General features: G+C 46.0%; 66 protein-coding genes (1 of these 66 only partly in view). 38 read left to right on the top strand and 28 right to left on the bottom strand.

Translation table 11 applies throughout. From position 1 onward, the window contains the following. Window positions 1–953 precede the first annotated feature (953 nt). The 7 genes from QWZ05_RS22270 (at window position 954) to QWZ05_RS22240 (ending at window position 8,707) form a co-directional block, all read left to right on the top strand. A complete protein-coding gene (locus QWZ05_RS22270; protein ID WP_290300763.1) occupies window positions 954–1,241 on the top strand; it encodes a hypothetical protein in 288 nt (95 codons plus the stop codon). 368 nt (window positions 1,242–1,609) lie between these two features. Then, window positions 1,610–4,165 carry a gamma-mobile-trio integrase GmtZ gene (gene gmtZ / locus QWZ05_RS22265; protein WP_290300761.1) on the top strand — a complete coding sequence of 852 codons (2,556 nt, stop codon included), beginning with the start codon at window positions 1,610–1,612 and terminating at the stop codon, window positions 4,163–4,165. Then, window positions 4,165–4,842, top strand: a complete 678-nt coding sequence (gene gmtX / locus QWZ05_RS22260; RefSeq protein WP_290295792.1) for a gamma-mobile-trio protein GmtX — start codon at window positions 4,165–4,167, stop codon at window positions 4,840–4,842. The genes gmtZ and gmtX overlap by 1 nt, the downstream gene beginning before the upstream one ends. After that, window positions 4,842–5,279, top strand: coding sequence for a VPA1267 family protein (locus QWZ05_RS22255; RefSeq protein WP_290295794.1), 438 nt, complete (start codon window positions 4,842–4,844; stop codon window positions 5,277–5,279). Before gmtX ends, QWZ05_RS22255 begins: the two co-directional genes overlap by 1 nt. After that, window positions 5,276–7,444 carry an AAA family ATPase gene (locus QWZ05_RS22250; RefSeq protein WP_290295796.1) on the top strand — a complete coding sequence of 723 codons (2,169 nt, stop codon included), beginning with the start codon at window positions 5,276–5,278 and terminating at the stop codon, window positions 7,442–7,444. The genes QWZ05_RS22255 and QWZ05_RS22250 overlap by 4 nt, the downstream gene beginning before the upstream one ends. A gap of 82 nt (window positions 7,445–7,526) precedes the next feature. After that, window positions 7,527–8,180 carry an AbiV family abortive infection protein gene (locus QWZ05_RS22245; RefSeq protein WP_290295798.1) on the top strand — a complete coding sequence of 218 codons (654 nt, stop codon included), beginning with the start codon at window positions 7,527–7,529 and terminating at the stop codon, window positions 8,178–8,180. Continuing rightward, the gene (locus QWZ05_RS22240; protein ID WP_290295800.1) at window positions 8,162–8,707 is read left to right on the top strand and encodes a hypothetical protein; all 546 of its coding nucleotides are present in this window, start codon (window positions 8,162–8,164) and stop codon (window positions 8,705–8,707) included. Before QWZ05_RS22245 ends, QWZ05_RS22240 begins: the two co-directional genes overlap by 19 nt. A 197-nt stretch (window positions 8,708–8,904) precedes the next feature. On the opposite strand, the gene QWZ05_RS22235 is transcribed toward QWZ05_RS22240, so the two are convergent. The 3 genes from QWZ05_RS22235 to QWZ05_RS22225 form a co-directional block, all read right to left on the bottom strand. Continuing rightward, a complete protein-coding gene (locus QWZ05_RS22235; protein WP_290300759.1) occupies window positions 8,905–11,970 on the bottom strand; it encodes a beta-galactosidase in 3,066 nt (1,021 codons plus the stop codon). A gap of 70 nt (window positions 11,971–12,040) precedes the next feature. Then, entirely contained in the window at window positions 12,041–12,928 is an 888-nt protein-coding gene (locus tag QWZ05_RS22230) for a MalM family protein (RefSeq protein WP_290300757.1), read from the bottom strand. 66 nt (window positions 12,929–12,994) lie between these two features. Then, the gene (locus QWZ05_RS22225; RefSeq protein WP_289961706.1) at window positions 12,995–14,254 is read right to left on the bottom strand and encodes a carbohydrate porin; all 1,260 of its coding nucleotides are present in this window, start codon (window positions 14,252–14,254) and stop codon (window positions 12,995–12,997) included. A 690-nt stretch (window positions 14,255–14,944) separates the two neighbouring features. Here QWZ05_RS22225 and QWZ05_RS22220 point away from each other — a divergent pair. Beyond that, window positions 14,945–17,062, top strand: a complete 2,118-nt coding sequence (locus tag QWZ05_RS22220) for an alpha-galactosidase (RefSeq protein ID WP_290300755.1) — start codon at window positions 14,945–14,947, stop codon at window positions 17,060–17,062. Window positions 17,063–17,391: 329 nt separating this feature from the next. Then, window positions 17,392–18,768 carry a melibiose:sodium transporter MelB gene (gene melB, locus QWZ05_RS22215; protein ID WP_264875122.1) on the top strand — a complete coding sequence of 459 codons (1,377 nt, stop codon included), beginning with the start codon at window positions 17,392–17,394 and terminating at the stop codon, window positions 18,766–18,768. Window positions 18,769–18,866: 98 nt separating this feature from the next. Here melB and QWZ05_RS22210 read toward each other — a convergent pair whose 3' ends face one another. Next, on the bottom strand, window positions 18,867–19,748 hold the full coding sequence (locus QWZ05_RS22210) for a DMT family transporter (RefSeq protein WP_290300752.1): 882 nt from the start codon (window positions 19,746–19,748) through the stop codon (window positions 18,867–18,869). 249 nt (window positions 19,749–19,997) lie between these two features. On the opposite strand from QWZ05_RS22210, the gene yghU reads away from it, so the two are divergent. Further along, on the top strand, window positions 19,998–20,855 hold the full coding sequence (gene yghU, locus QWZ05_RS22205; protein ID WP_289961702.1) for a glutathione-dependent disulfide-bond oxidoreductase: 858 nt from the start codon (window positions 19,998–20,000) through the stop codon (window positions 20,853–20,855). Between the two features lie 105 nt (window positions 20,856–20,960). Here the strand turns inward: yghU and cobO are convergent, their stop codons facing one another. Beyond that, window positions 20,961–21,578, bottom strand: a complete 618-nt coding sequence (gene cobO, locus QWZ05_RS22200; protein WP_264875125.1) for a cob(I)yrinic acid a,c-diamide adenosyltransferase — start codon at window positions 21,576–21,578, stop codon at window positions 20,961–20,963. A gap of 279 nt (window positions 21,579–21,857) precedes the next feature. On the opposite strand from cobO, the gene QWZ05_RS22195 reads away from it, so the two are divergent. Continuing rightward, the gene (locus QWZ05_RS22195) at window positions 21,858–22,322 is read left to right on the top strand and encodes a low molecular weight protein-tyrosine-phosphatase (RefSeq protein WP_290300748.1); all 465 of its coding nucleotides are present in this window, start codon (window positions 21,858–21,860) and stop codon (window positions 22,320–22,322) included. Window positions 22,323–22,418: 96 nt separating this feature from the next. Here QWZ05_RS22195 and QWZ05_RS22190 read toward each other — a convergent pair whose 3' ends face one another. The 3 genes from QWZ05_RS22190 to sodB form a co-directional block, all read right to left on the bottom strand. Further along, window positions 22,419–23,108, bottom strand: a complete 690-nt coding sequence (locus QWZ05_RS22190; protein WP_290300746.1) for an SDR family oxidoreductase — start codon at window positions 23,106–23,108, stop codon at window positions 22,419–22,421. Window positions 23,109–23,227: 119 nt separating this feature from the next. Continuing rightward, the gene (locus QWZ05_RS22185; RefSeq protein ID WP_264875128.1) at window positions 23,228–23,731 is read right to left on the bottom strand and encodes a VC2046/SO_2500 family protein; all 504 of its coding nucleotides are present in this window, start codon (window positions 23,729–23,731) and stop codon (window positions 23,228–23,230) included. Window positions 23,732–23,875: 144 nt separating this feature from the next. Beyond that, the gene (sodB, locus tag QWZ05_RS22180) at window positions 23,876–24,460 is read right to left on the bottom strand and encodes a superoxide dismutase [Fe] (RefSeq protein WP_264875129.1); all 585 of its coding nucleotides are present in this window, start codon (window positions 24,458–24,460) and stop codon (window positions 23,876–23,878) included. Window positions 24,461–24,688: 228 nt separating this feature from the next. Here sodB and QWZ05_RS22175 point away from each other — a divergent pair, with 228 nt between their 5' ends. Both QWZ05_RS22175 and QWZ05_RS22170 read left to right on the top strand, forming a co-directional pair. Continuing rightward, window positions 24,689–25,024 carry a Grx4 family monothiol glutaredoxin gene (locus tag QWZ05_RS22175; RefSeq protein ID WP_264875130.1) on the top strand — a complete coding sequence of 112 codons (336 nt, stop codon included), beginning with the start codon at window positions 24,689–24,691 and terminating at the stop codon, window positions 25,022–25,024. A 96-nt stretch (window positions 25,025–25,120) separates the two neighbouring features. Then, window positions 25,121–27,052 (top strand): DNA topoisomerase III, encoded by a 1,932-nt coding sequence (locus QWZ05_RS22170; RefSeq protein WP_264875131.1) that lies wholly within the window; start codon window positions 25,121–25,123, stop codon window positions 27,050–27,052. A 42-nt stretch (window positions 27,053–27,094) separates the two neighbouring features. On the opposite strand, the gene QWZ05_RS22165 is transcribed toward QWZ05_RS22170, so the two are convergent. From QWZ05_RS22165 to QWZ05_RS22140, 6 genes are all read right to left on the bottom strand, one after another. Further along, window positions 27,095–27,301, bottom strand: a complete 207-nt coding sequence (locus QWZ05_RS22165; RefSeq protein ID WP_164648706.1) for a hypothetical protein — start codon at window positions 27,299–27,301, stop codon at window positions 27,095–27,097. A gap of 140 nt (window positions 27,302–27,441) precedes the next feature. Next, window positions 27,442–28,128 (bottom strand): SDR family oxidoreductase, encoded by a 687-nt coding sequence (locus QWZ05_RS22160; RefSeq protein ID WP_290300741.1) that lies wholly within the window; start codon window positions 28,126–28,128, stop codon window positions 27,442–27,444. A gap of 10 nt (window positions 28,129–28,138) precedes the next feature. After that, the gene (locus tag QWZ05_RS22155) at window positions 28,139–28,675 is read right to left on the bottom strand and encodes a GNAT family N-acetyltransferase (protein ID WP_264875147.1); all 537 of its coding nucleotides are present in this window, start codon (window positions 28,673–28,675) and stop codon (window positions 28,139–28,141) included. Next, window positions 28,665–29,441, bottom strand: coding sequence for a peptidoglycan binding protein CsiV (locus tag QWZ05_RS22150; protein WP_264875148.1), 777 nt, complete (start codon window positions 29,439–29,441; stop codon window positions 28,665–28,667). The genes QWZ05_RS22155 and QWZ05_RS22150 overlap by 11 nt, the downstream gene beginning before the upstream one ends. A gap of 143 nt (window positions 29,442–29,584) precedes the next feature. Further along, window positions 29,585–33,043 carry a transcription-repair coupling factor gene (gene mfd, locus QWZ05_RS22145; RefSeq protein WP_290300739.1) on the bottom strand — a complete coding sequence of 1,153 codons (3,459 nt, stop codon included), beginning with the start codon at window positions 33,041–33,043 and terminating at the stop codon, window positions 29,585–29,587. Between the two features lie 3 nt (window positions 33,044–33,046). Continuing rightward, complete coding sequence (locus QWZ05_RS22140) at window positions 33,047–33,619, bottom strand: PilZ domain-containing protein (protein ID WP_290300738.1); 573 nt, start codon at window positions 33,617–33,619, stop codon at window positions 33,047–33,049. A 288-nt stretch (window positions 33,620–33,907) separates the two neighbouring features. Here QWZ05_RS22140 and lolC point away from each other — a divergent pair, with 288 nt between their 5' ends. Genes lolC through lolE form a run of 3 tightly spaced genes read left to right on the top strand, consistent with a single transcriptional unit; the run spans window position 33,908 to window position 37,023 of the window. Further along, window positions 33,908–35,113 (top strand): lipoprotein-releasing ABC transporter permease subunit LolC, encoded by a 1,206-nt coding sequence (gene lolC / locus QWZ05_RS22135; protein ID WP_290300737.1) that lies wholly within the window; start codon window positions 33,908–33,910, stop codon window positions 35,111–35,113. Further along, complete coding sequence (gene lolD / locus QWZ05_RS22130) at window positions 35,106–35,783, top strand: lipoprotein-releasing ABC transporter ATP-binding protein LolD (RefSeq protein WP_264875152.1); 678 nt, start codon at window positions 35,106–35,108, stop codon at window positions 35,781–35,783. The genes lolC and lolD overlap by 8 nt, the downstream gene beginning before the upstream one ends. 4 nt (window positions 35,784–35,787) lie before the next feature. Further along, window positions 35,788–37,023, top strand: coding sequence for a lipoprotein-releasing ABC transporter permease subunit LolE (gene lolE / locus QWZ05_RS22125; protein WP_264875153.1), 1,236 nt, complete (start codon window positions 35,788–35,790; stop codon window positions 37,021–37,023). A gap of 191 nt (window positions 37,024–37,214) precedes the next feature. On the opposite strand, the gene QWZ05_RS22120 is transcribed toward lolE, so the two are convergent. Beyond that, on the bottom strand, window positions 37,215–37,724 hold the full coding sequence (locus tag QWZ05_RS22120) for a DUF2062 domain-containing protein (protein ID WP_264875154.1): 510 nt from the start codon (window positions 37,722–37,724) through the stop codon (window positions 37,215–37,217). A 159-nt stretch (window positions 37,725–37,883) separates the two neighbouring features. Between QWZ05_RS22120 and QWZ05_RS22115 the strand changes: the two genes are divergently transcribed. Genes QWZ05_RS22115 through kdsB form a run of 5 tightly spaced genes read left to right on the top strand, consistent with a single transcriptional unit; the run spans window position 37,884 to window position 43,701 of the window. Further along, complete coding sequence (locus QWZ05_RS22115) at window positions 37,884–39,983, top strand: DNA internalization-related competence protein ComEC/Rec2 (RefSeq protein ID WP_290300735.1); 2,100 nt, start codon at window positions 37,884–37,886, stop codon at window positions 39,981–39,983. 35 nt (window positions 39,984–40,018) lie between these two features. Beyond that, window positions 40,019–41,785, top strand: coding sequence for a lipid A ABC transporter ATP-binding protein/permease MsbA (msbA, locus tag QWZ05_RS22110; RefSeq protein WP_290300733.1), 1,767 nt, complete (start codon window positions 40,019–40,021; stop codon window positions 41,783–41,785). After that, entirely contained in the window at window positions 41,782–42,789 is a 1,008-nt protein-coding gene (gene lpxK, locus QWZ05_RS22105) for a tetraacyldisaccharide 4'-kinase (RefSeq protein WP_290300732.1), read from the top strand. Before msbA ends, lpxK begins: the two co-directional genes overlap by 4 nt. Further along, entirely contained in the window at window positions 42,770–42,952 is a 183-nt protein-coding gene (locus QWZ05_RS22100) for a Trm112 family protein (protein WP_264875158.1), read from the top strand. The genes lpxK and QWZ05_RS22100 overlap by 20 nt, the downstream gene beginning before the upstream one ends. Next, on the top strand, window positions 42,952–43,701 hold the full coding sequence (gene kdsB / locus QWZ05_RS22095; protein ID WP_290300731.1) for a 3-deoxy-manno-octulosonate cytidylyltransferase: 750 nt from the start codon (window positions 42,952–42,954) through the stop codon (window positions 43,699–43,701). Before QWZ05_RS22100 ends, kdsB begins: the two co-directional genes overlap by 1 nt. Before the next feature lie 80 nt (window positions 43,702–43,781). On the opposite strand, the gene QWZ05_RS22090 is transcribed toward kdsB, so the two are convergent. The 3 genes from QWZ05_RS22090 to QWZ05_RS22080 are packed head-to-tail and all read right to left on the bottom strand — an operon-like array spanning window position 43,782 to window position 48,591. Then, a complete protein-coding gene (locus QWZ05_RS22090) occupies window positions 43,782–45,320 on the bottom strand; it encodes a SpoVR family protein (RefSeq protein ID WP_290300730.1) in 1,539 nt (512 codons plus the stop codon). A 9-nt stretch (window positions 45,321–45,329) separates the two neighbouring features. Continuing rightward, window positions 45,330–46,601 carry a YeaH/YhbH family protein gene (locus QWZ05_RS22085; RefSeq protein WP_264875162.1) on the bottom strand — a complete coding sequence of 424 codons (1,272 nt, stop codon included), beginning with the start codon at window positions 46,599–46,601 and terminating at the stop codon, window positions 45,330–45,332. A 55-nt stretch (window positions 46,602–46,656) separates the two neighbouring features. Then, window positions 46,657–48,591: a PrkA family serine protein kinase gene (locus QWZ05_RS22080; RefSeq protein WP_264875163.1), complete on the bottom strand. Its 1,935-nt coding sequence runs from the start codon at window positions 48,589–48,591 to the stop codon at window positions 46,657–46,659. Window positions 48,592–49,097: 506 nt separating this feature from the next. On the opposite strand from QWZ05_RS22080, the gene QWZ05_RS22075 reads away from it, so the two are divergent. Further along, window positions 49,098–49,853 (top strand): MipA/OmpV family protein, encoded by a 756-nt coding sequence (locus QWZ05_RS22075; protein WP_264875164.1) that lies wholly within the window; start codon window positions 49,098–49,100, stop codon window positions 49,851–49,853. 97 nt (window positions 49,854–49,950) lie between these two features. Here QWZ05_RS22075 and QWZ05_RS22070 read toward each other — a convergent pair whose 3' ends face one another. The 5 genes from QWZ05_RS22070 to QWZ05_RS22050 all read right to left on the bottom strand — a co-directional run bounded on the left by QWZ05_RS22070 (window position 49,951) and on the right by QWZ05_RS22050 (window position 56,683). Beyond that, on the bottom strand, window positions 49,951–50,451 hold the full coding sequence (locus tag QWZ05_RS22070) for a YfbU family protein (protein ID WP_290300727.1): 501 nt from the start codon (window positions 50,449–50,451) through the stop codon (window positions 49,951–49,953). 62 nt (window positions 50,452–50,513) lie between these two features. Then, complete coding sequence (gene pflA, locus QWZ05_RS22065; RefSeq protein ID WP_264875166.1) at window positions 50,514–51,254, bottom strand: pyruvate formate lyase 1-activating protein; 741 nt, start codon at window positions 51,252–51,254, stop codon at window positions 50,514–50,516. Window positions 51,255–51,422: 168 nt separating this feature from the next. Continuing rightward, the gene (locus QWZ05_RS22060; protein WP_290300725.1) at window positions 51,423–52,421 is read right to left on the bottom strand and encodes a lipid A deacylase LpxR family protein; all 999 of its coding nucleotides are present in this window, start codon (window positions 52,419–52,421) and stop codon (window positions 51,423–51,425) included. 161 nt (window positions 52,422–52,582) lie between these two features. After that, entirely contained in the window at window positions 52,583–54,859 is a 2,277-nt protein-coding gene (pflB, locus tag QWZ05_RS22055) for a formate C-acetyltransferase (protein ID WP_290300723.1), read from the bottom strand. 276 nt (window positions 54,860–55,135) lie between these two features. Next, on the bottom strand, window positions 55,136–56,683 hold the full coding sequence (locus tag QWZ05_RS22050; protein ID WP_289961675.1) for a DUF3360 family protein: 1,548 nt from the start codon (window positions 56,681–56,683) through the stop codon (window positions 55,136–55,138). A gap of 484 nt (window positions 56,684–57,167) precedes the next feature. Between QWZ05_RS22050 and QWZ05_RS22045 the strand changes: the two genes are divergently transcribed. From QWZ05_RS22045 to QWZ05_RS22025, 5 genes are all read left to right on the top strand, one after another. After that, window positions 57,168–58,694, top strand: coding sequence for a hypothetical protein (locus tag QWZ05_RS22045; RefSeq protein ID WP_290300721.1), 1,527 nt, complete (start codon window positions 57,168–57,170; stop codon window positions 58,692–58,694). A 294-nt stretch (window positions 58,695–58,988) separates the two neighbouring features. Continuing rightward, entirely contained in the window at window positions 58,989–59,759 is a 771-nt protein-coding gene (locus tag QWZ05_RS22040) for an ABC transporter ATP-binding protein (RefSeq protein WP_264875171.1), read from the top strand. 82 nt (window positions 59,760–59,841) lie between these two features. Further along, complete coding sequence (locus tag QWZ05_RS22035) at window positions 59,842–60,609, top strand: ABC transporter substrate-binding protein (RefSeq protein WP_307726621.1); 768 nt, start codon at window positions 59,842–59,844, stop codon at window positions 60,607–60,609. 84 nt (window positions 60,610–60,693) lie between these two features. After that, a complete protein-coding gene (locus tag QWZ05_RS22030; RefSeq protein ID WP_290300719.1) occupies window positions 60,694–61,434 on the top strand; it encodes an ABC transporter permease in 741 nt (246 codons plus the stop codon). A gap of 2 nt (window positions 61,435–61,436) precedes the next feature. After that, entirely contained in the window at window positions 61,437–62,114 is a 678-nt protein-coding gene (locus QWZ05_RS22025) for an ABC transporter permease (protein WP_264875174.1), read from the top strand. A 41-nt stretch (window positions 62,115–62,155) separates the two neighbouring features. Here the strand turns inward: QWZ05_RS22025 and xthA are convergent, their stop codons facing one another. Continuing rightward, entirely contained in the window at window positions 62,156–62,968 is an 813-nt protein-coding gene (gene xthA, locus QWZ05_RS22020) for an exodeoxyribonuclease III (RefSeq protein WP_264875175.1), read from the bottom strand. Between the two features lie 278 nt (window positions 62,969–63,246). Between xthA and QWZ05_RS22015 the strand changes: the two genes are divergently transcribed. The 5 genes from QWZ05_RS22015 to fabV all read left to right on the top strand — a co-directional run bounded on the left by QWZ05_RS22015 (window position 63,247) and on the right by fabV (window position 70,920). After that, window positions 63,247–65,364, top strand: coding sequence for a methyl-accepting chemotaxis protein (locus QWZ05_RS22015; protein ID WP_264875176.1), 2,118 nt, complete (start codon window positions 63,247–63,249; stop codon window positions 65,362–65,364). A gap of 198 nt (window positions 65,365–65,562) precedes the next feature. Next, on the top strand, window positions 65,563–65,952 hold the full coding sequence (locus tag QWZ05_RS22010) for a glycine zipper family protein (RefSeq protein WP_264875177.1): 390 nt from the start codon (window positions 65,563–65,565) through the stop codon (window positions 65,950–65,952). Between the two features lie 453 nt (window positions 65,953–66,405). Then, a complete protein-coding gene (gene psrA, locus QWZ05_RS22005; protein WP_264875478.1) occupies window positions 66,406–67,056 on the top strand; it encodes a TetR family transcriptional repressor PsrA in 651 nt (216 codons plus the stop codon). A gap of 41 nt (window positions 67,057–67,097) precedes the next feature. Then, entirely contained in the window at window positions 67,098–69,407 is a 2,310-nt protein-coding gene (locus QWZ05_RS22000; RefSeq protein ID WP_264875178.1) for an acyl-CoA dehydrogenase, read from the top strand. Between the two features lie 310 nt (window positions 69,408–69,717). Continuing rightward, the gene (gene fabV / locus QWZ05_RS21995) at window positions 69,718–70,920 is read left to right on the top strand and encodes an enoyl-ACP reductase FabV (protein WP_264875179.1); all 1,203 of its coding nucleotides are present in this window, start codon (window positions 69,718–69,720) and stop codon (window positions 70,918–70,920) included. 115 nt (window positions 70,921–71,035) lie between these two features. On the opposite strand, the gene QWZ05_RS21990 is transcribed toward fabV, so the two are convergent. Next, complete coding sequence (locus QWZ05_RS21990; RefSeq protein ID WP_290300713.1) at window positions 71,036–71,710, bottom strand: pseudouridine synthase; 675 nt, start codon at window positions 71,708–71,710, stop codon at window positions 71,036–71,038. Between the two features lie 316 nt (window positions 71,711–72,026). On the opposite strand from QWZ05_RS21990, the gene QWZ05_RS21985 reads away from it, so the two are divergent. Then, on the top strand, window positions 72,027–74,249 hold the full coding sequence (locus tag QWZ05_RS21985) for an NADP-dependent isocitrate dehydrogenase (protein ID WP_290300711.1): 2,223 nt from the start codon (window positions 72,027–72,029) through the stop codon (window positions 74,247–74,249). A 162-nt stretch (window positions 74,250–74,411) separates the two neighbouring features. On the opposite strand, the gene cspD is transcribed toward QWZ05_RS21985, so the two are convergent. After that, window positions 74,412–74,642, bottom strand: coding sequence for a cold shock domain-containing protein CspD (gene cspD / locus QWZ05_RS21980; protein ID WP_264875182.1), 231 nt, complete (start codon window positions 74,640–74,642; stop codon window positions 74,412–74,414). Between the two features lie 471 nt (window positions 74,643–75,113). On the opposite strand from cspD, the gene clpS reads away from it, so the two are divergent. Both clpS and clpA read left to right on the top strand, forming a co-directional pair. Beyond that, window positions 75,114–75,434: an ATP-dependent Clp protease adapter ClpS gene (gene clpS / locus QWZ05_RS21975; protein WP_164648670.1), complete on the top strand. Its 321-nt coding sequence runs from the start codon at window positions 75,114–75,116 to the stop codon at window positions 75,432–75,434. 155 nt (window positions 75,435–75,589) lie between these two features. After that, window positions 75,590–77,869 carry an ATP-dependent Clp protease ATP-binding subunit ClpA gene (gene clpA, locus QWZ05_RS21970; protein WP_290300709.1) on the top strand — a complete coding sequence of 760 codons (2,280 nt, stop codon included), beginning with the start codon at window positions 75,590–75,592 and terminating at the stop codon, window positions 77,867–77,869. 100 nt (window positions 77,870–77,969) lie between these two features. On the opposite strand, the gene QWZ05_RS21965 is transcribed toward clpA, so the two are convergent. Together QWZ05_RS21965 and QWZ05_RS21960 are read right to left on the bottom strand one after the other, a co-directional pair. After that, window positions 77,970–78,605: a YdcF family protein gene (locus QWZ05_RS21965; protein ID WP_290300707.1), complete on the bottom strand. Its 636-nt coding sequence runs from the start codon at window positions 78,603–78,605 to the stop codon at window positions 77,970–77,972. 4 nt (window positions 78,606–78,609) lie between these two features. Continuing rightward, window positions 78,610–79,434 (bottom strand): NAD-dependent epimerase/dehydratase family protein, encoded by an 825-nt coding sequence (locus tag QWZ05_RS21960; RefSeq protein WP_290300705.1) that lies wholly within the window; start codon window positions 79,432–79,434, stop codon window positions 78,610–78,612. A gap of 405 nt (window positions 79,435–79,839) precedes the next feature. Here QWZ05_RS21960 and torE point away from each other — a divergent pair, with 405 nt between their 5' ends. The 3 genes in view from torE to torA are tightly spaced (at most 42 nt apart) and all read left to right on the top strand, a layout consistent with a single transcriptional unit that may run on beyond the window. Continuing rightward, window positions 79,840–80,016, top strand: a complete 177-nt coding sequence (torE, locus tag QWZ05_RS21955; RefSeq protein WP_264875186.1) for a trimethylamine N-oxide reductase system protein TorE — start codon at window positions 79,840–79,842, stop codon at window positions 80,014–80,016. Between the two features lie 42 nt (window positions 80,017–80,058). Then, entirely contained in the window at window positions 80,059–81,237 is a 1,179-nt protein-coding gene (gene torC, locus QWZ05_RS21950; RefSeq protein WP_290300702.1) for a pentaheme c-type cytochrome TorC, read from the top strand. A gap of 24 nt (window positions 81,238–81,261) precedes the next feature. Next, on the top strand, window positions 81,262–81,342 hold the start of the coding sequence (torA, locus tag QWZ05_RS21945) for a trimethylamine-N-oxide reductase TorA (protein ID WP_290300701.1). It continues 2,382 nt past the right edge of the window; the window shows 81 of its 2,463 coding nt (coding positions 1–81); it begins with the start codon at window positions 81,262–81,264; the stop codon falls past the right edge of the window.

The following is an 81,342-nucleotide window of genomic DNA, read 5'->3' as shown; positions in this document are numbered from 1 at the left end:
ACAACTAATTATATGGTATTAGTAAATATTGTGACACTGGGTGTATAAGAAAGCATAGCTTTGTCATCAGTAAAAGTCAGGAGCGACGATTGTAAGAGGACAATACGCGGAATCAAAAGCACCAACTGCCATCTGCTACACTGAGCAAGGCGAGTTGAGCACGGTGACAGAGTGACCTACTCAAATTAGAAGCAGACGGAGTGGAGCAATTCAGTGATGAATGCTTTCTTCAAGCGGATCTTTGTGTTGGATATATGGAGCAAATAGAGGTTGTTCGACGATCGAGTCTCTTCCAGCCTTCTCTAAACGTTTTATACAGGAACCATGAGTGAGGATGGGATTGACCCCTCGGTTATATGGGTGCCAAGTCAACCAGTAACGTGAATAAGCATATCATCGACTGCGGCATTTACCGACTGGTTGGCAGAAAAGCAAGGTACTGCGTCCATGACCCCTTGCGTGATGCTACCCGCATGAGCAGCGATTGATTACGCTGCATGGTATCGCAAAAAACCAAATTGATTTCCTGGGTATATCGAAGATAAGACTGTGAACAATAACCATCGTTAAGCTGCGAACGAGAATTGTTAAAGGACGCCACGCCGCCTCACCAAAACCGAAGATGACGCATCCCTTTCTGAAACAAGCATTGGAAGATTTTTATATAAATGGAATCGGTGGCGCGAGCGACCACGAGTGGCACTCCGGACAAGGAATACTCTTCTAATGCACGGCTGGCGGGTTACGCGAATGAAGCGTTAACGCTTGGGTGACAGGACGTGTTTGAAGATCCCTATGAGCCAGATAGTGCTAAGCGTTCGAATTTACAAGAAAACAGATGGCAAAGCCACTGATGGTGGCGAGTCGTTCTGGTAACCAAACAGAGAAGCATATACTAAAGGGCAATTATGCTCGCCATCCCTCGCAGCGCATGAAAGGCACAGTGATATCTGTTGGAAGAAAACCGTGTGGTTGGACCACAAAGACAACTACATACAGGTCAATGGTTTCCAACTGACTATGGCAAAGGTTTAGTCACTTATGGAAAAACTACCAAAAGTACCGAGCCAGCAACGACTGTCATCACCATTATGCGTTTATTTCGTTTCTATCATGAGCTGCTTGTATCGGCAACCCTTACACCAGTCAACGCCTTACATGATAACTACGCCAAGGGCTTGAAGCGCATTGGTTTAGAGCCGAGCAGGCAGAAGCTTAGATCCACATGGGCATCGACATAATTACGGCAGACGATTAGAACGTTCCAGATTTGAACCCGTTGGTAATTCGACGCTGTATGCACATTAAGTCCCTAGACTCACAAATCCCTACACAGCAAAGGCCCGCAGGAAATCTCTGATGACTGACCCAAGCGACGTTGCAACTGGCAAACCTGAATCCAAAGTCAAGCGCTCGACTGGAAAGCACTCGTTGCGCATGGTTTTGATGACGTCGACCCGCAGGGCTATTTCACAGCAAGCATCCGTATATATTGAGAGGTAAAGAATGGCTTGTAGAAAAAATGACGACGTTCATCGATTCATCCTTCTCTTGGATGCTCACCACACTGTGCTGAGAGTGGCAACCACTGGCAGGAGTTGGCAGCCGAGTGGATGGCGCACAAACCACATCGATGACACTAACAATTTGCTACTTGGCTCGCTTCTTCGAATCCTATATTAGAGAGCGCGCAAGCTATGCGATAGGCGACATATCATTATTTTTTAAGGGACACCGAGGACACCAATGTTCTAGTGAAGAGCTGGAGACGTTGTTAAGAGAAACACAAAACTCTCCTAAAGTAATCCAATCAGGAGTAAACATCTCCTGTGACTTTATTGACTTTGTTGTCCAAAAGGTGTTTTCTGAAGAGGATGACAATGGCGAGTTAGTGTCATTGGTTGAAAACCCGCTGAGCAAAATCAAACGACAGGAATCACTAACAGAAACTGTACGTACCCCCCTGCCGTATCGCTACATTCATAATTTGCGCCAAATCCTCTGTCCGCTACCTGATAAAGACGAACTCACCGTCATTGAACAAAACCTCAAGCAAGGTGAAACCCTGCTTCCCACTTATCACTATCGTAATTTCAAACACTGGACATGGGCGCAACAGCAGACAGGTCAACGTCTATCAGGTAATGATGGCGATTGGTTTGAAGTTGAACCAGAACTGATTGATAAAACCGACCCCGACTGTGTATGGCGTACTATAAAAACAACTCGCAAAGGCAATAAAATCATCCTTCACCAAATCTGGTCACCCGTCAAAGCGATGGTGGTTTTCATGAAGCTCCATCTGCCACTGCGTACCTATCAGGTGCGGATGCTAGATAGCGGTGAAGCCGATACGTGGCGCTACGAAAACGCTCAATGGGTACTTAACACTAAAAATGACTTTGCACTTGGCAGTGAAAAGCGCCCATTTAGTAAAGGCATATTCCGCCGAATTCACGACACCATGACAGGGCTGTATTCAACAGGCTTGTATATCAATACCAATAAGACCGCCGACCAAAACAAGGACGAACTAGAGCGTGGTTACATCATTCCGTGGCAAAATAATGAAGTATTGTACTGGATAGAGAAATTACGCAATTGGCAAGAAAAGTACAACCCAATTGATAAACCAACCGACTGCACCACATTACTTACCAAGCACACTGATAAGAAAAAATCGAAAGCACAACTGGAAAGTATGGGGGAAATTTCATTTCTATTTAGAGAGGCCTCGGCAAGGGGGGATGATAGAACTAAACCCATTAGGGACGATGCGCTAGACTCTTTCTGGTATCAACTCCTCTTCGCTCTAGAAAATCAATTGGCTGAACATGGTGATAGTCTCGATGGCGGGGGAAGATTGAGGTTAGTTTCCGAGTATCCAGAGGATATACCTAAGTCGCGACGTTACAAAACTAGCTTTCCATTGCACAGCTTGCGAGTCTCACTCATCACTGCCTATACGATGGACACCCAACTGCCATTACCTGTAATCTCTAAACTATTAGCAGGGCATACGCGTCTATTGATGACCATCTACTACAACAAGATTACCCCATCAGTAATGGCTGAAAAAATGGATGAAGCGCATGGAGAGCTAGACGCAAAATCCAAACAATCGGTGCGCAACTTCCTTAAAGATGCCTCATTGGAGCAAATTCAATGCAAGATGGTGTATCACAACGATGACAGCATTCAGGCGGCACTGGTTAATCGTAATCCGGTTGGCTGGGAAGAACGCTCGTGCGGTATGTGTCTGGTAGGCGGTAACACCGTGAAATCGGATGAAGTCAGTACCCTTGGTGGTTGCTGGAACGGTGGTAAGTTGATTAATGATGTAAAAGCTGCTACCCACCGCATTTACGGCAGTGTGCCTCACGGCCCTGAAAACTGTATTCGCTGCCGCTGGTTTATTACCGAAGCTCGATACCTGCCTGCGCTCAATGCCCACTTCAACCAACTGAGCTACAAAGCACATCAGGCTGCGAACCTATCTGTGGAAATTGAAGGTGAGCTGGAAGCCCTAAAAGACGAGCAGTTCTTTTGTGAAGAGCAAGGCAAACCGTTTACCAAGCACTATGAGCTGCAAGCCCTACAGCGCCGCTATGAAAAGCAGCAAGTTGAAGCCGATGAATACGCCAAAGACTGGATTGCGTGCTTTGAACTTATTCAGAAAATCATTCGTGTTGAAGAGACCAGAAATGAAGATGACAGCAAAGATAAACTGATTGCGGTTGGCTATGAGCAAGATGTCAGCCATGCCTTAAAGTTTATCGAAACCGACTCTGAGTTACTGCATCTATCACTGCTTTGTGATGATGCAGAATTCTTTCCTGATTTACAGGACGAACTGCGTAAAACCCCTGCTATTCAAAAGCGCTCGATGCAACTCAGTCGTGTGCTAATGAAAAAAGGCTTCGAGCCGATTTTCATGGAAATGGACGACAAACAACAACTCATAGCCGCCAATGCCATGCTGCGCCAAATGGCGAAAATTGCTGACCCTGACGATAAGCTCGAAGGCTACCGCAAGGTGGCGAACCACATCGAAGCGGAAGAATACCTGACCGATAACAAGCTGCTCTCTCAGGGTATTCATGCACTGACTAATAAAGCCATTAATCTAGATGGCATAGCACTACCGAACTTATTGGAGGACTAATGGAACTCGATATTGATGTTATTTTGGCTGACTTAAAAGAAGGCAAAGTGCCTCGCACGCAGCAAAACCTCGATAAGCTCAATGACACGCTGAAAGCCTATGCAGAATCAGGTCAGCGTGATTTCTCCATCACGCAAATTGGTCGGGTGTCTGCTGAAAATGGCGGATTGGCGTATGAAGCTTTGCGTGCTACCCGTAATAAGCACTACCGAACACTCATCGAAGCGTGGGCGGCAAAGTGCAATACCAGTACCAAAAAGCCGCTATCCAACACCTCACGGTCTAAATCCATCCCTGCGGATAATAAGCTGTTAGAGCGCATCCCAGACCCTGCGGTACGCGCCTTGTTTGGTCAAATCATTGCCGAGCGTAACCGCTACCGCAAAGAGGTCAATTTGCTCAAGCAACACGCCAATATCACTATCGACAAGCGCCCTGTGCGCCAGTTTGATACCACCGCAGAGCCAAGCGTCGAAGTGCTGCCATCCCTATCAGGCGTACTCACCGAATCAGAGAAAAAAGCCTTAGCGTATGTCATTTCTGATGAATGCATGGAAAAGAACGACTGGCAAACTACTCAGGCGGGTCAAGTAAAAGACATGGAATACAACAGCGAAGTATTCCCTAGAGGCTTTGTCACAGGGCTTCGCAAGCTATTGGGTGAGGTAGATGACTAATGGCAAGTGGGCAGCAAAAAGCACAGCAAAACCTTGAGGCATTTGAGGTCTGGAAAGCCACACAGACGGACGATGACTTTAAACAAATCGTGTTCAGAGGTCAGCTTAACCGTATTGAAGTGGCAAAGGGTATTGGTTGTGGCAAATCGGCGTTAAACCAAAATCCTGCCCTCAAGAAAGCACTCAAAGCCTTAGAAGATGAGCTGCGCAGTAAAGGTGTCCTGCCACCGTTGACCGCCGCTGCCAAGAAGAATGAGGGCAAACCTCAAGCCTACGACAACACAGCAAATCGAAAGCTGCTCGATTCAAAGCGGGTGTCATCATTAGAGGCTGAAAACATCGAGTTGAAAGCCAAGGTCAAGGAGCTTGAAAAGCGACTTGAGCGCTTTGGTGAGCTATCTGAAACCTTATCCGAAATGGGGTTGATGCCACGATGAATACCGCTTTGCATGAAGACCAAATGCGTGTCACCAGTATCCCTTATCACTCGACCAAGATGGTGATATTCAGCGGTGTACCGCTGGCGAAAGACTCTTACAAAACCAATAGTGGGAAGTATTACGTCACCATCAAAGCCGACCCCGATAGCATCCCTGTACTTCCAACGCTGGGTCAGCATTGGTCAGTCAGAGGTGCTCGACAGATAGAAAATATGGAGATGGGTGATTATGTAATGCAGCAGCACACGTATGAATCACCCAAGCATATTGAATGCACTTTACCCGAAACAGGTGAGCAACTGATACGATTTATCGCCAGAGAAAGTGACTTCAAGGGTATTGGCGAAAGCAAAGCTAGAGCGCTCTGGCAGCTCTTGGGTAAAGACTTCCATGCCACACTGAGAAATGACACCCCAGAGTCCAGAAAGCGTCTGACATCGATTTTGAGTGAAGATTCAGTGGAAGCGCTCTTTAAGGGGTACGCCAAATATAAAAATCTGGCTCATTGCAACTGGATGAGCGAGTACAACATCCCTGCCAGTGTGCAGCAACGACTACTCAAGCATCACGGTGAAGCCTCCATCGATGTTATCAAGGATAATCCTTATGCTTTAATGGGCTTTGGTCTTTCGTTCAGTGCCATTGAAGACATTATCAAGTTAACGGATTTTAAGAGCGATGTTGCGAAGGATGACCCAAGAAGGCTCAGCGCTGCTCTGGAAATGGCGATTCGCAAGGAGATTGAAAAAGGTCACACCTATACCACTCATGCCAATGTGCGCCCTTACCTCAACAAGCTATTAAGAGACAAAACACTGGTCACTCAGGCGTTCAAATCAGGTCATGATAAAGCTCAGTATGTTTTAAATCCCGACACAGGAGCCTACCATCCAACAGCGCAACTTCTGATGGAAAGTGTTGTTGCCAAGCGCTTAAAAACACTGATTAAGCGAAATAACTTGTTTGATGAAAACGCCAATGCTGCGTATTGCTCTGCGGCTGCGGAGCTTCCCTACGAATTAACCCCTAAACAAATCGAAGCCGTCACAACGTGTCTGGATAATTCGGTAAGCTGCATTACGGGTGGTGCAGGAACAGGCAAAACAACGGTACTCAGGACGGCTCTCAGGACATATCATCAACTTGGATTTGAAATACACGCCGTTGCGCTCAGCGGTCGTGCTGCAATGAGACTTCATGAGTCCATCGGTTTTGTTACCTCAACCATTGCCAAATTGCTGCGTGAAGAACCTATTGAACCCAGTGTCGAGAAAACAAATCATCTATTAGTGATTGATGAAGCGAGCATGATTGACCTGCCAACTATGTATCGCCTAGTAAATCACATTCACCCCTCTGTACGATTGATATTCAGTGGCGACCCTGACCAACTCCCACCAATAGGTTGTGGCAAGGTATTGGAAGACATCGTTGAAGCAAAAACGGTGGCGAATACGATGCTGGATATCGTCAAACGGCAAGAAGGTTCAACGGGTATCCCCGAATACTCAAAACTCATCAATCAAGGAGTGATGCCTGAACAATTAAGCTCAGGTGCAATACACTTTCACGAAACCAGTAAAACAGACATTGCCAAAGTCTGTTGCGAGCTTTATCAAGAGTTCCCTGATAGCAGTCGTGTCATGGCTCCAACCAAGGCACTCGTATCAGAAATCAATAAGCTCACCCAGCAAGCCGTTAACCCAGATAGCGCCAGCCTTGAGTTCGAAATCAATGGTAACAAGTTCTTTCTGCCACTTAGCCTCAATGATGCGGTGTTATTCACGCAGAATCATTACGATAAAGGCATTCAGAACGGCTCACTTGGCACACTAACCAGTACCAAACCTTCTGGTGACAGTTATGGTGAAGTGACGCTAGATACAGGTGAAAAGGTCGAGATAACACAATCCGTTCTCGACTGCATGGAGTTGGGTTACGCAATCACTCTACATAAAGCTCAAGGATCACAGTTTCCACGCATCATCATCGCTCTGCAAAACGGAAGAATAGTGGATAGAGCATGGTTCTATACGGCAATCACTAGAGCGGAAAGTGAAATCCATATCGTTGGTAGTAGTGATGACATGAAGCAGATCACCAAGGCACCTAGTCACTCTCATAAGCGGAATAGCTACCTGAAAGAACTATTACAATGCTGAAGTTTTATTGTGCAGACTTGCGTTTACTGCAATTCTGGTCTTGTACATAATGGCTTAATATTTAGGGGAACTAAAGTTATCAATGGAAAAATTAGACGGATTGAGCAAGTACAAGTTTGAGAAAATAGCGGTAGAGTCTTTACACAATGCTCTCAGACTCTTAAATGACTCAATATTACTATTCGAACATGGTTCATATCCATCCAGTTTTCAGTTAGCGGTACTTTCACTGGAAGAGTTTTCAAAAGCTAGTTGGGTTGAACACTATTATTACACAGCACTAACGAATGAAGGGTTCATGCCTGAAGACATTGAACAACAGTGGTTAAAGTTACTTTTCAATCACCCCAAAAAGCAAACTCATTTTATAAGTCGTGATTTATTTGAGTTTTCACCGAAGTTTGTAAAGAAGATTGAAGAGAAAGAGATTGAAGTAAAGAAGCAAAAGGCAACTTACGTTGGCTTAAGCAGGATTAAAGGTAAAGTCGATGTTGATAGCAGAGTGTCTATACCTATAAAAGTGACCTCTGAGAATGATGCAAAGCAATTTATTTCACTTATGGTTGGTGAGTTTAGGGATATAAATGAGAAAATTGCTCTAAATGACATGTATTGGGATATTCCTGATATGGATTTGATAACGCAAGGCCCCTTGTTCGATAGAGTTTTGGCATGGCCGTTTGAGAGTGGCTTGAAGGGTAAGCGTTGGTATGAGGAGTGGAAGAAGAAATTGTGATTGAGTCTCGTTACTGGAAGGAAGACTTAGCTGCTTATGCCAGAAGGTTTAAACCCGTTTCTAAACCGCTAAGATATACCGAGAAGCGGCAAGTCAACTTCGAAAAAGATGTAATTATATCGTTATTTATGGTTCGAAAGCTTACTGAAGCAAATAAGCTTTCCTCGCGCACAACGAGTAAACAATTTAATGTCTACGGTTCTAAATGTATCAAACCTGTCAATAGCTTGAACTTCTGGGACATTGATGAACTGTATGACCTATCTAAAGAAGATAAGCTTACAAAGACAGTCCAGTTTATTGCAAACCAATTAGTACATGGCAGTGCTTTGTATGCCTACAGAGATAAAGATCGCAACTGGGGAGGCGTCTATACTTGCTCTGATTTTGAGCGCCATAAATATGTATATAAAATCCCAGTTACTACCATTATCGAAATACTTGAAATTGCATCTGAAGATTACCCTACTGAGATTCATTATGATTACAACGAGGGGAAAGGTGACTATTCAGTCACCACAGATTAATAGAAAGTGTGAAATGTTATCGGCTCTTTAATCCTTGAGGGATTGAAGTGCGTACACACTATTATACATAGTGTGTACGTTTGTCACCTATGGGAAGAGCATTGTCAGTAATGGTCTTCCACTCACTCACTCGCAAATAGACACGATTTTTACTGTATACTCCTTTAGCTTGGGGATCATCAGGAGAAGGGCGTTCGTTAGCTAAAGATCACGCTGTAGTGGTAGTGATTTTCAACAAGCTGGAAAGCCTTATGAACACTAGGACTCCAAGAGTCATCACCGCCAACCCCCATTTGCTGGTGGTCAATGCGCAGATAGAGCGTGTTATCTTTAGCAAGTTCATTGGTATGTTTCGCTGCAGAGAGCTGGGCGAGCGAGTACTGCCCAGTGCTAAAGTGGAAATCACCCCTGACAGTCAAGTTTGCAACATTGAGCCACTGAGTATCACAGCGCAAGCCATTGTCTGTTGGGAAAACATAGGAGGTATGCATATCATCGATTGGGGCTTTATGATGACCAAATCGCGCTGCTGCAAGGCGGTCAGGGTAGTTTTCAAATGGACCTAGGCCTTTCCACTCAATGCCATCAGTGAGTGTCACCTGGCATTCCATACCAATTCGTGGCATTGGAGGTAGGTGGTCCGCTAGCTGAACGTCGACCTCGACTTTCATTTGTCCATCACCAGAAATAGTGTAAGTCCAAGTTGTGATGGCCTGAATTTGCTCACTAAACTGATAAGCAAAGCGCGTTTCAACGCACACTTTGTCACCCTGCATATGGGCTTGAGATGATAGGCATTGACGCTCCCATTGACCGATACCTGCCATGTCCCAACGACACATCCATGCATTTGGATCAACATTATCAATTTCACTCACGCCAATATCATTGTCGAGTGGGGCGCGGTAGAAGTTATCAACGAGCGGCGCGTCAAGCTTATTGACGCCAAGTTGTTGCCATTGACTCAGGAGACCAGAAGAGGTGTCCCATACCCACTTAGCGTGGTCTGTTTGTACAGTGATTTCGCTGTTAGAGACTTCCAGCATCGGAGCAGGTACAGCCTCTTCTTTTGTCACCACAAGGCCACTGAAGTTTGTGAGTGCAAACTGCTCAGTCGCAATCACATAACCTGCTTCTGACCATGGGGTCTTGCTGATTAGGGTAATGTCAGTATTGAGGTGATAACGTGCACCCGCTTTAGGTTTAAAACCGATATCTAGTGTGAGCGATTTTTCGCTATCCGCATCGACATCGAGTGGTAAATTACCGTTGAGTACTTCGATACCATCTTCCAGCAGTGACCAGTTGAGTTGTTCATTGTCAGTGGAACGGAATAAGTTCTCATTGCGGATGATTAAGCTGTAGCGACCTTGCTGCTCTTTACTTAGCGTGACCGTGATCATGCGCTGGCAGAATTTGGCTTCTTCCAGCGTTGGGTGTGGCGTTCTATCTGGGAACACCAAACCATTGATACAGAACTGTCGGTCATTGATCTCATCGTTGAAATCACCACCGTATGCCCAGTACTGATTGCCGTTGTCGTCAGTTTTAGTGATGCCTTGATCAACCCAATCCCAAATGAAACCGCCTTGTAGGCGAGGGAACTCACGGAACGCATTCCAGTACTCATCGAAGCTACCCAAACTGTTGCCCATTGCATGGGCGTACTCACACAAAATCAGTGGACGCTGTTCGTTGGGTAGAGAAATCCACTTTTTGATAGGCCATTTTGGCACCGCTTCATCTTCTATGACGGTATTCACACGAGCATACATTGGCGCGATGATATCGGTTGCTGTGGTATTTGAGCCACCACCTTCGTATTGCACTGGTCGGGATGGATCATACTGTTTCGACCACGCGTACATGGCATTGTGATTCGCGCCATGGCCAGATTCATTACCGAGCGACCAAAGGATAATCGAGGCATGGTTTTTGTCGCGCATCACCATCTGTGTGTAGCGATTCATGTAAGCATTCGCCCATTGAGGGTCGCTCGAGAGGCGATTCATTGGCTGCATACCATGGGTTTCAATGTTGGCCTCATCGCACACATAAAGACCGTATTGGTCACACAACTCATACCATCGAGGGTGGTTAGGATAGTGCGCGGTACGCACCGCGTTAAAGTTGTTCTGTTTAAGAAGGCGAATGTCTTCAATCATGTCTTTTTCAGTCATGACATGACCAAGCTCAGGGTGGTGTTCGTGACGGTTCACGCCACGAATCAATAAAGGTTTGCCATTCAGTTTGAGCTGACCGTCGGTAATCTCAATCTTTCGAAATCCAACCTGATAGGCTTCACTCTCAACGTGATTGCCCTGTTCATCTTGCAAAGAAACCACTAAACGATAGAGGTTAGGGGTTTCAGCTGACCACTGTTTTGGTTCGCGCACAGACAAGGTTTGGAATACCACATCGTTATAGGAGCCGCGCTCATCTATGCGGCGGTTGTTTGGCAGTGCAGAGAGTGGTTCACATAGCGCTTGCTCACCATCAAACAATTGCAGTTGAACTTGATAAGACTCTGGAGCCTTGATTCGAGTTTCTACCTTTAGTTGACCATCGCGGTAACACGCATCAAGGTCTGGGGTAATAAACACATCTTCAATACAGTGGTTTGGCTTTGATAGCAGAGTCACATCTCGGAAAATACCGCTCAACCACCACATATCTTGGTCTTCAAGGTAACTGCCATCACTCCAACGAATCACCATAACCGCTAGGGTGTTGCGGCCTTCACTTAAATACTCAGACAGGTCGAACTCGGTCGGCAGTCGACTGTCTTGGCTGTAACCAACCCATACGCCGTTACACCAAAGGTGGAAGGCAGAGTTCACACCATCAAAGATGATACGTTGAGTCTGGTCTAGATCCGCTGCGGTCATGTCGATGTGTGTTCGGTAGCAGCCGGTAGGGTTGTCTGCTGGAACGTAAGGCGGATTAACCTCAAAAGGGTATTTCACATTGGCATAAATCGGCTTGTCATAACCCTGTAACTGCCAATTTGAAGGCACAGGAATGCTTGACCAAGGCGCATCGTCAAAATCCGATGCAATGAAGTCGCCATCTACTTGCTCTGGGGCACCAAAAAGCTTGAACTTCCAATCACCGTTGAGAGAGCGTCGATGACTGTTGGTGTTTTGAAGTGCATCTTTTGCACTACGAAAGCTTGCCAAAGGGCTGTGAGCCTTCATGCAGTGTAGATTAACACTCTGTGGGTTTTCCCAATCACGTCGTTGGATAATTTCGGAAAATGCCATGCGATTCGATCCTAGTAATTTGATTGTGCTTGCGAGTTTCGTTCAGTATTTCTGTTGTAATCAAACGAGACTATTCTGCGAGCTGTTGTAATAAATAATCTTTTGCTTGTGTGTGGCCGGCTTCGCCCGCCTCTTGTGTCATATTGGCCGCTTTAGAGAGTTCACCATTGGCTAGCGCTTGGTCTATGCGGGCTTGATAGTGCGTCCAAGGCTTGTTGACATCGTTTGTTGATGTTGGAGCCTTATCGGCATCTTGTGTCTTCGTGCCGGTAAATTCGGCAAGCATCGACAGCAGTGCACTGTTAGAAAACTTGCTGGTGGTGATATCGACTCTGCCCGTGTTGCTATATTGTGCTGTTAGGGGCAGGTGTTTTTGTCCAATGATATTGTTTTGCTCGGCATACACTTCTTCTGGGTGCTTACGTGTGAGTGTATGCCCTAATAATTCGGTGTCGGTTGTCACCACCATAAACCTCGCGTTCAAATTATTCGACGAAAGGGTGATGACTTGTTCAACTCGCTCTAGTCCCTTGAGGCTAGTTGAGTGGTAGTCAAACTCCTCTACACTGAACTGGTTAATGATTTGCCAGTCAGAGTCCATAAAGATCATCTTTGCAGCAAACGCCTGATCGTGCTTGACATAGCTGCGCAGCAGGATGGAGAACATTTCTGATTGCGGATTCTGCAAAGAACTCGGTAGCTCATATACCACGACTGGAACTAATGCATCTGTGTTGGTTGCCGAAGTCTTGTTCAGCATAGACAACGGGATGTGTTGCGTTTGTGAGTTCAGTATCACTTCTTGATGAAAAGGAACCGTCAGCGTGGTCTTGTTAACCGAGTGAATATCCTTGCAACACGATACGCTAGTGGTCATTAAATCATGAGGTTCTGGTGCAGTGCTGCATCCAGTCAGCGCGATTGAAAGTGCCGCCATTAAGAGAGTATTCACGTTCATCTGAGGTTCCTTTTGGTAGAGGGTGCGCGCACCCTCATTTTCTACAGGATTTAGGTCGGGGTAGGATTACCACCAAGTTTCTACGTTAAAGCCGAAGGTTACTTCGTCGACATTGGCTTTGCTCACACCCATTGTTTGTCCGTATGGGTCGTAGCTTCCATCGGCGTTGCGGGTGCGCTGCCATTCGTCGTTACGCTCAGAGTAAGTGACGAACAGGCGTAATGATGGACGCGCCCAAACCCCTTTGCCCGCTTGGAACATTTGCGACAATGTCACTTTGTACATGTCGTTCGTGCCATCGCCATTTTGTGCATCGACGGTTTCATAACCGACTTCCAGTGCGGTTGCCATGTAATTGTTCCAGCTGTACTGCGGACGTGCGCCGACACTGAACCACTTTTCACCTTCATTGTTGTCTAGGTTTTTATCTTGGTAAGCAATGGAATACATTACTTGGAAGTCTTCGTTGACATTCAGATCACCGTGGTTAAATACACGCCAGCTGTAACCATCATGCTCAACACCAGTGCTGTACTTGCGGTTTGAACCGCCTTCAGCACTCATTAAGCCACCCGCAAGCGCGTCTGTACCGTACTGGAACGCAAAAGTGTTTGAGCCGTATTCCCACGCTTGGCGGTATAGGGCAGAGAGCATGGCGCCAGAGGTGGTGATGTTGCTGTCATCGTAGCTAGAGTTGTGTGCCGCCACATAGTTAAGACCTAGGGTGAGATCTGCACTGTCACTAAGGGCGATATCACTGATACGCGCATCGATATTGTGCAGGCTGCGTCCATCAGCACTTGAGTCTGGCGCCATCCATGCAAAGTGACCATTACCAAAGCCTAAGTCCCAGTCTTCGACACCAATACCGGTGCTAGAAGTATCCCAGTATTTAATATCAATCATGTGAACTTCATGACGGCGATAAAAGCGCTCACCAGCCCATAGCTTTGCGTTCGGTTGTCCGTCAATCAGGCCGTGACCTGCAGACCACATCTGAATAATACTCACGTCACCCCAACTTTCACCACTGCCAAGATATAAAGTGGTATCGAAATAGGCATCGTTATCACGCCAAACATCGGCTTTTAGACCCGCTTCCCACCAGTTCATCTCGTTACCTAAACGGTAGTTACCGTAACCTTCACCTGCGCGAATGACATCATTGCGTTCGCCTTTGCCATCATTGTGGTCTTTGTTATCGGTGTAAATGTTGCCCCATTTGGCGTAACCAAAGTAGGTGATGTTGTCCACTGCTGCTAGTCCAGCCATTGGCGCAAGGGCGAGGGAAAGCCCAAGCGCTCTAACAAGCGCATTTTGTTTCATGAATCGTCTCCATATGACGGTTATTGGATTTTATTTTTTTGTGTTGAGTCCTAACTCGAGGGCAAGTGTAATGATTTAATGGAAACGTTTTCATGACGAGGTTGGCATTTTGGCTCAATGGAACTGTATATCGCTAGATATTGTGATTTAGATCGAGTAATTAACTAAGTTTGGCTAATTTTTGCACTTTATATGTGGCTTATTGGATGTAAGCGTTTAGATAAGGGTGTGGTAAGTATGAATAGTAGATAAGAATAACCCAGTGCTAGATAACACTGGGTCTGTGAGACAAGAGAAGGCAATACAATGACTTACTATCATTCTATTATCTCGTTGGAATTAAGTTAGGACCCAACGGAGACGCTTCAAACCATTACTGGCATAAATACCGGTAGATGGAATCTCAAAGACTTTACCTTACGAGTGTAAGGTGAGGCGTGCAAGGGGCGAACTCACGTTATCGTGCATCAAACGGTAAAAATTATTTATCTGATTGATAAATAGGTGGGTAAGTATGCGATATTGCGTTGAACAGTTCGGCCAAATTGATAATAAGAGTCTTAATTTGTCACAATGACAGAAGCGTGATGTGAGATTGTAAACGTTTCCATAAATTTGCTTTGGCTCACAGACAATCAAGAGAAACTGTTTAATATGCTGCACAAAACGAATGACACTAGGTGTGCAGTTATGACTGATAAAGTTCTCTATTCACTGACCGGTAATAAAACTCAACTGATTGTTGAAGTAGGCGAGTACGCCGAAATTCTTCACTGGGGGCAGCCTTTTAATGGTGATCTCTCCACCGCGCGTCAAGCGCTACATCGACCTGTCCCTTATGGTCGTTTAGACGTTGATGTGCCGGTGACGTTGACACCTGAGTTGGGTCGAGGGTCATTTGGCAGCCCAGCTCTTGAGGGGCATCGCGCCGGCCAAGATTGGGCCCCAGTAATGAAGGTTGCTAAGGTTGAGCAAAGCGAATTCGGGCTCAAGTTTTACTGTGAAGACACTCTGGCTGGCTTAGAGATCATCAGTGAGCTTTATCTTGATCAACACGATGTGATTAAAACGCGTCAAACCCTGCGTAATATTGGGAGAGGTGCTTATCAGGTGGCGCGTCTAGCTAATACGTTACCCTTGCCAGGGCGCGTGAGTGAACTGATGACTTACCACGGACGTTGGGTGTATGAATTTCAAACAAGCCGTCAAACGTTAAAGCATGGTGGTTATCAGCAAGAGAATCGTCGCGGGCGCACTTCGCATGAGCACTATCCTGCATTCGTAGCAGGCACCGCGAACTTTGATGAGTTGTCTGGCGATGTGTTCGGCTTCCACCTGGCTTGGAGTGGCAACCATCGTATGCGTATCGATGTGAAAGCCGATGGTCGACGCGTGATGCAGGGTGAGGCAATCTACTTACCTGGAGAAATCGAGCTGGAAGAGGGGGCATCGTTATCAACGCCTTGGTTGTATGCAACCTACAGTGGACAGGGTTTGAATGAGATGAGCCATCACTTCCACCAACATGTTCGAGCTTCGATATTACCCTCAGAATTTTCTGAAAAGCTTCGCCCCATTCATTTGAATACATGGGAAGGTATCTATTTTGACCATGATCCCGACTACATCATGCAGATGGCGACACAATCGGCACAAATGGGTGTAGAACGTTTCATTATCGATGACGGCTGGTTTAAAGGCCGTGATGGCGACAAAGCAGCATTGGGGGACTGGTTTTTAGATGAAACTAAATACCCCGATGGATTAGAGCCTATCGTTAACCATGTCAATGAATTAGGGATGGAGTTCGGCTTGTGGTTTGAGCCTGAGATGATTAACAAAAACTCCGATCTCTATCGCGCCCATCCAGATTGGTTGCTGGAGGTCAAAGGTTACGATCAACCAACAGGGCGTAACCAGTATGTGATTGATTTGAGTCAACCAGAAGCGTTTGAGTTCTTATATCAGCGTCTTGACCACTTCTTGTCGACATATAATATTGACTACATTAAGTGGGACATGAACCGAGAAGTGGTACAGCCTGGACACGAAGGAAGAGCATCCGGCCATGCTCAGGTTGAACGTTATTACGAACTGGTAGATCGAGTACGACTTAATCACCCAAATGTTGAGATCGAATCTTGTTCAGCAGGTGGTGGTCGTATTGATTACGAAGTACTAAAGCGTACCCATCGATTCTGGGCTTCAGACAATAATGATGCTCTAGAGCGTCAAACGATTCAGCGTGGGATGAGCTATTTCTTCCCGCCAGAAGTGATGGGTAGTCATATTGGCGCAAGCCATTGTCACAGTACTCGTCGCCGCCATAGTATTGAGTTTCGTGGTCTGACAGCCTTGTTTGGTCATATGGGTATTGAGCTCGACCCAGTGAGAGAGACTGACGAAGAAAAGCAAGGCTTTGAGCACTATGTAGAACTGCATAAGTCTCTACGAAGCTTATTGCACACCGGTGATTCTTGGCGCATTCCAACCGATGATTCAGCGCACCAGATTCAGGCAGTTGTCTCACAAGATAAGTCTCAAGCGGTGGTATTGATCGCCCAGCTTGCAATGCCTACCAATGCGTTGAGTGGCCATTTAAGAATTCCGGGATTGGATCCAGATACACTCTATCAGGTGACGGTCATTGACCAACCGAAGAATTATCACGACATTGTTAATTATCAACCACCTTGGACGGTTGATGGGTGTCAACTGAGTGGGCAGTGGTGTCAAGATATCGGCCTAACGATGCCGGTATTGGATGCTGAAACTGCACTGTTAGTGAAGCTAGAAAAAATCAACTAATCGTCTTGTAAACCTTTTCGTATTTAGCCCTAAGTACCCTTGCCGCAAGCATATTATGCTCGCGGCTTTTTTGATCTTTTAGAGATATTTATTTTTCCTAATTTCGACAGTAACTAATTGTTTTGCAATTGTATGTTTGATAACAACTTAGCAGCATTGTGTTTGAGATCCCACTTTTCGACACTTACTGTAAACGTTTCCATAAAGCGGTTTTTGATCACAGTAAATGAGCCCCCCAATGATTAGCATTAGCCTCGAAACTTATAAATAAAAAGGCCAATGTTGCTCATTCTAGTTAGGGGAGGAGTGATAAGCCTAAAGGAAACAAAATGTCTGAGAATATCACTTTAAAAACCAAAGCCTCCTACGGCATAGGTGCATTAGGTAAAGACTTTGCTTGTGCGCCAATTTATATCTTCCTCATGTTCTACTTTACGGATGTTGCAGGCTTGTCTGCAGCCTTCGTTGGTACCATCTTCTTAGCTGCGCGTATTATTGATGCGATAACTGACCCAATGATGGGGGTGATTGTTGATAATACTCGCTCGCGCTTTGGTAAGTTCCGTCCATGGATTGTCATTGGTACACTACTAAACGCGATTGTTCTTGTGGGTCTATTCAGCACTCACATGTTTGACGGTAAAGCGCTTTATATCTACGCAGCCGCGGCATACATCCTTTGGGGTCTAACATACACCATTATGGATATTCCATACTGGTCAATGATCCCAGCGCTATCAAGCTCTCGTGAAGAGCGTGAGAAGCTTGTGGTATGGCCACGTCTGTTCGCAAGTCTTGCTTGGTTTATCACTGGTACATACGGCCTACATATTGTTGGTGAGCTGGGTAACGGAGACCAAGGTGCAGGCTTCTTCAATATGGCCATGCTGATCGCGGTCTTGTTTGTTATGAGTGCGTTCTTGATTGCTCGCAACGTAAAAGAAAAGACAGCAGCAGTGACGAACACGCCAGCTGAGAAGTTTGCGTTTAAAGATGTATTGACCATTATTGGCAAAAACGACCAGTTAAAAGCACTGATCGGTACGGTTCTTTCATTCCAGATTGCTAACCTTCTTGTGGGTGGCTTTGCTATCTACTATTTCTCCTACGCTTTGGGCAACCCTGAGCTATTCCCAGTCTACATGATGGTTGCTGGTGCGGCAGAAGTAGCGGGTGTGTTCTTGTTCCCACGTATTGCAGCGGCACTACCACGTAAAAATCTATGGCTAATCGCTTGTGGCTTTCCAATTCTGTCTTGCCTAGTACTTTTAGTCATGGGCGTGATGGTACCTGGTAATGCGATGCTTATTGGTGTTGCGGGCGCGGCGATTAAATTTGGTGTTGGTATCGCGAACGCGCTACAAACGGTTATGTTAGCGGATGTGGTTGACTACGGTGAGCATAAAACAGGTCATCGCAGTGAGAGTGTTATCTTTTCTGTACAAACCATGCTAGTGAAATTTGCAGGTGCAGCAGGTGGCTTCATTGTAGGTGTAGGTCTGTCTATCGTGGGTTATGTGCCAAACGTAGAACAAGCAGAAAGCACGATTATGGGTCTGCACTTTATGATGGTAGGTGTGCCAGCCATCTTAATGCTCATCAGTGGCCTTGTTTACAAGCGCTTCTACCATCTTCATGAAGGTTTCGATAAAGAAGCCTATGAAGCGAAAGAGACTCAAGTGGAGCGTCAACCAGCGCAAGCATAATAGCTTCTCCCAAAGACCTTCTATTGAGTCTTTCAATTTAGTCCTAAGAAAAAGCCATCTCATGTGAGATGGCTTTCGTCATTATAAGTTTTGATTTTTTAGAGGGCTTGCTTGTGTGAGGCCTCTGAGCGTTGAAGTCGAAGCCATTTTTTCCACTGTATCGGCATCATTGGCACCACAATAAGCGCGATACCTATCAAGGTAAGGACATCCGGTATTTCATCAAACCACATCACGCCAAAGAGGGTGACAAACACTAATCCTGAATACTCAGCCAATGCGATTTGGCTTGCAGGGGCTTTTTTGTAAGCAATCACAACCAGAGCGTGATAACCCAAGACGAATAAGTTGATCGCCATGATCCAACCGACATGCCGCCACTCGATCTCTACCCATTGTGGTAGCGCGAACGCCAGAGCGAGAGGCAAGGTCATGATACTGGTCCAAAAAAGTGTAGAGATGATGTGCTGATCATCACTAAGACGTTTGATTAATATATTGCCAACGCCCATTGCAAGTGCGCTGCCCAATCCAGCAATTGCAGCCCAGTGAAAGTGCTCTGGGCGCAATACAATCAGCACACCTAAAAAGCCAATCAGCGTGGCAATGATTTTGCCTTTATTCGGGCGCTCTTTAAGCAAAATAACAGAGAGCGGCAGCATGAGAATTGGCCCAACGTAAAACATCGCATTGGCGGTTGCGAGCGTTAGATGAGTGATGGCAATCATGGCACAACCACTGCCGACAAGAATAAATTGAGCTCTTAGAAAGTTGATTCGACAACCGCCTTGCATTCGGGTTTCACGTGGCAGTTTCAACCAAAACGGTAACAGCAACAGCACACTGAGCAATTGACGGATAAAGACATACTGGAAGGTGGGTACTTCACCGTTAAGCACCTTCAATGACACGTCAGAAAACGAGGCAAGCAGGTTGGCGAAAACAAGTAATAAAATTGCGTGATTAGTGGCTTTACTCATGGGTGACTACAGTAGATGGATTTGTCATACAATAAAACAGCGGCACATCATACAGGAGAAATTGTAAAAAAGTAGCGTCATAGCTCATTAATCAAACTATGGTTGTCCTAGTGTAGGTAGGGTTTAGAGAACTAGCGATTAGAACGATGAGTAATAAACTAGTTGTTTTTAAACGTTTAAAAGCGGGAATTTGCCCCTATATCTATTGATGTAGCGCACAACGCGTAAACCCAGACAAAGGATAACAATATGTCGAACGAATACATCCCACCAAAAGTTTGGACTGCCGACTCTGAAAATGGCGGGACTTGGGCAAGCATCAACCGCCCAGATTCAGGAGCACGATTTGAGCGTGACCTACCGATTGGCGAGCACCCATTTCAGCTATACTCTATGGGGACACCAAATGGTCAAAAAGTCACCATAATGTTTGAAGAACTGTTGGCTGCAGGTGTCGACGCTGCTGAATATGATGCGCATATTATTAAAATTGGTGACAGCGACCAATTCTCGTCAGGGTTCGTTGATGTGAACCCCAACTCAAAAATTCCAGCGTTAGTTGACCACACCGGTGACACCGCTATTCGTGTGTTTGAATCAGGCAATATCTTGTTGTATCTCGCAGAGAAGTTTGGCCACTTTTTGCCAACCGATTTGGCGCAGAAAACAGAAGTAATGAACTGGCTGTTTTGGCTACAGGGTTCTGCCCCATACCTTGGCGGCGGCTTTGGTCATTTCTACGCGTATGCGCCGGAAAAATTTGAGTACCCAATTAACCGCTTCTCCATGGAGGCGAAGCGTCAGCTTGATGTGTTAGATAAGCGACTCGCACAGAGCAAATATTTAGGCGGTGACGAATACAGTATTGCAGATATCGCAACATGGCCGTGGTATGGCAACTTGGTGCTTGGCAAGTTGTATGATGCCGCTGAGTTCCTAGACGTCTCCAGTTACAAAAACTTGGTGCGTTGGGCAGAAGATATTGCAGCAAGGCCAGCGGTAGAGCGTGGTAAGATTGTTAACCGAGCTTGGGGTGAAGCGTGGGAGCAAGTCGCAGAGCGCCATAGTGCGAGCGATATTGATGCAGCGTTAAAGCTCAAGCCATAGAGTTTAGAGTGTGGATTGATGGTGCTCTTCGATCCACTACTTGTTAAGGTGGTTGACCTTCCTTGCAAATAGGAAGGTCACAGCTGCTTTTCCCGCGAACCCTTTTTACCAATCAATCCCTTTCAGAGCTTTAACGCCAGATTCAAAGGCGTGTTTGACATTCTTTACCTCAGAAACCGTATCGGCCATTTCAATCAGGGTTCGATGCGCTCCACGGCCAGTGATGATGACTGACTGCATTTTCGGACGTTGGTTGAGTGCTTCAACCACCTCATCAAGCTCGATATAGCCGTAGCTTACCATGTAGGTCAGCTCATCAAACAGAATGACATCAAGTGACTCATCGGCGAGCATACGCTTACACTCTTGCCATACCGCTTGAGCGGCCGCTGTGTCAGTGGCTTTACTTTGTGTCTCCCAAGTAAAGCCCGTTGCCATCACCTGAAACTCAACCCCTAACTTCTCAAGTAAGTTACGCTCGCCATTGTCCCACGTACCTTTAATAAACTGAGCGACAGCGCACTGTTTACCATGCCCAACCGCGCGCGCAATGGTGCCAAACCCAGAGGTAGACTTACCTTTGCCATTTCCTGTAATGACTAACAGTAGACCTTTCTCTTCCTGTGCTGCCGCAATCTTCTGGTCGACTTCCTGTTTTACCTTCTGTTGGCGCTCTTTGTGCTTTTGGTCTTTGTAAGAAAGATCTTGTTGTTCGTTGCTCACTCTAACGCGTCCTTAGTTTCGATTTGAGATGTCATTGTTGGTTAGTTTAACCAACTTTACGCAAGCTAAATACCTCAATTTGATAAGGAATACTCGACATGAACATAATCACAGATAAGGGGTGTTTATTTCATCCATCCAGAATGAATTTCACCAATATCGTGCCGAACATGAGATGAGTCATAGTACTGATAATTGAGAAGTAACCCCTTACTTGTTGCTGGGGAGAAAGGCGATTATTATCATACTATTAGCGTTCAAACCAGCAAAGGAATTCAAATGACGCAAGGAAAAGATACACGAATACTCGTTGTCTGCATGGGCAACATTTGCCGCTCGCCAACCGGAGAAGCGGTACTGCGTGCTAAGGCAAAGCAGATGGGTATCGATGTCACGGTCGATTCTGCGGGAACGATTGACTACCACCAAGGGAAAGGCCCTGATTCGCGGGCTAAACTGGCCGGTGAAAAGCGAGGCTATTCGTTTAAAGGGATAACATCTCGCCCGGTAGATGCTCGAGACTTTGTGGATTTTGACTTTATATTAGCGGCAGATAAAGCCAATTTGGCGGATCTTTATGATCTATGCCCAAAGCAATATCAACATAAGCTATCGCTATTTTTGAGTCATGGTGACTCCGATTACAGCGAGATCCCTGATCCCTATTACGGCGGTGAACAGGGCTTTAAGTTGGTGCTCGATTTGATAGAAGATGCCAGTGAGTCAATTTTAAATCGTGTGTAGCTGACCAAAATAAATAGGCCCAAGCAGGTTTCTCTCCTGCTTGGGCCTATTTGTTATTGTGTAATAATTTTTCCAGAGCGCACAGCGCTTTGCTCGCTATAAGTCTGCCGACATCACGCGTCCATTAAAGTAGTCATTGGCAACGATGTATTCAGTATGACGCACCAACTCATCTTGTGATGCGGCAATATGGCCGTCGGAATAGTTCACTCTTGGCGCAGGAACAATACCGCCAACACGAATGTTGAATGGATTGAGCTCACTCGCCCATGACTTAGTAAACCCAGCTACGATAGAGGATGCAGAGTCTCCCCCCATAAGCGTCCCTACCTGACCATCGGAAATAATATTGATGATCACACCTTCTTGCTGGCGGGTTTTCATCCTTTCTGCCGCGACTTTACCTAAGTTGAGTAAGCTACCGGTCGCTTTTGCTAGCTGTTGAACAAACTCGTCAGAGTTGGTGTGCTCTAAGCCGTTAGTGTTAGGAAAACCAGTACAGAGGTTAATGACAATATTTGGCGCTTGCTCATTGGTTGTTTCTACAAAATCAAACAATGCAATGTTGGCTTCGATGGAATGACTGTCCATCACATGGGCTGAAATATTGGGGGTGTGCAATGAGCACAACACAAAGGTGTCATTTAAAGCGTTTTCATCTGTATCAGTGATCACGACAGAAGCACCTTGCAGAGCAAAGTGTTGAGCAAGGGTACGACCTAGCATAGTCCCTGCAGCGGTGACTAAAATGACGGCTTGAGCGACATTCATATTTGTTACTACCATTGTTTTATTTTGTTATCTGGTTATTTCAGAATGGTTTAACAAAAGACAAGTTGCTGTGAATGCGGTCAAAGAAATATAGAATGGCGTACTTAATTTATGGTTTTTAGTTGTGTATCACATTAAGCGTGCAAGTTAAGCTGATCGCGACGGTGCGATTCATTCATCTGATGATAGAAGTGGTGAGGTAGTTTCGCTTTGTTATCTGGTGAGTTTAGGTGTCTAAGTTGATGATAAGACAGGTTATGGTAGACCTCTTCCGGTAAGTCTGCCGTATGCTCTGGCATGAATGCAAGCGCTTCTGGTGTCAGATAGTGGCTCAATTTTGCACTGGCCATACCGCCTTGTTGGAATTGACGTGCTTGCTCAGCAGAAGTGTCGTACGAGGCTGCTGACGAGCGTAATGACTGTGGTTGCGAAAGCTGAAATTCTCTACGTAACAGCTCATCACTAGTAGTGATTTCTTCTATGCTGTCGACTGGAGTGACTTCACGAATATCGTGCGAGAACATTGATAGGAACAGCGCAAAATCGGCACGACGACCTTCATGGACTGCGCGGTTGATACCACTTCCAGCCTGAAGTTCGTTGATAATTGTATTTTGCTCTACCGCAGTGATTTGCATGATGTTCTCCGTCTTACACTGTCTTTATCGACACTAAGAATAAAGACTTTAGTGAAAATCAGAGATTTACAGAAAAAAGAAAACCCGCGTATAGGGACGCGGGTTTGATATTCGATGACTAAATCGAGTGGCTAAGTTGTGGAATTACTTAGCTAGGTTTGCTGCTACAAATTCCCAGTTAACTAAAGCCCAGAAACCGTTCATGTAGTCTGGACGCACGTTACGGTAATCGATGTAGTATGCGTGTTCCCATAGGTCAACAGTAAGTAGCGGTGTTACACCGTCTTCTGTTAGAGGAGTTGCAGCGTTAGACGTATTAACGATGTCTAGAGAGCCGTCAGCTTTTTTCACTAACCAAGTCCAAGATGAACCGAAGTTGTTGATTGCTGAATCTGTGAATTTTGCTTTGAACTCTTCGAAAGAGCCAAATGCTGCATTGATTGCTTCTGCAACTGCACCTGTTGGTTCACCGCCTGCGTTTGGCGCTAGACAGTGCCAGTAGAAAGTGTGGTTCCAGATTTGTGCAGCGTTGTTGAAGATACCGCCAGTAGAAGTTTTAACGATCTCTTCTAGTGTTTTACCTTCAAACTCAGTACCAGGGATAAGGCCGTTTAGCTTAACAACGTAAGTGTTGTGGTGCTTACCGTGGTGGAAATCTAGAGTCTCAGCAGAGATGTGTGGTTCTAGTGCGTCTTTTGCATAAGGAAGAGCTGGTAGTTCAAAAGCCATTACTCGTTTCTCCATTTATTTGATTGAAAGAGCGAACTCTTTCGTGAGCTTCCAATATTGTTTTAGGCGTCTTTTTGACTGACTTCACGCTAGTTTATCAAGTTTTTATCTAAAAAAAAGCATCTTTGAGAGGTTTACTATAACCTTAAATATTATGGGCTTTTTATTCTCAACTAATGGTTTAGAATAGTCCGATCAGAAAAGAAGTAACTCCATCACGAGGAAGCCATGGAAACTATCGACAAAATCAAACAGCAAATTGAAGAAAACGCGATCCTTCTCTACATGAAAGGCTCACCAAAACTACCTAGCTGTGGTTTCTCTTCTCAAGCTGCACAGGCACTAATGAACTGTGGTGAGAAATTCGCATATGTAGACATCCTACAAAACCCAGACATCCGTGCAGAGCTTCCAGCTTACGCACAGTGGCCAACTTTCCCACAACTTTGGGTTGAAGGTGAGCTAGTCGGCGGTTGTGACATTATCGTTGAAATGTTCCAGAAAGGTGAACTGCAGACGCTAATCAAAGAAGCAGCAGCCCGTAACGCGAGCGATGAAGGGTAAGCTGATGCTTTAAACTGTATATCGATACAGTTATTAGTTGATTTTATAAGGCCACATTGGATAATGTGGCCTTATTTGTTTGTGCTGGAAGCCACTATGTCTCGTCTCTATATTGCTGAAAAACCAAGCCTTGGCCGCGCGATTGCTGCCGCTTTGCCCGGGGCGCAAAAGAAAGGTGAGGGATATATTCAGTGCGGCAGCGATATTGTGACCTGGTGTATTGGCCATCTGCTCGAACAAGTTGAGCCAGATGCCTACGATGAACGCTACAAGAAATGGAACCTAGCCGACCTGCCCATTATTCCCAATGAGTGGCAACTTAGGCCGCGAAAAACCTCTAGCAAGCAGTTATCAGTGGTAAGAAAGCTACTCAAAAGTGCCAATGAAATCGTCCATGCCGGAGACCCTGATCGAGAAGGGCAGCTGTTGGTTGATGAGGTATTGGATTACTGCAAAGTTTCTCAAACCAAGAAAGCGGCGGCACAGCGTTTGTTGATCAGTGATTTAAACTTGCCAGCCGTTAAGCGCGCTTTAAGCTCAATGCGCAGTAATCGCGAGTTCATTCCTCTTTCCGTTTCCGCGCTAGCTCGCTCACGAGCCGATTGGCTGTATGGCATGAATATGTCACGTGCTTATACCTTGCTCGGTAAACAAGCAGGCTATCAAGGCGTATTGTCTGTTGGACGAGTGCAAACACCGGTGCTTGGGCTTGTTGTTCGCCGAGATGAAGAGATTGAGAATTTTGTACCGAAGGATTATTACACCCTGTATGCGCTGATCCCATATCAAGGTGATGGACAAGCATTCGATATTCGCGCTCGCTGGAAGCCAAGTGAAGCTTGTAAGCCGTGGATGGATGAAGAGGGTCGCGTACTCAACAAGCAGCTAGTGGAGAACGTTGCAGGTAGAATTACAGGGCAGCCTGCTATTGTTCAAGAGTCAGAGCAAAAACAAACTAAGCAGTTTGCCCCATTGCCGTATTCTCTCTCGGCCTTGCAGATAGATGCAGCCAAGCGTTTTGGTATGAGTGCCCAACGTGTGCTTGATACCTGTCAGGCTCTGTATGAAAAACACAAACTGATTACTTATCCTCGCTCAGATAGTCGTCATCTACCGAAAGACCATTTTAAGCAAGCAAGAAGTGTTTGTGATGCCATTGCCAATAATAGTCGTGAGATGCAATCTGCAGTCAATGGTGCAGACTTGTCGATTAAATCGAAGGCTTGGAACGACAGTAAAGTGGATGCGCACCACGCCATTATCCCGACCCCAAAAAAGGCATCGAACAATGTCATGTCTGGGGATGAGAACAAGGTGTACGACTTAATTGCGCGTCAATACTTAATGCAGTTTTATCCCCCTGCGGTTTATGCAGAAGCCAAGTTGGTGTTTGATATCGCTGGTGGCACGTTTATCGCTAAAGGCCGTCAGTTGGTCGAGCTTGGTTGGAAGGCGCTGATGGGCAAAGTCGAAGAGTCGGACAGTGGAGTCGACCAAGTCCCCCCTCTCGCTAAAGGCACGCAATTGATTTGCCGAGAAGGGGAGATTAACGAGCGTAAAACAGAGCCCCCACGTCACTTTACCGAAGCAACGCTTTTGCAGGCGATGACAGGAATTGCAAGATATGTAGAGAACAAAGATCTCAAGAAGATCTTGCGTGACACTGATGGTATTGGGACAGAGGCGACTCGAGCGGGTATTTTGGATACGTTGTTTAAGCGTCAACTGTTAAAACGACAGGGCAAGCAAGTGTTAAGTACTCCAGCTGGCCGTGGGTTGATACATGCGCTGCCTAATGAGTCCACTTACCCTGATATGACCGCCCACTGGGAGCATCAGTTACAAAGTATCGCAGAAAAGGGGCAAGCTTATCAGCCCTTTATGAGTGATCTTACCCAGCGCCTCGACCAATTAATGGCAACCGTAAAAACCTCGCCAGTGCCAGCTTCTTTGCGAAGCTTGCCTCCAGTTGAGCGCCCAGCGTACAAAAAACGCAAATATTCAGGTAAACGAAAAACCAAGAAATAGAAACGGCCTGCAACTGCAGGCCGTTTACTGTTCAACGTTGTGCTACTCAAAGAGCTGATCATTACCCTTAATTGCGCTGCTCACATCGGTCTGAGTGAGTACACGTTTCCCCAAATCTTGTTTCACTTGACGCCCTAAGCCAATGAGCGCTTCGCGGTTGGCTTTGGTTTGGCGTTTGCCTGCACTACGCAGGCAGTAGTTTAGCTCGTGGTCTTGACTGAAGTTGACGAGATCTTTATCAGCGGCCATCGTTTCTCTCCATTGTTTGATAGGGTTGTCAGCTTAATCATGGAATGGAAACGGTAATTTTCAAGGTAATTAACCGCAAGATCGTGTTAAATCATGCAGAAAATTCTGATATTGGCACCAGATTAGCGGTTAGTTATTGATTACCATGGAAGTTCTTCGCCTAGATAATTTACGAATGATCCTGAGTCACTGATATTACTATTTGTTATGACATTAACTAATCCAGCGGCCGATTCTTCGGTCGCAATCAGCGCATTTGGCCCGCCCATTTCAGTTTGAACCCAACCTGGATGCAGTGCCAGTACAGTAAAACCCTTATCACTTAAATCATTGCTTAAGCTCTTCACTACCGAGTTCAGTGCCGCTTTAGAGGAGCGGTAGATGTAACCGCCACCAGAGGTATTTTCAGTCATGCTGCCGACTTTTGACGATAAGCACATGATCTTTTTATCGTGACCCTGTTGCAGTGACGGAAAGAGTGCCTCAACAAGTTTTAGTGGAGCGATGGTGTTTATTTCAAATACCTTTCGCCACTCCTGAATATCTGTGTGCCCAAAACCGTAGCCCTTTGGTCCATAGTAGCCTGCATTGTTGATTAAAATATCAATCGCACTGAGATTTTTGGTAAGTGATTCAACTGCAGGATAATCGGTGACATCAAGTTGGAGGCAGGTCAGTGCCGAGTGAGATTCAGCCAGAGCGAGCAGTGCTTGAGCATTTTGCTGATCGCGGTAAGTAGCGGTGACTTTTGCTCCTTGTGCAAGGAATTGCTGAACCAACTCTAGGCCGATACCGCGGTTTGCTCCTGTTATGAAGATATGCTGCATGCGCTTGTCCTTATGGTGTTATCGAATAGACCGCACCCTCGCGAGGTTGGTCATTAAATAGGAAACGATTTCGAGCGATGGTTTCAAAGTGCGCACCACAACGTTCAAGGAGTTGCCGGCTGGGTAAATTCTCTGGATCACAGACAATTTCTACCCGTGTGACTCTTAGCATTTCAAAGCAGAAATTAATGAGAGCTTGAAGTGAGCGTCGCCCAAAACCTTGTTGCTGATATTGGTCTGCAATCCAATAGCCTATCGAAACCATATTAAAGGTTTGATAGAGCTCGTTAACCACCACCATGCCAACCAGTTTCTGGGTATCACGAGTAAATACACCAAACCCATAAGCGGTGCTTTTTACCCAATTGAGGCGCGTCGCATAGATAAATTGTTGGGTTTGCTCGAGAGAGAAGTCAGGCTGACACCAATCGATCCATTGGTGTAAAGAGGGAGAGTGGCAAATAAGCTCATGAAGCTGCTCAGCGTGATTATCGTTGAGCAGCTTTAACTCAAGGGAGTCAGTAATGATCGAGAAATCAGGACTCATTGGTTGGCGCGCGGCGAACCTGAATGATCATGCCCATAAGTGGGTGGTCAAAGTAGTGAATCTCACCACTGCGCATACGACGTTTCTGGTCGAGGCGATAGGATTTTAGAAACTTCTCGACTTCAGTGGTGTACTCGATTTGCTGCATGTTACCCGCAACCACATTGTCATCGAGTTGCTCTTCTGATGGCTGAGCATAATCTGTTGTTTCTACCACCACTTCACGAACACTTGGGCGTTTAAGATCGAACTGCGCATCAGCAAACAGGTAATGTTGAACATAAATCTGCAGTTTGCCGTCTAACTCATACAGTGGGCTCGCGACACTCTCTTCAACAACACCATCAACAGGTGATTCTACGAGTTCATCAGAGTAAACCGAACCGTCAGGCATGAAAGAGCCAGAGTAGTCTTTACCGCCTTTGATTTTGAAAACCGGTGCCGATGCACGACCACGGTCGTCTTGACGCCAAGCGGTGTGAAGCAAAACAGAGAAGCCTGCGTGGCGACGAAGATCATCCGCTTGAGGGTTTAACTCATAGCTTGATGTCGGTAACAGCGTTACCCCCTTGCTACCACGGTATTGTGAGTTGTTTAGGCTACCTGCTTTTGACATGTCAATTTCAGGTAGTGAATTTGGCCACGCTTCGGTGGTTTGCTCTGGGTTAACTGAACGCTTGAAAACAATCACTTCAATATCAAACTCTCTTTGCGCCATGCTTGGCATGGAGACTAAAAGAAGTAGAAATGGGATCAGTTTGTTCATCATTACTCCGTGAATCGGTGAACAGGGTGAGAAAGCGCGCTTTCCCACCAGTATTACTAATAACTATACCCAAGTCTTTGGTTAATGTCAGGTTCTTGGGTAGAGAGTTTATCAGGCGATGAATCTAGGCCTAGTTTAGGCACTTAGGCCGGTAAACGGTTTTGCGCGAACTCATCAAGCATGTTTTTCACAAACTTCAGTCGCTCTCTCCGGTCTACAAGAGGAAGGACAAATTTGAACTTGGTTGGCCCTTCCATCCCGAACTGCTTAGGCTGAGACTGCAACAGTTTAACCAAGAATGCCGGATTAATGTCAGCGTCTGGATAGAATTCGATGTAGCCACCTTTTTCGTGAGCCTCGATTTTCTTAACCTTGAGTTTAGCGGCATCTAATTTCAGCTCAGAGACCTTGAGTAGGTTCTTAGTGGCATCAGGCAACACGCCAAAGCGATCAATCAGCTCGACTTTGAGCTCGGCAAGTTCACTATCAGACTCGACACTCGCTATCTGTTTGTACATGGAAAGGCGCGTGTTGACATCAGGGATGTAGTCATCAGGAAGCAGAGCGGGTAGGCGCATCTCGACTTCGGTTTGCTCACGCAGAAGCTCATCGAGAGAAGGCTCTTTCCCTTCTTTTAGCGCTTCAACAGCTTGCTCAAGCATCTCCATATAAAGCGTAAAACCAACCGATTGAATTTGGCCACTTTGCTCATCGCCCAGCAGTTCACCAGCACCACGGATCTCAAGGTCGTGTGTGGCTAGGGTGAAGCCCGCGCCAAGATCTTCAAGCGATGCGATAGCATCTAGGCGTTTTACTGCGTCTTTGCTCAGAGCTTTTGGATGAGGGGTGAGCAGGTAAGCATAGGCCTGATGATGCGAGCGACCCACACGACCACGCAATTGGTGTAGTTGGGCTAAGCCTAAACGATCGGCACGATCCATGATAATGGTGTTCGCGGTTGGCACATCGATACCTGTCTCTATGATGGTGGTACAAACGAGAAGATTAAAGCGCTGATGATAGAAATCGTTCATCACTTTCTCGAGTTCACGTTCACGCATTTGACCGTGGGCAGTCACAACACGCGCTTCGGGAATCAATGCCGCAAGGTCAGCAGCCACTTTATCGATGGTTTCGACATTGTTATGTAGGAAGTAGACCTGACCACCACGCATGATTTCACGCAGTACCGCCTCTCTCACGACCGCATCGTCTTTTTCTCGAACAAAGGTTTTGATTGAGAGGCGTCGCGCTGGTGGGGTAGCAATAATTGAAAGATCACGCATACCACTCATGGCCATATTCAAGGTGCGCGGAATTGGCGTTGCTGTCAGAGTCAAAATATCGACATCCGCGCGCATCGCTTTCACTTTTTCTTTTTGGCGTACGCCAAATCGGTGCTCTTCGTCTACGACCAGTAAGCCTAAATCTTTGAACTGAATGTCACTGGTGATCAGCTTGTGCGTGCCCACCACAATGTCTACCTTGCCATCGGCAACATCAGCAAGGATCTGTTTCTGCTCTTTTGCTGACTTGAATCGAGACAATACTTCGACGCGGATAGGCAAGTTAGCAAAGCGGTCACGGAAATTCTCAAAGTGCTGTTGGGCAAGCAATGTTGTTGGCACGAGCACAGCCACTTGTTTGCCATTATCTGTTGAGACAAAAGCCGCGCGCATCGCGACTTCGGTTTTACCAAAGCCCACGTCACCACACACTAAGCGATCCATGGCCTTGGCTTGGCACATGTCTGAGAGAACGGCGTTAATTGCCATTGCCTGGTCATCGGTCTCTTCAAATGGGAAGTTTGATTTAAACGTGGCATATTGGCCGCGGTCGAGTGCAAATTTGTATCCGGGTTTAAGCTCACGTTTAGCATACACGTCGAGTAATTCAGCAGCGACGTCACGCACTTTTTCAGCGGCTTTACGACGCGCTTTTATCCACACATCACCACCGAGTTTATGCAAAGGTGCAGATTCTTCAGCACCACCAGAATAACGGCTGATGAGGTTAAGAGAAGCGACAGGTACGTAGAGTTTCGCTTCGTTTTGGTATTCCAGCGTCACGTATTCTGTGGTCATCCCACCCGCTTCGAGGGTTTGTAAGCCGAGATAGCGACCGATACCGTGGTCGATATGAACAACTGGCTGCCCAGGTTTTAGCTCGGCAAGGTTACGAATGACTGCATCGCTATTGGTATTACGACGGTCTTTTTTACGGCGTTGAATAACGCGATCGCCCAATAAATCGCTTTCACAAATGAAAGCTATCTGATGGTCACCGTAGATAAAGCCTTTTTCACTGGCCCCCAATACCAAGCTTGTTTTTTTGCTGCTCTCAACGGCTTGCTGGAAAGTATCACAAGGCGTGGGTTTAAGCTTGATAGGTTGCAATAGCTCTAGCAGTGCCTCACGTCGACCTTCAGACTCGACAGAGAATATAACTTGCCCGCTAAATTGTTCGATAAACTGACGTAAGTCGGCCAGAGGCTCTTTGTTTTGCGGTTTTGCTGCTAAATCAGGCAGCGCGGTAAAGGCTGCATTGGTGCGTCCTTGCTTTTCCTCAATAGAGTCAAGACAAAGTCGCGCGACGGCGTGATTTTTCAGGTTGGCAAACAGTTCGTCTTTTTTCAGCCATAAAACCTCTGGTTTGAGCAGAGGGCGTAATGGGTCGATGCTGCGCTGATCGTAACGGTGGTCAACGTCAGCCAAGAACTGGTCGATAGAGGCCTCAATATCACCGATGGTAATCAGTTGAGTATCATCAGGAAGATAGTCAAACAGCGTTTCGGTTTGATCAAAAAACAGCGGCTGCCAATACTCTATGCCTGCTGGCCAAGTTCCTTTAGAGACTTGCATGTAGATGGATTCAGGCTCTCGACGAGCTTCGAACTGTTGGCGCCAGCGAATTCGAAAGTCTTCAATGGCTTCTTTGCTGGTAGGGAATTCATGTGCAGGGAGTAAGCGAATCTCGGCAACATCGTCGATAGAACGCTGGTTTTCAGGATCAAAGGTGCGAATTGTATCAATCTCATCATCGAAGAAGTCGATACGGTAAGGCGCTTGGCTACCCATAGGAAATAGGTCAATGATTGAACCCCGGCTGGCGTATTCACCTGGGCTGAACACTTGGTCGCTATGACGATAGCCAGACTTCTCCAACTGCATGCGCAGCTTCTCGAGTGAGAAATTATCACCTTGCTTGACCATCAAGGTGTGCTGCAGCAGAAAGTCTCTTGGTGATTGACGTTGCAGCAGGGTGCTCACGGGCACAATCGTGATGCCAGTATTCTGTGTAGGCAGCTGATACAGACACGAGATGCGATCAGAGATGATCTCCTCGTGCGGTGAAAAATTATCGTAAGGCAAGGTTTCCCAGTCAGGGAAAATGTTCACAGAGCCTGAATAAAACTGTTCAATCTCTTGCTGGAGCTTGAGGGCTGTTTGCGGATCAGGCGCGACCACCAAGTTATGTTTGCCTTTTGTGCAGGCAAGCTCAGCAACCGTGAGAGCCAACCCGGAGCCGAGCAGGTTGCCATAGTATTTGTTGTCTCCAGCGCCCGTTGGCAGTTCTAGAGAAAGTAGTGTTTCACGTGTCATAGTTTATGCTTCGCCTCGGCCGAGTGAGCGTTGGCGTAATAATTTTTGTTGTTGGAAGAGTGCCGCTTTAATCAGCATGTCTTGGTCGGTGTCTTTTAGGCGGACAAATTTGACGTGTACAAGATAATGCCCCTCTGGCTGCTTATCGCACTCTGTTACTTGACCATAGCAGTAGATAGCCGCTGCAGGATGTTCTAAAAAAAGTTTCGCACGAACAGGGGTATCCAGCTCGATGTGTTGAGGTGAGCGGTAGCTAAAGCGACTCGCACCAAAAGATTCAGTGACAGTTGCAAACTTAGGCTCATCTTGTTGCGACAACATATAACTTAGCAATAAGTTGAGTTTTGCGTTTTGTGTATCAAGTAATTCAATAACATGGCGTAAATCAGAGTGTTTGAGCTCTGCTCGAGCGCTATCTTGTAGCGGGTCCAAACGAGAAAATTCGCTGGCCACAATAAATGGGGCAGGGGTTTCCGCTTCTAGCTCTTCTAAGCTGGGATAGAGATAATCCATCGCCAGTGGCTCAATGTTGGCTTTCATCGCATGGTGAACGGTGAAAAACTCTTGCTCTGACATAAACCATGTCCTTTGTAATAGTCCTAGTGCCGTCATGTTAACGGGGCACTTAGGTGGTTTCAATCTTGATCAAGCATAGCTGATGAGTATTTGGTTACGCTGTGACCATAACGACGATCACCTGTGCTTGTTTGAAGATAGTATTGCGCATTTTGAAGATACAAATGCGTATCCGTTCTGTTTTTGTTAGGTAAGTTGTCAATATTTGGGAATTTTTAACGTTTCAGGACTACACCCTCTAGGCAATTACGTTTAGAGTAGAGCTCTCAATTACCGTCATGGACGTCTATGTTTCATCCTGTCTCATTATTTATTGGCCTGCGCTATTTGCGAGGTAGAAGTGGTGATCGTTTCGGTCGATTTGTCTCTTTTATGTCGACAGCGGGTATCACCATTGGAGTGATGTCTTTAGTGACTGTTCTCTCTGTGATGAATGGTTTTGAAAGTCAACTCAAAGGGCGCATGCTTGGCGTCTTGCCACAAGCTGTTGTGAGCCAAGAGGGGGGCAAGACTGCAACCCAAGGCGGAGTTCCAGATTTTCTCCAGCGCTTCTCTGCGCATCCTATTCAGCCTATCGCTCGAAGTGAAGCGGTGGTGCAAAGCGCATCAGGTTTGGGTGTGGCGATGATGGTAGGTATAGAACAGCAAGCGGATAACCCGATTGCCGAGCATTTAATTACCGGCCATCTATCACAGCTCAATGCCGGAGATTATCATGTATTTTTAGGCCATTCTTTAGCAAGAGAACTGAATGTGTCTATGGGTGATAAAGTTCGTCTAATGGTGACTAGTGCGAGCCAGTTCACGCCTCTAGGACGCATTCCAAGCCAGCGCAACTTCACGGTAGCAGGTTTATTTAACACCGGTTCTGATATTGATAAGCAGTTGGTGGTGACAAACCTGCAAGATGCCACTCGCTTGATGCGATTACCCAAAGAGACGGTGACCGGATGGCGTTTGTATTTCGATGACCCGTTTGTGGTATCAGAATTAAGTGAACAGCCTTTACCACAAGGTTGGGTATGGAGCGACTGGCGCGAGCAGCGTGGAGAGTTATTCCAAGCCGTTAAAATGGAAAAGAACATGATGGGCTTAATGCTAGGGCTGATTGTCGGTGTCGCGGCATTTAATATCATCTCTGCACTCATCATGGTAGTGATGGAAAAACAGTCGGAAGTGGCGATTTTAAAAACTCAGGGCATGACCTCTTCCAAAATCATGGCCATTTTTATGGTTCAAGGTGCCAGCTCCGGCATTGTGGGGGCAATTGTCGGTGGTGGCTTGGGTGTCCTTTTGGCACAAAACCTCAATCCATTGATGCAGTTGATGGGTATCGAGTTATTTACCCTTGGAGGCTCGCTCCCGATACTGATTCAGCCTGTACAAATCATTAGTGTTATTTTGCTTGCGATAGCGTTAAGTCTATTGGCAACGCTTTACCCTTCCTATCGTGCGTCATCAGAAAAACCGGCAGAGGCCCTTCGTTATGAGTAGTTTATTAAGCTGTCACAATATCAGTAAGACGTATCAAGAGGGGGAGGTTGAAACTCCGGTGTTACGCGGTGTGAGTTTTGATATTGCTCAAGGGGAGTTGGCGGCTATTATTGGCACGTCAGGTTCAGGCAAGAGTACTTTGCTGCATATCTTGGGCGCATTGGATGACGCCAATGAAGGGGAAGTCTTCTTTCAGTCACAGTCTTTGCTAGATATGTCGTCGAATCAGCAGGCGAAGATTCGCAATCAGAGCCTTGGCTTTGTGTATCAGTTTCATCACCTATTAGCGGACTTTTCTGCTCTAGAGAATGTGGCGATGCCGCTAATGATTGGCGGCATGAAGCCAAACGGAGCAAAAGCAGAAGCAACACAATGGCTAGAAAAGGTGGGTTTGAGTCATCGCTTAGAACATCGCCCGTCAGAGCTTTCTGGCGGTGAGCGTCAGCGTGTCGCGATTGCGCGTGCGCTTGTAAACAACCCAGCATTAGTGCTTGCAGATGAGCCAACGGGTAATTTAGACCACAATACGGCGCTTGCGATTTATGATTTGATGCGCACCCTTAACCGTGAGTCTGGCACTGCCTTTTTAGTCGTGACCCACGACAATGAGTTGGCTAATAAGATGGATCGCCAACTGCGTATGCAAGATGGTTTGTTGGTGCAGGAGTAACTCGATGTCTCTATCGTTATTGGTTGGCTACCGATTTAGCCGCGCCAAAAAGCGCAACAAGATGGTGTCGTTTATTTCCATGTCATCAATGATTGGCATTGCCGTAGGGGTGGCGGTGATTATTATTGGTCTCTCTGCAATGAATGGATTTGAGCGTGAGCTGCAAAACCGAGTGCTGTCTGTTGTGCCTCACGCGGAACTAGAGGGCGTGCGTGGCCCATTAGAAAATTGGCAGCAAGTGGCCGAGCGCGCTGAGATGCACCCAGATGTTGAAGCCGCTGCGCCCTATGTGACGCTGACCGCTTTAGCGGAGAAAGGCCAAGAAATCAAAGCGATTGAAGTTCGTGGAATGGATTTAGAGCGAGAGTCTCGGGTCTCGACGTTAGCCAGTTTTGTTGACCCGCAAGCGTGGCAGCAGTTTGTGCCGGGCAATCAGCAAATTATTTTAGGTAGCGGTGTAGCTCGTCAACTCGGTCTAGATGTGGGAGATTCGCTATCACTTATGCTGCCATCCTCGGATACGACCAAAGTGAGAGCGCCCAAACGCGTGCGTGTTAAAGTGATTGGTTTGCTCGAGCTGCATGGTCAAATTGACCATAATCTCGCGATCATTCCGCTGCAAGATGCACAGCAATATGCTGATATGGATGAGGGTGTCAGCGGTGTGTCACTTAAAGTGAATCAGGTGTTGAACGCGACGCAAATTGTGCGTGAGGTGGGGAGTACCTTGAATGTCTACGTATATCTCAGCAGTTGGCAAAAGAAATACGGCTTTCTCTACCGCGATATACAATTAGTTCGCACTATCATGTATTTAGTGATGGTGCTTGTGATTGGTGTGGCTTGTTTCAATATTGTCTCAACCCTCATGATGGCAGTGAAAGACCGAGCATCTGAAATCGCCATTATGCGAACGATGGGAGCGACAGATGGTTTGATTAAGCGTATCTTTGTTTGGCAGGGCGTGTTTTCAGGCGTGTTTGGCAGCTTAGTTGGTAGTGTCTTTGGTCTACTTGTGGCGATGAACTTAACGACTATCATTAAGGCGCTAGAGGCAATAATCGGCTATCAGTTCCTGTCTGGTGATATTTATTTTGTCGATTTTCTACCATCAGAAGTCGTGATGTCAGATGTCATTTTGGTATCGAGTACCGCAATTATCTTGAGTTTATTCGCCACCTGGTACCCAGCCAAACGAGCCAGCCAGTTAAATCCAGCTACCGTATTGAGTGCCAAATAAAGGTGAGATAGCTAGAACTCATTCTGTGTTTACATTTTCGACATGTAAAAGTTGAAGATGACTCGTAGCTGCGGTAAATAAAGTCACATCAGTTGATCAAAAAAGAGAGCCTTACACTGTAAGGCTCTCTTTTTTTGATCTTGTTTAATCTATACCAATCGCTGCGTTTGTTGACTGATTCGCTCTTTTGACTAGCGCCCGCGACGTTTTTGCCAGCTTCTCACGACGGAGTATCGCCAAAGCCCGCGTATCCCAAAGTAACCCAGAAGCGACGCTGTAATAGCACAGACTAAGCTACCGATAAGAAATGGAGGGCCTAGGGTGTGCATCTGTGTGGCTAAATATTCCCAAGAAAGCTCAAAATGGAACGGCTGCGGGGGCGTATTCATCAACAGGGTTCCTACTTTATAAGCGAAGTAGAACAGCAGCGGCATGGTGACAGGGTTGCTTATCCAAACCAACGCGACCGAAAGTGGCAGGTTAACGCTACACAAAATGGCTGCACCCGCCGCCATGATCATTTGACTTGGCAGAGGAACAAAAGCCATGAAGAGGCCAACCGCAAAAGCGCCCGAAGCGGAGCGGCGGTTGAGGCACCACAGGTTGGGGTTATAAAGCACATTTCCAAAGATCTTTAATGCTTTCTGACGTTTGATAACGTCATGATTTGGCATAAAGCGCTTAATGAACTTTCTAGGCATAGGGCAAATATGACTCTCTTAAATCACTCTTGGTCGTTGCTCGCATTCTCTATCACACTAATGTCGATTCCATTTTGGCCCGTGTTACCAAGCCTTGGCTGGATAAGTGCAATCCTGGCGCTAACCCTGCTTTCCCTGAATTATAGACGGATGAGAAGTTTGTCAGTTGTATTGATAGCAATTTTGCTGGGCATCGTGCATGGCAACCTTGCTCAACAACAAACTCAGAGATTATTTGAAAACGGGCTGAATATTACCATAAAAGCACAAGTAAACAGCTTTTTTCATCAAATCCGTCATGGATATGAGGGAACGGTCTTGATTCGCTCGATAAATGGCCAAGAGTTACCCATTTTACTACCGATAAAAGTGAGATTAATCAGCCCAGTAGCCTTGAATATCGATGATATGGTTTATGCCAAAGTGCGACTAAAACGCATTATCGGTTGGCTTAATCCTAAAGGCTATGACAAAGAAGCGGTCGCTATGTCGAATGGAACTCGAGGGCAGGCGACGCTCGATGAGCGAAACTCCTGGCGAGTGGAATCAGACTTCTCAATCAAGCAGCGTTTGTACCAACGAGTGAAGTCCTCGTTTAATGATATTGACACGCAGGGCATCGTGTTAGCGCTGACGTTTGGTGAACGAAAAGATATTGCTCCGCAGCAGTGGTTGCAAATGCAGCAGATGGGTCTTATACACCTTATTGCGATTTCTGGTTTGCACATTCAATTGGTGTTCGGCTGGAGTGTGATTTTAGTTCGACTGCTGTTTAAGAGCGGCGTTATGTCGCGTTGGCTACCTCATGCGTGTGGCTTAGGGCTCGCGTTAAGTTACGCATGGTTATCCGGCTTTTCTGCCCCCACAGTCCGTGCGTTGCTTACCTGTTTACTGATCACCGCATTGGCGGCGGCTAATTTACATAACGCTAGAAAAAGTAAGTGGTTACTCATCTTATCCATCATGCTAGCCATCAACCCTTTTTACACGTTGAGCGCTAGCTTTTGGATGTCGTTTGCTGCAGTCGCAACCATCTATTATGCCTTATCACAACACAGCGAACGAATTTGGTGGCAGCAGGCTTTGTTGATGCAAGCTTATCTAACGATTTTTCTCGCGCCCATCGCAATTTACCTATTCAATGGCATCAGCATGAGTGCTTGGCTCCTTAACCTGATAGCGGTACCGATCTTTACGTTTTTGGTTATGCCAAGCGTACTTTTGGCTCTGGCTGTTGACTTCCTTCAAGTGCTATGGAGTGTTGAATGGTTCGAGCCTTGGCTGTGGGTGACCTGGGCGCTATGGCCAATTAATCAACTACTTGTACAGGATTTAGGTTGGTGGCTAGACACAACACAGTGGAGTCTTTGGCTGAGTATCGCTCTATGCTTTGCTCTATTGAGCCGGCACTACCTATCGTTGAATAGCGTGTGCTGGTGTAGTGCCTTATTGCTCTTGATGATGAATTATTTTTCGCAACCGAAACGCTGGCAACTGGTGGTGTTTGATGTGGGGCATGGACTTGCTGTTGCAATAAGAGATCAACATACAGTGTATCTTTACGATGTTGCCGCAAGTTGGCCATCAGGGAGTGTTGCCCAAAACTTGCTTATACCTTGGTTGCGTTGGCGAGGCGTGCAGTCGCTTGACGGTGTATTTATCAGTCATGATGACAACGACCATGCGGGAGGGTTAAGTGATCTCAGGCAGTCTATTGATATTAAAAAGGTGATTGGAAGCTTGGGTGTTTCGAGCACTGACGCTTGCATTGCAGGTAAGGTCTATAAATTGGAGACACTTGAGGTCAAAGTACTTTGGCCCAAGCGCCAGCCCAACCGTGCTTATAATCCTCACTCTTGTGTGATTCGGATTGAAGACGCAATTAATGGGCTGAGTATATTGTTGACCGGAGACATCGATGCAGTGAGTGAATACTTACTAAGCCGTGGTGAGCAGAGTCTACAAAGTGACATTATCCTTGTCCCACACCATGGTAGTTCAACCTCTTCTACTAAAGGATTGATTGATAAGGTTAATCCTCAAGTCGCGATTTCCTCTAATGCTTATCAAGGACGATGGCAATTGCCGAATAAAGATGTGGTTAAGCGCTATACTCAACATGGTGCCACTTGGTACGACACTGGCCGTGATGGCATGCTGACTATTGATGTTTATGACAATTATTGGCAAGTTACCCCTAGTCGTACTGGCTCAAAAAACTCTTGGTATAGGCAGATGCTGCGTAACCGAGTAGAATAGCGCCCTTAACTATCGTAAAAATAAGAAAACTATATATGTCTGTAGAAAACTCAGTCGATCAAGATGAGAAGACGTGGAACACCTTTAAACGGTTGTGGACCTATATTCGAAAATACAAAAAAGGCCTGGTTGTTGCAGTGATTGCATTAGTCATCAATGCGATTGCTGATACTTATATGATTTCTTTGCTAAAGCCTCTACTTGATGAAGGCTTTGGTGATGCTGATTCGCAGTTCTTGCGAACCTTACCCCTTATTATCTTTGGCATGATATTCATTCGTGGCCTAAGTGGTTTTGTATCAACCTATTGCTTGAGTTGGGTCTCTGGCAATGTGGTTATGCAGATGCGTCGCGGCATCTTCCGTCAATTTATGCATATGCCAGTGAGCTTCTTTGATAAAGAATCGACAGGTGGATTGCTATCACGAATTACCTACGATTCTGAACAGGTTGCCAATGCAACCAGTGGCGCTTTAGTCAATATCGTACGTGAAGGCGCCAGTTTGATCGGCCTGATGGTGCTGATGTTCTGGAACAGCTGGAAGCTTTCATTGGTGCTATTTTTAGTGGCGCCAATTGTTGCGTGGGGAATCGGGGTTATTTCTCGTCGTTTTAGAAAGATCTCTAAAAATATGCAGACCGCGATGGGCCATGTGACATCTTCGGCTGAACAGATGCTTAAAGGTCATAAAGTGGTGATCAGCTATGGTGGTCAAGATGTTGAATCGGAGCGCTTTGATGGCGTGAGCAACCGTATGCGTCAACAAACCATGAAGCTTGTGGTGGTTCAGGGGCTCGCTAACCCAATTATTCAGATGATTGCTTCGATTGCCATTGTTACAGTCTTATTCCTGGCGAGCTTTGACAGCATTCGTAACGAACTGACACCGGGTACATTCACCGTAGTATTCTCAGCCATGTTTGGCATGATGCGTCCACTTAAGGGCTTAACGAACGTCGCAGGGCAATTCCAACGTGGTATGGCAGCCTGTCAGACTCTATTTGGTTTGATGGATCTAGAGACCGAAAAAAATACCGGTAAGCATACTGCTGAACGCGTGAAAGGCGATGTCTCTGTAGAAGATGTAACGTTCACATACAGTGGCAAAGAAACACCTGCCTTGAAGAGTGTTTCTTTCGATTTACCAAAAGGCAAAACCGTTGCCCTAGTGGGGCGTTCTGGTTCAGGTAAGAGTACTATTGCTAACCTGTTCAACCGTTTCTACGATGTCGATTCGGGTTCAATTAAGCTCGACGGTTATGACATCCGTGACTACGAGCTGAAAAACCTGCGTGAGCATTTTGCATTGGTTTCTCAAAACGTACATTTGTTTAACGATACCATCGCTAACAACATCGCTTACGCTGCCGATGAGTCTTACACTCGTGAGCAGATTGAAGAAGCGGCACGCCTAGCCTATGCAATGGACTTTATCGAAGGCCTTGATGAGGGTCTTGATAGCATGATTGGCGAGAACGGTGCGAGCCTTTCTGGCGGTCAGCGCCAACGTATCGCCATTGCGCGCGCCTTGTTGCGTGATGCACCTGTGTTGATTCTTGATGAGGCAACGTCAGCGCTAGATACAGAATCCGAACGTGCGATTCAAATGGCGCTAGATGAGCTACAAAAAGACAAAACGGTATTGGTGATTGCTCACCGTCTATCAACTATCGAGAAAGCCGACGAGATCTTGGTTATTGATGAAGGTGAAGTGGTTGAGCGCGGTTCACACGCTGAACTGATCGATCAGCAAGGTGCGTATGCGCAGCTACACAAAATCCAATTTGGTGAGCAGCAGTGATAGAGCGCATTTGGTATCAACCAAGTACGTTAGCAACATTCTTAAAGCCACTACTCTGGCCTTTAAGCATGTTGTTCAAATCTATCAGCGAAACACGCAGAAAAGCCTTCGAGAGCGGCGAAAAAGAGAGTTACCGCGCACCTGTACCCGTCGTGGTGGTGGGTAATATCACGGTGGGCGGTAATGGTAAAACGCCTGTCGTAATTTGGCTCGTGGAACAGCTGCAAGCACTGGGCTTTAAGCCGGGTGTCGTGTCGCGCGGCTATGGCGGCAAAGCGGGGCAGTATCCGCTGTTAGTCAACATAGAGACGCCGGCAGAGATGTGTGGTGACGAGCCAAAACTGATTGCTAAGCGTACTGGCGTGCCTGTTGCCGTTGATCCAGTAAGAAGTCAGGCAGTAAAGGCGCTCCTGCCACAGGGCATTGATATCGTCATAACTGATGATGGCTTACAGCACTATGCTCTACAACGCGATATAGAGTTTGTAGTCGTGGACGGAAAGCGCCGCTTTGGTAATCAGTCTTTGATGCCGATGGGGCCACTGCGAGAGTCGTTGCAGCGTTTAGACAGCGTTGACTTCATTATTAACAACGGCGGCGAACCGCAGCATAACGAAATTGCGATGTCGTTAGAGCCAGCGCTTGCAGTGAACTTAGTCACCGGGCAAAAAGCCTCCGTCGATACCCTGACAAATCTGGTTGCCTTTGCGGGCATTGGCCACCCTCCGCGCTTTTTCAGGACACTAGAAACGCTAGGAGCAAACGTGGTGGCAACGCAAGGCTTTGCCGACCATCAGGCGTATGACAAACTAAAACTCAATGACCTTGCGCAGCAAGGTGACAATGTCATCATGACAGAAAAAGACGCCGTAAAATGCGGCGACTTTGCCCAACAGAATTGGTGGTATCTCCCTGTCTCAGCGGAGCTACCCGAAAAAGATGCCCAGCGCATTCTAGAACGAATTAAAGAGGTTAAAGAACAGTATGGATCACCGTTTGCTTGAGATTGTGGCATGCCCTGTATGCAAAGGTAAGCTGACTTATGACAAAGACCAACAAGAGCTTATCTGTAAGTTCGATCGTTTAGCTTACGCAATTAAAGAGGGCATTCCTGTGCTTCTTGAAACTGAAGCTCGTTCAATGTCAATGGAAGAGGGCAACGAGTAATGGCTTTTACCGTTGTTATTCCTGCTCGTTATCAGTCAAGTCGTCTGCCTGCCAAGCCTTTGGCGGATATTGCAGGTAAGCCTATGGTGCAGTGGGTGTATGAAAAGGCAATGCAGTCTGGGGCGTCACGGGTGATTGTGGCAACGGATGACCAGCGCATCGAGCAGGTCGTTAAGAGTTTTGGCGGGCAAGTTTGTATGACCTCTCCAGATCACCAATCTGGTACAGAGCGTCTAGCAGAAGTAATTGAACAGCTCAATATTGCTGATGATGAGATCATCGTTAACGTGCAGGGTGACGAGCCACTTATTCCACCAGTGATCATTCGCCAAGTGGCCGATAATCTTGCCCAATCACAAGCACCGATGGCGACACTGGGTGTGGCGATTGAAGACGAAGAAGAAGCGTTTAATCCCAACGCCGTTAAAGTTGTGACGGACGCCAATGGGTATGCACTGTACTTTAGCCGAGCTACTATCCCTTGGGACAGAGACCATTTTGCGAAACAAGAGGGCGGGTTACAGCAGCCTTTGATGCGTCACATTGGCATCTACGCCTATCGTGCAGGTTTTATTAACACCTATGTCGGTTGGGCGCCGTCTCAGCTAGAACAAATCGAGTGTCTAGAGCAATTGCGAGTGCTTTGGTATGGCGAGCGTATTCATGTAGAACTTGCTAAAGAAGCTCCTGAAGCTGGGGTCGATACACCAGAAGACCTTGAGAAAGTTCGCGCTATATTGAGCCAATAGTGTCTGACAAACAGGTAAATAAAGCAAAGCCCCAGTAGTTATTGGGGCTTTGTTATTTTAAGGAGGACCATAAGAGACAACTAAATTTTTGCGCCATAGTCATGCCGCTGCGGACAGGTAGCTAAAATTTCTCTTCTACCCGTGTCTTTCACTTCTTCCAATATCACATCAAAACCCCACAATCGGTAAAGATGCTTTAAGACCTCATCGTGTCCTTTATCAAGTGGAACGCGGTTATGAGGCACATGTTGCAATGTTAAGGAGCGATCGCCTCTCACATCCACGTTGTAGATCTGAATGTTTGGCTCAAGGTTACTCAGGTTGTATTGTGCAGCGAGCTTTTCACGTATTTCGCGATAACCCATTTCGTCATGAATGGCACTGACTTCAATAAAGTTACGTCGATCATCATCCAAAATTGAAAACAGCTTGAACTCACGAATAAGGTGAGGGGACAAGTACTGGCTTATGAAGCTTTCATCTTTGAAGTTGTGCATGGCAAAGTGCACCGCATCTAACCAATCTGTGTCAACGAGATCAGGGAACCACTCTCTATCTTCGTCAGTTGGCTCTTCACAGATACGCTTGATATCTTTAAACATGGCAAAGCCAAGCGCGTACGGGTTAATACCGCTGTAATAAGGGCTATTGTAGGCCGGTTGTGCGACCACCCCAGTATGGCTATGGAGAAATTCCAAAATGAAACGATCGCTCACGACGCCTTCATCATAGAGGTGATTCAAGATAGTGTAGTGCCAGAATGTTGCCCAGCCCTCGTTCATTACTTGGGTCTGTTTTTGAGGGTAGAAGTATTGACTGACTTTACGCACGATACGCACGATTTCACGCTGCCAAGGCTCCAATAGCGGCGCATTTTTCTCGATAAAGTACAGAATGTTTTCTTGCGGCTCTGAAGGGAAGCGTATTTTCTCTACCTCTTCTTCCTTCTCTTTGTTCTTAGGTACGGTTCGCCACAGGTCATTAACAAGTGATTGAAGGTAAGCTTCGCGTTCCTCTTGGCGCATTTTCTCTTCAGCAATAGAGATTTTTTCAGGGCGTTTATAGCGATCGACGCCGTAGTTCATCAGCGCATGACACGAGTCGATGAGCAGTTCAACCTCTGACACACCATACTTTTCTTCACAGTCAGCAATATATTTTTTTGCAAACAGCAGGTAGTCAATAATTGAACTGGCGTCTGTCCAGGTTTGGAACAGATAGTTTCCCTTAAAGAATGAGTTGTGGCCATAGCAGGCGTGAGCCATTACGAGCGCCTGCATCGTGACCGTATTCTCTTCCATCAAATAAGCGATACATGGATCGGAGTTGATCACGATCTCGTAGGCTAGGCCCATTTGGCCGTGTTTATAGCCTTGCTCGGTTTGTATGAACTTTTTACCAAACGACCAATGGTTATAGTTGATTGGCATACCGATACTTGAATAGGCATCCATCATCTGTTCCGAGGTAATGACCTCAATTTGATTCGGGTACGTATCGAGTCGATAGTGTTGCGCGACACGCTTGATCTCTTGGTGATAGCGTTCGAGCAGATCGAAAGTCCAGTCTGGACCATCGGGTAGCATGCGTGTCGATTGGGCGACTTTATCTTCTATCATGCTGTCCTCCTAGACGTCTTCCTTGGCGAATAGCTCCCTGAACACAGGGAAAATATCATCGGTTGAGCGGATATTCTTCATAGCGAAGTTGGCAAAATCATTTTGTACTTTTTCATACTCGTGCCACAGGGTTTGGTGAGAGCGTCGAGTAATTTCGATGTAAGAGTAGTACTGGCAAGTCGGCAATAACTTATTGACTAGCAGCTCTTTACAACGCGGTGAATCATCTGCCCAGTTATCACCATCTGAGGCTTGCGCAGCATAGATATTCCATTCAGAAGAAGGGTATCTGTCATCGACGATTTCTTTCATCAGTTTCAGAGCACTGGAAACGATGGTGCCACCAGTTTCTTGTGAGTAGAAAAACTCATGCTCATCCACTTCTTTCGCTTGCGTGTGGTGGCGAATAAAAACCACCTCCACATTTTCATAGCGGCGGTTTAAGAACAGGTATAGGAGCACGTAGAAGCGTTTAGCAATGTCTTTAGTCGCTTGGTCCATAGAGCCAGAGACGTCCATTAGGCAGAACATGACCGCTTGGCTGGACGGAATCGGTCGGCGCTCATAGTTTTTAAAGCGTAAATCAAACGTATCGATAAACGGGACTCTATCGATTTTGTTTCTAAGCTCTTTGATCTCCTCTTTCAGGCGCTTCTCTTCGATTAACTGCGCAGGTTCGCGATTCTGAATAGCTTCCAATTCATCTTCGAGCTCATTGATTAAACGTTTTTTACCTGCAGTCATTGCTGTTCTGCGTGCAAGTGATTGTTGCAATGAACGTACAATCGCGATGTTAGAAGGCATACCTGCGGTTTGGTAACCCGCACGGTGAGTCTTCCATTCCGTGATTTTATTTACTTGGTTTTTTTCTAGGTTCGGCAGTTCAAGATCTTCAAACAATATATCAAGGTATTCATCTTTTGATATCTGGAAGACGAACTCGTCTTGGCCTTCACCGTCTTTGCTTGCGTCACCCTCACCGGCGCCGCCTCCACCTTGACCACCTTTGGGGCGCTCTATTTGGTCCCCTTTAGTAAATTGGTCATTACCTGGATGCACTCGCTCTTTTAGGCCACCTTGTCCTTGATGGAAAGAGGGCTCACGAATGTCTTTTGATGGAATCGCTATATCTTCACCGGTTTCTGTATCGGTGATAGAGCGACGACTGACAGCATCAGTGACAGACTCTTTGATCTGCGCTTTATGCCGTTTGAGAAATCGTTGACGATTAACGGCACTTTTGTTCTTGCCGTTCAATCGTCTATCTATAAATTGCGCCATAATCATCCCCTCAATCGATCCCCTCACCGTCGGGTGAGGGGGAAACTAACCACGATTATGATGACTTACGAACACGCAAGTACCACTCAGAAAGTAGACGTACTTGTTTCTCTGTATAACCTTTTTCCATCATACGAGCGACAAAGTCGTCATGTTTCTTCTGATCTTCAGAAGAGGTCTTCGCATTGAACGAGATGACTGGAAGCAGCTCTTCTGTGTTCGAGAACATTTTCTTCTCGATGACAGTGCGCAGCTTCTCGTAGCTTGTCCAAAGCGGGTTTTTACCGTTGTTACTTGCGCGAGCGCGAAGAACAAAGTTCACGATCTCGTTACGGAAGTCTTTCGGATTGCTTATCCCTGCCGTTTTCTCAATCTTCTCTAACTCATTATTTAGTGAAGAGCGGTCGAACAACTGACCCGTCTCAGGGTCACGATACTCTTGGTCTTGAATCCAGAAGTCAGCATAGGTCACGTAGCGGTCGAAGATATTTTGACCGTACTCAGAGTAAGATTCTAAGTAAGCGGTTTGAATCTCTTTGCCAATGAACTCAACGTAGCGAGGAACCAGATACCCTTTCAAGAACTCAAGGTATTTCTCGGCGGTCTCTTGTGGGAACTGCTCACGCTCAATTTGCTGCTCAATCACATAGAAAAGGTGGACAGGGTTAGCAGCAACTTCCGTTTGATCAAAGTTGAATACGCGAGACAGGATCTTAAAGGCAAAACGGGTAGAAAGGCCGTTCATACCTTCATCTACACCAGCGTAGTCACGATATTCTTGATAGCTCTTGGCTTTCGGGTCGGTGTCTTTTAGGGTTTCACCATCATAAACGCGCATTTTCGAGAACAGTGACGAGTTTTCTGGCTCTTTAAGGCGAGACAAAATACTAAACTGTGCCAGTAAATCGAGGGTGCTTGGCGAGCAAGGGGCTTTTGAAAGCTCTGAATGGTCTAGCAGCTTCTGGTAAATTTTAACTTCTTCAGAAACACGCAAACAGTAAGGGACTTTCACTATGTAGACACGATCGAGGAACGCCTCGTTGTTCTTGTTGTTGCGGAACGTTTGCCACTCAGATTCGTTAGAGTGAGCGAGGATCATGCCGTCAAATGGCAACGCAGAAAGTCCTTCAGTACCGTTAAAGTTACCTTCTTGAGTCGCGGTTAAAAGTGGGTGTAGCACCTTGATGGGCGCTTTAAACATCTCAACGAACTCCATCAAGCCTTGGTTTGCTTTACATAGCGCACCAGAATAACTGTAAGCATCAGGGTCATCTTGAGAGAAATGCTCAAGCTGGCGGATGTCGACTTTACCTACCAGTGATGAAATGTCTTGGTTGTTCTCATCACCAGGTTCGGTTTTCGCTATCGCGACTTGGTCTAAGATTGATGGACGTACTTTTACGACCTTGAATTTGGTGATATCACCACCAAATTCGTGCAGACGTTTGGCGGCCCAAGGTGACATGATAGAGCGCAAATAGCGTTTCTCAATGCCGTACTCTTCTTTCAGCAATTGTCCGTCTTCCGTCACATCAAATAGGCAGAAAGGATGGTCGTTGACCGGACTACGTTCACCATTCGCCGAGAGCACATAGATAGGCATTTTTTGCATCAGTGCTTTGAGTTTTTCTGCTAATGAAGACTTACCACCACCCACAGGGCCGAGCAAGTAGAGAATCTGTTTACGCTCTTCGAGCCCTTGTGCAGCGTGTTTGAGATACGAGACAATTTGCTCAATCGCATCTTCCATACCGAAGAAATCTTCAAACTCTTTGTAGCGAGAAATGACTCGGTTTGAAAAAATACGGCTTAATCGTGGGTCTTGAGCGGTATCAATGATCTCAGGTTCACCAATCGCAAGCAGCAGTCTCTCCGCCGCGTTTGCATAGGCACTTTTATCATCTTTACATAGGGACAAGAACTCTTGAATGGATAGTTCTTCATCCTTCGCCGCTTCATATCTAGATTGATAATGGTCGAAAATACTCATGGCAATTCCCCTCTGTTCCTTTTGCCCAAATCCATCTCACTGCATTAGGCAATTCACTCGCGTTCTTATGTTATATACGTGATGTCGGCCTCGCCTATATCAGTTCCTTTAATCAATAAGACCGACTTCTATTGTTAAAAATTACGACAAAGTTGGTAACGAGTTTTGCTTCGCACTTGCTCCATCGAACCTTTTTAATGTCCAAGACGTATATCTATAGCCTAGTAATGGTTTGGCAATTTTGCTTAACAATTATGGATTTAATGAACAAATAGAGGGCTAGTTCAATAAATACCGTTTTTCTAGTCGCTCTCACGGGTTTTGTTTACTTTTTTAGAACTTATGTGCATGAATTGTTGAAAAAATATTGCATTTACCCCGGTAAAAAGGAGAACATAGCGTTAAGAGAGCTTGGCTAAGCCCTTGTGGACTACACAAATACGGTGCGATAGTCGAAACAGGAAGTCGATACCGTGAAATGAGTTGGCTAAATTCATGGAGAGAAAATGTTGTATAACTCTAAAAACAAAGTTCTGCTCTTAACAGCGCTTGCGTTCAGTGCAAGTGCCAGCGCAGCACCATCACCTTGGTCTGTTGGGGTCGGGGCATCTTATTCGCCGGAAGTATACATTGATACCGACTCTAATCGTACGGTTATCCCAATTATCGGCTACGAAGGTGAGCACCTATTTCTGCGTGGATTCTCAGCGGGTTATCGTATCTTTCCGCGTGGCACACCGCATAACTTCGTGCTGCGCTTGCAATATGACCCTCGAACTTTAGACCCCGATGACTCCAGTGACCCTGATATCAAGAAGCTAGATAAGCGAAAATCAGCCGTATTAGGTGGAGCGAGCTATCAGTATCTAAGCCGCTACGGTATGTTTGAAGTGAGTGCCGGTGCTGATATTGCAGGCAGACATGATGGCTTCTACGCGCAAACCTCTTATTCTTATCCTATCCGTGGGCAAGGTTGGGGCTTCACTCCCAATATTGGTTATGCCTATAACAGTGAAAAGCTCAACCAGCACCTCTACGGAGTGAGCGCGGCTGAAGCTGCGAGAACGCGTTTTAATGAGTTTGACCCAGGTTATGATGGTAACTTCTTTATTGGGGCAAGTGGTTACTACGGCATAACCCGAAGCATCCGTGTGATGGGGGCGATTCGATACTCGAACCTTGAAGGGGATTTAGAAGAGAGTCCCATTCTCGATGCCACACACGGAACGAGTTTGATGCTGGGTATCACCTATTCATTTTAGATGAAGTGAAAACCGGATGAGATAAAACAAAAAATGCCGCAAGATTGGAGTCTTACGGCATTTTAGCATCAGATAACCTTATTGAGGCCAGTAGAGACTAAGCGTTAAAGATTTGCTTGAACTCTGCTGCCGATAGGTGATACTGACGTGGGCAGTGGCGCCATGTGGCAAGCATGCGGCGATATTTGTCGAGCATTGGCATCTGTGAGTTAAAATGGTGATCGGCTTTGTCGAACTGAGGGTAAAGACCTTCAGAGTCAACCAAGAAGCGCACATAGTGCACACACTGGGCTTCTGTTGCTGCATCAAAGCCCAAGAACAGTAGGCGGCGCTGGTCTACGTCAGCACGCTCACTTTCTTCTAGCATTTTGTTTGACTCTTGCATCGCATGGTACATTTCCATGATATCAATGATTTCACGACACTCGTCTTCTGTTAGGCGACCGAAATCTTTGTTGAGCTCGCGCATTTGTAGCTCGTAGCCACGTTCCACGATCGTTTGAAGACGTTGGTACTTACCTGAGTTCTCAGGGTCCATTTTCATCATCAATTTGTATTGGTTCGACAGGATCAAACGTTGAGCGTTTGTCATTTCCATTATTTTGAGCCTCTTTACTTTCAATTATTGGTTTAGTGGCAATTTAGGCCAGTAAACCCTTATTAGTATTTGATGTTGTCGTGGTATTCGCTTAGCACTTCAACAATGCTATCCATTGTCTCTTTAGAAGGTGGATTCACGCCTTCTAGCGGGTAGTCGTGACCCAGCGCTTCCCATTTGTGCGCACCTAGTTTGTGATAAGGCAGCAGCTCCACTTTTTCAACATTGTCCATGTCTTTGATGAACTCACCCAGCTTACGAGCAGCATCGAGATCATCAGTGTAGCCAGGAACAACTACGTAGCGGATCCAAGTCGTCTGACCGATTTTTTGTAGGTAACGTGCGAAGTCTAACGTACGGCGATTGGATACACCGATGAGATCTTCGTGTACTTCGTCATCCATATGCTTTAGGTCAAGCATGACAAGATCGGTTTGCTCAAGAACTTCATCAACAACATCAGTGTGCTTACGGATGTAGCCATTTGTATCTAAGCAAGTGTGGATGCCCTCTGCCTTTGCCGCTTTAAAGAAATCACGCACAAATTCAGGCTGCATCATAGCTTCACCCCCTGAACACGTCACACCACCGCCAGAAGCGTTCATAAAGTGGCGATAAGACGTCGCGTCTTTCATTATTTCATCAACAGTGACTTCTTTACCGTCTTTTGGATCCCACGTATCGCGGTTATGACAGTATTTACAACGCATCAAACAACCTTGTAGGAAAACGATAAAGCGGATGCCAGGGCCATCGACAGTGCCACAAGACTCGAACGAGTGAATACGACCAGTAGTAGACATGAGTTAATCTCTGTTCTTCAAATAGTTGAGATATTTTATTACAAAAGTTGAGGATTAAATAGGTTTGATTGCCGATGAGCTGGTTACAGAACATGACAGAGTGAGTAACTGTGATCGAGATGAACAGATAGAGGGGCTTCCCCCTCTATCAAACTGAGTGATTAGAGGTTAGAAGAATCCAAACAAGGTAAAGCCACCCGTACCATAAACCGGTTGTGGTGCATCTTTGTATTCTGGTGTGTGCCCGGAAATAGTGAGGCTGGCACCAAAGTTTTGGTTATACCAAACCATACCCACAATCATCGAAGCCTGAAGTGGTTCGATTTCCATTTCGTAAGCGGAAAGCGGCAAATTTGGGTCTGGGTTAACGAGCTCACGATGACCTTCGATAGTCACATCGTTAAAGCGGATACGGCCTTTTGCACCAGCAAAACCAAACCATCCAGAATTTGACGCGCCTATCATACCAGCGCGGAACGGGTTCTCATGGTCAATGTTGGCCGAACCCATATTGCCCTCAAGGTCAGTACCCCAACGGAACATAAAACCGGTCGATATATCACTGCGGAAGTTACCAGCGTTCACTTCACTGACATTCGAAATCTCCACTTGAGAGTTGCCAAAAGAGCGCTCACGCATCAGGTTGTAGTGGCTAAGATAGCCAATGCTACCCACCCAGCCTTCGTCGATTTGGTTATCCCAACCCATAGGATCATCAGAGCCGACAATACTGTGTACAATACTTTGCGCTTCGGAAGCAAAAGAGTTATCACCCGTCACACCAACAGTTAAATTGAAGCGATGGGCTTGCTGTGGGTGCAAGCTAATGTAGTTAAACTCTGTATGGAAAAAGCCCGCATAAGGACGATCGCCAGCAATAGCATTCTCTTCTTCGATATCTTCAGGTGTCCACATTTTGTGGCCAAGCACGAACTCAAATTTATCGAGGGAAGAGACACCCCAAGCCGAAAGGCTCAATGGGCGTAAAAACATCGGAGGATTAATGGCTCCAGTCGTGTAGGAAAGAAACAGACCATTAGAATAGTCGTGATCGGTACGCACCATTCCGTCGTTATCGATACTAAATACAAGTGTATTTCTGTCAGAGGCAGCAACGCTGCAAGCGAGAGAAGAAAGGCTCAATGCCAGTAATGCTAAAGGCTTCATTATTATAACTACAACTTCCTTTTGTTAATTGCAGCTATAGTACCTAAAAATTCCGCTTTGTCCGAGTAATTGTCAGGGTTATGTGAGGTTTTGTGCAGTAAATCTGAATGCAAAAAGCCCCGCACAAGGCGGGGCTTTCACTATTCAATGAGTGTCTCTAATTATAAAGATTCAGTGAATGTACGTGCGATTACGTCAGCTTGCTGCTCTGGAGTCAGAGAGTTGAAGCGTACAGCGTAGCCTGATACACGAATTGTTAGCTGAGGGTAGTTCTCAGGGTGCTTAACTGCGTCTTCTAGAGTTTCGCGGTTAAGAACGTTCACGTTTAGGTGTTGACCACCTTCAATGCCAGCTTCGTGGTGGAAGTAACCATCCATTAGACCAGCAAGGTTAGAACGTTGTGAATCTTCTTCTTTACCTAGTGCGTTTGGAACGATAGAGAATGTGTATGAGATACCATCTTTAGCGTCAGCAAACGGTAGTTTACCTACAGAAGTAAGAGAAGCTACAGCACCTTTCTCATCGCGACCGTGCATTGGGTTTGCACCTGGAGCGAATGGAGCACCTGCTTTACGACCGTCTGGTGTAGTACCTGTCTTCTTACCGTATACCACGTTTGAAGTGATAGTAAGGATAGACTGTGTAGGTACCGCATCACGGTAAGTCTTAAGCTTACGGATCTTGTTCATGAAGCTAGTAACAAGTTCACAAGCCATGTCATCAACGCGAGCGTCGTTGTTACCAAATTTCGGGTAGTCGCCAGAGATGTCGAAGTCGATTGCGATACCGTCTTCGTCACGGATTGGCTTAACTGTGCCGTATTTGATTGCAGATAGAGAGTCAGCTGCAACAGATAGACCAGCAATACCACAAGCCATAGTACGACGAACGTCACGGTCGTGTAGAGCCATAAGCGCTGCTTCGTAGCTGTACTTGTCGTGAGAGTAGTGGATTGCGTTTAGCGCAGTCACGTATTGTGTTGCTAGCCAATCCATAAAGCTGTCTAGACCAGCCCAAACTTTGTCGAAGTCTAGAACTTCGTCAGTCATTGCTTCAGTCTTAGGACCAACTTGGATCTTAAGCTTCTCATCTACACCGCCGTTGATAACGTAAAGTAGAGTCTTAGCAAGGTTTGCACGCGCACCGAAGAACTGCATGTGCTTACCGATAACCATTGGAGATACACAACAAGCGATAGCGTAGTCATCGTTGTCGAAATCTGGACGCATTAGGTCATCGTTTTCGTACTGGATAGAAGAAGTATCGATAGATACCTTCGCACAGAACTTCTTGAAGCCTTCAGGTAGCTGCTCAGACCAAAGTACAGTGATGTTTGGCTCTGGAGAAGGACCCATAGTGTATAGCGTGTTTAGGAAACGGAAGTTTGTACGTGTAACTAGTGTACGACCGTCAACACCCATACCACCCATAGATTCTGTTGCCCAGATTGGGTCGCCAGAGAATAGCTCATCGTACTCAGGAGTGCGTAGGAAACGAACCATACGTAGTTTCATTACGAAGTGGTCGATCATTTCCTGAGCTTGTTCTTCAGTGATGATGCCAGCTGCGATGTCACGCTCAACGTAAACGTCAAGGAAAGTCGAAGTACGACCTAGAGACATTGCTGCGCCGTTTTGAGACTTAACCGCTGCTAGGTAACCGAAGTAAGTCCACTGGATTGCTTCTTTTGCAGTTGTTGCAGGACCAGAAATGTCGAAGCCGTAAGAAGCTGCCATCTCTTTTAGTTGACCTAGTGCGCGGTGTTGCTCTTGAAGCTCTTCACGCAGCTGCATAGTCATTTGCAGGTTGTCGCCCGCTTCTAGTTGCTCTTGAGTTGAGTGGAACTGAGCAACTTTGTCCTTCATTAGGAAGTCTACACCGTAAAGTGCTACGCGGCGGTAGTCACCAATGATACGACCACGGCCGTATGCATCTGGAAGACCAGTCAGAACGCCAGACTTACGACATTTTAGGATGTCTGGAGAGTAAACATCGAAAACACCTTGGTTGTGTGTTTTGCGGTACTCTGAGTAGATTTTAGAAACTTGTGGGTCAAGCGTACGGCCGTATGCTTTACAAGAACCTTCGATCATGCGCACGCCACCGTTAGGCATGATTGCACGCTTAAGAGGCGCTTCAGTTTGTAGACCAACGATAGTTTCTAGGTCTTTGTTGATGTAACCCGCATCATGTGAAGTGATGGTAGAGATAACAGAAGTATCGAAATCAACAGGAGCGTGAGTGCTGTTTTCCTGTTTGATACCTTCCATTACTTTAGCCCAAAGCGTGTTAGTCGCTTCAGTACCTTCAGAAACTAGGAAAGACTCGTCGCCTTCATAAGGAGCGTAGTTCTTCTGAATGAAGTCACGTACGTTTACTTCGTTTTGCCAATCACCTTCAGCAAAACCTTCCCAAGCTTTAGCAAATTGCTCAGCCATGACATACCTACCTTTTTAGTAGAAAAAACACGTACATTAGACACCGTGTGGCGCCTTAGTACACTCTAAGTAACAATATGTATAGACGATAAATCGTTCTATGCATCTATAAATATTGTCACCATCTATAGTGTGGAGATTTCCTCGATTTAATTCAAGGGTAAAACAAAAAAATATTTGAAACCTTAAACTAAATCAATAAATGCTAAATTTTTTTGTAAATGTTAAAAATGTTTTACAAAGGGCAGCCGGAGCTGCCCTACAATACATATCGCCTTATAGCCAAGCTTTTAGGCCGTATTGGCTTTCTAGCATACCAACAGCAAGCATTGCTACCAGACAAACCACGAACACACCCACTGGGATCACAATCTTATCAACAAATGATAGACGTGACGCGCGTTCTTTGTCGCCGATTAAACCGTTGTTGTCTAGGAACATAGTCAGTGCCCAAGCAAGAACAGGGTTAGCAACAACAGAAGCAAAGATACAAATACCAGCAGCTTGTGAATCTTTTGTGTCTTTAACCATCTGCATGCCCGCTTCAAGAAGCGGCAAGAATACGCCTACAAGAAGCGCAATACGCATAACTGGTGGCCATACCGCAACATCCATTGGGAAACCAAGGATTGCCACGATGATACAGAACGAGCCTAGTAGGATCGCACCAGCAGGAATAGGACGCTTCGCGATCGCTGCAGGGATCATGTAAGTACCCCAAGATGAAGTGATGTTACCACCACCAACCGCAGTACCGACCATTTGACGGAACGAACACATAGTCATTGTATCATCCACGTCCATCAGTACTTTCTCAGTACGACGTGGGTAGTTCAGTTCTTGGAAGATACGGTGACCAAGGAAATCAGGTGACCACATAGCAACCGCAAGAATCGCAAACGGCAGTGATGCAATGAAGTGCTCTAGGTTTGGAAGACCTAGCATCCAACCTTCTTCAGTGCTACCCCACCAGTACATTGGGTTTAGGTTAGGGATACCCATCTCTGTTTCAAACTTAAGGTCGAAACCAGCGCCAAGGCCTAAAGCAATTAATAGACCGGCAAATGCACAGACAGGGATTGCCAACCAGCGCATGTTGATTTTCGCTAAGTAAGCGTAAATCGCGATGTTGATACCCAGAACCACAAGGCCAACGTAACCCATGCTACCTGCGGTAACATCAGCAGATTGCAGACCAACAGCCCAAGACTGAATCGAACCAATTTGGCTCATCACCCCGGTAAAACCGAGGAAGATCAATAAGCCACCTGCGGTACCTTCTGAGGTCAAGTTGACCAGTTTGGAACCACCTTTAAAGTAACTCAATAGAAGACCAAATACACCTAGCAAAATTGCTAGAGCGAGTGGGTGAGCACCCGCTAGTGCGATTGAGCCGATGAGTGGGATCATCGGGCCGTGGTTACCGGCAAGGTTTGCACGCGGGTTAAAGAAGCCCGATGCAAGAATACAGAAAAGCAGTGCTGGGATAAGCATCTCAACACGCGCGACTTCAATCGCAAACTCTTTGCCCAGTTCTACGTGGTCCCAAGCAGCGGTTAGGCCATCTGCCCAAGACATCATTACCGCAGAGTACATTGCGATAATACCGATAGTACCTGCTAATGCAGGAACAAGATCTTCAAGTTCAAAGCGGAAATCACGACCTGGAAGGTTAAGACCGAAGCGGCGAGGCTTCATAATTTGTAGTTCGTGATCGAGATAATCTGAGCGTGAATCGAACTCTGATGCGGGACGATGTAGCTCACTGTAGCTTTTAGTCTCAATATCTTCAGCTGAATGAGCCTTATTCATTGCGTCTGACATAGATTCCTCATGATGTTAGAAATAGTAAGTATGTTCTTTCGAACAAATCGCAATCCTTGCGAAGAATGGTTATGAAAATCCTAGCACACATTTCAAGTGCCAAAGGTTTAATACGGCTGCCAAGCGATAGAAAACCCGCCCAATTCGTGCCAACAAAAAGGGAGTGTACCTAGATTGGCAGGGAGTTTAACGTGCTTACCCTTTTGGGTGATTGATTTAGATCACTTTATAAAATTTAGTTGAAATTTAATTACATTTGATTGCAATAATCGCTAAATCATTGCTGTTTATAAGGAAATTACATTCCAACATCGAAAGTGGATTACTTTTTTGTAGACAAAGTGAGCATTTTTTACCAAATTTGCGGCCTATAACATTTGTTTACATTTGTGGCATGAAGTCTGCATTAGTACCGTTATATTACTAACACAGTCAGATTTCCGGCACGAGTTTGCCGCTCAGAATGAATTTAAAGGAACACATAATGAAAAAAGCAGTTGTTTTGCCAATCGTGGCGGCAGTTTCGGGTGCGCTAATTGGTTGTGGGGGAAGCAGTGGCGGTGGTGGCTATACACCAAAAAATGTAACTTGGAGCTTTGTAGAGCCATTAAGGGTAACACAAGAAGAACTAAACACCGATTTTAAAGGGTGTTCTATTTATTTCAATCATACGTCTGTTGATGATCAGGATTTTGATTACTTTGTTATTGGTCGCCAGGCTACTCGCCAATTCCAAGTCTTAATGCATGATGTTGACGGGAGTATCATTGAAGAGTTTCAACCGAGTACAACAGGGACCGTAACATTCGATTGGAAAACTATTCCTGAGGGTGGATATATGTCTGTAGAGGAAAATGAGGGTAGAAACTCAGGTTCACGTGAAAGCTTTATCACATCCTTTCAAAAGGAGTTTGTTCAGAACATGACGCTTTCCATTCGATACTCACAGGACGGAAACGATTGTGTAAGAAATGAGAGCTTTAGATATGCAGAAAGCGATCTGGATGCACGAGTTGCGTTAGCCGGTGGTGCTGCAAGTTACTATCAAACTAGTGCTAGTATGAACCAAGTAACAGGAGCAGGGGCTGATAATTATCAGGCAGTGCCAGTGCATTCAGATGTCCCAGCAACAGAGAAAAAGTTAGCAACAGCATTTCGAGATGCAGACGGAATGTCATACAATAATTTTATGAGTTATGCGGTTTTTGACCGATCAAATATATATAGTCAAGAAACTGGTATTGGCTCAGAACCAGTTGTACTGATGGATGCGCTGTCTCATGAAGAATTTACTATTTCTGTTGCTTCAGGTGTTGCTTTTAATAGAGGTTCAGTCAATGTTGTCCTTGATAACAACGTCTACAGTTGGCAAGAAGTTTTTGAACAAGCCGACGGTCTGACTAAGTCTGGTATTGTTTTTTCCGATACTCAATTGAGTCATTGGAATGTGCTGCTTGAAGGTATATCGAGTGACAATACTGGTAAGTGGACTTTAACAACTGCTTCGGCACTAGACAGTACTACTGACGTTCATTTTCTTGAAAATTACGAATTATCCTCATTCGAACAGAGTGTTGCTACTGCGAGTTGTGTTGGAGGTGCGAGTAACTGCGTTTCCTTAGCTGGCTATGCTCCACAAGGTTGGGATGTTCAGCGTACTCACGTTCGTACAAAAACTGTAAATGGTAGAGATGCTTTCCAAACGATTTACCATACACCGGCCACAGAGCAGATTTTATTAGAGAGTGTGACAGAATACCTATCGGTTGCTAGTAATGATACCGTAATTGTTGGATTACTAGATGCTGGCGATATGAGCGATGAAGAAGCTGCTTTATACATAGCGGCGAGCAGTTATAATGTTGATGTTTTATCTGACCATTCAATAGAGCCTTCTACTCATAAATATGACGTTAATGGTCTTATTTTGGGGCAAAGTGGAGCTAACGAATTATCAAAGACAGTCATGAAGACAAACTCTGAGTTGGTTGCAAACTCCGTTAACTGGTAGCGTTAGTTATTTTGAGCAAAAAAGGGGAGCATAAGCTTCCCTTTTTTGTTTCGATAATGTTACCGTTGAAAGCTGTGGTGTCATTGAGTAAATATTCAATATTCGGCATACATTCCCACATTTACAAATTATTACAGACTAATTATTCGCAACTGCTGTTTTTTGCCGCGCTTTTTGCTGGAAAAGTAAACGTTTGCGGTTAATGCTATGTTGCGTTCCCTGTGGCTGGGTGCTAGTTTAGTACGCAGAATTTCTCATGAAGAGAATAATTGTTAAGACAGGGAGTTAGAGCGCATGAAAGATGTCGCCGCGCTAGATATTAAAGATCTACACAAAACCTTTGGCCAAAATGAAGTACTGAAAGGGATCTCCCTTGAAGCGCACAAAGGTGACGTGATCTCCATCATCGGCTCCTCTGGTTCTGGTAAAAGTACCTTCCTTCGTTGTATCAACCTTCTTGAAACGCCAACCGCGGGTGAGATTTGGGTCAATGGTGAATTGATTCAAATGAAACAGAACCGCGCTGGTGAGTCCTTACCAGTCAATGAAAAACAAGTTCAACGTATCCGCTCTCGCCTAGCAATGGTGTTCCAAAGCTTCAATCTATGGTCGCACATGACCGTACTTGAAAACGTCATCGAAGCACCTGTACATGTTCTTGGTGTACCAAAAGCACAAGCGATCGAAAATGCAGAGCTTATCTTAAAAAAGGTAGGCTTGTGGGAGCGTAAAGATTACTACCCTGGTCACTTATCGGGGGGGCAACAGCAACGTGCGGCCATTGCCCGTGCACTGGCTGTTGACCCAGAAGTGATGCTGTTTGATGAACCCACCTCAGCGCTTGACCCGGAACTTGTTGGCGAAGTATTAGGTGTAATGCGTGACCTTGCAGAAGAGGGGCGTACCATGCTGGTGGTGACCCATGAAATGGCATTCGCTCGTGATGTGTCCAACCATGTGATGTTCCTTCATCAAGGCAAAGTGGAAGAGCAGGGAGATCCAGCTAAGCTATTTACGAACCCTGAATCAGAACGATTACAGCAGTTTATTTCATCTATTTATTAAAACCTGTGCTCATCACGTTTGAAAGGCAGTCTCGAAATGTGAGTTTAAAGAGCACAACAATAACAATCACAGGAGTATGGAAATGAAAAAGTGGTTATTAGCCGCAACAATCGCGGCAACAGCAGTAACGGGTGTGGCACAAGCGAAGGAGTGGAACACCATCCGTTTTGGTATTGAAGGTGCATACCCTCCGTTTAGCTGGACAGAAGGTGACGGTTCACTGAAAGGCTTTGACGTGGATATGGCGAATGCACTTTGTGAAGAGCTAAAAGCGAAGTGTGTGATCGTACCTCAAGACTGGGACGGCATTATTCCGTCACTGCTTGCGCGTAAATACGATGCGATCATTGCAGCGATGTCTATCACTGAAGAGCGTAAAAAACGTGTTGATTTCACAGAAAAATACGCTCAAATTCCGAACAAATTCATTGCTAAGAAAGACGCTGGTTTGAACTTTGAAGATCTGTCTGGCGTGAAGATTGGTGTGCAGCGTGCTACAACACACGACAAATATCTGACAGACAACTACAAAGACGTAGAGATCGTTCGCTACGGTTCATTCGACGAAGCTTACCTTGATCTAGCTAACGGTCGTATTGCGGCGGTACTAGGAGATGCATCTGCGCTAGAAGAGGGTGTTCTTAACTCTGACGGTGGTGATGCGTACGAGTTCGCTGGCCCTTCTTTGACTGATCCAAAGTGGTTTGGTGAAGGCATGGGTATTGCAGTTCGCAAGCAAGACAAAGAGCTTACTGAAGCGCTATCAGGCGCTATCGCATCACTTCGTGAGCAAGGTAAATATCAAGAGATTGCAGCAAAATACTTTAACTACGACGTTTACGGCGATTAATCAACTTAGTTGGCCTGCCTAGGTAGGCCAACCCTCCTTTCTCCCTGCCAATGTAGTTTTGAAAGGTCAGGACAGGAATCCTCTATGATCGACTTACAAGGATATGAAGCCTCTATTTTTAAAGGGGCCATTTTGACGATTGAAGTAGCCCTTCTTTCGCTATTGCTTGCTGTTATTCTTGGCATGTTAGGTGCTCTTGCAAAGCTTGCCCCATATCGCTGGGCGCGCGCGATTGCAACACTTTACACAACCATTATTCGTGGTATCCCAGACCTTGTGTTGATGATGCTTATCTTCTTCGGCGGTCAAATCCTTCTCAACAATACCCTCTATGGTACCAACGAGTGGTTAAATGAATTCTTTACGGGGCGTAACCCAGACCATGAATGGGTCGCTTACGTGCCAGATTATATTGATGTCAGCCCATTCATTGCGGGTGTTTTGACCATAGGGTTCATCTTTGGTGCCTATATGGCAGAAACCTTCCGTGGCGCCATCATGGCGGTAGATAAAGGGCAAATGGAAGCGGCAAAAGCCTACGGAATGAGCTCGTTTAAAGCTTTCCACCGTATCCTACTACCGCAAATGATTCGCCATGCCCTGCCAGGTTTTGGTAATAACTGGTTAGTACTACTGAAAACCACCGCGCTGGTTTCGATTATCGGTTTAGAAGATATGGTACGCATTAGTTCGCTGGCTGCAGGCTCAACCAAAATGCCGTTTACCTTCTATATGACTGTCGCGGTTATCTTTCTTATTTTCACCGCCGTATCGACGGGCCTTCTCAAGCTCGTTGAGCGTAAATTCAGTATTCACGCGAGGTAATCATGGATTTTTCGTTAGTAGTAGAAAGCTTCCCTATTTACCTTGATGGGTTATGGACAACCGTTTGGCTGGTGGGTTTAGCGTTGATTATAGGGTTGTGTATCGCAATTCCACTTGCAGTGGCACGTAATGCCGATAATCCGATATTTTGGGCTCCGAGTTGGGCGTTTATCTACTTTTTCCGTGGTACGCCACTTCTGGTGCAGCTTTACCTAATCTATTACGGGATGGATCAGTTCTTCCCAGTAAAAGACACCATGTGGCAGCATGCTTGGTTCTGTGCCTTGGTGGCGTTCGTATTAAACACCTCCGCTTATACAGCAGAGATCATTCGTGGTGCGATCAATGGGCTACCAAAAGGGGAAGTGGAAGCCGCTAAAGCGTATGGCATGGGGACGTTTTTGACCTATCGCCGTATCATCTTGCCGAGTGCCTTACGCCGTGCGCTGCCAGCTTATAGTAATGAAGTGATCTTCATGCTTCATGGCTCAGCAGTGGCAGGTATTGTAACCATCATGGATTTAACGGGCGCAGCCCGCTTGGTGAACTCTCGTTATTACGCACCATTTGAGTCGTTCTTAACGGCAGGCCTGTTCTATATGGCGTTGACGTTTATCATTCTGTGGTGCTTTAAGTTTGCAGAGAAGCGCTTCTTGGCTTATTTGAGACCACTGAGCTAAAAAATTGGAGCGCCAATTTGGCGCTCTAATTCTATCCAAGCTTAAAAATCTTTGAAACTCGACCAAATAGGCGCATGATCCGAAGGTTTTTCAATACCACGCAACTCATAGTCGACATCTGATTCATAGCATTGCGCCGCGAGTGACTCTGTCGCCAAAATCACGTCAATACGCAGTCCACGGTTATCAGGGAAACCTTTCGAGCGGTAATCAAACCATGAAAAACGATCGTTTACGTCTGGGTGAATTTGGCGGAAAGTATCGGTTAAGCCCCAATTAAGCAAGGTTTGTAGCCACTCTCGCTCTTCTGGTTGGAATGAACACTTACCTGTCTTGAGCCAGCGCTTACGGTTTGGCTCACCGATGCCAATGTCATCGTCAATTGGGCTGATATTGATATCGCCCATCACCACCAACTTCTCATCACTGCTATGGTGCTCGTTGAGGTAGGTCATCAAGTCTGTATAGAATTGGCGCTTGTACGGAAACTTGGTTTCATGGGCGATATTATCGCCTTGTGGGAAGTAGCCGTTGAGCACAGTTACCTTATCGCCGTTATCATCTTCCACAGTGCACATAATCATGCGCTTTTGATGCTCTTCGTTATCTGTCGGAAAGCCTTTTTGTACGTGTAAGGCTTCTTTCTTGCACAGCATCGCCACACCATAGTGCGCTTTTTGACCATGGAAGTAGACGTGGTAACCCATGGCTTCGACATCCTCGATAGGGAAGGCTTCATCGTGAACTTTGATCTCTTGTAAACCAATGACATCTGGCTGATGTTTGTCGATCAGCGCTTGAAGCTGATGAAGGCGGGCACGAAGGCCATTTATGTTGAAGCTGACAATTTTCATTATTCGATCCGTCTTTATTTGTAGTTAAACACAGCGTGTTTTCGCTGATTCTAACACGAAGTTCAGTAATTCGAGCTTAAGTTAATGATAAAACCGCCGATAGAGTATTGAATTGTTAAGTTAATGTGATGTATTTTTAAGCCTGCAACAAAAGTTGTAGGACAATCGTTCTTAGTGGCACATCTAAGGATATAGATGGTGGCTGAGAATCTCATGAAAAATTAGGTTAGTGCTTTAAAGCACAGTTTTTACGATGTTTGCTTAAATAAGGATGTGTTATGCGAACACTTTCAGTGCAGTGGAAAATCACGCTGCTCGTCGGTTGCTGTCTACTTGTTACCTCTCTATCTCTTGTTGGTTTATCTCTGTATAACGCGTCAAACAATCAAGCGGTTGTACAAGAGTATTCAACACGGTCTGTCCAAGACAAATCTCAGCAACTCCTCATCTCTCAAGCGCAACTGGCTTCACGTGAAGTGGAGCAATACCTTCAACAAGCGCAACTGCGTGCAGAAATGATCGCGTCTACCGTGTTGCTAACAAAAACCAGTAGCGAAGATAATTTTGGTGCCAGTGAAGATTTACGTACTGCTCTTGATGAGATTGTACGAAAAACGGTGGTGAACTTTACGACCATTAATACCGCCTATCTGGTATTTTTGCCGGATGCGTTAGACAGTGAAGACGCGAATTATGTCGGCGCAGACTACGTAGGATCGAACGATGCAGGTCGCTTTGCGTCGTTGTGGACTGTCAATGACAATAACGAACAGGTCTCGCAGCGTGTACTACAAGAGTCTCAACTAAACTCCCCACAATACAACTCACTCCAGTCCTGCTTGACTGGGTCTTCGCACGTTTGTTTTGGTCAGGCGTCGCTGATGAACTTTAACAATCAGGCGGCACTGAATGTCGCGCTATCTGTTCCAGTTAGGGTGGATGGAGAACTCGTCGGTTATTTCGGTACAGTGATAGACCTATCGTCTTTGAACAGTATCGTGCTGACCGCAGACAAACAGCTGTTTGACGGGCAAGGTCAAGTGGCAATTACTGATTCAAGCAATCAAGTTCTCGCGACTGACAATGTTCAACTTGTGCCTTTAGCTCAGTATCAGAGTCAAGATTTCGCAGCCGCAGAGCTGAATCGCTTGTTTGAGCGCAAAGAAATTAAGGCGCAATGGAGTGAAAACCAACAACAACTGGCCGTTTACGTACCCATGGTATTAGGCAATCAAACGTGGCGTGTGATGATTGAAATGCCTCGCTCGGCCGTGTTTGCTGATGCGTATGAGCTGGACGGTGTGATCTCAGACAGATTAGCAGAAGCGATAGAAACTGAACTCGTTTTTGCCGCTCTGGTGATTGTTGTTGCATTGGGTGTGATCTATCTGTTAGCTCGCAATATCGTTAAGCCAATCCGAGCCGTTGCTAACCGATTAGAGGAAATTTCATCTGGGGAAGGCGATCTCACACAGCGTCTCACAGTGAACTCCAATGATGAGCTTGGTGCATTGGCGAACGGGTTCAATACATTTTTGCAGCGTCTACAAAGTACCATTTCAGACGTGGTGACGACATCGAACAATATTGCTAACACCACTGAACAGGCCAAGCACTTTGCTCACGAAACTCGCGAGAGTAGTGGGGCTCAGTTTAAAGAGGTAGACCTGGTGGCGACGGCTTCTGAAGAGATGACCCAAACAGCTGGCTTAGTGGTTCAAAATGCAGAATCAGCTGTAGTGGCAGCATTGCAAGCGAGAGAGTCTGCACTGGCGGGAGAACAAGTTGTTGTCTCGACAGAGAAAGAGATGAATAAGCTTGTCGATAACATGACCGCGGCTGTGCCAGTAGTGAAGGCCCTAGCTCAGAATAATGCCAATATTACCGACATCCTCTCGGTCATTGAAGGTATTTCAGAGCAAACGAATCTATTAGCCTTGAATGCAGCGATTGAAGCCGCACGCGCAGGAGAGCAGGGGCGTGGCTTTGCCGTTGTAGCAGATGAGGTCCGCAGCCTAGCGACTCGCACGCAGGATTCTGTAGGTGAGATCCGTGAAGTGATCAGTCAGGTTCAAGCGGGCACTCAAGATGTGGTTGAAACGATTGAAGTGGGCAATACATTAGCCTCTGGCGCAGCACATGAAGTGCAAAAAATTGTTGAGGAGCTCAAGCAGATAGCTGACTCGGTTAATGCTATTCATGATATGAACAGCCAGATTGTCAAAGCGGCAGAAGAGCAACAGCAGGTTTCAGGCGAGGTCAATCTAAACGTGGCGAATATTCGTGAGCTGAGCGCTGGCATTTTGCAGCATGCTGAAGAATCAGAGCAAACGGCACAGTTCATTGATGAGTTATCCGCTCAGCAACAAGGGCTAATGCAGCAGTTTAAGGTGTAATTTTTTATTGGGCGCATACTCAACTCAGCACCTATCACAGGGTGGCCAGTGCCTAACTAGTTGTTAATGTGGGACTAATTAGCAGCGTGAGTATTATTCCATATGGAATAATCGTTATTCCTAGTTGAACACGGTTTATGAGGCTAAGATTTGCTCACAACAAATAGATGTAAACAGCCTCAACTTTTGGAGTGTTCAATGAAACGCCTAACCACTTTTTTTGCTGCGACTCTTATTGCAACAGGCGCACATGCCAGCCTAATTATCGATAAAAATGGTGTCGATGAAAAAGATTACATTTATGACTTGCATCAGTGTGAAGAGCTTGCAGGTCAAGTGCAAAAAGACAACCGTTCTCGTGGCGCTGTTGGCGGCGCGGTGAAAGGCGCTGCGTTGGGTGCTGCGGGTACTGCTATTGCCGGTGGTTCTGGCTCTGACGGTGCGAAAGTGGGCGCTGGCGTAGGCCTTGCCGCAGGTGTGCTAGGTGGCAGCCGAGATCGTCGCCAAAACCAAGACAACTACGAAGCAGATCAGCAAAACGTAATGCGTAACTGTATGACGAATCGTGGCTACACAGTATTAAACTAAAAACGTCAGGGTACTTAACAAAGGCAGTGTTGTAAGTAACCCACTGATGGCTAGTGACGGCAGAGAGTATGACTCTCTGCCGTTTTTTTGGCTTCGACTTTGAGATTTAGTGATGCTATCGAACGAAAGGTGAATGAGCATAAAAAAGCGCCCAGACCATAAAGGGCTGGGCGTATACAATAAAACAGGAGTTAATAAGAAAAAGCAGCTTCATTAGCAGCGGACAGACAGAATTCATTTCGACGGCCAGTGAAACAAGGGTGTTGCTGTTCGCTACATATATGTAGACCGAGCTTAATAAAAAGAGTTCAAAATAAAATTCGTTTTTTATTCAATTTAATACTTATCAATAACTTAACCAAAACAGCCCAGATACAATCAATGAAAGTGTGATGTTAATTGCTTGTTAATTTGTTGTTGTGGGCGTATATTTCAAACAGGTGTTTAATACGACTGATTGAAATGACTTCAAGAAACTCTACGAAAGATAAGATTTTGGATGTGGCGGAAGCTTTGTTTGCAGAACATGGTTTCAACGACACATCACTACGAACCATTACAAGTAAAGCAGGTGTCAACCTTGCCTCGGTCAATTATCACTTTGGCGATAAGAAAACCTTGGTTCGTGCAGTACTGGATCGTTATTTAGAGGCGTTCATGCCAGCGGTAGAAGACGCGCTGATCACGCTTAATCTCAATGAAGAGTTTGAGATGGCTGATGTGTTTGAGGTTCTGCGTGCACCCTTACGATCGCTCAATGATATCCGCCCTAACGGCACCGCACGTTTTATGTCGCTTATAGGGCGTGGTTATACCGACGTACAAGGTCACTTGCGCTGGTTCATCACGACACGCTATCAAAATAGCTTGGCGCTCTTCACCCAGTCGATATTAAAAGCAAACCCCAGTTTGACCCCGGACATTCTGTTCTGGCGCTTACACTTTACGCTTGGCACTTGCGTTTTCACTATGGCGTCGAGTCAAGCGCTAACGGAAATTGCCAACAACGATTTTGATCAAGAAGCAGACCCTAAATCGGTTGTCGATCAGTTGATTCCTTTCCTCGCTGCAGGGATGTCGGCTGATCTAATTGCCACAAAATAACAATAAAACAATATACAGCACGTGAACAAAAGGATTAAACCATGAGCTCTCTACGTAAAAAATGGATCAGTGATCCCGCATTCAAAATGTTCAAAAAGGTTCTTCCTCCTCTCTCTAGTACTGAGAAAGAGGCGATGGAAGCCGGTAGCGTTTGGTGGGACGGTGAACTGTTTTCTGGCCAGCCAGACTTCGCGAAACTGCATCAATATCCGGCACCGGCGCTAAGCGCGGAAGAACAGTCTTTCATGGACAATGAACTAGAGACACTGCTCGGCATGCTAGATGACTATGAGATTGTGACGAAAGATCGCAATTTGCCACCCGCAGTCTGGGAGTACATGCGTAAAGAGCGTTTCTTCTCTTTGATTATCTCTAAAGAGTACGGCGGTCGTGCGTTTTCAGCCTTGGCGAACTCGACGATTGTCAGTCGCTTGGCAACACGAAGTATTAGTGCTGCGGTAACCGTCATGGTGCCGAACTCGTTAGGACCAGGTGAGCTGCTGTCGCACTATGGTACTGAAGAACAAAAAGATTATTGGTTACCTCGTTTGGCAGATGGTACTGACATTCCTTGTTTTGCATTAACAGGTCCAGAAGCGGGTTCAGATGCGGGCGGCATTCCAGATACGGGCGTGGTTTGTTATGGCGAGCATGAAGGGGAACAAGTACTTGGTTTACGCCTTAACTGGAACAAACGCTATATTACCCTTGCGCCCGTTGCCACGGTGCTCGGTCTTGCTTTCAAAATGTATGACCCTGATGGCTTGATGGGAGATAAAAAAGATCTCGGCATCACCTGCGCATTGATTCCAGCAGACCACACTGGAGTAGAAATTGGCGAGCGTCATGACCCTATCGGTCTTGCGTTCATGAATGGTCCTACCCGAGGCAAAGATGTCTTTATTCCAATGGATTGGCTCATTGGAGGTCAAGACTATGCCGGCAAGGGCTGGCGTATGCTGGTGGAGTGTTTGTCGGCAGGGCGTGGTATCTCATTGCCAGCATTGGGCACCGCTATCGGTCACTTAACCTCTAGAACAACCGGTGCCTATTCGTATGTGCGTAAGCAGTTTGGTATGTCTATCGGTAAGTTTGAAGGCGTTGCTGAATCTCTCGGTCGTATCGGTGGTTTGACCTATCTACTTGAAGCGTCACGAACCATGACCACAACGGCGCTCGATTTGAATGAGAAGCCGGGCATTATTACAGCGATCGCTAAATATCATATGACAGAGATGGCGCGTACCATTCTGAATGATTCAATGGATATTCACTCTGGTCGTGCGATTCAAGCGGGACCGATGAACTATCTCACTTCTGCTTACTTGGGCGTTCCTGTAGCTATTACGGTTGAAGGTGCCAACATTCTAACTCGTAACCTAATGATCTTTGGTCAAGGTGCTACACGCTGTCATCCTTATGTATTGCAAGAGATGGAAGCGGCGGCCAACCCCGATGAGAAGGAAGCCGCTGACCAGTTTGACGATCTATTGTTCAAGCACATTCGTCATGCGACACGTAATACATTTGGTGCGTTTGGTGCAGCGCTGACGGGCTCGAGATTTGTCAAAGCGCCAATGCCTGGTCCAACGAAACAGTATTACCAAGAGTTAACTCGCTTGAGCCGCGCACTTGCGGTGAGTGCAGATTTTGCCATGCTAACACTCGGCGGTGATCTAAAGCGCAAAGAGATGATTTCTGCGCGTCTTGGTGATGTGCTTAGTTATCTTTACCTCGCATCGGCGGCATTGAAAAAGTACGAAGATGAAGGTCGACAGCAGCAGGACCTCAACTACGTTCATTACGCAGTACAACACTGTTTCTATAATGCAGCGAAAGCGCTGTCGGAAGCCTTCCGTAACTACCCAGTTGCGGGAGTAGGTGGCTTGTTGAAAGTGGTGATTTTCCCACTGGGTAATCATTTCAAAAAACCAAGTGATGACTTGACGGTGGAAATAGCGCAGAGCTTAATGACCCCTGGAGCACATCGTGAGCGCCTGACCAAGCTGTGTTATATCGGCGAGAAAGAGGACGACAGTGTGGGTCTAATGGAACGCGCCTTTATTGCGATGTATGACATTAAGGGTATAGAGCGTAAGTTGTTCAAAGCAGTTAAGGCGGGCACCGTTGATAAAAAAGGTTTACTGGCAGACCGCTTACAGCAGGCTCTGCAAGCGGATGTGTTAACCCAAGAGGAGGTTGAACAAGTTCTTGCGGCGGATAAGTTACGCTATCACGCGATTCAGGTAGACCATTTCAGTCATGACTTAACTGAGGTGAGAACCCAGCAAACACTAGACTCTAGCAAAGGCAAGAGTAAAAAGTCCTCGAAGCTCAATAGTGCCGCTTAATCGTTGTTACTTTCAGTAACGCGCAGCGAACGTCTGTAAAACAACGAGACTTCGCTGCTTAAAACCAGTTTTCATCTTCTATCCTACTTTCGACCACACTCTTTATCGGGCGTGGTCGCTTTTTTTGTACTAAGTTACCTTACTGGTAAGCCATTGGAGGTGTATTTCCCCCATACGGTATCGATAGAAATCTTAACTTTGGTGTGAAAGTCATCCAACCACTTGCAAAATTCGCGGAAATTTACACAAACTAGATGAGATTTTAGTTTGAACCTTTTATCCTACTGCCAACTGATAAAGGAAGTTGAATATGATCATCAAACCTAGAATTCGTGGATTTATTTGTACAACAACGCACCCAGTTGGTTGTGAAGCAAACGTAAAAGAACAAATTGCTTATACTCAAGCACAAGGCAAAATTGCTAACGCACCAAAGCGTGTACTTGTTATCGGTTCTTCAAGTGGTTACGGCCTCTCTTCTCGTATCGCAGCCGCCTTTGGTGGTGACGCATCAACCATCGGTGTTTTCTTTGAGAAAGAAGGCACTGAACGCAAGCCAGGCACAGCCGGTTTCTACAACGCTGCCGCTTTTGACAAGCTGGCCAATGAAGCGGGTCTTTACTCAAAAAGCTTAAATGGCGATGCGTTCTCAAATGAAGCAAAACAGAAAGCCATCGATCTCATTAAAGAAGACTTAGGTCAGATTGATATGGTGGTTTATTCACTAGCATCACCAGTACGCAAAATGCCAGAAACAGGCGAGCTTGTGCGTTCAGCACTGAAGCCAATCGGCGAAACCTACACGGCAACCGCAGTAGACACCAACAAAGACGTCATTATTGAAGCTAGTGTTGAGCCGGCAACAGATGAAGAGATCGCTGATACGGTTACGGTAATGGGCGGTCAAGACTGGGAGCTTTGGATCAATGCACTTTCTGATGCAGGTGTTCTTGCTGACGGTTGTAAGACAGTGGCATACAGCTACATTGGTACAGAGCTGACGTGGCCAATCTATTGGGATGGCGCATTGGGTCAAGCGAAGATGGACTTAGATCGCGCAGCAACAGTGCTGGGTGAAAAGTTGGGTCAAACGGGTGGCACAGCAAACGTAGCTGTACTGAAGTCGGTTGTGACTCAGGCGAGCTCAGCGATTCCTGTTATGCCACTTTACATCGCGATGGTGTTCAAGAAAATGCGCGAAGAAGGTGTGCATGAAGGCTGTATGGAGCAGATTTATCGCATGTTCAGCCAACGTCTATACAAAGAAGACGGCACAGCACCTGAATTGGACGACAAGAACCGTCTACGTCTCGATGACTGGGAGCTGCGTGAAGACATTCAGCAACACTGTCGTGACCTATGGCCACAAGTGACGTCAGAGAACCTAAAAGAGCTGACAGATTACGTTCAATACAAAGAAGAGTTCCTGAAACTGTTCGGCTTTGGTGTTGAAGGTGTGGATTACGAAGCGGACGTAAACCCAGCCGTCGAAACACAGTTCATCGCAATCTAATTTTCGATGAGATCAAATAAAAAAGAGCCGTAAAAATCGGCTCTTTTTTTATACCCTAAGACTCATTAAAGGTCCTAATCTCCTTCAACCTTCAACCTTCAACCTTCAACCTTGTTCACAATTCAATCTCTCGCCACTCCCCAGGTTGCAAGTCCCCTAACGCAATATTCGCCATTGAAGCACGGATAAGACGTAGCGTTGGAAAGCCGATGTTAGCCGTCATTCGGCGAACTTGGCGGTTTTTCCCTTCAATAATGGTGATGGCTAACCACGTTGTTGGAATGTTGGCACGAAAGCGTACAGGAGGGTTACGTGGCCACAAATCAGGCTCTTGCATGATTTCAACTTTTGCAGGTAGCGTCATGCCATCTTTCAGCTCCACGCCACGGCGAAGTTTCTCAAGATCTTCATCTGTTGGGGCGCCATCGACTTGCACCCAGTAGGTTTTAGGTGATTTAGATTTTGGTTGGGTAAGCTTAGCTTGCAAAATACCATCATTGGTCAACACCATCAGGCCCTCGCTATCACGGTCTAGACGGCCTGCTGCGTAGACTTCTTTGATAGGAATATAGTCGGCCAGTGTTTTGCGACCTTCGCCATCAGTGAACTGACTCAGTGTGTCATAAGGCTTGTTAAAGATAATCACTTTGCGCTCTTCTGCACTAACGCTCTTCGGTTTAGTGCCGCGATTTGCTCGCTGAGAACTATTTTTCTTCGCTGGGCGTTTGAAGCGAGTCGTATTACGTGTTGATGATGGGCGGCGAGAAGGACGTGATTCTCTAACGGGCATGTTAACTACCTTGCAAAAATGTAACGAAAACGTATGCGAAATTTCTGAATAGAGGCAAAGTGCGCTATCATTCGCACGCCCAAAATCAGTATTCGAGCGCAAGATGATAGACTATTTCACTCATTTTGTTTAATTATGTAGTCTTGAATACACAACAACACCAATGCAGAGTGCTTATTAAAGTATACGACACGAAGTCATCTGCAGAGGCAATAACAATAATTGGGCAGCAAGAGTGGGGATGAAAATCAGCTTGCTGCCTCAAACATCTCGGCATCATACATCCATTGGTGTCGCTAAATTATAGGGAAATTTCATGTCTTCAGAAAAACCTACAATTATTTATACCATCACTGACGAAGCTCCAGCATTGGCGACGTATTCTCTTTTGCCAATCATTCAGTCCTTTACGGCTTCATCTGGTATTAATGTAGACACTCGTGACATCTCACTAGCAGGCCGTATTCTCGCTAACTTTCCAGAGCACCTCACTGATGAACAACGTATTGGTGATGCGCTAACTGAGCTAGGTGAACTGGCTAAAACACCTGAAGCCAACATTATCAAGTTGCCAAATATTTCGGCGTCTATTCCACAACTTCAGGCTGCGATAAAAGAGCTCAAGCAAAAAGGTTACGCCTTACCAGATTACCCGGCGGAACCTGGCACTTATGAAGAGAAAGCGATCAAAGAGACTTACGACAAGATCAAAGGCAGTGCGGTAAACCCAGTATTGCGTGAAGGTAACTCAGACCGCCGCGCTCCGCTGTCGGTGAAAAACTATGCGAAGAAAAACCCACACTCAATGGGTGCTTGGTCGAAAGATTCTCAGTCGCATGTTTCAAGCATGAGCGATAATGATTTCTTCGGTAGCGAAAAATCAACGACTGTTGAGAGTGCAACCGATGTTTCTATTGAGTTTGTTGCAAACTCGGGTGAGAAGAAAACGCTTAAGGCCGCTTTCCCGCTTCTAGATAAAGAAATCATCGATTGTTCAGTGATGAACAAAAATGCGCTGGTACGCTTCTTTGAAGAACAAATTGCAGAAGCGAAAGAGCAAGACGTGCTGTTATCGCTGCACATGAAAGCCACCATGATGAAGGTGTCTGACCCGGTTATCTTTGGCCATGCCGTCAAGGTTTACTACAAGTCTGTGTTTGAGAAATACGGTCAACTGTTTGATGAGTTAGGTGTTGATGTTAACAATGGGATTGGTGATGTTTATGCCAAGATAGCTCAGCTTCCGGCAGAACAAAAAGCCGAAATCGAACAAGCACTGCTAGCGGTTTACGAGACACAACCGGCATTGGCGATGGTGGACTCTGACCGTGGTATTACTAACCTGCATGTGCCAAGTGATATCATCGTTGATGCATCGATGCCTGCAATGCTACGAGCATCTGGCCAAATGTGGGGCCCTGACGGCAAGCAGAAAGACACCAAGGCGATGATTCCCGACCGCAGCTACGCGAGTATCTATCAAGCGGTTATTGACTTCTGTAAAGAGCACGGTGCATTTGATCCAACCACAATGGGCAGCGTGCCAAACGTTGGGCTAATGGCTCAAAAAGCCGAAGAGTATGGCTCGCACGACAAAACATTTGTTATGGAAGCGGACGGTGAAGTTCAGGTCGTATCGAAAGAGGGTACTGTATTACTGAGTCAGAGCGTTGAGCAAGGCGATATCTTCCGTATGTGCCAAGTGAAAGACGCGCCGATTCAAGACTGGGTAAAACTGGCAGTGACTCGTGCCCGCGCAAGTGGTGCTCCTGCGGTATTCTGGCTTGACAAGGCTCGCGCACATGACGCAGAGCTGATTAAGAAAGTCGAAGCGTACCTACCAAACCATGACACTGACGGCCTTGATATTCGTATCCTAGCGCCATTAGATGCGTGTTTAGTCTCCCTAGAGCGTATTAAAGAGGGGCTAGATACGATTTCTGTCACAGGTAACGTACTGCGTGATTACTTAACCGATCTGTTCCCAATTCTAGAGCTGGGTACTTCAGCTAAGATGTTATCTATTGTGCCATTAATGAACGGTGGTGGCTTGTTTGAGACAGGGGCTGGTGGTTCTGCACCGAAGCACGTTCAACAAGTACAAAAAGAGAACCACTTACGCTGGGACTCTTTGGGTGAATTCTTAGCACTTGCCGCTTCTCTAGAGCACCTAAGCACCGTTACAGGCAATACTAAGGCACAAGTACTGGCTGACGCACTTGATTCAGCAACGGGTGAGTTCCTAGACAACAACAAATCACCTTCAAGAAAAGTCGGTGAGCTTGATAACCGAGGCAGCCACTATTACCTAGCTTGTTACTGGGCTCAAGCATTGGTAGCACAATCGGCAGATGCAGAGTTGGCAGAGCAGTTTGCTCCAGTAGCGAAAGCATTGGTTGAAAACGAAGAAGCTATCGTGGCTGAACTGAATACCGCACAAGGTGTTGTTGGTGAGCTTGGTGGTTACTACGCATTGAATGATGAGTTAACGTCTACCTTGATGCGTCCAAGTGCTACCTTGAATCAGATCATCGGCTAACCACCAATAGTGAGCAACCTTGAGCCACTTGTGGTGATGGGTTACTTGGTGATAACTAAATAATTGAGTGATAGACAATTAATAGAAAGCCCCGCATTTTCGAGTGCGGGGCTTTTTCTATCAGGAGAAGTTTGACGCCTTGGCGTCTGGAATTATGTAGAACTATTTAGCAGCTTGTGCGAGCTCAAATTCCACTGGTGTCACTGAACTTGCGTGAGACCCTTTTGGTCCGCTCTCCACTTCGTAGGAGACAGTTTGTCCTGCTTTCAAAGTGCGGTAGCCATCCATTTTAATTGTTGAGTAGTGGGCGAAAATGTCACCATCACCGGACTCTGGACAAATAAAGCCAAATCCCTTGGCGTTGTTGAACCATTTAACTGTACCTGTAGCCATGCTTTACATCCCTCTTGCATTATTACTTGACGTTGTTACGTGAAATTTATCTAGCTGCTGCTAAATTGTTGCTCACACTTGTCCAATCTAGACCAAGATTTAATCAAGTCAATATCTAAGCGTTATATTTGATTACTAATTAGGGCGTGTATTCATTTTTGAGATTTACAATTGTGTAACTTTTTAGATGAGTGCTGCATTGAAAGGACAGTCAGCATCAAGTAAACCCAACCGCAAACAGCATAGTTAAGCAAAGCCTTGTTGAGTAGGCTTTCAGCAGCGTGGTGCTTTTTTCGGCAATCGATCTCTGAAATTGAAAAACAGCGATCTTTTTATTTGCAGCGATTGATAGGCTGGATTAGTCTTAAATTGAAGCTGCTAGAAACAATTAACTAACAAAATGTCGATGAGTTTTAGACGCTAAGGTGTTAGGATAACTCACTAGTGGCCAATAACAATGTAACTAGGAACATGAGCGGAAATTTTGATTGGGTATCTCCGGATTTTGACCTTCTGGAACGAGAAGAAACTAAGGTTAAACCACCGGCGATGTATAACGTAATACTTAACAATGATGATTACACACCAATGGATTTTGTCATTGATATTTTGACGCGCTTTTTCTCTATGGATGAAGACAAAGCGACCCAGACAATGCTTCAAGTTCACTACCAAGGCAAAGCCATTTGTGGCACGTTCACTTCTGAAGTGGCAGAGACGAAAGTCGCTCAAGTCACTATGTATGCAAGAGAGAACGAACACCCTCTGCTTTGTACCATGGAGCAAGCCTAACGGGTTAACTTAGTACTTAAGCACACAAAGTACGATAAGTAAGCTCAGTACTTTAAGTAAGCACTGTATTTTCAGTAAAAACAGTACTCTTAGGCGAGTTCCATAGTAAGCATCAGGATGAGCTTCGTGAGGATTTGTTCCGTAAGGGGGTACTTATGCTTAATAAAGAACTAGAGTCGAGTCTCAACAGCGCATTTGGTCGTGCCCGAGACAAAAGACATGAATTTATGACCGTGGAGCACCTCCTGCTGGCGTTGTTGGATAACAATGCAGCACGTGAAGCGCTAACGGCGTGTCAGGCCGATATAGAAGCTCTGCGTCAAGAGCTTGATATTTTTATTGACCAAACCACACCTCTTATTCCAGAAAACGATGATTCACGCGAAACCCAGCCAACCCTGAGTTTCCAGCGCGTTTTGCAGCGCGCCGTTTTCCATGTTCAGTCTTCAGGCCGCAATGAAGTGTCTGGTGCGAACGTGCTTGTCGCGATATTCAGCGAGCAAGAGTCTCAAGCTGCATACCTACTCAAGAAAAACGATGTGAGCCGACTCGACATCGTAAACTATATCTCTCATGGCATTTCCAAAGATGGCGGCGGCGCGTCAGGCAGTGAGCCTTCGTCAGGCCCGCTTGGTGGAGGCGCAGAGCCAGTCGAAGAGGCGAGCTCTGAAGATCGCCTAGAGAACTTCGCCACTAATCTTAATCAAGTTGCGCGTAGCGGGAATATTGACCCGTTAATTGGTCGAGACAAAGAACTAGAGCGTACGATTCAAGTCTTGTGTCGTCGTCGTAAGAACAACCCGTTGTTAGTGGGTGAAGCAGGCGTCGGCAAAACTGCGATTGCAGAAGGTCTCGCTTGGAGAATTGTTGAGGGCCAAGTCCCAGACGTAATTCAGAACAGCGTGATTTATTCTCTAGACATCGGTTCGCTACTTGCGGGTACCAAATATCGTGGTGATTTTGAGAAGCGCTTCAAAGCCATTCTCAAGCAGCTCGAGAAAGAAGACGATGCTATTTTGTTCATTGATGAAATCCACACCATTATCGGTGCGGGTGCCGCTTCGGGTGGTCAAGTCGATGCCGCTAACCTGATTAAGCCTCTATTAAGCAGCGGTAAACTGCGCTGCATTGGTTCAACGACCTACCAAGAATATGCCAACATTTTTGAGAAAGAGCGTGCCTTGTCTCGCCGCTTCCAAAAAATTGATGTGGTTGAGCCATCGCTTGACGATACAACCAAGATCCTAATGGGTCTCAAACCCAAGTACGAAGAGCATCATGAGGTGCGATACACCAATAAAGCCCTCCGTGCTGCCGTAGAGCTGTCAGCGAAATACATCAATGAGCGTCATTTGCCTGATAAAGCGATTGACGTAATCGATGAGGCAGGGGCGCGTAGCCGTCTTGCACCAGCCAGTCGCCGTAAGAAAACGGTTGGTGTGGCAGATATCGAATCGATGGTTGCGAAGATGGCACGTATTCCAGAGAAATCGGTTTCCTCTTCAGACAAAGATATCCTGCAAGCGCTAGATAGAAAGATGAAGATGCTGGTATTTGGTCAAGATCCTGCTATTGATGCATTGAGTGAAGCCATCAAGCTATCTCGTGCAGGTCTTGGTATCGACCACAAACCGGTTGGCTCGTTCCTATTTGCAGGGCCGACAGGTGTAGGTAAAACGGAAGTGACACTGCAACTAGCCAAGTTGATGGGTATCGAGCTACTGCGCTTCGATATGTCTGAATACGGTGAGCGTCATTCGGTGAGCCGTTTGATTGGTGCGCCTCCTGGTTATGTTGGATATGATCAAGGCGGCTTATTAACCGATGCGGTAATTAAGCACCCTCACTCAGTCGTGCTGCTCGATGAGATTGAGAAAGCTCACCCGGATATCTTCAACCTGCTTCTACAGGTGATGGACAACGGTACGCTAACGGATAACAATGGACGTAAAGCTGACTTCCGCAATGTTATTTTGGTCATGACGACCAATGCTGGTGTTCAAGAGACTCAGAAAAAATCGATTGGTCTTATTCAACAAGACCACAGCCATGACGCCATGTCTGAGATTAAAAAGGTGTTCACTCCAGAGTTCCGTAACCGTCTTGATAGCATCATCTGGTTCAACAGTCTTGATGAGCAAGTTATTCATCAAGTGGTTGATAAGTTCATCGTCGAACTACAAGTACAGCTCGATGCCCGTGGCGTTTCACTTGAAGTGGATGAAGACGCCCGCCAATGGTTGGCTCACAAAGGCTACGACAAAGCGATGGGCGCAAGACCAATGGGACGAGTTATTCAAGAGCAGCTTAAGAAGCCACTGGCAAACGAATTGCTGTTTGGCTCGCTGGTTGATGGCGGCACAGTAAAAGTGTCTCTGAAAGACGAAGAGCTCGAGTTCGCCTACATTGGCTCGAAAGAGGAAGCGCTGCACTAGTTGTGTGTTGATTTGCACAATGAATGAGTAGCAGGCGCTCAAGCAGTAAAAACCGAAGGGGTGAAAATCTCTTCGGTTTTTTATTTTTAACAAGCAAGTATTAGTTTCTTGGAAAACGATTGAGCAGGGTCTTATAGGCTAAGTCAACGTTATCTGGGATGACTTGTTCTGTAAGAAAGCCCAGCGTCGGATAGGCTTTAACTCGTTCAAAATCTTCTAGAACAGCGTTGATGACAAAGCTAGACGTAAACACATCACTATCTAGATAATCCAGAAAAGAGCCACCTTGCGAAACAACGTGTAATGCTTGATAGGGAGCAGGCCACTGCTTTTCAAACGTGGCATAAGCACGACGCTCCATAAAGGGCTTCTGTACTAATGTAAAGCGGGTAGCGTTGGGCATTTTTGACTGGAGAAGTTGGGCAGAAAATGCCACATTTTCACCTGAGTTAGTAGAAGCATTTTCAATCAATATATCACCGCTTGGTACACCTAATGACTTAGCAATGTCTGCAAATATATCCGCTTCAGGGCGATCAAAGTGGTCTTGCGTGAAGCGTCCTAAGCCGCCAGAGAATAGAATTTTTGGAGCGATACCTTGGTGATAGAGTGTCGCAGCAGTTTGTGCGACACGAGTATCATTACTGCAAAAAACTACAATACAATCACTGGCCTTTGGTGTGTGATGCAGTTGCATGAAATCCCATAGTGATTCAATCGCCTGATAAATTCGCATGATTTTACATCGTCCCTATTGCATCTAATGCATTGAATATATGTGAGTATTTGAATTTGAATTCAGCAGCGATAAGCTTGCTTGCAACGATTCTTTTATCCTGAGTATGGCTTGGTGCCGGCAACGCAATAGGTTCGTGATAGTGCTTGGTGGCGCGCTGATAGAATTGGTATTTACTAACGGTCTCGGGTGTTGTGACATTATAAATCTCGTTATCCCCTGATGTGAGGACAAACTCAATCACAGCGATAACATCATCGAGATGCACCATATTAGCCGGTGCTTGATCGCTGATGGATTTCAGGCGTTTTGCAAAGCGAGCTGGATGACGATTTGGGCCAATTAAGCCCGAGCAGCGCAAGATGGTGTAGGACACTTGACTCTTTATGACCTGTTGTTCAGCTGAGAGTAGCAGTTGAGTTTTCTCGTCAAGATCCTTTCCACCGATTTGTCGTGTTTCAACCATGTCTTCAGCAATCGATGGATAGACTCCCGTGGTGCTGACCATGATGATTTTACCAACGCCATGCATCACTGCTAACTCACTGACCTGACGCCAGTTTTCAACATATCTAGAGGGGGTGTCTGAGCGAAGCCCAGGAGGGAAACAACCCACGATAACATCGGGCTGAAAGTCTTGGAGGTGATTCTCTGATTGAGTTGAGAGGGGTGTACCAAGCTCAAGATGCAGTGTATGAAGACCGGTCTTTGCAAGGTCATCACACCCTTTTTTTGACGTCTTTGTCACTAAGACATCATGGCCGTTTGTGTGCAAAAAATGGCCAAGGGGCAGCCCTAACCAACCACCTCCAATAATCAAAATCTTCAATTTGGTTTCCTTACTCACAGTGTCGATGGCTAAATCATAACCTGAAATGGGTTAGGCAGGCACATGTTATCCACATTTTCTGTGGATAACACAGGTAATGTTCGTGAGCACTTAGCCTGCGAGCGAGTCAATATCAAAGTTCTATTTTTTAATATGTTAATGGGTTGTGTAATTTGTCTGATTCTACAATTCGACACAACCGTTAATATATTTTCATATAAAACCCCATTCGATCACAACTCCGGATGAGCTCAAAAAAGTGTGGAATAACAAGGGATGCACGCGAGTTTTACATTGAATAAACCTAGTATGATGGTCTACCATTTTAACTAAGAAGTAGTATTTCAAATTCGTGCTCAGATGAGGGCGGGTCAGTTTTTCAATTGCAACTTATAGGCATTATGTATGAGTGATGTTAACAAAATAGACGGTGCAGAGGAGCGTTCACTGGAATGGAAGTCATTCCTGATCATCGCAGTACTCCTGTTCCCAGTACTAAGCGTCGCATTGGTTGGCGGTTACGGCTTTATCGTGTGGATGCTTCAGGTCTTCGTATTCGGTCCTCCTGGTGCTCATGGCTAACACCTAACTCCCTTTTTTAAAGAATCTTAGAGAAGTAATCTTATGTCTTTCATCAAAAAATTGTGGCGTACTATGACGCGCCCAGCTGTACACATCAGTCTCGGTGTGCTTACGTTAGGTGGTTTCCTTGCCGGCGTGATCTTCTGGGGTGGTTTTAACACCGCACTTGAAGCGACGAACACCGAAGAGTTCTGTATTAGCTGTCACACTATGCGTGATAACGTATACGTAGAACTTCAAGATACCGTTCACTGGAAAAACAACTCTGGTGTTCGTGCTACCTGTCCTGATTGTCACGTACCTCATAACTGGACGGATAAAATCGCTCGTAAGATGCAGGCTTCTAAAGAAGTATTTGCACAGATCTTCGGCGATCTTGATACCCCTGAAAAATTCGAAGCTCGTCGTTTAGAGCTGGCTCGTCACGAATGGGATCGTTTCTCAGCAAATGGCTCTCTAGAGTGTAAAAACTGTCACAACTACGACTCAATGGACTTCGAGCAAATGTCTCCAACAGCTCGTATCCAAATGGCATCAGCGGCAGAGCGTGACCAAAGCTGTGTGGATTGTCACAAAGGTATCGCACACCACCTTCCACAAGATATGGAAGCAGCTAGCGGCATCGTGGGTGATCTAGAGCAAGTAGCAAACAGCACTCGCTACTCAAACGGCAGCGATGTGATCTCTATTCGTCACCTACCAATGTACACAGACGAAACAGCGCAGACAGAAGCCGGTCTCCTTAGCCCAGCAAGCCAAGTGGCGATTGTTGGTGAGAAAGGCGACATGATTGAAATTCAAATTGACGGTTGGCGTAAAGCGAAAGGCTTTGGTCGAGTGCTTCAAGAAGATTTCGGTATGAACATCTCTACCGCTATCTTGACTCGTGAAGTATCGACAAGCGATATCGTAAACGTTGGCGAGAAGAAAGAAGACGAATTGACGGGTCTTCCATGGGAAGAAGTGACAGTGAATCTATGGATGAAGAAAGAGTCTATGGTTGCTGACTTTGACCCAATCTGGAAAGCGGCTGGCGAAGCCTATCAGTCAAACTGTTCAACTTGTCACACACAACCTGATGAAGCGCACTTCAGTGCTAACGGTTGGGTCGGCATGCTCGACGGTATGATCGCATTCGTTAACTTCGATACAGATACAGAGGCGCTAGTACTTAAGTACCTACAGAAGCACTCATCTGATTTCTCTGAAGGCCACCACTAATAAGACGTCAATTGGAGTTAAAAAATGGCAATTACACGAAGAAGTTTTCTTAAAGGTGTAGCAGGGACTAGTGCGGCCTCTTTGATTGGCCCTAGCTTGCTGGCC

The sequence above is a fragment of the Vibrio agarivorans genome, from assembly GCF_030409635.1.
Lineage (GTDB): Bacteria > Pseudomonadota > Gammaproteobacteria > Enterobacterales > Vibrionaceae > Vibrio > Vibrio agarivorans.
The sequence above is the reverse complement of the archived record's forward strand: the minus strand, read 5'-3'. Positions and strand labels throughout refer to the sequence as shown.

Coding starts and splice junctions, on each gene's coding strand:
- pflB (WP_290300723.1), bottom strand. CDS start 54,859: ATGGCTGAGCAATTTGCTAAAGCTTGGGAAGGTTTTGCTGAAGGTGAT.
- pflA (WP_264875166.1), bottom strand. CDS start 51,254: ATGTCTACTACTGGTCGTATTCACTCGTTCGAGTCTTGTGGCACTGTC.
- QWZ05_RS21990 (WP_290300713.1), bottom strand. CDS start 71,710: ATGCCCGTTAGAGAATCACGTCCTTCTCGCCGCCCATCATCAACACGT.
- QWZ05_RS22010 (WP_264875177.1), top strand. CDS start 65,563: ATGAAACGCCTAACCACTTTTTTTGCTGCGACTCTTATTGCAACAGGC.
- QWZ05_RS22090 (WP_290300730.1), bottom strand. CDS start 45,320: ATGATAGAAGATAAAGTCGCCCAATCGACACGCATGCTACCCGATGGT.
- QWZ05_RS22035 (WP_307726621.1), top strand. CDS start 59,842: ATGAAAAAGTGGTTATTAGCCGCAACAATCGCGGCAACAGCAGTAACG.
- cspD (WP_264875182.1), bottom strand. CDS start 74,642: ATGGCTACAGGTACAGTTAAATGGTTCAACAACGCCAAGGGATTTGGC.
- clpA (WP_290300709.1), top strand. CDS start 75,590: ATGCTTAATAAAGAACTAGAGTCGAGTCTCAACAGCGCATTTGGTCGT.
- QWZ05_RS22080 (WP_264875163.1), bottom strand. CDS start 48,591: ATGAGTATTTTCGACCATTATCAATCTAGATATGAAGCGGCGAAGGAT.
- QWZ05_RS22220 (WP_290300755.1), top strand. CDS start 14,945: ATGACTGATAAAGTTCTCTATTCACTGACCGGTAATAAAACTCAACTG.
- QWZ05_RS22235 (WP_290300759.1), bottom strand. CDS start 11,970: ATGGCATTTTCCGAAATTATCCAACGACGTGATTGGGAAAACCCACAG.
- QWZ05_RS22000 (WP_264875178.1), top strand. CDS start 67,098: ATGAGCTCTCTACGTAAAAAATGGATCAGTGATCCCGCATTCAAAATG.
- yghU (WP_289961702.1), top strand. CDS start 19,998: ATGTCGAACGAATACATCCCACCAAAAGTTTGGACTGCCGACTCTGAA.
- QWZ05_RS22150 (WP_264875148.1), bottom strand. CDS start 29,441: ATGAACAAACTGATCCCATTTCTACTTCTTTTAGTCTCCATGCCAAGC.
- QWZ05_RS22025 (WP_264875174.1), top strand. CDS start 61,437: ATGGATTTTTCGTTAGTAGTAGAAAGCTTCCCTATTTACCTTGATGGG.
- xthA (WP_264875175.1), bottom strand. CDS start 62,968: ATGAAAATTGTCAGCTTCAACATAAATGGCCTTCGTGCCCGCCTTCAT.
- QWZ05_RS22045 (WP_290300721.1), top strand. CDS start 57,168: ATGAAAAAAGCAGTTGTTTTGCCAATCGTGGCGGCAGTTTCGGGTGCG.
- QWZ05_RS22185 (WP_264875128.1), bottom strand. CDS start 23,731: ATGCAAATCACTGCGGTAGAGCAAAATACAATTATCAACGAACTTCAG.
- QWZ05_RS22195 (WP_290300748.1), top strand. CDS start 21,858: ATGACGCAAGGAAAAGATACACGAATACTCGTTGTCTGCATGGGCAAC.
- QWZ05_RS22140 (WP_290300738.1), bottom strand. CDS start 33,619: ATGTCAGAGCAAGAGTTTTTCACCGTTCACCATGCGATGAAAGCCAAC.
- QWZ05_RS22160 (WP_290300741.1), bottom strand. CDS start 28,128: ATGCAGCATATCTTCATAACAGGAGCAAACCGCGGTATCGGCCTAGAG.
- QWZ05_RS22100 (WP_264875158.1), top strand. CDS start 42,770: ATGGATCACCGTTTGCTTGAGATTGTGGCATGCCCTGTATGCAAAGGT.
- QWZ05_RS22190 (WP_290300746.1), bottom strand. CDS start 23,108: ATGGTAGTAACAAATATGAATGTCGCTCAAGCCGTCATTTTAGTCACC.
- torC (WP_290300702.1), top strand. CDS start 80,059: ATGTCTTTCATCAAAAAATTGTGGCGTACTATGACGCGCCCAGCTGTA.
- QWZ05_RS22255 (WP_290295794.1), top strand. CDS start 4,842: ATGGCAAGTGGGCAGCAAAAAGCACAGCAAAACCTTGAGGCATTTGAG.
- melB (WP_264875122.1), top strand. CDS start 17,392: ATGTCTGAGAATATCACTTTAAAAACCAAAGCCTCCTACGGCATAGGT.
- QWZ05_RS22245 (WP_290295798.1), top strand. CDS start 7,527: ATGGAAAAATTAGACGGATTGAGCAAGTACAAGTTTGAGAAAATAGCG.
- QWZ05_RS22155 (WP_264875147.1), bottom strand. CDS start 28,675: ATGAGTCCTGATTTCTCGATCATTACTGACTCCCTTGAGTTAAAGCTG.
- lolC (WP_290300737.1), top strand. CDS start 33,908: ATGTTTCATCCTGTCTCATTATTTATTGGCCTGCGCTATTTGCGAGGT.
- QWZ05_RS22230 (WP_290300757.1), bottom strand. CDS start 12,928: ATGAACGTGAATACTCTCTTAATGGCGGCACTTTCAATCGCGCTGACT.
- QWZ05_RS22170 (WP_264875131.1), top strand. CDS start 25,121: ATGTCTCGTCTCTATATTGCTGAAAAACCAAGCCTTGGCCGCGCGATT.
- mfd (WP_290300739.1), bottom strand. CDS start 33,043: ATGACACGTGAAACACTACTTTCTCTAGAACTGCCAACGGGCGCTGGA.
- QWZ05_RS22050 (WP_289961675.1), bottom strand. CDS start 56,683: ATGTCAGACGCAATGAATAAGGCTCATTCAGCTGAAGATATTGAGACT.
- QWZ05_RS22030 (WP_290300719.1), top strand. CDS start 60,694: ATGATCGACTTACAAGGATATGAAGCCTCTATTTTTAAAGGGGCCATT.
- QWZ05_RS21985 (WP_290300711.1), top strand. CDS start 72,027: ATGTCTTCAGAAAAACCTACAATTATTTATACCATCACTGACGAAGCT.
- QWZ05_RS22060 (WP_290300725.1), bottom strand. CDS start 52,421: ATGAAGCCTTTAGCATTACTGGCATTGAGCCTTTCTTCTCTCGCTTGC.
- QWZ05_RS22075 (WP_264875164.1), top strand. CDS start 49,098: ATGTTGTATAACTCTAAAAACAAAGTTCTGCTCTTAACAGCGCTTGCG.
- QWZ05_RS22165 (WP_164648706.1), bottom strand. CDS start 27,301: ATGGCCGCTGATAAAGATCTCGTCAACTTCAGTCAAGACCACGAGCTA.
- torE (WP_264875186.1), top strand. CDS start 79,840: ATGAGTGATGTTAACAAAATAGACGGTGCAGAGGAGCGTTCACTGGAA.
- fabV (WP_264875179.1), top strand. CDS start 69,718: ATGATCATCAAACCTAGAATTCGTGGATTTATTTGTACAACAACGCAC.
- QWZ05_RS22250 (WP_290295796.1), top strand. CDS start 5,276: ATGAATACCGCTTTGCATGAAGACCAAATGCGTGTCACCAGTATCCCT.
- clpS (WP_164648670.1), top strand. CDS start 75,114: ATGAGCGGAAATTTTGATTGGGTATCTCCGGATTTTGACCTTCTGGAA.
- kdsB (WP_290300731.1), top strand. CDS start 42,952: ATGGCTTTTACCGTTGTTATTCCTGCTCGTTATCAGTCAAGTCGTCTG.
- sodB (WP_264875129.1), bottom strand. CDS start 24,460: ATGGCTTTTGAACTACCAGCTCTTCCTTATGCAAAAGACGCACTAGAA.
- QWZ05_RS22040 (WP_264875171.1), top strand. CDS start 58,989: ATGAAAGATGTCGCCGCGCTAGATATTAAAGATCTACACAAAACCTTT.
- QWZ05_RS22175 (WP_264875130.1), top strand. CDS start 24,689: ATGGAAACTATCGACAAAATCAAACAGCAAATTGAAGAAAACGCGATC.
- QWZ05_RS21965 (WP_290300707.1), bottom strand. CDS start 78,605: ATGCGAATTTATCAGGCGATTGAATCACTATGGGATTTCATGCAACTG.
- QWZ05_RS22210 (WP_290300752.1), bottom strand. CDS start 19,748: ATGAGTAAAGCCACTAATCACGCAATTTTATTACTTGTTTTCGCCAAC.
- QWZ05_RS22085 (WP_264875162.1), bottom strand. CDS start 46,601: ATGGCGCAATTTATAGATAGACGATTGAACGGCAAGAACAAAAGTGCC.
- QWZ05_RS22015 (WP_264875176.1), top strand. CDS start 63,247: ATGCGAACACTTTCAGTGCAGTGGAAAATCACGCTGCTCGTCGGTTGC.
- gmtX (WP_290295792.1), top strand. CDS start 4,165: ATGGAACTCGATATTGATGTTATTTTGGCTGACTTAAAAGAAGGCAAA.
- QWZ05_RS22225 (WP_289961706.1), bottom strand. CDS start 14,254: ATGAAACAAAATGCGCTTGTTAGAGCGCTTGGGCTTTCCCTCGCCCTT.
- msbA (WP_290300733.1), top strand. CDS start 40,019: ATGTCTGTAGAAAACTCAGTCGATCAAGATGAGAAGACGTGGAACACC.
- QWZ05_RS22120 (WP_264875154.1), bottom strand. CDS start 37,724: ATGCCTAGAAAGTTCATTAAGCGCTTTATGCCAAATCATGACGTTATC.
- lolD (WP_264875152.1), top strand. CDS start 35,106: ATGAGTAGTTTATTAAGCTGTCACAATATCAGTAAGACGTATCAAGAG.
- lolE (WP_264875153.1), top strand. CDS start 35,788: ATGTCTCTATCGTTATTGGTTGGCTACCGATTTAGCCGCGCCAAAAAG.
- QWZ05_RS22070 (WP_290300727.1), bottom strand. CDS start 50,451: ATGGAAATGACAAACGCTCAACGTTTGATCCTGTCGAACCAATACAAA.